Source organism: Martinezella multihospitum (assembly GCF_900094585.1).
Classification (GTDB): domain Bacteria; phylum Pseudomonadota; class Alphaproteobacteria; order Rhizobiales; family Rhizobiaceae; genus Rhizobium; species Rhizobium multihospitium.
In genome coordinates, this window is record NZ_FMAG01000002.1 from 1 (window position 1) to 113,112 (window position 113,112).

103 protein-coding genes, 2 tRNA genes, 1 pseudogene and 1 riboswitch (1 of these 107 only partly in view) are annotated in these 113,112 nt (G+C 61.0%); of the genes and pseudogenes, 61 read left to right on the forward strand and 45 right to left on the reverse strand.

From position 1 onward, the window contains the following. Positions 1-23: 23 nt before the first annotated feature. From GA0061103_RS06830 to GA0061103_RS06840, 3 genes are all read right to left on the reverse strand, one after another. Positions 24-953, reverse strand: coding sequence for an IS110 family RNA-guided transposase (locus tag GA0061103_RS06830; protein ID WP_092708808.1), 930 nt, complete (start codon positions 951-953; stop codon positions 24-26). A gap of 316 nt (positions 954-1,269) precedes the next feature. Continuing rightward, positions 1,270-1,704, reverse strand: coding sequence for an RbsD/FucU family protein (locus GA0061103_RS06835; protein WP_015338683.1), 435 nt, complete (start codon positions 1,702-1,704; stop codon positions 1,270-1,272). Further along, entirely contained in the window at positions 1,688-2,935 is a 1,248-nt protein-coding gene (locus GA0061103_RS06840) for an ROK family transcriptional regulator (protein WP_092708811.1), read from the reverse strand. The genes GA0061103_RS06835 and GA0061103_RS06840 overlap by 17 nt, the downstream gene beginning before the upstream one ends. Positions 2,936-3,181: 246 nt before the next feature. Between GA0061103_RS06840 and GA0061103_RS06845 the strand changes: the two genes are divergently transcribed. From GA0061103_RS06845 to GA0061103_RS06870, 6 genes are all read left to right on the forward strand, one after another. Then, a complete protein-coding gene (locus GA0061103_RS06845; RefSeq protein ID WP_092708813.1) occupies positions 3,182-4,207 on the forward strand; it encodes a sugar ABC transporter substrate-binding protein in 1,026 nt (341 codons plus the stop codon). A 172-nt stretch (positions 4,208-4,379) separates the two neighbouring features. Continuing rightward, on the forward strand, positions 4,380-5,444 hold the full coding sequence (locus GA0061103_RS06850) for an ABC transporter permease (RefSeq protein WP_092708816.1): 1,065 nt from the start codon (positions 4,380-4,382) through the stop codon (positions 5,442-5,444). Then, a complete protein-coding gene (locus tag GA0061103_RS06855; RefSeq protein WP_208603499.1) occupies positions 5,420-6,229 on the forward strand; it encodes an ATP-binding cassette domain-containing protein in 810 nt (269 codons plus the stop codon). Before GA0061103_RS06850 ends, GA0061103_RS06855 begins: the two co-directional genes overlap by 25 nt. Continuing rightward, complete coding sequence (locus GA0061103_RS06860) at positions 6,226-6,858, forward strand: nucleoside triphosphate hydrolase (RefSeq protein ID WP_092708819.1); 633 nt, start codon at positions 6,226-6,228, stop codon at positions 6,856-6,858. The genes GA0061103_RS06855 and GA0061103_RS06860 overlap by 4 nt, the downstream gene beginning before the upstream one ends. Positions 6,859-7,000: 142 nt before the next feature. Further along, a complete protein-coding gene (gene pyrC, locus GA0061103_RS06865; protein WP_092708822.1) occupies positions 7,001-8,041 on the forward strand; it encodes a dihydroorotase in 1,041 nt (346 codons plus the stop codon). A gap of 199 nt (positions 8,042-8,240) precedes the next feature. Next, positions 8,241-9,392 carry a GGDEF domain-containing protein gene (locus tag GA0061103_RS06870; RefSeq protein ID WP_092711118.1) on the forward strand — a complete coding sequence of 384 codons (1,152 nt, stop codon included), beginning with the start codon at positions 8,241-8,243 and terminating at the stop codon, positions 9,390-9,392. A gap of 39 nt (positions 9,393-9,431) precedes the next feature. Here GA0061103_RS06870 and GA0061103_RS06875 read toward each other — a convergent pair whose 3' ends face one another. Then, a complete protein-coding gene (locus GA0061103_RS06875) occupies positions 9,432-9,911 on the reverse strand; it encodes an anthrone oxygenase family protein (protein WP_092708825.1) in 480 nt (159 codons plus the stop codon). After that, complete coding sequence (locus GA0061103_RS06880; protein WP_092708828.1) at positions 9,908-10,738, reverse strand: SDR family oxidoreductase; 831 nt, start codon at positions 10,736-10,738, stop codon at positions 9,908-9,910. The genes GA0061103_RS06875 and GA0061103_RS06880 overlap by 4 nt, the downstream gene beginning before the upstream one ends. Positions 10,739-10,837: 99 nt before the next feature. Here GA0061103_RS06880 and GA0061103_RS06885 point away from each other — a divergent pair, with 99 nt between their 5' ends. The 3 genes from GA0061103_RS06885 (at position 10,838) to GA0061103_RS06895 (ending at position 13,318) form a co-directional block, all read left to right on the forward strand. Further along, complete coding sequence (locus GA0061103_RS06885) at positions 10,838-11,488, forward strand: TetR/AcrR family transcriptional regulator (RefSeq protein ID WP_092708831.1); 651 nt, start codon at positions 10,838-10,840, stop codon at positions 11,486-11,488. A gap of 127 nt (positions 11,489-11,615) precedes the next feature. Further along, a complete protein-coding gene (locus GA0061103_RS06890) occupies positions 11,616-12,314 on the forward strand; it encodes an orotate phosphoribosyltransferase (protein WP_092708834.1) in 699 nt (232 codons plus the stop codon). 77 nt (positions 12,315-12,391) lie between these two features. Then, positions 12,392-13,318, forward strand: coding sequence for a carbohydrate kinase family protein (locus GA0061103_RS06895; protein ID WP_092708837.1), 927 nt, complete (start codon positions 12,392-12,394; stop codon positions 13,316-13,318). A 399-nt stretch (positions 13,319-13,717) separates the two neighbouring features. Here GA0061103_RS06895 and pgi read toward each other — a convergent pair whose 3' ends face one another. Then, positions 13,718-15,343: a glucose-6-phosphate isomerase gene (gene pgi / locus GA0061103_RS06900; protein WP_092711120.1), complete on the reverse strand. Its 1,626-nt coding sequence runs from the start codon at positions 15,341-15,343 to the stop codon at positions 13,718-13,720. A gap of 173 nt (positions 15,344-15,516) precedes the next feature. Beyond that, positions 15,517-17,214 carry a long-chain fatty acid--CoA ligase gene (locus tag GA0061103_RS06905; protein ID WP_092708840.1) on the reverse strand — a complete coding sequence of 566 codons (1,698 nt, stop codon included), beginning with the start codon at positions 17,212-17,214 and terminating at the stop codon, positions 15,517-15,519. A 348-nt stretch (positions 17,215-17,562) separates the two neighbouring features. Between GA0061103_RS06905 and GA0061103_RS06910 the strand changes: the two genes are divergently transcribed. Further along, positions 17,563-17,955 (forward strand): PRC-barrel domain-containing protein, encoded by a 393-nt coding sequence (locus GA0061103_RS06910; RefSeq protein WP_092708843.1) that lies wholly within the window; start codon positions 17,563-17,565, stop codon positions 17,953-17,955. 60 nt (positions 17,956-18,015) lie between these two features. Here GA0061103_RS06910 and GA0061103_RS06915 read toward each other — a convergent pair whose 3' ends face one another. Further along, positions 18,016-18,411, reverse strand: coding sequence for a VOC family protein (locus tag GA0061103_RS06915; RefSeq protein ID WP_092711122.1), 396 nt, complete (start codon positions 18,409-18,411; stop codon positions 18,016-18,018). A gap of 178 nt (positions 18,412-18,589) precedes the next feature. Between GA0061103_RS06915 and GA0061103_RS06920 the strand changes: the two genes are divergently transcribed. After that, positions 18,590-18,973 (forward strand): YciI family protein, encoded by a 384-nt coding sequence (locus GA0061103_RS06920; RefSeq protein ID WP_092711124.1) that lies wholly within the window; start codon positions 18,590-18,592, stop codon positions 18,971-18,973. Between the two features lie 24 nt (positions 18,974-18,997). On the opposite strand, the gene GA0061103_RS06925 is transcribed toward GA0061103_RS06920, so the two are convergent. The 4 genes from GA0061103_RS06925 to osmF form a co-directional block, all read right to left on the reverse strand. Beyond that, positions 18,998-19,747: an ABC transporter permease gene (locus tag GA0061103_RS06925; protein WP_092708846.1), complete on the reverse strand. Its 750-nt coding sequence runs from the start codon at positions 19,745-19,747 to the stop codon at positions 18,998-19,000. Next, positions 19,744-20,682: an ABC transporter ATP-binding protein gene (locus tag GA0061103_RS06930; protein ID WP_245304725.1), complete on the reverse strand. Its 939-nt coding sequence runs from the start codon at positions 20,680-20,682 to the stop codon at positions 19,744-19,746. The genes GA0061103_RS06925 and GA0061103_RS06930 overlap by 4 nt, the downstream gene beginning before the upstream one ends. Before the next feature lie 5 nt (positions 20,683-20,687). After that, positions 20,688-21,854 carry an ABC transporter permease gene (locus GA0061103_RS06935; RefSeq protein ID WP_092708852.1) on the reverse strand — a complete coding sequence of 389 codons (1,167 nt, stop codon included), beginning with the start codon at positions 21,852-21,854 and terminating at the stop codon, positions 20,688-20,690. A 233-nt stretch (positions 21,855-22,087) separates the two neighbouring features. Further along, complete coding sequence (osmF, locus tag GA0061103_RS06940; protein WP_092708855.1) at positions 22,088-22,996, reverse strand: glycine betaine ABC transporter substrate-binding protein OsmF; 909 nt, start codon at positions 22,994-22,996, stop codon at positions 22,088-22,090. Positions 22,997-23,443: 447 nt separating this feature from the next. Between osmF and GA0061103_RS06945 the strand changes: the two genes are divergently transcribed. From GA0061103_RS06945 to GA0061103_RS06950, 3 genes are all read left to right on the forward strand, one after another. Beyond that, positions 23,444-24,670: a LysR family transcriptional regulator gene (locus GA0061103_RS06945; protein ID WP_092708858.1), complete on the forward strand. Its 1,227-nt coding sequence runs from the start codon at positions 23,444-23,446 to the stop codon at positions 24,668-24,670. Positions 24,671-24,765: 95 nt separating this feature from the next. Continuing rightward, positions 24,766-24,978: a hypothetical protein gene (locus GA0061103_RS34700; protein ID WP_141694421.1), complete on the forward strand. Its 213-nt coding sequence runs from the start codon at positions 24,766-24,768 to the stop codon at positions 24,976-24,978. Between the two features lie 277 nt (positions 24,979-25,255). Next, positions 25,256-25,642, forward strand: coding sequence for a hypothetical protein (locus tag GA0061103_RS06950; protein ID WP_208603500.1), 387 nt, complete (start codon positions 25,256-25,258; stop codon positions 25,640-25,642). Between the two features lie 77 nt (positions 25,643-25,719). Here GA0061103_RS06950 and GA0061103_RS06955 read toward each other — a convergent pair whose 3' ends face one another. Next, complete coding sequence (locus tag GA0061103_RS06955; protein WP_092708861.1) at positions 25,720-26,019, reverse strand: putative quinol monooxygenase; 300 nt, start codon at positions 26,017-26,019, stop codon at positions 25,720-25,722. Between the two features lie 152 nt (positions 26,020-26,171). Continuing rightward, positions 26,172-27,050: a glycosyltransferase family 2 protein gene (locus tag GA0061103_RS06960; RefSeq protein ID WP_092708865.1), complete on the reverse strand. Its 879-nt coding sequence runs from the start codon at positions 27,048-27,050 to the stop codon at positions 26,172-26,174. Between the two features lie 283 nt (positions 27,051-27,333). Between GA0061103_RS06960 and GA0061103_RS06965 the strand changes: the two are divergent. Then, positions 27,334-27,513, forward strand: a pseudogene (locus tag GA0061103_RS06965) (class I SAM-dependent methyltransferase); the annotation flags it as partial. 96 nt (positions 27,514-27,609) lie between these two features. Here GA0061103_RS06965 and GA0061103_RS06970 read toward each other — a convergent pair. The 4 genes from GA0061103_RS06970 to GA0061103_RS06985 form a co-directional block, all read right to left on the reverse strand. Continuing rightward, positions 27,610-27,858 (reverse strand): DUF982 domain-containing protein, encoded by a 249-nt coding sequence (locus tag GA0061103_RS06970; protein ID WP_092708868.1) that lies wholly within the window; start codon positions 27,856-27,858, stop codon positions 27,610-27,612. 167 nt (positions 27,859-28,025) lie between these two features. Next, positions 28,026-28,829 (reverse strand): hypothetical protein, encoded by an 804-nt coding sequence (locus GA0061103_RS34705; protein WP_141694422.1) that lies wholly within the window; start codon positions 28,827-28,829, stop codon positions 28,026-28,028. A gap of 286 nt (positions 28,830-29,115) precedes the next feature. Beyond that, positions 29,116-29,191, reverse strand: a tRNA-Thr gene (locus GA0061103_RS06980). 137 nt (positions 29,192-29,328) lie between these two features. Beyond that, positions 29,329-30,288 (reverse strand): NAD(P)H-dependent flavin oxidoreductase, encoded by a 960-nt coding sequence (locus tag GA0061103_RS06985; RefSeq protein ID WP_092711126.1) that lies wholly within the window; start codon positions 30,286-30,288, stop codon positions 29,329-29,331. Between the two features lie 324 nt (positions 30,289-30,612). Here GA0061103_RS06985 and GA0061103_RS06990 point away from each other — a divergent pair, with 324 nt between their 5' ends. Then, positions 30,613-31,860 carry a hypothetical protein gene (locus GA0061103_RS06990; protein WP_092708874.1) on the forward strand — a complete coding sequence of 416 codons (1,248 nt, stop codon included), beginning with the start codon at positions 30,613-30,615 and terminating at the stop codon, positions 31,858-31,860. A gap of 24 nt (positions 31,861-31,884) precedes the next feature. On the opposite strand, the gene ppk2 is transcribed toward GA0061103_RS06990, so the two are convergent. Further along, positions 31,885-32,766 (reverse strand): polyphosphate kinase 2, encoded by an 882-nt coding sequence (gene ppk2 / locus GA0061103_RS06995; protein ID WP_092708877.1) that lies wholly within the window; start codon positions 32,764-32,766, stop codon positions 31,885-31,887. 276 nt (positions 32,767-33,042) lie between these two features. Here ppk2 and phoR point away from each other — a divergent pair, with 276 nt between their 5' ends. The 7 genes from phoR (at position 33,043) to phoB (ending at position 40,674) form a co-directional block, all read left to right on the forward strand. Then, positions 33,043-34,269 (forward strand): phosphate regulon sensor histidine kinase PhoR, encoded by a 1,227-nt coding sequence (gene phoR / locus GA0061103_RS07000; RefSeq protein ID WP_245304726.1) that lies wholly within the window; start codon positions 33,043-33,045, stop codon positions 34,267-34,269. A gap of 185 nt (positions 34,270-34,454) precedes the next feature. Continuing rightward, on the forward strand, positions 34,455-35,489 hold the full coding sequence (locus GA0061103_RS07005) for a substrate-binding domain-containing protein (protein ID WP_092708882.1): 1,035 nt from the start codon (positions 34,455-34,457) through the stop codon (positions 35,487-35,489). Positions 35,490-35,551: 62 nt separating this feature from the next. After that, positions 35,552-37,033 carry a phosphate ABC transporter permease subunit PstC gene (pstC, locus tag GA0061103_RS07010; RefSeq protein WP_092708885.1) on the forward strand — a complete coding sequence of 494 codons (1,482 nt, stop codon included), beginning with the start codon at positions 35,552-35,554 and terminating at the stop codon, positions 37,031-37,033. Then, the gene (pstA, locus tag GA0061103_RS07015; protein ID WP_425349471.1) at positions 37,030-38,364 is read left to right on the forward strand and encodes a phosphate ABC transporter permease PstA; all 1,335 of its coding nucleotides are present in this window, start codon (positions 37,030-37,032) and stop codon (positions 38,362-38,364) included. Before pstC ends, pstA begins: the two co-directional genes overlap by 4 nt. A 14-nt stretch (positions 38,365-38,378) precedes the next feature. Next, complete coding sequence (gene pstB / locus GA0061103_RS07020; RefSeq protein ID WP_092708888.1) at positions 38,379-39,194, forward strand: phosphate ABC transporter ATP-binding protein PstB; 816 nt, start codon at positions 38,379-38,381, stop codon at positions 39,192-39,194. 51 nt (positions 39,195-39,245) lie between these two features. Continuing rightward, on the forward strand, positions 39,246-39,959 hold the full coding sequence (gene phoU / locus GA0061103_RS07025; protein ID WP_075855303.1) for a phosphate signaling complex protein PhoU: 714 nt from the start codon (positions 39,246-39,248) through the stop codon (positions 39,957-39,959). A gap of 31 nt (positions 39,960-39,990) precedes the next feature. After that, positions 39,991-40,674, forward strand: a complete 684-nt coding sequence (gene phoB, locus GA0061103_RS07030; RefSeq protein WP_004128368.1) for a phosphate regulon transcriptional regulator PhoB — start codon at positions 39,991-39,993, stop codon at positions 40,672-40,674. A gap of 91 nt (positions 40,675-40,765) precedes the next feature. On the opposite strand, the gene GA0061103_RS07035 is transcribed toward phoB, so the two are convergent. Next, positions 40,766-41,293 (reverse strand): GcrA family cell cycle regulator, encoded by a 528-nt coding sequence (locus tag GA0061103_RS07035; RefSeq protein ID WP_092708891.1) that lies wholly within the window; start codon positions 41,291-41,293, stop codon positions 40,766-40,768. Between the two features lie 425 nt (positions 41,294-41,718). Between GA0061103_RS07035 and GA0061103_RS07040 the strand changes: the two genes are divergently transcribed. The 3 genes from GA0061103_RS07040 (at position 41,719) to GA0061103_RS07050 (ending at position 44,947) form a co-directional block, all read left to right on the forward strand. Then, positions 41,719-42,918: an aspartate aminotransferase family protein gene (locus GA0061103_RS07040; protein ID WP_092708894.1), complete on the forward strand. Its 1,200-nt coding sequence runs from the start codon at positions 41,719-41,721 to the stop codon at positions 42,916-42,918. 73 nt (positions 42,919-42,991) lie between these two features. Then, a complete protein-coding gene (gene argF, locus GA0061103_RS07045) occupies positions 42,992-43,909 on the forward strand; it encodes an ornithine carbamoyltransferase (RefSeq protein ID WP_092708897.1) in 918 nt (305 codons plus the stop codon). A 48-nt stretch (positions 43,910-43,957) separates the two neighbouring features. Then, positions 43,958-44,947 (forward strand): Hsp33 family molecular chaperone, encoded by a 990-nt coding sequence (locus GA0061103_RS07050; RefSeq protein WP_092708900.1) that lies wholly within the window; start codon positions 43,958-43,960, stop codon positions 44,945-44,947. A gap of 6 nt (positions 44,948-44,953) precedes the next feature. On the opposite strand, the gene apaG is transcribed toward GA0061103_RS07050, so the two are convergent. Next, complete coding sequence (gene apaG / locus GA0061103_RS07055; protein WP_092711130.1) at positions 44,954-45,346, reverse strand: Co2+/Mg2+ efflux protein ApaG; 393 nt, start codon at positions 45,344-45,346, stop codon at positions 44,954-44,956. Between the two features lie 613 nt (positions 45,347-45,959). On the opposite strand from apaG, the gene GA0061103_RS07060 reads away from it, so the two are divergent. Continuing rightward, entirely contained in the window at positions 45,960-46,673 is a 714-nt protein-coding gene (locus tag GA0061103_RS07060; RefSeq protein ID WP_092708903.1) for a DNA helicase, read from the forward strand. A gap of 71 nt (positions 46,674-46,744) precedes the next feature. On the opposite strand, the gene GA0061103_RS07065 is transcribed toward GA0061103_RS07060, so the two are convergent. Next, positions 46,745-47,932: an O-succinylhomoserine sulfhydrylase gene (locus GA0061103_RS07065; protein WP_092708905.1), complete on the reverse strand. Its 1,188-nt coding sequence runs from the start codon at positions 47,930-47,932 to the stop codon at positions 46,745-46,747. 43 nt (positions 47,933-47,975) lie between these two features. Next, a riboswitch (SAM riboswitch) is annotated at positions 47,976-48,054 on the reverse strand. A 72-nt stretch (positions 48,055-48,126) separates the two neighbouring features. On the opposite strand from GA0061103_RS07065, the gene GA0061103_RS07070 reads away from it, so the two are divergent. Then, a complete protein-coding gene (locus tag GA0061103_RS07070) occupies positions 48,127-49,221 on the forward strand; it encodes a 2'-deoxycytidine 5'-triphosphate deaminase (protein ID WP_162747623.1) in 1,095 nt (364 codons plus the stop codon). Positions 49,222-49,279: 58 nt separating this feature from the next. Continuing rightward, positions 49,280-49,353 (forward strand) — tRNA-Gly (locus GA0061103_RS07075). Between the two features lie 35 nt (positions 49,354-49,388). Here the strand turns inward: GA0061103_RS07075 and GA0061103_RS07080 are convergent. After that, positions 49,389-50,459, reverse strand: coding sequence for a hypothetical protein (locus GA0061103_RS07080; RefSeq protein WP_141694423.1), 1,071 nt, complete (start codon positions 50,457-50,459; stop codon positions 49,389-49,391). Between the two features lie 119 nt (positions 50,460-50,578). Between GA0061103_RS07080 and GA0061103_RS07085 the strand changes: the two genes are divergently transcribed. Further along, complete coding sequence (locus tag GA0061103_RS07085) at positions 50,579-50,956, forward strand: VOC family protein (RefSeq protein ID WP_092708910.1); 378 nt, start codon at positions 50,579-50,581, stop codon at positions 50,954-50,956. Between the two features lie 9 nt (positions 50,957-50,965). Here the strand turns inward: GA0061103_RS07085 and GA0061103_RS07090 are convergent, their stop codons facing one another. Beyond that, positions 50,966-51,874 carry a LysR family transcriptional regulator gene (locus tag GA0061103_RS07090; protein ID WP_092708913.1) on the reverse strand — a complete coding sequence of 303 codons (909 nt, stop codon included), beginning with the start codon at positions 51,872-51,874 and terminating at the stop codon, positions 50,966-50,968. Between the two features lie 101 nt (positions 51,875-51,975). Between GA0061103_RS07090 and GA0061103_RS07095 the strand changes: the two genes are divergently transcribed. Together GA0061103_RS07095 and GA0061103_RS07100 are read left to right on the forward strand one after the other, a co-directional pair. Next, positions 51,976-53,202 (forward strand): MFS transporter, encoded by a 1,227-nt coding sequence (locus GA0061103_RS07095; RefSeq protein WP_092708916.1) that lies wholly within the window; start codon positions 51,976-51,978, stop codon positions 53,200-53,202. 112 nt (positions 53,203-53,314) lie between these two features. After that, positions 53,315-53,890 (forward strand): acyltransferase, encoded by a 576-nt coding sequence (locus GA0061103_RS07100; protein ID WP_092708919.1) that lies wholly within the window; start codon positions 53,315-53,317, stop codon positions 53,888-53,890. Positions 53,891-53,920: 30 nt separating this feature from the next. Here the strand turns inward: GA0061103_RS07100 and GA0061103_RS07105 are convergent, their stop codons facing one another. Next, positions 53,921-55,933: a methyl-accepting chemotaxis protein gene (locus GA0061103_RS07105; RefSeq protein ID WP_092708922.1), complete on the reverse strand. Its 2,013-nt coding sequence runs from the start codon at positions 55,931-55,933 to the stop codon at positions 53,921-53,923. Between the two features lie 427 nt (positions 55,934-56,360). Here GA0061103_RS07105 and GA0061103_RS07110 point away from each other — a divergent pair, with 427 nt between their 5' ends. Next, on the forward strand, positions 56,361-57,236 hold the full coding sequence (locus tag GA0061103_RS07110) for a transporter substrate-binding domain-containing protein (RefSeq protein WP_092708925.1): 876 nt from the start codon (positions 56,361-56,363) through the stop codon (positions 57,234-57,236). A 24-nt stretch (positions 57,237-57,260) separates the two neighbouring features. On the opposite strand, the gene GA0061103_RS07115 is transcribed toward GA0061103_RS07110, so the two are convergent. The 4 genes from GA0061103_RS07115 to GA0061103_RS07130 form a co-directional block, all read right to left on the reverse strand. Next, on the reverse strand, positions 57,261-57,674 hold the full coding sequence (locus GA0061103_RS07115; protein WP_075855283.1) for a tellurite resistance TerB family protein: 414 nt from the start codon (positions 57,672-57,674) through the stop codon (positions 57,261-57,263). Between the two features lie 177 nt (positions 57,675-57,851). Continuing rightward, positions 57,852-59,141 (reverse strand): thermonuclease family protein, encoded by a 1,290-nt coding sequence (locus GA0061103_RS07120; RefSeq protein ID WP_092708928.1) that lies wholly within the window; start codon positions 59,139-59,141, stop codon positions 57,852-57,854. A 15-nt stretch (positions 59,142-59,156) separates the two neighbouring features. Then, positions 59,157-59,825 carry a S24 family peptidase gene (locus GA0061103_RS07125; RefSeq protein ID WP_092708931.1) on the reverse strand — a complete coding sequence of 223 codons (669 nt, stop codon included), beginning with the start codon at positions 59,823-59,825 and terminating at the stop codon, positions 59,157-59,159. 139 nt (positions 59,826-59,964) lie between these two features. After that, positions 59,965-60,393: a hypothetical protein gene (locus GA0061103_RS07130; RefSeq protein ID WP_092708934.1), complete on the reverse strand. Its 429-nt coding sequence runs from the start codon at positions 60,391-60,393 to the stop codon at positions 59,965-59,967. Between the two features lie 105 nt (positions 60,394-60,498). Here GA0061103_RS07130 and GA0061103_RS07135 point away from each other — a divergent pair, with 105 nt between their 5' ends. Next, positions 60,499-60,855 (forward strand): DUF952 domain-containing protein, encoded by a 357-nt coding sequence (locus GA0061103_RS07135; protein ID WP_092708937.1) that lies wholly within the window; start codon positions 60,499-60,501, stop codon positions 60,853-60,855. Beyond that, positions 60,852-61,940: a quinone-dependent dihydroorotate dehydrogenase gene (locus GA0061103_RS07140; RefSeq protein ID WP_092708940.1), complete on the forward strand. Its 1,089-nt coding sequence runs from the start codon at positions 60,852-60,854 to the stop codon at positions 61,938-61,940. Before GA0061103_RS07135 ends, GA0061103_RS07140 begins: the two co-directional genes overlap by 4 nt. Here GA0061103_RS07140 and GA0061103_RS07145 read toward each other — a convergent pair. The 3 genes from GA0061103_RS07145 to GA0061103_RS07155 are packed head-to-tail and all read right to left on the reverse strand — an operon-like array spanning position 61,916 to position 64,053. Further along, positions 61,916-63,265, reverse strand: a complete 1,350-nt coding sequence (locus GA0061103_RS07145; RefSeq protein WP_092708943.1) for an MATE family efflux transporter — start codon at positions 63,263-63,265, stop codon at positions 61,916-61,918. The two genes, GA0061103_RS07140 and GA0061103_RS07145, sit on opposite strands and share 25 nt — an antisense overlap. 16 nt (positions 63,266-63,281) lie before the next feature. Next, positions 63,282-63,785, reverse strand: a complete 504-nt coding sequence (locus GA0061103_RS07150; RefSeq protein WP_092708946.1) for a CAP domain-containing protein — start codon at positions 63,783-63,785, stop codon at positions 63,282-63,284. A 1-nt stretch (position 63,786) separates the two neighbouring features. Continuing rightward, the gene (locus GA0061103_RS07155; protein WP_092708949.1) at positions 63,787-64,053 is read right to left on the reverse strand and encodes a DUF6460 domain-containing protein; all 267 of its coding nucleotides are present in this window, start codon (positions 64,051-64,053) and stop codon (positions 63,787-63,789) included. Between the two features lie 165 nt (positions 64,054-64,218). Here GA0061103_RS07155 and GA0061103_RS07160 point away from each other — a divergent pair, with 165 nt between their 5' ends. Both GA0061103_RS07160 and GA0061103_RS07165 read left to right on the forward strand, forming a co-directional pair. Beyond that, complete coding sequence (locus GA0061103_RS07160) at positions 64,219-65,163, forward strand: class I SAM-dependent methyltransferase (protein WP_092708952.1); 945 nt, start codon at positions 64,219-64,221, stop codon at positions 65,161-65,163. A gap of 107 nt (positions 65,164-65,270) precedes the next feature. Continuing rightward, positions 65,271-65,906: a YitT family protein gene (locus GA0061103_RS07165; protein ID WP_092708955.1), complete on the forward strand. Its 636-nt coding sequence runs from the start codon at positions 65,271-65,273 to the stop codon at positions 65,904-65,906. A gap of 9 nt (positions 65,907-65,915) precedes the next feature. Here GA0061103_RS07165 and GA0061103_RS07170 read toward each other — a convergent pair whose 3' ends face one another. Further along, a complete protein-coding gene (locus GA0061103_RS07170) occupies positions 65,916-66,107 on the reverse strand; it encodes a DUF2735 domain-containing protein (protein WP_092708958.1) in 192 nt (63 codons plus the stop codon). Positions 66,108-66,550: 443 nt separating this feature from the next. On the opposite strand from GA0061103_RS07170, the gene GA0061103_RS07175 reads away from it, so the two are divergent. Continuing rightward, positions 66,551-67,591 carry a glutamine synthetase beta-grasp domain-containing protein gene (locus GA0061103_RS07175; protein WP_092708961.1) on the forward strand — a complete coding sequence of 347 codons (1,041 nt, stop codon included), beginning with the start codon at positions 66,551-66,553 and terminating at the stop codon, positions 67,589-67,591. Between the two features lie 358 nt (positions 67,592-67,949). On the opposite strand, the gene GA0061103_RS07180 is transcribed toward GA0061103_RS07175, so the two are convergent. After that, positions 67,950-68,411, reverse strand: a complete 462-nt coding sequence (locus GA0061103_RS07180) for a carboxymuconolactone decarboxylase family protein (RefSeq protein WP_092708964.1) — start codon at positions 68,409-68,411, stop codon at positions 67,950-67,952. A 30-nt stretch (positions 68,412-68,441) separates the two neighbouring features. After that, positions 68,442-68,945, reverse strand: coding sequence for an RrF2 family transcriptional regulator (locus tag GA0061103_RS07185; protein ID WP_092708966.1), 504 nt, complete (start codon positions 68,943-68,945; stop codon positions 68,442-68,444). Between the two features lie 327 nt (positions 68,946-69,272). Here GA0061103_RS07185 and GA0061103_RS07190 point away from each other — a divergent pair, with 327 nt between their 5' ends. Next, positions 69,273-71,837, forward strand: a complete 2,565-nt coding sequence (locus GA0061103_RS07190) for a ligase-associated DNA damage response DEXH box helicase (RefSeq protein ID WP_425349473.1) — start codon at positions 69,273-69,275, stop codon at positions 71,835-71,837. 41 nt (positions 71,838-71,878) lie between these two features. Further along, positions 71,879-72,616 (forward strand): ligase-associated DNA damage response endonuclease PdeM, encoded by a 738-nt coding sequence (gene pdeM, locus GA0061103_RS07195; RefSeq protein ID WP_092708969.1) that lies wholly within the window; start codon positions 71,879-71,881, stop codon positions 72,614-72,616. Here pdeM and GA0061103_RS07200 read toward each other — a convergent pair. Next, positions 72,613-73,173 carry a dihydrofolate reductase family protein gene (locus GA0061103_RS07200; protein WP_092708972.1) on the reverse strand — a complete coding sequence of 187 codons (561 nt, stop codon included), beginning with the start codon at positions 73,171-73,173 and terminating at the stop codon, positions 72,613-72,615. The two genes, pdeM and GA0061103_RS07200, sit on opposite strands and share 4 nt — an antisense overlap. A gap of 109 nt (positions 73,174-73,282) precedes the next feature. Between GA0061103_RS07200 and GA0061103_RS07205 the strand changes: the two genes are divergently transcribed. Continuing rightward, a complete protein-coding gene (locus tag GA0061103_RS07205; protein ID WP_092708974.1) occupies positions 73,283-73,786 on the forward strand; it encodes a winged helix-turn-helix transcriptional regulator in 504 nt (167 codons plus the stop codon). Positions 73,787-73,889: 103 nt separating this feature from the next. On the opposite strand, the gene GA0061103_RS07210 is transcribed toward GA0061103_RS07205, so the two are convergent. The 3 genes from GA0061103_RS07210 to GA0061103_RS07220 form a co-directional block, all read right to left on the reverse strand. Next, complete coding sequence (locus GA0061103_RS07210) at positions 73,890-74,699, reverse strand: TIGR02186 family protein (RefSeq protein ID WP_092708977.1); 810 nt, start codon at positions 74,697-74,699, stop codon at positions 73,890-73,892. Continuing rightward, positions 74,696-75,619 carry a sulfite exporter TauE/SafE family protein gene (locus GA0061103_RS07215; protein WP_092708980.1) on the reverse strand — a complete coding sequence of 308 codons (924 nt, stop codon included), beginning with the start codon at positions 75,617-75,619 and terminating at the stop codon, positions 74,696-74,698. Before GA0061103_RS07215 ends, GA0061103_RS07210 begins: the two co-directional genes overlap by 4 nt. Positions 75,620-75,906: 287 nt before the next feature. Next, positions 75,907-79,593, reverse strand: coding sequence for a peptidoglycan-binding protein (locus GA0061103_RS07220; RefSeq protein WP_092708982.1), 3,687 nt, complete (start codon positions 79,591-79,593; stop codon positions 75,907-75,909). 485 nt (positions 79,594-80,078) lie between these two features. Here GA0061103_RS07220 and GA0061103_RS07230 point away from each other — a divergent pair, with 485 nt between their 5' ends. From GA0061103_RS07230 to GA0061103_RS07240, 3 genes are read left to right on the forward strand one after another with little or no spacing between them, the layout of a single operon-like run. Beyond that, positions 80,079-81,875, forward strand: coding sequence for an acyl-CoA dehydrogenase C-terminal domain-containing protein (locus GA0061103_RS07230; RefSeq protein ID WP_092708988.1), 1,797 nt, complete (start codon positions 80,079-80,081; stop codon positions 81,873-81,875). Positions 81,876-81,910: 35 nt separating this feature from the next. Continuing rightward, positions 81,911-83,119 carry an acetyl-CoA C-acetyltransferase gene (locus tag GA0061103_RS07235; RefSeq protein WP_092708991.1) on the forward strand — a complete coding sequence of 403 codons (1,209 nt, stop codon included), beginning with the start codon at positions 81,911-81,913 and terminating at the stop codon, positions 83,117-83,119. Positions 83,120-83,132: 13 nt separating this feature from the next. Continuing rightward, the gene (locus tag GA0061103_RS07240) at positions 83,133-85,343 is read left to right on the forward strand and encodes a 3-hydroxyacyl-CoA dehydrogenase NAD-binding domain-containing protein (RefSeq protein WP_092708994.1); all 2,211 of its coding nucleotides are present in this window, start codon (positions 83,133-83,135) and stop codon (positions 85,341-85,343) included. A 131-nt stretch (positions 85,344-85,474) separates the two neighbouring features. Here the strand turns inward: GA0061103_RS07240 and GA0061103_RS07245 are convergent, their stop codons facing one another. Further along, complete coding sequence (locus GA0061103_RS07245; protein ID WP_092708996.1) at positions 85,475-86,686, reverse strand: MFS transporter; 1,212 nt, start codon at positions 86,684-86,686, stop codon at positions 85,475-85,477. 140 nt (positions 86,687-86,826) lie between these two features. On the opposite strand from GA0061103_RS07245, the gene GA0061103_RS07250 reads away from it, so the two are divergent. The 4 genes from GA0061103_RS07250 (at position 86,827) to galE (ending at position 90,845) form a co-directional block, all read left to right on the forward strand. Beyond that, a complete protein-coding gene (locus GA0061103_RS07250; RefSeq protein WP_092708999.1) occupies positions 86,827-87,393 on the forward strand; it encodes a TetR/AcrR family transcriptional regulator in 567 nt (188 codons plus the stop codon). Between the two features lie 250 nt (positions 87,394-87,643). Next, a complete protein-coding gene (mscL, locus tag GA0061103_RS07255) occupies positions 87,644-88,069 on the forward strand; it encodes a large conductance mechanosensitive channel protein MscL (RefSeq protein ID WP_092709002.1) in 426 nt (141 codons plus the stop codon). 144 nt (positions 88,070-88,213) lie between these two features. Continuing rightward, positions 88,214-89,380: a pyridoxal phosphate-dependent aminotransferase gene (locus tag GA0061103_RS07260; protein ID WP_092709005.1), complete on the forward strand. Its 1,167-nt coding sequence runs from the start codon at positions 88,214-88,216 to the stop codon at positions 89,378-89,380. A 427-nt stretch (positions 89,381-89,807) separates the two neighbouring features. Then, complete coding sequence (galE, locus tag GA0061103_RS07270; RefSeq protein ID WP_092709008.1) at positions 89,808-90,845, forward strand: UDP-glucose 4-epimerase GalE; 1,038 nt, start codon at positions 89,808-89,810, stop codon at positions 90,843-90,845. Positions 90,846-90,857: 12 nt separating this feature from the next. On the opposite strand, the gene GA0061103_RS07275 is transcribed toward galE, so the two are convergent. Further along, positions 90,858-91,784 (reverse strand): LysR family transcriptional regulator, encoded by a 927-nt coding sequence (locus tag GA0061103_RS07275; RefSeq protein ID WP_092709011.1) that lies wholly within the window; start codon positions 91,782-91,784, stop codon positions 90,858-90,860. Positions 91,785-91,956: 172 nt separating this feature from the next. Here GA0061103_RS07275 and GA0061103_RS07280 point away from each other — a divergent pair, with 172 nt between their 5' ends. From GA0061103_RS07280 to mmsB, 8 genes are all read left to right on the forward strand, one after another. After that, positions 91,957-93,165, forward strand: coding sequence for an ABC transporter substrate-binding protein (locus GA0061103_RS07280; protein ID WP_092709014.1), 1,209 nt, complete (start codon positions 91,957-91,959; stop codon positions 93,163-93,165). A gap of 15 nt (positions 93,166-93,180) precedes the next feature. Next, positions 93,181-93,963, forward strand: a complete 783-nt coding sequence (locus tag GA0061103_RS07285) for an ABC transporter ATP-binding protein (RefSeq protein WP_092709016.1) — start codon at positions 93,181-93,183, stop codon at positions 93,961-93,963. A gap of 2 nt (positions 93,964-93,965) precedes the next feature. After that, a complete protein-coding gene (locus GA0061103_RS07290; protein ID WP_092709019.1) occupies positions 93,966-94,667 on the forward strand; it encodes an ABC transporter ATP-binding protein in 702 nt (233 codons plus the stop codon). A gap of 3 nt (positions 94,668-94,670) precedes the next feature. Beyond that, the gene (locus GA0061103_RS07295; protein ID WP_092709022.1) at positions 94,671-95,558 is read left to right on the forward strand and encodes a branched-chain amino acid ABC transporter permease; all 888 of its coding nucleotides are present in this window, start codon (positions 94,671-94,673) and stop codon (positions 95,556-95,558) included. A 1-nt stretch (position 95,559) separates the two neighbouring features. After that, on the forward strand, positions 95,560-96,543 hold the full coding sequence (locus tag GA0061103_RS07300) for a branched-chain amino acid ABC transporter permease (RefSeq protein ID WP_092709025.1): 984 nt from the start codon (positions 95,560-95,562) through the stop codon (positions 96,541-96,543). 162 nt (positions 96,544-96,705) lie between these two features. Next, positions 96,706-98,301, forward strand: coding sequence for a GMC family oxidoreductase (locus tag GA0061103_RS07305; protein ID WP_092709028.1), 1,596 nt, complete (start codon positions 96,706-96,708; stop codon positions 98,299-98,301). A gap of 39 nt (positions 98,302-98,340) precedes the next feature. After that, on the forward strand, positions 98,341-99,399 hold the full coding sequence (locus GA0061103_RS07310) for an enoyl-CoA hydratase/isomerase family protein (RefSeq protein ID WP_092709031.1): 1,059 nt from the start codon (positions 98,341-98,343) through the stop codon (positions 99,397-99,399). Continuing rightward, positions 99,347-100,303 carry a 3-hydroxyisobutyrate dehydrogenase gene (gene mmsB, locus GA0061103_RS07315; protein WP_342587960.1) on the forward strand — a complete coding sequence of 319 codons (957 nt, stop codon included), beginning with the start codon at positions 99,347-99,349 and terminating at the stop codon, positions 100,301-100,303. Before GA0061103_RS07310 ends, mmsB begins: the two co-directional genes overlap by 53 nt. Positions 100,304-100,542: 239 nt before the next feature. Here the strand turns inward: mmsB and GA0061103_RS07320 are convergent, their stop codons facing one another. Beyond that, positions 100,543-102,609 (reverse strand): ATP-dependent helicase, encoded by a 2,067-nt coding sequence (locus GA0061103_RS07320; RefSeq protein ID WP_092709037.1) that lies wholly within the window; start codon positions 102,607-102,609, stop codon positions 100,543-100,545. Positions 102,610-102,885: 276 nt separating this feature from the next. On the opposite strand from GA0061103_RS07320, the gene GA0061103_RS07325 reads away from it, so the two are divergent. Beyond that, positions 102,886-103,761, forward strand: a complete 876-nt coding sequence (locus GA0061103_RS07325; RefSeq protein ID WP_092709040.1) for an SMP-30/gluconolactonase/LRE family protein — start codon at positions 102,886-102,888, stop codon at positions 103,759-103,761. A 210-nt stretch (positions 103,762-103,971) separates the two neighbouring features. On the opposite strand, the gene secD is transcribed toward GA0061103_RS07325, so the two are convergent. From secD to GA0061103_RS07340, 3 genes are all read right to left on the reverse strand, one after another. Then, positions 103,972-106,530: a protein translocase subunit SecD gene (gene secD, locus GA0061103_RS07330; protein ID WP_092709043.1), complete on the reverse strand. Its 2,559-nt coding sequence runs from the start codon at positions 106,528-106,530 to the stop codon at positions 103,972-103,974. A gap of 93 nt (positions 106,531-106,623) precedes the next feature. After that, positions 106,624-107,043 (reverse strand): hypothetical protein, encoded by a 420-nt coding sequence (locus GA0061103_RS07335; RefSeq protein ID WP_092709046.1) that lies wholly within the window; start codon positions 107,041-107,043, stop codon positions 106,624-106,626. Between the two features lie 197 nt (positions 107,044-107,240). Further along, positions 107,241-108,767 carry a glycosyltransferase family 39 protein gene (locus tag GA0061103_RS07340; RefSeq protein ID WP_092709049.1) on the reverse strand — a complete coding sequence of 509 codons (1,527 nt, stop codon included), beginning with the start codon at positions 108,765-108,767 and terminating at the stop codon, positions 107,241-107,243. Positions 108,768-109,486: 719 nt separating this feature from the next. On the opposite strand from GA0061103_RS07340, the gene GA0061103_RS07345 reads away from it, so the two are divergent. The 4 genes from GA0061103_RS07345 to GA0061103_RS07360 form a co-directional block, all read left to right on the forward strand. Next, positions 109,487-111,124, forward strand: a complete 1,638-nt coding sequence (locus GA0061103_RS07345) for a globin-coupled sensor protein (protein ID WP_092711136.1) — start codon at positions 109,487-109,489, stop codon at positions 111,122-111,124. A gap of 62 nt (positions 111,125-111,186) precedes the next feature. Then, positions 111,187-111,483: an STAS domain-containing protein gene (locus tag GA0061103_RS07350; protein ID WP_092709051.1), complete on the forward strand. Its 297-nt coding sequence runs from the start codon at positions 111,187-111,189 to the stop codon at positions 111,481-111,483. Beyond that, the gene (gene cheY1 / locus GA0061103_RS07355) at positions 111,480-111,845 is read left to right on the forward strand and encodes a chemotaxis response regulator CheY1 (RefSeq protein WP_004128526.1); all 366 of its coding nucleotides are present in this window, start codon (positions 111,480-111,482) and stop codon (positions 111,843-111,845) included. Before GA0061103_RS07350 ends, cheY1 begins: the two co-directional genes overlap by 4 nt. Before the next feature lie 16 nt (positions 111,846-111,861). Next, on the forward strand, positions 111,862-113,112 hold the 5' portion of the coding sequence (locus GA0061103_RS07360; RefSeq protein WP_092709054.1) for a chemotaxis protein CheA. It continues 1,038 nt past the right edge of the window; 1,251 of the gene's 2,289 nt are visible here — the first part of the coding sequence; the start codon lies at positions 111,862-111,864; the stop codon falls past the right edge of the window.

Genomic DNA, 113,112 nt, shown 5'->3' on the forward strand with positions numbered 1-113,112 from the left:
GGGGAGAGCGACTGTCTTATCAGTCAAGCGTTTTGCCATGGCTTATTGTCTCGAATGATGGCGTTGAGGATGGTGATCAGTTTTCGCATGGTTGCGACGATGGCGACGATTTTGGGCTTGCCTTGGGCGACGAGACGGTCGCGGAAGGCCTTGAGGCTTGGGTTATGGCGGCTGGCGACGAGGGCGGCCATGAAGAGGACGGCGCGCACCTTGCCCCTGCCGCCACTGATGAAGCTCTTGCCCTTCCATTTTCCCGATTGCCGCGTCCAGGGGGCAAGGCCTGCCAGTGATGCTATCTGGCGTCGGTCGAGACTGCCGAGTTCGGGCAGTTCGGCCAACAGCGTGCGGGCCGTCGTCGGCCCGACGCCCGGCACCGAGGTCAGCAGTTCCTCCCGCACCCGCCAGACCGGCGACTTGCGGATATGGTCGTCGAGATCGGCATTGAGACTTTCCAGCTCGCGACGCAAGGCCGTCAGCAATCGCTTGATGCTTTTCTGCGCCTGCTTTGCCAGCGCCATGCGCAACCGGTTCTCCTCGGCCACGATCATCTGCACAATCTGCCGCCTACGGGCCACGAGTTCGCAAAGAGCTTGCGTCTCGGCGTCGCGCAACGGCCGGATCTCAGGCTTCGTCGCCAGGACGAAGGCGGCGATGACGGCGGCATCGATCGGATCGGTCTTGGCCCTGCGGCCAATGGCATTGGCATAGGCACGCACTTGCGCCGGATTGACGACGAGGACCGTCAACCCCGCTGATGACAGCTCGGCCACCGCCAGGGTCTCGAAGCCGCCCGTCGCCTCAAGTGCGATCGCATCAGCGCCGATGGTCTTCAGCCGACCAATCAATTCATCGATGCCGGCATGATCATTGCCGATAGCGAAGGCTTCACCCTGCGGTACGACCGCCACGTCGAGCCGGTTCTTCGAAACATCGATACCAACGATCGTCTCCATCTGATCCCATCCTTGCCTAAGCGGGCTTTGCCTTCGCAAGCGGCCCCGGCGACTGTTCGGGTTCAATGGAATGGCGGACGGAGACCCAAGCTCTCCCACGGGCTTGCTGTCCCAAAGGAGCGGCGGTCTTCCATCCCCAACCGCAACCGGCACTACAGCGCCAATAGCGGATAAACGGAAGTTACAAGGGGACTACCTCTCGCTCTCGTCCGGATAATTGGTTGGTAGGGAGGCTGCAGGTGCGCCCATCCCCTTCTCCCCGCTGGCGGGGAGAAGGTGGCCGAAGGCCGGATGAGGGGCTTTTAAGAGCGGCTCGCTACCCCTTCGGATAAATCACACCCTTGCGCAGGATGATGTTTCCATAGAGCCGGGGCTCGCTGGTCTGGATGAGCGCATGCGCACGCTGCACCCGCTCATAAAATTCCGCCGGCAGTAGCGGCACGACCTTGATCTCGGGCACATGCCGGGCGCAGCACTCGATCATCTCCGCATGAACGGGGTCAACTGCATCGCGGTCCTGCTTGACGGTCGCCCGGAAAATCGCCTGGGGCACGAAATCGTCGATCGGCAGCACGCTCAGCACGGCATCGAGCACGGGAATGACGCCGTGACCATCGAGGCGGATGAGACGGCGTCCATGTTCGAGACCGGGATAATTGCCGTCGACGAGGGCGATCTCGTCGCCGTGGCCCATAGCGCGTAGCGTCGCCAGAAGTTCCGGGCTCAACAGCGGGTCAATGCCCTTCAGCATGCTCAATCTCCTTGAAAAGAACGTTTTGGTCGATGAGGTAGCGCGCGAAGATCGGCAGGCTGGCGCCGCCGATGGCGCGGGCCTGCGGCCCCACGGCGCCCTCGATGATATCGGGCATGACGACGCCCTGAAGATCGAGTTCCGCAGCTGCCTTGATGGTTGCGCGCACCACGCGTTCCCGCACCCAGTCGGGGAAGCCGCCATCGATGACGGCGGCACTGAAATCGAGTACCGAGGCGGAGGCGACGATCGCCTGTGCCAATGCCTTGGCCGTATCCTGTATCCAGACCTCCAGCGGCTCGCCGAAATCGATCCAATTATCCGCCGAATACCAGAGGGGGCGTGGATCGAAACCATGATCCCGCAATAGGTTTTCCAGCACGAAGATCGAGGCGATCTCCAGCAGCTGCCGGTTCTCGCCGTTGCGGCCGCGCACGGGCAGGGGGCCGAGCGCGCCGGCCGTCCCGGTCCGGCCAACAAAGACGGATGAATTCAGGACGATGCCGCCGCCGATGAAGGAGCCGATGAAGAAATAGACGAAATCCGGATAATGCGGGCCGACACCGAAGACCAGCTCGGCACCGCAGGCGCTGGTGGCGTCATTCTGCAGGAAGACAGGATAAGCGACGCGCGAGGCGATTTCGGTTCTCAGATCGAAGCCGCGCCAGGCATCCATCGCGCCGGGTGGGGCACCCACCTGCTCGGCCCAGTTCCAGAGCTCGAAAGGTGCTGCGACGCCCATTCCGGCAATCTTGCGGCGCTGGTCCTCATTGAGACGTCCTTCCAATTCCTTGATGCCGGCCGTGACGAAGGCGATGATGTCTTGGGGCAGGGGATAGGGGTATGTCTGATGGAGTTGCATCCTGATGCCGCCGACAAAGTCCATCAGCACGAGGTCGGCGCTGCGCCGGCCGATCTTGACGCCGAAGGAGAGCACCGCATCCGGATTGAGCCGCATGGGAATGGATGGCTGGCCGACACGGCCACGCACCGGCGCATCGCGCGATAGCAGCCCATCCTTCTCCAGCGCCCGCATGATGACGGAGACTGTCTGCGCCGAAAGCCCGCTGCGTCGAGCGATATCGGCCTTCGACAAGGCGTCGTGGCGGCGCACGAGCGATAGCACGAGCCGTTCGTTATGGGCGCGCACGCCAAGCTGGTTCGCGCCCCCTGAGGGGTCGAGAATCGCTGGCGTTGTGGGTGTGTCCTCCGGGTCGTGCACGAGAGACATGGGCCTGCTCCTTCCATCATGGCCATGCCTGATTTTTTTCCAGAATGCCACATCGAATTAATAATTCAATCCGATTTATTTATTGACAGCTGGAAATCTTTAGGCTCAGATATGGGGGTAGGAGATGCGCATATGGCCGTGGAGGAGGTCCGCTGGAAATAATCCGACAGGCATGGCGCGTCTTCAAGCCGGGTTCAGGCCCGGGGCTGCCGGAAGGTCCGGCTTTTCAAACATCGGGAGGATTGAATGAAGAAATCTGTTATTTCCGCAGCAGTCGCCGCTCTGGCGATCGGCGTTGCATTTGCAGCACCTGCCAAGGCTGCCGGCGTTTCCGCCTGCCTCATCACCAAGACCGATACGAATCCCTTCTTCGTCAAGATGAAGGAAGGCGCGACCGCCAAGGCCAAGGAACTCGGCGTGACGCTGAAGTCCTATGCCGGCAAGATCGATGGCGACAGTGAAAGTCAGGTTGCCGCGATCGAGAGCTGCATCGCCGATGGTGCGAAGGGCATCCTGATCACCGCATCCGACACCAAGGGCATCGTTCCCTCGGTCAAGAAGGCACGCGATGCCGGCCTGCTGGTGATTGCGCTGGACACGCCGCTTGAGCCGGCCGATGCCGCCGACGCCACCTTTGCCACGGACAATCTGCTTGCCGGCAAGCTCGTTGGCCAGTGGGCCAAGGAAACGCTGGGCGACAAGGCCAAGGATGCCAAGATCGGCTTCCTCGATCTGACGCCGTCGCAGCCGTCGGTCGATGTTCTGCGCGACCAGGGCTTCATGATCGGCTTCGGCATCGACCCGAAGGACCCGAACAAGATCGGCGACGAAACCGATCCGCGCATCGTCGGCCATGATGTCACCAACGGTAATGAAGAAGGCGGCCGCAAGGCCATGGAAAACCTTCTGCAGAAGGATTCCAGCATCAACGTCATCCACACGATCAACGAGCCGGCTGCAACCGGCGCCTATCAGGCCCTGAAGGCCGTCGGCCTCGAAAAGCAGGTGTTGATCGTTTCCATCGACGGCGGCTGCCCGGGCGTCAAGTCGGTCAAGGATGGCGTGATCGGCGCAACTGCCCAGCAGTATCCGCTGATGATGGCGGCCCTCGGCGTTGAGGCGATCAAGAAGTTCGCCGATAGCGGCGAGAAGCCGAAGCCGACCGAAGGCAAGACCTTCTTCGACACCGGCGTTTCCCTGGTGACGGACAAGCCGGTTTCCGGCCTGAAGTCCATCGATACCAAGGAAGGCCTCAACAAGTGCTGGGGCTAAGCTCCTCACGAATGTGATATAGTCCCTTCGGGAGCCGCGTCATGCGCCTGCTGGCGCGGCTCTTTGACAGGGAGCAGACAATCGCAACAGTCACGTCGGTCGGGCTCAGATCCTGGCTGGCCCCTAACAGCCGGCGGTTTCCGCGCATGTGCGCGGTGGCGGAGGAATAATTATGTCCGGAGCACAGGAATTCGAACGTGTTCTCGACGGTAGCGACAAGAACGTCGCTTCGTTCGAGCGCAACGATGTCTCTCTTTTGAAGCGGGTGCAGCATTTTCTGCATTCGACGCCGGCGGCGGTGCCGCTGATCGTTCTGGTGCTGGCGATCGTGATCTTCGGCATCACCATCGGTGGAAAGTTCTTTTCTGCCTATACGCTGACGCTCATCCTGCAGCAGATCGCCATCGTCGGTATTCTCGGCGCGGCCCAAACACTGGTCATCCTGACTGCCGGTATCGATCTCTCGATCGGCGTCATCATGGTTATCTCCTCGGTCGTCATGGGCAATGTCGCCGTGACATATGGCCTGCCGACGCCCATCGCGGTCGTCGCCGGCATGATCGTGGGCGGCCTCTGCGGGCTGCTCAACGGCTTCCTCGTCGCCAATATGAAGCTGCCGCCGTTCATCGTGACGCTCGGCACGTGGAATATCGTCATGGCGACGAACTTCATCTATTCGGCCAATGAAACCATCCGCGACACCGATGTCGATGAAAAGGCGCCGCTGCTGCATCTGTTCGCCGCGAGCTTCCGTGTCGGCGGTGCCGTGCTGACCCTCGGCGTCATCGCCATGGTGCTCCTCGTCATCGGCCTCTGGTATGTCCTCAATCACACCGCCTGGGGCAGGCATGTCTATGCCGTTGGCGACGATCCGGAGGCGGCGAAACTCGCCGGTATCCAGACCAAGAAGGTTCTTCTCGCAGTCTATGGCGTGTCGGGACTGATCGCAGCGCTTGCCGCCTGGGTCTCCATCGGCCGCAACGGCTCGGTCTCGCCGTCTTCCGCAGTGACCGATTTCAATCTTCAGGCAATCACCGCAACCGTGATCGGCGGCATCTCGCTCTTCGGCGGCCGCGGCTCGATCCTCGGCACGCTCTTTGGCGCCATGATCGTCGGTGTCGTTTCCATGGGCCTCAACATGCTCGGCGCCGACCCGCAATGGAAGGTGCTTCTGACCGGCGTTCTCATCATCGGCGCCGTCGCGATCGATCAATGGATCAGAAAGGTATCGGCATGACCACGACCGGCGAACCCATCCTTACTGCCCGCGGTCTCGTCAAGCGTTATGGCCGCGTGACCGCCCTCGACAATGCCGATTTCGATCTCTATCCCGGCGAGATTCTTGCCGTGATCGGTGACAACGGCGCCGGCAAGTCCTCGCTGATCAAGGCGATCTCCGGCGCGGTCACCCCCGACGAGGGCGAGATCAAGCTGGAAGGCAAGACCGTTCACTTCCGCTCGCCCATGGAGGCGCGGGAGGCCGGCATCGAAACGGTCTACCAGAACCTGGCCCTGTCGCCGGCGCTCTCGATCGCCGACAACATGTTCCTCGGCCGCGAAGTGCGCAGGCCGGGCATTCTCGGCTCCGTGTTCCGGATGCTCGACCGCCCGGCCATGGAAAAGCGCGCTCGCGACAAGCTCTCGGAACTCGGCTTGATGACGATCCAGAACATCAATCAGGCGGTGGAAACTCTCTCTGGCGGCCAGCGCCAGGGTGTCGCCGTCGCCCGCGCTGCCGCCTTCGGCTCCAAGGTCGTCATCATGGACGAACCGACGGCAGCCCTTGGCGTCAAGGAAAGCCGCAAGGTCCTTGAACTCATCCTCGATGTGCGTGCGCGCGGCTTGCCGATCGTCTTGATCTCGCACAATATGCCGCACGTCTTCGAGGTTGCGGATCGCATTCACATCCATCGCCTTGGACGACGCCTGACCGTCATCAATCCCAAGGATTATTCCATGTCCGATGCTGTTGCCTTCATGACCGGTGCCAAGGCTCCGCCGGTCGAGAATGTTGCTGCATGAGCGTCTCTCTTGATGATGTTGCCGGCGAGATCATCGCACGCGCCGGCAATATGAAACGTTTCCTGGTCGCGATTGCCGGCCCTCCCGGCGCCGGCAAGTCGACACTAGCCGACAATGTTGCCAAGGCGTTGAAGGTGAGGGGCGAAAGCGCCGAAGTCCTGCCGATGGACGGCTTCCATATGGACAATGCCGTGCTGATCGAGAAGGGACTTTTGAAGCGGAAGGGCGTGCCGGACAGTTTCGACGTGCGCGCCTTCCTCGATATCGTCAAGGCCGTGCGCGCTGCCGATCAGGAGGTTCTCGTGCCGGTCTTCGACCGTTCGCGAGAGATTGCGATCGCCTCTGCCCGCATCGTCTCGGCCGATCATCGCTTCATCGTCATCGAGGGCAATTATCTGCTGTTCAGCCAGGGAAAGTGGGCGGAGCTGGAAGGCATGTTCGATTATTCGATTATGCTCGCCCCGCCGATGGACGTGCTGGAAGAGCGGCTGTGGGCGCGCTGGCGGGGCTACGATCTTGATGAAGAGGCGGCCGGCGCCAAGGTTTATGGCAACGATCTGCCGAACGGCCGTCTGATTCTGGAGAACCGCCGCCAAGCTGATGTCACCATCGACATCGTGCAGGATTGACCTTGCCTCTCATTTAACCGCCGTCGCGGATTGTTTTGCGGGGGCGTATGGTGCTATCGAAGCGCGATATCAAAGAGTGCGATCCCGAAGAGGCCGACGGTTTCCAGACAGGATCGTGCTCGCATTGCCAGAGGTCGCGCCCATGCAAAAGCTCACCATCCGCCGTCCTGACGACTGGCATCTGCATTTGCGTGACGGAGCCATGCTGGAGGGCGTGATTGCCGATACCTCCAGGCATTTTGCCCGCGCCATCATCATGCCCAATCTCGTGCCGCCGGTCGTGACCACAGCGGATGCGACCGCCTATCGCGAGCGCATCTTGAAAGCGCTGCCGGCGGGCGATCGGTTCGAACCGCTGATGACGCTCTATCTTACCGAACACACCAGCCCCGACGATGTGGAAGAGGGCAAGAAGAGCGGCCTCATATCAGCCGTCAAGCTTTATCCGGCCGGTGCGACGACCAATTCGCACGGCGGCGTGCGTGATCTGAACAAGGCAATGCCGGTGCTGGAGCGCATGGCGAAGATCGGCCTGCCACTCTGCGTCCATGGCGAGGTGACGACGCCGGAGGTGGATATTTTCGATCGCGAGGCCGTGTTCATCGAGACGGTGCTCGATCCGTTGCGCCAGCGCCTGCCGGAACTGAAGGTCACCATGGAGCACGTGACCACGTCGGATGGCGTCAACTACATCAAATCGGCAAGGGCAAATCTCGCCGGCTCCATCACGACGCATCACCTGATCATCAATCGCAATGCCATCCTCGTCGGCGGCATCCGCCCGCATTATTACTGCCTGCCGGTCGCCAAACGTGAAAGCCATCGTCTGGCGCTGCGTGCGGCGGCAACGAGCGGAGACGCCAGGTTCTTCCTCGGCACGGATTCGGCGCCGCATGTCGATCCGCTGAAGGAATGCGCCTGCGGCTGCGCCGGCATTTACACGTCGATCAACACCATGAGCTGCCTTGCGCATGTCTTCGAGCAGGAAGGCGCGCTGGACAGGCTCGAAGCCTTTGCTTCGCTGAACGGTCCGGCCTGGTATGGCCTGCCTGTCAACGAGGATAGCATCACGCTCGTACGACGGCCCGAGGTTCTTACCTTCCCGGCCAGGATCGAAACTGGCGCCGGTCCGGTCACCGTCTTCGACCCGATGTTCCCTTTGCACTGGGACGTCGAGATTTAATTTAAGATAAATCTACATAAGCAAATATAAATACATTAGGGATGTATTGCGACACTCCATTGGTGTATGCCGCAATTTGGAACGTATATTTTGTTGAAATACATTTTCTTTATTATTTGCCGTAACTAATTTGATACCCCTAGCGGCCTAGCGTGGCAGCAATCCCCTGCGGTAGAAACCAAACCGTTGAAAGAGCATGATGCTGGTCGATTACAACTCGCTTCTTTTGGCCCTCGGCGTTTCCGCGTCATGCCTTGCGGTCACCTTGGTCGGAAGCTGGTTTTCGCGCCGGCCCGATACTTTTCTCCTGACCTGTTCGGCCGGTCTGGTGCCGCTCGTCGGCGGTATCTTCATCTACGGTTCCTATGTCGATACGCCGCGCCCGTTTTTCGCGATTCTGACCTTCGTGCTGTTCTTTATCGGCTTCGCGGCGATCTGGGCGGCGGGCTATCAGTTCCGCAAGCGCCGTTTTTCCAAAATCCGCTTCGTCCTCGGTTGCCTGATGGGTGTGACCGCATCGGTCGGGCCGATGCTGGCCGGTTATGACGGGTTGGCCTTCATCGGTGACAATCTTGTCATCTGCATTCTTCTGCTTCTGACGGCGCGCGAATATTGGCTGAGCCGGCGCGAGGCGCCGACGCCGCTCTATGGCATTACCGCGCTTTACACTCTGACGGCGATTTCCTTCGCGCTGTGCGCGGCCGTGTTGATCGCCGATGGCAAGCTGGTGCTCGGTCACGCGCCCAACAATTGGGCGGAGGATTTGAGCCTTGCGATCTGCATTGCCGGAATGACCGGGATCGGTGCGCTGTCGCTGGCCCTGCATCAGTGGCGTCAGGCCGCCTTTCACCGTCAAGAGGCGATCACCGACTCCTTGACCGGGTTGCTCAATCGCCGCGCGCTGTTCGATCTCTACGGCCGCCGGTCCTTCGGTCCCTCGATGGCCGTCATCATCTTCGACATAGATCGCTTCAAGACGATCAACGATCAGCATGGCCACGCCGCCGGCGATCTCGTACTCAAGCTTTTCGGCGAGGAACTTTCCTTCGGCTTGCGTTCTTCCGACACGGTGGCGCGTCTTGGCGGCGAGGAATTTGCGCTCGTTCTCGACAATGCCCTGCCGGGTCGTGCGGAGCAGGTGGCCGAGCGGGTGCGCGATGCCTTTGCGGCACGAGTGGTCAATATCGAAGATAAATCTTTCGCCTGCACCGTCAGCGCGGGCGTCGCGACCGGCACAGCCAAAGGGCTCGGCTTTGACGATGTGCTTCGCGCCGCCGACAAGGCACTTTATGAGGCAAAGCGAAACGGCCGCAACCGTGTGGAGGTTGCGGCCTATCTGCGGGCGGTCTAGCCGGTCGTTTTCGGCTGGTTGCCCATCATCTCCAGGCTTTCAGAACAGAGCCTTCACGAAAGCGCATGCGGCGAGCAGCGAGGCGACCGTGCGCACATGATTCCACCGCGTCCAGTCGACGAGATAGGTCGACCAAAGCTGTGCCGACTCGGCCGAATGACCGTCGACCTTATCGAGCGCATCGTTCAGGGGCACATTGAACACCATCGTCGAAAGCAGGCTGGCGACGATATAGAGTGCAGCGCCTACCAGCATCATCATGCTGGTGCCTCCCCGCCAGTAAAGAATGGCCATCACGGCGATGAAGACCGACAGCGCTGCCGTCAGCAGGAACAGCATGATGAAGGGCGAGCGCACGATCGTCGTGTTGATCGATTGCATGGCGGCGATCCCCTGATCGACGGGGAGGCGGGCGAAGGCCTGCATGATGAAAGTCGAGAAAGCGAAATAGACGCCGGCGAGAAGCCCGCCGCTGAGCGCCGCGACGACGAGAGCGATATTCGTGATCGGGAAGGTCATGATTGGACACTCCAGATGCCGGTTGCGGCGGTTTCACGGGCATAGTCGGAAAAGTCTTTCGGTTGCCTGCCGAGGATCTGGCTGATGCCATCCATGACAGGCGAGTTGCGGCCGTCGAGAACCTGCGTGAAAAGCTCATGCAGAAGATCGGTCGTCTCTCGCGGCAGGCCGTAAGCCGTCATCTCGGCGATGAAGGCGCCGATCGGAACCGTTTCGTATTTGATGGTCCTGTTCGAAGCCGTCGCGATTTCGGAAACCGCCTGGCGGAAGGTCAACGCGCGGGGTCCCGTCAGTTCGTAGGTTTGGTTGCGATGACGCGGATCGATAAGGCATTCGACGGCCGCATTCGCGATGTCGTCTGCGTCGATGAAAGGCTCAGGGACATCGCCGGCTGGCAGAGCGAGCTTGCCCTGCAAAAGGCCGTCCACGAAGGCGCCCTCGCTGAAATTCTGGTTGAACCAGCTGGCGCGCAGCACCGTGTAGCCGATGCCGGTAGCCTTGAGTTTCTCCTCGCTGCGAACGGCTCCGTCTTCACCACGTCCGGAAAGCAGCACGATGTGCTCCACGCCCGCCTCGATAGCGGCTTTCGCCAGGGCACCGATGGCCTCCGCCGCCCAATCGACCGAAAGGTCCGGCTGGAACGTGACATAAGCGGCGGAAGTGCCTTCCAGCGCTTGATGCCAGGTGCTGCGCTCCTGCCAATCGAAGCGCGGTGTCGTTGAGCGGGAGGCTGCGCGAGCCGCGATGCCGCGCTCCTTCAGCCGCTCGGCGACCCGGCCGCCGGTCTTTCCCAATCCACCGATGATGGCAACAGGTGAGATCTGCATTTCAAACTCCTCCGGTGCAAAATGTGATAAATTCTCTCATTTGCGAAATGTGATAAACTCTCTTATATTGCTTGTCAACAGTCACGGGCACGGAATGACATGACGCAGGAACAGATCGCGAGACGCAGGCGCAGCAAGGACGAGGCGGGCACACCGCGACGAATACCCAGCCAGCAGCGTGGCCGCGAACGCGTCGATCTGATCCTGTCGGTGGCATCCGAGCTGATTGCCAAAAACGGCAGCGACGCGCTGCGCATGGGCGAGATCGTCGAAAAGGCCGGCGTCTCCTTCGGCTCGCTCTATCAATATTTCCCCGACAAGACGGCGATCATCCGCGTGCTGGCGGAACGCTTCAACGAGCAGGGCCGGCAATGCGTCGAGGATGAGCTGGTGGCAATTAGAGGCCACGACCAGCTTCAGGCAGGGCTTGGCCGCATCGTCGACGGCTACTACGCCATGTTTCTCGATGAGCCCGTCATGCGCGACATCTGGCACGCCACCCATGCCGACAAGCTGCTGCAGCAGGTCGACGCCGAGGACATGGAATGGCATTCCCAAGCATTTCTGACGGTTCTCGAGCGCCTGTGGCCGGAACGCGACCAGGCTGAGCTGGCTAGAACGGCCCGATTGACCATGCAGCTCGTCGCCGCCGCCGTCCGCTACGCGATTTCGATCGAAAGGGAGGAGGGGGACAAGGTGATCGCGCTGTTCAAAACCATGCTCCCGGCGGATCTCGGGCTCGCTCGCTAGATCGTTCGAAGCCGCCTTTGTTCGCGGCAGCTGCGGCGATACCTGCAAAAGCTCTCATACGTCTGGAAACTGAGCCCGCTTGCTGCTATTGCCGCTGGAACATTAGCGCTGCGAAGGAGGCCCCCGCATGACCCAGATGATATTCACCGATCGCACTGTCATGGCTGAGCTGATGGCGAGGATGCTTTGGGAGATCAAGGCGGTCCACTTCAATGCCGACAAGCCCTATAAATTCGCTTCTGGCATGGCGAGCCCGGTCTATATCGATTGCCGCAAGCTGATCTCCTATCCGCGCATCCGCTCGACGATCATGGATTTCGCCGCCAGCATCATCGTCCGCAATGTCGGTTTCGAGCAGTTCGATTGCGTTGCCGGCGGCGAGACGGCGGGCATTCCCTTTGCGGCCTTCCTGGCCGAGCGCCTGAACCTGCCGATGATCTATGTGCGCAAGCAGCCGAAGGGACACGGCCGCAACGCGCAGATCGAAGGCGATATGAAGGACGGCGCCCGCGTGCTCGTCATCGAGGATCTGACGACGGCCGGCGGCAGCATGTTCACCTTCATCGACGCGATCCGCGCGGCCGGCGGCATCGTCGATCATGGCATGGCGCTGTTCTACTACGGCATCTTCCCCGAGGCGGTCGAACGCTTCGCCAACCGCAAGGTCAGCCTGCAATACATCACGACCTGGCGCGAAGTGCTCGCCGTCGCCAAGGAGCAGAAGCTGTTCGACGACAAGACGCTTGAGGAAGTCGAGGCCTTTCTCAATGCACCGCTCGCCTGGTCCGGCTGGAATGGCGGTATTTCGGAGCTGCCCACAAACTGACGCTTTGCTTTTGCATTGAATCTATCTAATCGATTTATGTAACTGGATAAGACAGACGCGCTCTTTGGGAGGCCGGAATGATATTGTGCTGTGGCGAAGCTTTGATCGACATGCTGCCGCGGGATACGACGCTGGGCGAAAAGGGCTTTGCCCCCTATGCCGGCGGCGCGATCTTCAACACCGCGATCGCGCTTGGTCGTCTCGGCGTTCCCGCCGGCTTCTTCACCGGCATCGCCGATGACATGATGGGCGAGATCCTGCGCGAAACTCTGGCTGCCTCCAAGGTCGATTACAGCTATTGCGCCATCACGCCGCGCCCAAGCACGATTGCTTTCGTCAAGCTCGTCAACGGCCAGGCGACCTATGCCTTCTATGATGAAGGTACGGCTGGCCGCATGATCACCGAGGCCGATCTCCCGACGCTCGGCGACGATTGCGAAGCGCTCCATTTCGGCGCGATCAGCCTGATCCCCGATCCCTGCGGAGCGACCTATGAGGCGCTGATGAAGCGCGAGCACCAGAGCCGCGTCATCTCGCTCGATCCGAACATCCGTCCAGGCTTCATCAAGGACAAGGCGTCTCACATGGCGCGCCTCAACCGCATGGTCGCCATGTCCGACATTCTGAAATTCTCCGATGAGGATCTGGAATGGTTCGGCATATCAGGCAATCACGATGAACTGGCCGCCCATTGGCTCGGCCAGGGCGCAAAGCTCGTCGTCATCACCAAGGGTGCGGAAGGGGCAACCGGCTATACCAAGTCGCTGAAGGTCTCCGTGCCGAGCGAACGCGTCACCGTCGTCGATACGGTCGGTGCCGGCGATACCTTCGATGCCGGCATCCTCGCGTCGCTGAAGATGAACAATCTGCTGACCAAGGCGCAGGTTGCCTCGCTCAATGAGAAGGCGCTGCAGGATGCGCTCGCTCTTGGCGCCAAGGCTGCCGCCGTCACGGTCTCCCGCGCCGGCGCCAATCCGCCTTGGGCGCATGAGATAGGGCTTTAGTCGTTCGTTGATCTTACAGGGTGAGGAGAGGCTGCACCCCCCTCTGTCACTGTCGTGACATCTCCCCCACAAGGGGGGAGATTGGTCGCGCGCAGGCACGCTTTACCTCAAGGAAGCATCGAATCCGCTGAAATTGCCGTTTATTGTTTTACGAGGGACGAGCGGCAAGCTCCCAGTGATCTCCCCCCTTGTGGGGGAGATGTCACGACAGTGACAGAGGGGGGTATTCTCACCACATATTCGGACAGTGCGGTCGTTCCGCAAACCCTCCCCTTGAGGGGGAGGGTCGGCACGCAGTGCCGGGGTGATCCTTCAGTCGTTCCGATGCGGAGAGCCTAGTCACCCCCACCCGCCGCTTTGCGGCGACCTCCCCCCTCAAGGGGGAGGTGAATAGACGCTTTACTCTGCCCGACTTGCCAGCGCAGCCACGAGCCCTTGCGTCGAGGAATCGTGGCCGGCAGCGCTTTCCTTGCCTTCGATGACCGGAAGCAGACCGGTTGCCAGCTCCTTGCCGAGCTCGACGCCCCACTGGTCGAAGGAGTTGATGCGGAAGAGCACGCCTTCGACGAAGACGCGGTGTTCGTAGAGCGCGATCAGGCGCCCCAGAGCAAAGGGCGTCAGCTTGTCGTAGACGAAGGTGATCGACGGGCGGTTGCCGGTGAAGACGCGGTGCGGCGCAATGAAATCGGCCTTCTTGTCGTCCATGCCCTTGGAGGTCAGCTGAGCCTTGGCTTCCTCGAAGGTGCGGCCCTTCATCAGCGCTTCCGACTGCGCCAGGCAATTGGCCATCAGCAGGTCGTGCTGATGGCGCAGCTCCGGCTCAAAACCGTTGGCGGCGATCATGAATTCGGCCGGGATGATGCTCGTGCCCTGGTGGATGAGCTGGTAGAAGGCGTGCTGGCCGTTGGTGCCGGGCTCGCCCCAGACGACCGGGCCGGAATTGCCTTCGACCGGCGTGCCGTCGATCGTCACGCCCTTGCCGTTCGATTCCATGTCGAGCTGCTGCAGATAGGCCGGGAAGCGCGACAGGCGCTGGTCGTAGGGCAGGATAGCGCGGGTCGGGTAGCCGAGCACGTTGCGGTGATAGAAGCCGATGAGCCCAAGCAGCATCGGCAGGTTTTCCTTGAACGGCGCCTGGCGGAAATGGTTGTCCATCGCATGCGCGCCGTCGAGGAACTTGCCGAAATTTTCCGGGCCGATCGCGATCATCAGCGGCAGGCCGATCGCCGACCAGATCGAGTAGCGGCCGCCGACCCAATCCCAGAAGCCGAAGACGCGTTCGCTGTCGATGCCGAAGGCGGCCACCTTGTCGAGCGCCGTCGAAACGGCGGCGAAGTGATGCTGCACGGCGGCTTCGCCGAGCGCATCGGCGATGAACTTGCGCGCCGTCTGGGCGTTGGTCATCGTTTCGATGGTCGTAAAGGTCTTCGACGCGACGATGAAGAGCGTCGTCTCCGGCTTCACGAGCTTCAAAATGTCGGCGATATGGGCGCCGTCGATGTTGGAGATGAAGTGCGAGCGCGGGCCGTCATGGAAGGGGGCGAGCGCCAGCGTCGCCATGACCGGGCCGAGATCGGAGCCGCCGATGCCGATGTTGATGACGTCGGTGATCGCCTTGCCGGTGGAGCCCTTCAGCGCGCCGGAGCGGATGCCGTCGGCAAACTTGCCCATGGCGGCAAGAACCGCATTGACGTCAGGCATGACATCCTTGCCGTCGACGAGCACCGGCTTGTTCGAGCGGTTGCGGAGCGCGGTGTGCAGGACGGCGCGGTTTTCAGTGAAGTTGATGGCAACGCCGGAGAACATTTCCTCGCGCTTGGCGGCAACGCCGCCTTCGGCTGCGAGCTTCTCAAGGAGGGCGAGGATGTCGTCGTTCACTGCCGTCTTGGAGTAATCCATCAGCAGGTCGTCGAACGAGGCGCTGAAGCGGGAAAAGCGCTTGGGATCGGCGGCGAAGGCGGCACGAATATCGGTGGCCTTCGTTGCAGAGGCGGTGCTCTTCAGTTGATCGACGAGGGCGTTCATGGGAGGCTCCTTGCGGTTCGCGCTTTCGGCCTTCAAACCGGGCCAAGCGCTTTGAGTTTGGTCGCGAAAACTATTCCCTATGTAGGGCGTAAATCAAGTTCACGTATCGTCCAAAACGAAAAAAGCCGCTCGTGAAAAAGCACGAGCGGCTTCCTGAATGACATGGAATTATGTCAGCCGCGCAACTCCTTGCGCAGGATCTTGCCGACATTCGATTTCGGCAGTTCGGTGCGGAATTCGATGAAGCGCGGGCGCTTATAGTTGGTGAGATTAGCCGCGCAATGAGCCTTGACGTCGGCCTCGGTCAGAGCCGGGTCCTTTTTGACGATGAAGAGCTTCACCGCCTCGCCGGAATGCGGGTCGGGCACGCCGATTGCCGCTGCCTCCAGCACGCCCGGATGCATGACGGCGACTTCCTCGATCTCGTTCGGATAGACGTTGAAGCCCGAGACCAGGATCATATCCTTCTTGCGGTCGACGATCTTGGTATAGCCGCGCTCGTCCATGAAGCCCATGTCGCCGCTGCGGAAGAAGCCGTCTGCAGTCATGACGCGAGCGGTTTCGGCCGGCTGCTTCCAGTAGCCTGCCATCACCTGCGGCCCGCGGATGCAGATTTCGCCCACTTCGCCGAGCGGCAGCGAATTGCCATTCTCGTCGCGAATGTCGAAATCTGTGCCCGTGATCGGCAGGCCGATCGTGCCGGTGAATTCCGGGCTGTCGAAACGATTGGCGCTTGCGACCGGAGACGTCTCCGAGAGGCCGTAGCCTTCGGTGATCCAGGCGCCCGTCATCTTTTGCCAGCGCTCGGCGACCGGCCGCTGCACCGCCATGCCGCCCGCAAGCGTTCCGGTGTTGGAGAGATCGAGCTTGGTGAATTCGGGATTGTTCATCAGCGCATTGAACAGCGTGTTCAGGCCGGGGAACATGTCGAACTTGTACTTGCCCAGCTCCTTGATGAAGGCCGGAATGTCGCGCGGGTTGGCGATCAGCACGTTATGACCACCGAGCGACATGCCCATCAGCGAATTCACCGTCAGCGCAAAGATGTGATAGAGCGGCAGCGCGCAGACGAAGGTCAGCTGCTCGGGACGCGGCTTGTTGATATAGGCGGATTGCAGCCAGAGCAGCAATTGCAGCTGGTTGGCGAGAAGATTGGCATGGGTGAGGATCGCACCCTTGGCAACGCCGGTCGTGCCTCCGGTATATTGCAGGAAGGCAATGTCGCTGCCGGTCAGTTCCGACAGCTTCAAGGGCAGACGCGAGCCCTCGGCGATCACGCTCTTGAAGCTGCGATGGCCGGGAATGGACCATGCCGGAACGAGCTTCTTCACCTTGCGGACGATAAAGTTGACAATGTGGCCCTTGACGCCGAGCATATCACCAAGTGCCGTGACGACGACATGGCGCACATCCGTATGCGCCAGCACCTGCTCGACGGTATGGGCGAAGTTTTCGAGAACGAAGATCGCCTTGGCGCCGCAATCGCGCAGCTGATGCTCGAGTTCGCGCGGTGTGTAGAGCGGGTTGACGTTGACGACGACCAAGCCGGCGCGAAGGATGCCGTAAACCGCGATCGGGTTCTGCAGCACGTTCGGCATCATCACGGCAACGCGATCGCCCTTCTGAAGACCGAGGCTCTGCAACCAGGCGGCAATCTTGCGCGTCTGCAGGCCGAGGTCGCGATAAGTGATGGATTTGCCCATGCTGGTGAAGGCGGGTCTGTCGGCATAGCGCGCGCAGCTTTCCTCCAGCAGTTCGGCGAGCGATGCATGCTCCAGCGGCGGCAGCTCCGCCGGCACGATATCCGGATAGGAGGCAAGCCATATCTTCTTGACTTGCGGTCTATCCGAGGGAGCGGAGACTGAATTCATGCGCACGTCCTCCTTTACGCATCATCACCACGCCCCGCCGTCTTGAGCGGCGGCCATGTAGAGTGTCATTGCGCGATCAAAAAGTCTCCCGCTTTTCACATCGCCGCAGTCTTTGCTCTCAACTAAATCATTGGAGCGCAACCGAAGCTACAATAACCTTGACGTAAACGTCAATAATCGTCTTGCGCTCACGTTTTTTTACAATCTTGAAAAAAGTACTGGAACTTTTATGACAACGGAGCGTTAATAGCGCCATGGGCTTAAACCCATCGGAGCATCGTGCTGCCTCAAAGAGCAGATCGGACGCTCCATAGTTTATGTGACGCGTATCCAAAAGGAGGTGCGCATATGCATAAAGAGAGTGCCGATTTTTCGGGTCGTGACCTTTACATCAAGGACATGTCGATGCTGGTCGCCTGCGACCGCGTCGAGGGGTCCAGGGTATTCGGTTCGGACGGCAAGCAGATTGGTCATATCGAGCGGTTGATGCTTGAAAAAAGTGATGGACGCATCGCTTTCGTCATTCTGAGCTTCGGCGGCTTTTTCGGCATCGGTCAGGATCACTACCGGCTGCCATGGGAAAAGCTGCGCTACGATGCTCGCATCGCCGGCTATCGCGTCAGCATGACCAAGAACGACATCGAAAAAGCGCGTCGCTTCGCCAGCAAGGACGATCACGACCACAAGGACCATGGCCACAGGAGCCATGACTATTTTGGCGTGCCTCCCTACTGGATGTGAGCGGGTTGACGGAGCCGCTACGGTAAGCCCCGCCGCCGCGGGGCTGTGCCTTGTTTGGCCCTATTGAAACCGCCCATGTCTTTGCACGACCTCGATCTTATAGCCATCGGGGTCGGTGACGAAGAAGAGCAACGCAAAAAGCTTCCCATCACGATTGAGTTCGATGATCTTGCCGGGGTTGAGCCCGAGTTTGGTCATGCGCGCATGCTCGTCCTTCAGTTCTGAAACCGAAGCCGCGAGGTGACCATAGGCGTCTCCTTGCGCATAGGGTTCGATGCGGCCTTGATTGACGGTCAATTCCAGCTCGAACCCGGTCTCGGCATTGCTGAGATAGATCAGGGTGAAGGTCTCGAAGGCAATACGGTCGGCAATCTTCAGGCCGAAAGCCTTGTCGTAGAATTCGATCGAGCGCGCCTCGTCGAGCACGCGGATCATCGAGTGAATCATCTTGGCCATCGGCGCCTCCATCGGTCTTTGGAATGTACAGCCAAAGCCAATGCCACCGCGGGCTGATCAAGGCAAGCATATCGAAAATCGCTCCACCTTTGTTCGCGTGCAGATTCGGGGTTTCTGGATTTCGATCCGTCTGCTTAACTCCCCGGCGCTCAAGTATGCGGCTCAAGGGGGAGAAACCATGTACTACGCTATTCTGGCCTATCACGAAGAAGATATCGTCGAATCCTGGAGCCAGGAGGAGGATGCTGCGCTCATGACGGATCTCTTGGAAATCAATGACCGCTTGGTCGCGCAAAAATCGCTGGGACCGGCTGCGCGTCTCGGATCGACCCAAAATGCCGTCACCTTGCGGGGGAAGGGTGCAGGCATGGTCATCGACGGCCCGTTTGCTGAAACCAAGGAACAGTTGCTCGGCTTCTACGTCGTCGATTTTCCGACGATTGAGGAGGCGGTCGAGGCAGCGCGTGAACTGCGTCGCGTCAATCCCACCGCCGTTTACGAAGTCAGGCCGATTTCGCTCTACGTGCCCGGCGCATCCCTGCCGTCGGGCGAAGGCAATTGACAGAAGGCGCGATCGCCCTCGATCTCAATGGGATTGGAGGCCGATCTTGCGCGTGACGGACCGCTCGATCATCTCCATGCCGTCATAGATCAGCACCGCCATTAGGCCGACGATCAGGCCGCCCTGCAGGATGAAGGCGGTGTTGTCGTTGATCAGCCCGGCGATGATGACTTCGCCGAGCCCCTTGGCGGCGACGGTGGAGCCGATCGTCGCCGTCCCGATATTGATGACGGTTGCGATCTTCAGCCCCTCGATGATGAGCGGCAGGGCGAGCGGCAGCTCGACGCGGAAGAGTCGCTGCCAGCCATTCATGCCCATGCCGTCGGCGGCATCGAGCACCGAGGCAGGCACCTGCTGCAGTCCGGCGACCGTGTTTTCGAAGATCGGCAGCAAAGCGTAGAGGAAAAGCGCGATGAATGTCGGCACCGCGCCGAAGCCTGTCGTCGAAATGGCAAGCGCCAGAACGGCAACCGGCGGAAAAGTCTGGCCGGCATTGGCGATCGCCCGCGACAGCGGCAGGAAATCGGCGCCGATAGGCCGCGTGACGAAGATGCCGCCGAGAACGGCGAGGATGCCGCTTGCCGCGATCGAGACGAGGATCAGCTCGAGATGGCTGAGTGCCAGGCTCGGCAGACTGTTTTGCGTATAGATCGGCGATGCCCCGAATTTGGTCAGCGGCGCCAGAACCGGCGTCAGCCATTCCGGACGGAAGAGCATCACCAGCAGCAGTGTCAGCGCCAGCAGGCGAAAGAGATTGGCGGCGAGAAATCTCATGCTTTGCGGCCCAGCTCGATCAGGTGCTGGATCGAGATCGAGCCGACGGGCATCTTGCGCTCGTCTTCGACCGTTGCCTCGTCCGCGCCCTGCCAGATCAGTTCAGCCAAGGCATCGCGCAGATTGAGGGTCTGCGGCAGGCTGTGATCGAGGCCGGGCCGCGGCGGCTGCATGCTTTCCTTCAGCGGCAGCAGCGACATCAGCTTCAGGGCGCGGTCGGACGTGCCGGTCAGCTGCTGCACGAAGGGATCGGCCGGTTCGGTCAGGATCTTCTCCGGTTCCGAACATTGCAGCAGCTTGCCTTCGCTCATGACGGCGATCTGGTCGCCGAGATGGAAGGCCTCGTCCATGTCGTGGGTGACGAGGATGACCGTCGTGCCGAACTGCTTCTGGATGGCGAGCAGATCGTCCTGCGCCTTGCCGCGGATGACAGGATCGAGCGCGCCGAACGGCTCGTCCATCAAAAGCACTTCCGGTTCGGCGGCAAGGGCGCGTGCGACGCCGACGCGCTGCTGCTGGCCGCCGGAAAGCTGGCTCGGATATTTGCCGGCAAAGGTGCCGGGATCGAGATGAAAGAGATTGAGCAATTCTTCGACACGGCTGTCGATGCGCGCCTTCTCCCAGCCGAGCAGTTCAGGGACGGTGGCGATATTCTGCGCGACGGTGCGATGCGGAAACAGCCCATGCCCTTGGATGGCATAGCCGATGCGGCGGCGAAGCTCGGTCGCCGGCACGTTCATGACATCCTCGCCGCCGACCGAGATATGCCCTTCCGTGATTGGCACCAGCCGGTTGATCATCCGCATCAGCGTCGACTTGCCGGAACCGGAGGTGCCGACGATGACCGTGATGGTGCCCTTCTCCATGCTCATGCTGACATCGTCGACGACAGTGGCGTTGCCATAACGCTTGGTGACGCCCTTGAGTTCGATCATGTTGGTCATGCGCGTTGTCCCCGGATGCTGTCGATAACCGCATCGAGGATGACGGCCGATGAGAAGGCGAGAAAGACCGTCGGCACGGCGCCGAGCAGCACGAGGTCATTGGCCGTCTGGCCGATGCCCTGGAAGATGAAGAGGCCGAAGCCGCCGCCGCCGATCAGCGCTGCCACGGTGACGAGGCCGATCGCCTGCACCAGCACGATGCGAATGCCGGTGAGGATGACCGGAAAAGCGAGCGGCAGGTCGATACCGGTCAGGATCTGCCGGCGTGTCAGGCCCATGCCGGCGGCGGAATCGCGCACCGAGGGATCGACTCCGGCAAGGCCGACGACGGTATTGGCGACGATCGGCAGCAGCGAATAGATGACGAGCGCCACCAGCGCGGGCGCCACGCCAATGCCCTTGATACCGATCTCGGCAGCGAAAGGCACGTTGGCGGCGATATAGCCGAGCGGCAGCATGAGAATGCCGAAGAGGGCAAGGCTGGGGATGGTCTGCACCAGGCTCAGCGCCCGCAGCACCACTGCGCGGATGCCCGGCTGCCAGTAGCAGAAGATGCCGAGCGGCAGCGCCAGCACGATGGCGATGGCCACGGAACCGAGCGAGAGGAACATATGGTTGAGCGCCTCATGCCAGAACTTGTCGGCATTGTTGGCATATTCCTTCATGATCGAGAGATTGTTGAGCAGGCCGGAGCGCAGGACGACGGCAAGGAGAGCGGCATAAACAGCCAGCGCCGCGACCCGCAGCCAGGGTGTCAGCCGCAACTTCACCAGCGCATCCGAAATCATCAATCCGACGACGGCAAGCAGCACCCAGAAGCAGCCGCCGGGCGTAATGCGCGCCACCGTGCTGCCGGCCGGCGTCGCGGCGGTTGAGACGAGACCGAGCGTAACGATCAGCATGGCGATCGCGAGCGTCGCGATGCCGAGGCGGATGACCTGGTTGTGCAGGAAGAGCGCGGCGAGCGCGGCTGCGGCCAGAAGGACGAGAAGGCACAATGCGGACGGCTGGGCAGCAAGCTGCGTCAGCAGTTGCGGTTTGCCGGCGGCAATGCGGTTTGCCTTGACGATGATGAACGGCATCCAGGCTATTGCCAGCGCGCCGCCCGCCACCAACACCACTCCGAGGCGGTCCACTTTGCGGACCGCTAGCGCATCTTCCATCAGGCAAGCTCCGTCAGCGCATGAGCCCAGAATTCAAGGCGGGTTCGGACAAGATCATGCCCATTCGAATGTCCGCGGCTCCACCTTATCAAAATGGAGCCGCCGGAACGGATGATTTTAGGTCTGCAAGACCTAAAATCTGAATCCGCTCCGGAACCAAAGGAGTAGAGCATGATGTTGTCCGAAAACCGTCGACACTTTTCGGCATCATGCTCGAGAGCAGCGTCAATGCCTTACTTCAGGAAACCATTGTCCTTGAGGTAGGATTCGGCAACAGCCTTAGCCGGCTCGCCATCGACCTGGATGCGGCCGTTCAGCTTGCGCAACACATCGGCGGTCAGGCCCTTGAAGATCGGAGCCAGAACCTCTTCGATCTTCGGATTGGCCTTCAGCACGGCCTCGCGGATGATCGGCGTCGGAGCATAGACCGGCTGCACGCTCTTGTCGTCGTCGAGAACGGTCAGTTCGGCCGCTTCGATGGCGCCGTCGGTGCCGTAGACCATGGCGGTGTTGACGCCGTTGGTCTGGTCGGCCGCAGCCTTGATCGTTGCCGCGGTATCGCCGCCCGAAAGCACGACTTCCTGATCCGGCTTCAACTTGAAGCTATAGGTGGTCTCGAAGGCCGGCAGCGCTGCCGGGGAGTTGACGAATTCGGAAGAGGCCGCAATCTTCACCGAGCCGCCGCCTGCGACCCACTTGCCGAAGTCGGACATGGACTTGAGCTTGGCCGGGCCGGCGACATCGTTGCGCACGGCGATCGCCCAGGTGTTGTTGGCGGGCGAGGGCGTCAGCCAGACGATCTTGTTGGCGTCGTAATCCAGCTTCTTGGCCAGATCATAGCCTTGCTGCAGGTTCTTCCAGGCAGCATCGTCGGCCTTGTTGAAGAAGAAGCCGGCATTGCCAGTATATTCGGCATAGATGTCGATTTCTCCTGCGGTGATCGCCTTACGCACGACCGGCGTCGTGCCGAGCGCGATGCGGTCCTGCGCCTTGATGCCGTTGGCGTTGAGCGCGGCGAGGATGATGTTGCCGAGCAGGGTGCCTTCGGTGTCGATCTTGGAGGAGACGACGACGTCGGCGGCGTTGGCGCCACTGGCAAGGAGAGCCGTCAGCGTGGCGGCAAGTGCAAGCTTCTTGAGCATGATGTTTCCCTTTGTACCCCGTTAAACCTTTGTTCCGCCTGCCCGCGCCGCCTCGTAAGGCTGCAGTCCGGACACGCAGGCTTCGAGTGGGCCGGTGGCCCACAGGCGAATTCGTGGCTGCTTCGGGCTCGCAGCGCTCATCGCGGAAAAGTCGATGCGCTTCGGATTCCCGTTGCAGTCGCGCGATTATGACGAGCGTACTCGACATTCGCGCGAAATTGGATTTCTTTTTTCGGGGGCAAGTGCGTTTGTTTTTGTTCCCCTTACCCGTTTGGCGCTGTTCCGATCTCATTTTTGCGGTTGGATCAGTTAGGCGACAAAGTGACGATAGCTGTCGCTTTTCGGCTTAGGGATATCTTTTTTCGAGAACACGTCATATCGTCGGGATATCGTTGATATTGCTGCGGTCCGCACATGGTCTGCGCAGCAGATGAGGGGAAGCGGGATTTGTATCTCGGCGCATTGTTCATAGCTGACACGGTATTCTCCGTCGGCTCGGTGAGGGAGACCGCGCGGCGGCTCTCCTTTTCCGCGTCAACCGTCTCGAGCGCGCTGCGCCGGCTCGAGACCGAGCTGGCCATGAAGCTTGTCGAGCGTGCCTCCGGCGAGCTTGCGACCCTGCTTGCAAGCTCGAAGGTTCAAAGGGGCCTGCAGCCCATTCTCCTCGGTATCCGTGAGCTTTCCGCCCTGATGAAGGAACCGCCGGCACCTGAGGACTATGATCAATGGGCGGCGCGCCTGCCGCTGAAGATCGCTACCATCGAGCGCTTTCTGGAGGTTGCCGATCAGGGCAGCATCAATCGCGCTGCCCGGCGCCTTAGGCTCGGCCAGCCGCAGCTCTCCTTGCAGATTGCCAATCTGGAGGAACTATTCGGCTGTCGGCTGTTCGCCCGGCAGGCGCAGGGCTCGGTGCTGACGGAAGCCGGGCAGGAGGTTCACGCCATTCTTGCCGCGATCGCGCAGGCCTGGGATGAGATGAAAGCGGCGGCGGACGAGCGCTTTCAGCGCACTGCCCGCTCGGTTCGCATCGGTTCGATCATCCCGACCGGCTCGGAAAGCTGGGTGGCGCGCTCGCTGGCAAGCCTGGTGTCGCGCTGGAACATCGGCGGCAACCGCAACATGCTGTCGCTGCTGCTGATGACGGCCGACGATCTGCGCGAGGCGCTCCGCTCCGGTCGCATCGACGTCGCCATCGTCGATTCCGTCTTTGGCCTCGACGCTTTCGAACATGTGGAACTGGTTGCCACGGACATGGTGGCGATCGCCCCGCCCGACAGCACGGAGCAGACATTTGCCGCGCTCGTCGAAAACCATCCGCTTTGCGTGCCGAGCCCCCGGACCGGTATCGGCAATGCCGCGACGGCCTTCGGCTATGACAGCCGCGATCGCCGTCGGTTTCGTGGCCGCGATATCACCTCGGCCGATTCTCTGCCCGTCATCGTCGATCTCGTCGCCAACCACGGCTACGTGTCGTTTCTCGGACGGGTCAGCGCGCTTCCGATTTCAGACAAGGTCCGCATCGTCGATCCGGATGAGATTTTGCCGCTGTCCTACCATCTCGCCCACAACGGCCGCAAAGCCTCGGTCGAAGCCTGTCGGCTGATCCAGCAGGCGGTTCGTGAACTGGTTGGAGAGATGGGAATGACACGGAAGCGCCTGTCGTCCCGCGGGTAGCGGAACAAAAGCGCCATATTCGCGTTTAAGTGGGTTAGGTTAGTCCGGGCGTACGCAGCCGGGGGGCTCGTTCGGTACCCAAGGAGAGACCATACATGAAAATTCTTGCAACGGTGCTCGTCGCATTAGGCATTATTGTTTTACCTGCTACCTATGCCGAGGCGCGTGATCATCACCATCACCGCTGGCATCAACACCACCATCGCGATTATCGCCCCCATCATCACGGCTGGCATCGCCATGAAGGATGGCGGCATGGGCATGGCCATCATCGCTGGCATAGCAAGCCACATTTCTCGCATGCCTGATGGCAGCTGACTGGCATGAAAACGGCGCCTCGGGGCGCCGTTTTTTCCGATTGCCCCATCCGTTGCGTTCTCCCCCTTTCGTCTTGACGATACCGGTTGAAACCTATCGGCCGACAAGCGCGCGATCGTGCTTAGACGGACCTGTGGCGATGTTGCGAAAACGCCTGATCTCCAAGGGATAGCGGAACTTTCGAGGGCGCTATTGCGTTTATTATATCGTCCGGAGGACGCGAGTAATACGAGTAGCGTTTACGTCCGGCATTCAAGGAGGCTGGAAATGAAAATTCTGGCAACAGCGCTGATTGCGCTAGGTATGGTCGTGTTGCCGGCAACCTATGCCGAGGCGCGTCCCCATCACCATGGGCACCACCATAGGGTGATCGTCCATCGGTATTATCATCACCACTACTATCGCCATCACTATTATCGCCCATATTACGGCTACTACGCGCCCAACTATGGCTATTACCAACCCTATTACGGCTATTACCAGCCCTACTATCCCTTGGGTGTATTTGGCGTTTTCGGCGGCTATGGCGGCTATCGCCATTACCACCACGGCTGGTATGGCGGGCGCGGATATTATCGCGGCGGCTATCATGGCTGGCACGATGGCGGCGGCCACTGGCGCTATTACAGCCAGCCGCACTTCTCGCATAACTGACGGCCTGGCCGCGGCAAAACGGCGCCTTCAGGGCGCCGTCTCATAATGACGTTATAAGCTGTCCGGCAGCGATAGGCTCATGCCGGGTTCAGCACGTGAACGGCGCGATCGGCCATCAGATGTTTCACCTTCTCGCCGTAGGCGGCCATATGCGCGGAAGCGGCATGCGCCTTCAGCGCCGCCAGACTTTCCCACTTCTCGACCACGACGAAGGTATCAGGCCCAAAGGCCGGGTCTGCCCCTTCGACATCCACGACGGCGGTATATTCGATGCAGCCGTCTTCGGCGTGGACGGCCGGAACATTCGCCTGGAAAGCTTCGAGCACTTCGGCGCGCTTGCCGGGATGGGCGGTGAGGATGGCGAGTACGTGAATCATGGAGATGTCCTTGGAGCGATATTCAATACGGATGGAGAATAGCGGACGCCACCGGATGTGCGGCCGGTTTCAACCATTACCACGGAACCGGTTCGTCCGAACGCCGAACTTCAATTTTTATCGCGCATGGGATTCTTGCGGGATCGCGGCGTTCACATCCGATTGATGTATTTCGGATCGAGTGATCCGCTCAGCAGATGGCCGACTGCAAGGAGATTGCCCTGCAGGCGGCCGCGCCGGTCGATATAGGGCGGTGGGTTGACGGAGCCGACGACATTCGAGGCGATATTGCCGCCCATCAGCTTCAGCGCCCATTTCAGCGATACCGAGCGCTTCTTGACGAGATAGAGCGGATTGGCGACCTGGGAATAGCCGAGGCGCAGACCCGATGTGCGGCCGGCCTTGACGCCGAGATGGACGCCACGCAGGCGATTGAATTTGACGATCTTGCCGAAAGGACGTAGCCGCCGGCACAGATCCACATCCTCCTGCCAGGCGTAGAGCGGCAGATCTTCGTCGAAATAGATACCGTTTGCGAGCATCGCCTTCCGACGGAAGATCATGTTGCAGCCATAGGCGTTGTGGGTGGTCTCAATGACGGGAGCGGGGGAGGGTGTGGCATCGGCTGCCAGCGCGGCATCAGCCTCCTCCATCGTCAGGCCCGGACCAAGAATACCGTCGCGGACGACTTCACCGGTTGCCACCACGATATCGTCATCCGCCGTAAACAGCGCTTCCGTTTCGGCGAGATAGTTTGTTGCCGGGAAGAAATCGTCATCGAAGAAGACGACCACATCTATGCCGACGGCCGCATCGATGATGGCATTGCGCTGCGGGCAGCTTCCCTGCGGCGAGGAGACGATCGTCACGGGGAACGGCGCCGAACCTAGACGCGCCATGTCGATATCGCCGTCCTTGGCCGGGCAGAGAAACAGATGATCCGGCTTGCGCGCCTGCTTTGCCAGTCTATCGATCATTGCGGCCAGAATCGTCTTGCGGCCACTTGTCGCCACGCCAACGGCGATCTTCATGATGCATCCCCCGAAATGTTGTCCTGAGATGCACAGAACCACCGAAATCTGAATCTTTGGTTGTATTAATCGCGTGTATTCAACGGATCATGCGTAAAGGCATTTCGTGGTCGGCGGCGGCCCATTTGCAGCCGTCGATGGAGCGTTTCGAAAGAGGACGTCCGTCCCGCGGGCCGGCATTTGTGATCGGCTCGAATGCCTGACGCAACCCATGAATGCCAAGACTTCCAGCATCCACGGTCCAGAAACAGGTCGTCTATGCGATCTGCCCTTCAGCCACTTCAAGATCAAGCAGGACGGCCGCATCGCCGGCCACGACTTCTGCGCCGGCAATGTCGTCGATGCCATTCCCTATGGCGTGGTCGAAGCCTGCACGAAGTTCTGCAAGGATTTCCATTGGCAGTTCGAATACATGACCCTGGAATCCCATGGGCATTTTTCGTTCTCGCTGAAGCGGCTCTAGGCTTCACGCTTATAGCCTGTAGGCATGCCATCGCTGAAGCGCGTTGAAATCTGTTTTGCTCCGCCGCAGAGAGGCACGACGGTCGAATCCGCATCGTCACGACAGTAATGGAACTCCCGCTTCAACTGCTGCCGCAATAAAGGCAACACGCGCTTCTTCGGGTGCCCGCTCACCGCGTTGGACGTCGATGCAGATGAGCAATGCAGACAGAAAGCAGTCGCCTTCCTCCGACGGCCAGTCATCGAGGAGCGTCTTCCAGACTTCATCGGCCGTGCCTACGGATTTCGTTTCACCGGAATGGCTGCGAATGACGTGAATTGGAGAGAAGCGCGGCACGATGTTCATGGTCGAAGACTCCGCCAAAGCATAGGCAGTTGTGAGCCCTTTGCCATTCGGGATGCATTTAACTTTTTTAATTCGGCGGCACGCTTTCGGGTATATGCGATCAAAACTTGCCGGCAACCTGAAACATTCGATTTGGCGGCGAGATGACGCCATCCCGGATGTTGAGGCTACTTCATTTTGGTCGGTGTCACGACATGCTGGTTAGGGCAATCATGTCCGGTATCGCCAGCGCGGCATGGTTTGGGTCTGGGAGGTGGTGGCTTGGTAAAATCGTGAGGTTCAAACTTCACGGTTATTGTGTTGCCGCTTGTAGCTTTAAAATCGCCACCTGCCGTAAGTCCGACATTTGTCAGGCCTATGTTCACTTCGCCGTTCGCATCTTTTACGACGGTGATAGCCATTTTGAAGGTATTTCCATCGCCGTCAGCGTTTTTCTTCAGGTGAAGGCAAACATCGCTTTGATCATCGCCCGATTGAAGCGCGGCGCCCCATAAGTTGATCATCGAAACTGCGAGCGGTGCTGAGCGCAGTTGATTCTGGTCGAATGGTTGCGGATAGGGACTACGTACGACCGTTTCTGCAATCTCAAATGTTTGAGTGTTGCTGGTATCGATCGAAGCGCCAGCCTTTCCTCCTATCGTCGTAGAACTTGCTGCAGGTATAGGCGATAATGAAAATCCCAGGCTAGCACTACCTTCAGAGGTAGAGACAAGCTCCATTTGGACGGAGACAATGTCAAATCCAATCAGACCGTTTCCGCAGACCTTTGATCTGGAAGTCTGTAGAATCCTTGCATATCCATATTTCGAAGATTGATAGGACGTATAAACGCTTATCTGACGTTTTACCTCCGCTATTACTTTATAGATATCGGATTGCGGTATCGCATTCAGTTTTGCGAAGGAGCTACTCGCGCACCCCGTCAATAAACACGCCACTATGAGCGATAATGCTAGCAAAATTCCCCTCATCGCCAGCCTCTTATGATTTGATTTTAAGTTGTATTACTTTTCCATAATAAATTATGGCGCAGGAAGCGCAATAGACTTGAGTTTTCTGGAACAGACACTTTGAACCTGGCTGAGATGTCATGCCGCAGACCGCCCTAACGCTTCTTTATCTCAAGCAAATCGTGAGCAGCGCCGATGTCTTTTCGCTGACGCATCGAAATATTTTCCGACACGTGTTGCGCAGAAAGGTGGGCGCAAATCGGATTAAGGTAGCTTGAGTCGACTATAGTCGTTTGCGGGAAGTTTATGGTGCCGCTTACGTGACTCGAACACGTGACCCCATCATTACGAATGATGTGCTCTACCGACTGAGCTAAAGCGGCATTCTGCGAAGCATTCGGTTCGGCCCCGCGATTTGCATGGCGCTGATACAGTCTATGCGGTCAGATTTCAAGCGCTCAAATCGCCAATTGGCAAAAAAGCGGGATGCTTGTGAAAAAAGCCCCACTTTCACGACCAATCAAAGCGCCAGCCGGGCGCGTGCCTGCCGGTATTCTTCTTCCAGCCGGTTGACGAGGGCGGATACGGGCTGGATGGATTTGACAGCGCCGATGCCCTGGCCGGAACCCCAGATATCCTTCCAGGCCTTCACGCCGGTCGTGGCGGCCTCGAAATCCATTTTCGAGGGATCGGCCTCCGGAAGCTTGTCGGGATCGAGGCCAGCGGCGCGGATAGAGGGTTTCAGATAATTGCCGTGCACGCCGGTGAAATAGTTGGAATAGACGATATCGGCGGCGGTGCCCTCGACGATCGCCTGCTTGTAGGCGTCGGCCGCACGTGCCTCTTCCGTCGCGATGAAGGGGGAGCCAACATAGGCAAGATCGGCTCCGGCCGCCTGCGCCGCCAGGATGGCGCCGCCGGTGGCGATTGCGCCGGCGAGCAGTAGCGGCCCGTCGAACCACTCGCGGATTTCCTGCACCAGCGCGAAGGGGGAAAGCTGGCCGGCATGGCCGCCGGCGCCGGCAGCGACGGCAATCAGCCCGTCCGCCCCCTTGCGGATCGCCGAGTTGGCGTGCCGGTTGTTGATGATGTCATGCAGCACGATGCCGCCATAGGAATGCACGGCGGCATTCACCTCGGGCACGGCGCCGAGCGAGGAAATGACGATCGGTACCTTGTATTTCACGCAGAGCATCAGATCGTGCTCGAGGCGTTTGTTCGACGTATGGACGATCTGGTTGACCGCAAATGGAGCTGCCGGGCGGTCTGGATTTGCGGCATTGTGTGCGGCAAGATCCTCGGTGATCATGGCAAGCCATTCGTCGAGCTGGCTTTCCGGGCGAGCATTCAGCGCTGGAAAAGAGCCGACGACGCCGGCCTTGCATTGGGCCAGCGTCAAGGCGGGATGAGAGATGATAAAGAGAGGCGAAGCCACGACCGGCAGGCGCAGGCGCTCGGTCAATATGGAGGGGAGGGCCATGAACATCATCCCTTTTGACGTTTTCGTAAACGTCAAAAGGGATAGCAGATGTCCGTCGAGAGGGGAAGATGGTGGAAGACGCAAGCAACGGGCCATAAGCAATAGTGCTTGATGGTCTCGGCCCGATGCCTTCGCTACCACTGACTGCCACCCCATTTGCGTCGTCTTTGCCGTTTATCCCCGCCCGAGTGCCCTTAACCCATGCCGGAGGCTTGCGTATTGCAAAACTGGGCGTTACCGAATCCGGTTAACGGATGATGAAAATATGGCTGCCTTATCGGTAGAGTATGCGCGTATGTTGCGAGTGAGCGTAAAGGATCGGATGTGAGCGGATTAGAAACGGCTATCAGAAGCGCCTTGGATCGGTCTGATCGCGCCAATCCGGAAATCCGGGCTCGCATCTATCAATCGGCGCGGCAGGCTCTGGAAGCCGGCCTTCGCAAGCAGGACATTACCGATGTCAACGTCGTCGCCGCCCAGCGTCAGCGGCTGGAGGCGACGATCCGCCAGATCGAGGCCGAAGAGCGCGCCCACCCACCGCAGGCGATGCCGGTTTCGCCGGAGCTGGATGCTCCGCATGTTTCTCCTTCTATACCCAGGCCCGATGCAAGGCAGGCAGCGGCACGGCCGCAGGAGCCCGTCATGAGCGTGCGCGGAGAAACACGCGATCCGCCAATGTCGGCCGGCCCTGCCGTTCCGGCGGAGCCGACGTCGGCCGAGCTGGCGGCACGTGAAGATGATTTCGGCGATATGCGCGCCGGCCCCGCTGATCATCTCGGTGCGGACAGTGATGTGCGTCCGACAGCCGATGCGCCGCCGGCGCGGTCGATGAACTTCAAGCCGGAGCGCGCCGCCGTGCGCCGCAAGCCGCGCAAGTTTTTCTCGCGCCTGCTGGTCTTCTGTATTCTGCTCGCCTTCCTCGGCGTCGGTGCCTGGTGGATCAAGACCTCGGGCCTGCTCATGTCTGCCTCCCAGAGGGATACGAGCGTGCCCAACCCGCCGGCACATGTCGATTCGCAGGATTTCAGCGGCAACAGCAACGACGACGATACGGCGGATCAGGACGACAATAGCGGTCCGGTCAATCCGGGCCTTGCGACCATCGATCCGCAGAACAGCTTCTCGGCGGAATGGCTCGAGATCTTGAAACCCACCGACGCGCCGAAGGTGACGACCGGCCCGCAGTCGAAGGCTGAAAACGTATCGGAGAACGAGGGACCGGCCGTGCGGCTGACCTCGCTCAGCAGCGGTTCGGACGGCAGCGGTTCGATCGAAGTGCCGGTCAACGTGCTGCAGCAGATGGCGGGAAAAGCCTCGACGATCGCATTGACGCTGCAGTCCACCTCGGATGCACCGACGCAGATCACGGTGGAGTGCGATTTCGGCTCGCTCGGGCGCTGCGGGCGTCACCGCTTCACGGTCAGCCGGCAGAAGACGGATGCGCTGTTCCAGGTCCAGTTCGATCGCTCGATGGCGCCGACCGGTTCGGGCCGCTTGATCATCAACAGCGATGTCGATGGCAAGACCCGCGGCGTCAATATTTACGCCATTCGCGTATTGCCCGGGCAATAAGCCCGGGCCGCGTGCCCTTGGTCGTTATGCGAGAATGTCCGAGCCCATGCCGAGGATTTTCTCGTCGACCTTGCCGATGGCCTTTTTGTCCTTGCCGTCATAATCGAGCGTCAGCAGAATGTGACGAATAAGGTTCAGGCGGGCGCGGCGCTTGTCATTGGCGCGGAGGACGGTCCAGGGTGCATGGTCCGTATGCGTGTCCTTCAGCATGCGATCGCGCTTCTCGCTGTAGTCTTTCCATTTCGGCAGCGCGGCGATATCCATCGAGGAAAGCTTCCAGACGGCGCGCGGGTCGTGACGCCGGTCGTGGAAACGCTTCAGCTGCATCTCCCGGCCGATGTCGAGGTAGAACTTGAAGAAATAGATGCCGTCCTGAACGATGAGTTTTTCCATCTGCGGCGCCTGCTTCAAAAACTGCTCGTATTGCTTCGGGGTGCAGAAGCCCATGACCGGCTCGACGCCGGCGCGGTTATACCAGGAGCGGTCGAAGAGTACGAATTCGCCCGCCGTCGGAAACTGGGCGACGTAGCGTTGGAAGTACCACTGGCCGGTTTCGCGGTCGGTCGGCTTCGTCAGGGCTACCACGCGCGCAAGGCGTGGGTTCATATGGGCTGAGGTCGCGGCGATCGAGCCTCCCTTACCGGCGGCATCGCGCCCCTCGAAGAGCGCCATCACCCGCTTGCCGGTCGCCTGCAGCCAGAACTGCACCTTGATGAGTTCGATCTGCAGCGCTTTCAGCTCATCGAGATACTCGTCTTCCTTCAGCTTCTTCTTGTAGGGATAGCCGCCCGAGGTCAGCGCCTCGTCGTCGATCCAGCTCGGCAGGACGGGATCGTCGACATCGAATATGTGCTTGATGCCATGGATATCCAGCTCCACCGCTCGGCTTTCTGCTTTCTCTCCCATATATCGGCTCCTCGGCTGTTTACGCTGCATTAACCCTGCCGCCTGAGGGCGGCAAAAAAGCTCTTCGAGGAAACTGGAGCTTTTGTTCAATAGTTTCAAGCCCTTTGCCATCACCCTCTTTTGCCGGCTACATTTATTCTTGTCAGTTACGGCCTTCTGTGGATAGAGCCGAATACTTCTGTCATGAATCGCAGATAAGACGCGGAATCCAGCATTCCATGATGGTAGGCGAAGGGACGGGCGCAGTTGGAAGACGAATGGTCATTTGTCAGGAAGTTGGCGGTGCGGCTGCGGCAGGAGAGTGCCATCCTGGTTCTGGCGACGCTGATTGCCGCGCTCGCCCTCGTCGAAGGCATCAACACCGGTGCCGTATTCTGGATCTGGGCCATCGTCATGATCGTCACGCTGCTTCGTCCGCCGCTGGTCGAGCGGGTCGAGGTGCCGTCGCAGGCCGAGCCGCCGCCCGCCGATGCACAAGTCCTGCTGCGTACAGCCTTTGCGGGACTGGCGGCACTCGACATGCCAGTGCTGATCATCGACCGAGAGGCGTCGGTGCTGGTACAGAACATGGCCGTCGAAAAAGCCTTCGGTGCCTTTCCGATCGGAGCGCATATCTCCTCCAAGCTTCGCTCGCCGGGCCTGCTCGACATGGTGCGCGAGACCATCACCACCAATACGCCGAACCAGATCGAGCATTCCGAGCGTCTGCCCTCGGAGCGGGTCTATGTCGTGCGCATCGCACCGATAGACTTGCCTGAGATCGCCAGGCAAGAGGATGCCCTCTTCCTGCTCTCCTTCCGCGACATATCCGAGCTGCGCCATATCGACCGCATGCGCTCCGATTTCGTCGCGAATGCCAGCCATGAATTGCGCACGCCCTTGGCATCGCTGCGCGGCTTCATCGAGACGATCCAGGGGCCGGCCAAATCCGATGCCAAGGCGCAGCAGCGTTTCCTCGGCATCATGCTCGACCAGACGACCCGCATGAGCAGGCTGGTCGACGACCTCCTGTCGCTGTCGCGCTTGGAGCTGAAGTCGCATATCGCGCCGGATCAGAAGGTGGATCTCGTACCCCTGCTCGGCCATGTGCGCGACTCCCTGCTGCCGCTTGCCGGTGATCTCGATGTGAGCATCAATCTGCATTTGCCGGCGGGCAAGGTGGAGGTATTGGGCGATCGCGACGAGCTGGTGCAGGTCTTCGAGAACCTGATCGAGAATGCCTGCAAATATGGCCAGGAAGGCAAGTCGGTCGAGGTTTCGCTGCTGAACGGTGCCGGCCAGGCCGTCGAGGTCGTCGTCTCGGACAAGGGGCCGGGGATACCCGCAGAACATGTGCCGCGCCTGACCGAGCGCTTCTATCGCGTTAACGTTGAAGACAGCCGGTCCAAGAAGGGAACCGGCCTCGGGCTTGCCATCGTCAAGCACATCCTGACCCGACACCGCGCCAGACTGATCGTCAAGTCGGAAGTTGGAAAGGGAACCGACTTTACGGTCCGCTTCTGAGAACCTCCATGAAACGCTCTTTTGACCACTGATTTATCCAAATAATATCAGATAGATGGTCTGTCATAATTGTTTCACTCGCCTGACATAAAAGGGCGGTGTTTTCGCCGGTAAGAATGGACCGCTGAAAAAGTGGATGTGGCGTCCACCTCAGCGCTCTTCAAAGCTCATTAGGGGGATTCGTTATGAATGCTTTGAAAATATCCATTCTTGCGCTGGTTGCATCGGCTGCCCTTGCAGGAACTGCAACCGCCCGCGACCAAATTCAGATTGCCGGCTCATCGACCGTATTTCCATATGCCAAGATCGTTGCCGAAACCTTCGGCGAGACCTTCACTAACTTCAAGACCCCTGTGGTCGAGTCCGGCGGCTCCGGAGCCGGCCTCAAGGAATTCTGCAAGGGCGTTGGAACGGATTCGATCGACATCGCCAATTCGTCGCGTCCGATCAAGGATAGCGAAGTCGAAGCCTGCAAGGCCGCCGGTGTCGCTGATATCCAGCAGATCAAGATCGGCTATGACGGCATCGTCTTTGCCTTCGACAAGAGCAATCCCGACATCAAGTTCGAGCCGGTCGATCTCTACAAGGCGCTTGCTGCCGAGGTCGTCGTCGATGGCAAGCTCGTCGCCAATCCTTACAAGAAGTGGTCACAGATCAATCCGTCGCTGCCTGATTTCGAGATCGCTGCTTACATTCCGGGCGAGAAGCACGGCACGCGCGAAGTCTTCGAAGAGAAGGTGCTTGCTGCCGGCTGCAAGGCTTCCGGCGCGACTGACGTCATCAAGGCCGCGGTTTCCGATGCCGGCCAGCAGGCCAAGAAATGCATAGCCGTGCGCAAGGATGGCGTTGCCGTCGATATCGACGGCGACTATCCCGAGACGCTGGCCCGCATCAATGCCAACAAGCATGGCATCGGCGTTTTCGGCCTGTATTTCTTCCAGAACAACGCCGACAAGCTGAAGGTCGCCACCGTCAGCGGCATCGTGCCCTCGGGCCAGACGATCGCCGACGGCACCTATCCGGTATCGCGTCCGTTGTTCTTCTACGTCAAGAAGGCCCATCTGGGTGTCATCCCGGGGCTCAAGGAATATGTCGATTTCTTCACGAGCGATCAGATGATCGGACCGGACAGCCCGCTGGCGGAATATGGCCTCGTGCCGGCGCCGGATGCAGAACGCGACCAGATCCGCAAGGATTTCGCGGGCGGGAAGATCATGTGAGTGCGTAAGGATCGAGCACCGGCGTGGCTTTTCGCTGCGCCGGCGTTCGCCGGGGAATGGGAATGAGTGTATCGCTACTGCTGCTGTGCTTGTCGGTCTTCGGCGCCTCCGCTTTCGTGCTGGGGCGGGTGAGGGCGGCTGCGCTGTCGGGCGGCAGGTCTTCGTCCATGCATTCCCGGCTCGGCTATCACGGTGCCTATGCCGCTATCTGGGCGGTGCTTCCGGCTCTGGCGCTCGTCTGCGTCTGGCTGATTGTCAGTCCCATCGTGGTCGACCGCCTCGTGACCAAGTCCTTCCCGGAAGAGGTTCAGTCTCTGCCGCCGGCTGAACTCAATCTCAGCTACGGCATGGTGCGCAGCATCGCCCATGGCATGCGCATGCTCGATAGCCAGGAGCTTGCCGATGTCGATGGCGGCAAGGCCGATCTGCAATTGCTGCTGGCGCAGAAGGGCGTCCCCCTCGCCGTTCGCCCCACCGGCTACATGATCGATGCCGCCAGCAAGTATAACGGCATGCGCGAAGTGAGCCGATTGGTGATGTCGGCGGCGGCGATCGTCTTGTCGCTGCTCTGCGCGGTCTACGGTCTGCGCGCCATCGCGCCGCGTTTTCGCGCCCGCAATCGTGTGGAACAGGTCATTCTCGGCGCACTGATCGTCGCTTCCTCCATCGCAGTGCTGACGACGGTCGGCATCGTCGTTTCCATGCTTTCGGAAGCGGCACGCTTCTTCGGCATGGTACCCGCCAGCGAATTCTTCTTCGGCACCGTCTGGGATCCGCGCTTCGCTGGCGCCGGCGCGCAGACCTCGGGCACTTTCGGCCTGATCCCGCTGCTGGCGGGGACGATCTATATCGGCTTTGTCGCCATGCTCTTTGCCGTGCCCATCGGCCTGTTCGCGGCGATCTACATGGCCGAATATGCCTCGGCACGCGTGCGCTCCATCGCCAAGCCGATGCTCGAGGTCTTGGCCGGCATTCCCACGATCGTCTACGGCTTCTTCGCGCTCATCACCGTCGGCCCCTTCCTGCGCGACATTTCCGCCGAGATCGATGGCTTGATGACCGGGAGCTATAGAAGCTTCATCGAGGCGCAGAGCGTTTTGACGGCTGGCTTCGTCATGGGCGTGATGCTTATCCCTTACGTCTCGTCGCTATCGGACGATATCATCATGGCCGTGCCGCGCTCGCTTCGCGACGGCTCGCTCGGCCTCGGCGCCACGCGGTCGGAAACGGTCAAGCGCGTTCTGCTGCCGGCAGCTCTTCCTGGCATCGTCGGTGCGCTGCTGATGACCGCGTCGCGGGCAATCGGCGAGACGATGATCGTGGTGCTGGCCGCCGGCGTGGCCGCGCGCATGCAGCTCGATCCCTTCGAGCCGATGACGACGGTCACGGTGAAGATCGTCAATCAGCTGACCGGCGATCTGGAGTTCACTTCGCCGCAGACGCTCGTCGCCTTCGCGCTCGGCATCACGCTGTTCTGCCTGACGCTGTGCCTCAACGTCTATGCGCTCTACATCGTCCGTCGATACAGGGAGCAATACGAATGAGCGACGTCGTATCCTCCTCTCAGCTCAACATGCCGCGCGGCCTGACGCCGGGTGCGTCTGTGCGCCGCGATATCGGCATCAAGCGGCGCTATGCTGCCGAGCGCCGTTTTCGCGCCTATGGGATCACGGCCGTTATTTTCGGCCTTATCTTCCTCGTTATCCTGGTCTCGACTGTGGTCCGCACGGGCTATACCGCCTTCGTTCAGACCTCGATCACCCTGCCGATCGAGTTCTCCGAAAAGGTGATCGACCCCGCAGCCAAGCGCGCCAGCGATCCGAAGGTGCTGATCGCTGCCAACTATCCGGTGCTGGTGCGGGACGCGCTGGTGAAGGCGCTTGGCATCGATCCGGGCAACCGCGCGCTCGTTCGCGAGGCGATGGCCATGGTGTCGGACGGCGCGAGGATCGCGCTTCGCGACAAGGTGGTCGCCAATCCCTCGGTCATCGGCACGACGCAGAATGTCACCTTCCTTGCCAGCGCCAATATCGATTCCGCCAACAAGGGCCAGATCGATCTGACCGTCGATGAAAAGGACCGCAAGGTATCCGACCGTCAGGTCGCCTGGATGAAGCAACTCAGCGACAGCGGCGCGCTCTACAAGGCCTTCAACAGCGGCCTCTTCGTGTCGGGCAATTCGAGCCGGCCGGAAGCCGCCGGCCTCGGCGTCGCATTGATCGGCTCGCTCTACCTTATGCTGACCGTGCTTGCGCTCGCTCTGCCGGTCGGCGTCGCAGCGTCGATCTATCTGGAGGAGTTCGCGCCGAAGAACCGGCTGACGGATCTGATCGAGGTCAATATCAACAATCTCGCGGCCGTACCCTCGATCGTCTACGGCCTGCTGGGCCTCTCGGTCTTCATCAACATGATGGGCCTGCCGCGCTCGGCCTCCCTGGTCGGCGGCCTGGTGCTGAGCCTGATGACGCTGCCGATGATCATCATTGCCACGCGCTCGGCCTTGCGCGCCGTGCCGCCGTCGATCCGCAGTGCGGCACTCGGGCTCGGTGCGTCGCGTATGCAGATGGTCTTCCATCACGTGCTGCCACTCGCCATGCCCGGCATCCTGACGGGCACGATCCTCGGGCTTGCCCATGCGCTCGGGGAGACGGCGCCGCTGCTCTTGATCGGCATGGTCGCCTTCGTCGCCAACTATCCGGCATCGCCTCTCGATCCTTCGACGGCGCTCCCGGTGCAAATCTATATGTGGGCGAGCGAAGCCGAGCGGGCCTTCGTCGAAAGAACCTCCGGGGCCATCATCGTCCTGCTCTTCTTCCTCGTCGCAATGAACATCGGCGCCATCTTGCTGCGCCGCCGCTTTGAGCGGCGCTGGTAGGGGAGGGCCGTGGGATGAACATGATGACGGAAGCCGCAAGCGAAAAAGCATTGACCAAGAAGATGATGACGATCCCCTTCAAGATGATCGGCCAGGACGTTTCGGTCTATTACGGCGACAAGCGCGCGCTCTTCGACGTCAATCTGAAGATCCGCGCCAATACGGTCACGGCTCTGATCGGCCCTTCCGGCTGCGGCAAGTCCACCTTCCTGCGCTGCCTCAACCGCATGAACGATACGATCGAGACCTGCCGCGTCACCGGCAAGATCACGCTCGACGATCAGGACGTCTACGACAACAGCATCGATGTCGTGGAACTGCGCGCCCGCGTCGGCATGGTCTTCCAGAAGCCCAACCCGTTTCCGAAGTCGATCTATGAGAATGTCGCCTACGGTCCGCGCATCCACGGCCTGCATCGTTCGAAAGCCGATCTCGAACATATCGTCGAAACCAGTCTGCAGAAGGCCGGTCTCTGGGGCGAGGTCAAGGATCGGCTCCACGATGCCGGTACGAGCCTTTCGGGCGGCCAGCAGCAGCGCCTGTGCATTGCCCGCGCTGTCGCGGTCAGCCCCGAGGTCATTCTGATGGACGAGCCGTGCTCGGCGCTCGATCCGATCGCGACCGCAAAGGTCGAGGATCTCATCCACGAGCTGCGGGAAAACTTCACCATCGTCATCGTGACGCATTCCATGCAGCAGGCAGCCCGCGTCTCGCAACGTACCGCAATGTTCCATCTCGGCCATCTGGTCGAGGAGAACGACACCGATAAGATGTTCACCAATCCCGACGATTTCCGCACGCAGGATTACATCATGGGCCGTTTTGGTTGATGATGTCAGGCGCTCGGCTTCTTTCACACAGTTCACCTTGAGGATAGAAAAATGGTCTCCACCCACATTCTCTCAGCCTACGACGAAGACCTGAAGTTCCTGACCCGCCGCATTGCGGAAATGGGCGGCCTGGCCGAGCAGATGGTTAGCGACAGCGTACGTGCGCTGGTCAACAGCGATGCCGGTCTCGCGCAGAAGGTCATCTCCGACGACGTCGTTCTCGACCATGCCGAGCGCGAAGTCGGCGATAAGGCGATCGTCACCATCGCCCGTCGTCAGCCGATGGCGGCCGACCTTCGGGAAATCATGGGCTCGATCCGCATCGCCTCCGATCTGGAGCGCGTCGGCGATCTCGGCAAGAATACCGCCAAGCGCGTCATCGCCGTTCAGGGCACCGGTGTCCCCCGCCGTCTCGCCCGCGGCATCGAGCACCTCTCCGAATTGGCGTTGAGCCAGCTCAAGGAAGTTCTGGATGTCTACGCGACCCGCTCGCCGGACAAGGCCGTGTCGATCCGCGAACGCGACGAGGAAATCGACGCCATGTACACCTCGCTCTTCCGCGAGATGCTGACCTACATGATGGAAGATCCGCGCAACATCACCACCTGCACGCATCTTCTCTTCTGCGCCAAGAACATCGAGCGCATCGGCGACCATGCCACCAATATCGCCGAGACGATCTATTACATGGCGACCGGCGCCCAGCCCGAAGGCGAGCGCCCGAAGGACGATACCGCCAATACCGTCGGCGCGGTGACGGAATAAATTGGAAGCGAAGAAAGGAGACCATAGGCGCATGGTTCCGAGAGTTGCTGTTGTAGAAGACGAGGAAGCGCTCAGCGTTTTGCTGCGCTACAATCTCGAAGCGGAAGGCTTCGAGGTCGACACTATCCTCAGAGGCGATGAGGCCGAGCTGCGTCTCCAGGAGCGCATCCCCGACCTCCTGATCCTCGACTGGATGCTCCCCGGCGTGTCCGGTATCGAGCTCTGCCGCCGGCTGCGTATGCGGCCGGAGACGGAACGCCTGCCGATCATCATGCTGACGGCCCGCGGCGAGGAAAGCGAGCGCGTGCGCGGGCTTTCGACCGGCGCGGACGACTATGTCGTCAAGCCGTTCTCGACGCCGGAGCTGATGGCTCGCGTCAAGGCGATGCTGCGGCGTGCCCGCCCGGAGGTTCTCTCCACGGTGCTGCGTTGCGGCGATATCGAGCTGGACCGCGAAACCCATCGCGTCCACCGCAAGAGCCGCGAAGTGCGGTTGGGGCCGACGGAATTCCGCCTGCTGGAGTTCCTGATGTCCTCGCCGGGTCGCGTCTTCTCGCGTTCGCAGCTGCTCGACGGCGTATGGGGGCACGATATCTATGTCGACGAACGCACTGTCGACGTCCATGTCGGACGCCTGCGCAAGGCGCTGAATTTCTCCAATATGCAGGATGTCATCCGCACCGTTCGCGGCGCGGGCTATTCCATGGAAGCCTGAGCGGATTGCCGCTCAGGCGTCACAACGTAGCGGCGGAAACAGAAAAACGGGCCTCGAGGGGCCCGTTTTTCTTTGGTTTTGCTTTTGGCTTTCAGCCGTTGTTGCGCCGGCGATCATGCACCGGCTGGTAGGCCATGCGCTGATGATAGGTGCAGTAGGGCGACGAATCCGGGCTGTCATTGCCGCAGAAGTGGAAGTCGTCCTTCAGCGGGTCGCCAACGGGCCACTTGCAGGTGCGCTCCGTCAGCTCCGTCAGGCCGAGGCGGCGCGAGATCGGAACGACCACGTTTGCGGACGGGCGATACTGGATCTCGTTGACGGAATCGACATCGATCTCTTCCTTCAGCATGGTTGCGCCCTGCTGGCGGGTGACCACCGTGCGGGTTGCAACGCGAGAGCCGAAGCTGGCCGGACGCGGTGCCGCGGCGCTACGCTTCGGCGTGCGCGCTGCGGTTGCCGTGCCGCCCGCCTTCGCTCGGCCGGGAAGGTTCAGGCGGTGCACCTTGCCGATGACGGCATTACGGCTCACGCCACCGAGCTGCGCAGCGATCTGGCTGGCGCTCAACCCTTCGGACCATAGCTTTTTCAGCTTCTCGACGCGTTCGTCTGTCCAATTCATGCCCTGTCTCCGCTGTCGCGTTTCCGATGGCAGAATCCCTCACCATTGCCTCGCATGGGAACAAGGCGCGAAACGCTCTAAAATTGTGGTGACTAGTTCCGCCGCATGCAGTCTAGCAATTGGTTTTTAACCTAGTGTGAGGCTGACTCCGTGACAAGAGTCGCGGGAATCTTGAGGAATCGATTTCGAGGTTTTCCCCAACTTGCTGTCCAGGCGTGGCATTTCTGCAATAGGCGCCGCCGAACCTATCTCTTTTGCCCGCAAGCGCTATCTCGCACCTGCTAAAACGCCAGTTTTGTTGACATCGCGGTGCAAAACATCAATAGTGCCCAAGCCGCCGCAAGGCGGCATTTTTGATTTTTTCGGACCCGTTTCATCAAACGGAAGCGATCGGTCCCTAAAGTTGTGATCGAGGAGATATGGCCATGGCTGAGACCACGCCGCTTTATGACACCTACATGCGCGCTCCGCTACGGTTCGAGCGAGGCGAGGGCGTCTGGCTGGTCACCGAAAATGGCGAGCGCTACCTCGATTTCGCAGCTGGCGTCGCGGTCAACTCGCTCGGTCATGCTCATCCCCATCTCGTCGCCGAATTGAAGGCCCAGGCCGACAAGGTCTGGCACCTGTCCAACCTCTATGAGGTACCTGGTCAGGAGAAGCTGTCGAAGCGGCTGACGGAAGCGACCTTTGCCGACAAGGTGTTCTTCACCAATTCGGGCGCCGAGGCGCTGGAATGCGCCATCAAGACGGCGCGGCGCTATCAGTTCGCCAAGGGGCATCCTGAAAAGTTCCATATCATTACCTTCGAAGGCGCCTTCCACGGCCGCACCATCGCGACGATTGCCGCCGGCGGCCAGGAGAAATACATCGAAGGCTTCGGCCCGAAGGCACCGGGCTTCGATCAGGTGCAGTTCGGCGATCTCGATGCCGTGCGTGCCGCCATCACGGATGCGACCGCCGCGATCCTGATCGAGCCGGTGCAGGGCGAGGGCGGCATCCGCCCGGCCACCAACGAATTCCTGCGCGGGCTGCGTGAGATCTGCGACGAGCATGGCCTGCTGCTGATCCTCGACGAAGTACAGTGCGGCGTCGGCCGCACAGGCAAGCTCTTTGCCTACGAATGGGCCGGCATCAAGCCAGATATCATGGCGGTCGCCAAGGGCATCGGCGGTGGCTTCCCGCTCGGTGCCTGCCTTGCGACGGCGGAAGCCGCCTCGGGCATGAAAGCCGGCACACACGGCTCGACCTATGGCGGCAATCCGCTTGCCATGGCGGTCGGCAATGCGGTTCTCGACATCGTGCTTGCCGAAGGATTCCTGCAGCATGTGCGCGATGTCGCGCTGGTGTTCCGCCAGGGGCTTGCCTCGCTCAAGGATCGCTTCCCTGATATCATCGAGGACGTTCGCGGCGAAGGCCTGATGCTTGGCGTCAAGGCGGCCATCCCGCAGGCAGAACTGTTGCAGGCTATCCGCGCCGAGCATCTGCTTGGCGTGCCGGCCGGCGACAATGTCATCCGTCTTCTGCCGCCGCTGGTCGTCACTGCCGAAGAAGCACGCGAAGGTCTTGCCCGCCTGGAGCGCGCCGCCGAACGCGCACGCGCTGCCCGCACCAAAAAATCGGCTTGAGTTTACCGCCCGCAAATGGGGCGTTCGTGCCCCACGCGGGCGTTATTGTTTTTTCTGGAGTACAGGTAAGGACATGGCTTCTCCGAAACACTTTCTCGATCTCTCTGCCGTTCCGGCTGCCGATCTGCGCAACATCATCGATGATGCCATTGTGCGAAAGAACGCACAGAAGGCTGGTACGGCCGACAAGCCGCTCGCCGGCAAGATGCTGGCGATGATCTTCGAGAAGCCATCCACCCGAACCCGCGTCTCCTTCGATGTCGGCATGCGCCAGCTGGGCGGCGAGACGCTGTTCCTTTCCGGCACGGAAATGCAGCTTGGCCGCGCCGAGACGATCGGCGATACGGCCAAGGTGCTGTCGCGTTATGTCGACGCGATCATGATCCGCACGACCGATCATTCCCGCCTCCTGGAGTTGGCGGAACACGCGACCGTGCCGGTCATTAACGCACTGACCGACGACACGCATCCCTGCCAGATCATGGCCGATATCATGACCTTCGAAGAGCATCGCGGCCCGATCAAGGGCAAGACGCTCGCCTGGACGGGCGACGGCAACAACGTGCTGCATTCGCTGATCGAAGGAGCCGCGCGCTTCGGCTATCGCATGAATATGGCGGTACCCCTTGGTTCCGAGCCGAAGGATCACTATCTGAACTGGGCCCGCAACGAGGGCGCCGAAATCATGCTCTCGCATGATGCAGACCGTGCGGTCGCCGGCGTCGATTGCGTGGTAACCGATACCTGGGTTTCCATGAATCAGGAACACCGGGCTCGCGGTCACAACGTCTTCCAGCCCTATCAGGTCAACAAGGCTTTGATGGCACAGGCCGGCAAAGACGCGTTGTTCATGCATTGCCTGCCCGCCCATCGCGGCGAGGAGGTGACGGACGAAGTGATCGATGGTCCGCAATCCGTTGTCTTCGATGAGGCGGAAAACCGCCTTCATGCGCAAAAGTCGATTCTTGCTTGGTGCCTGGGCGCGATCTGAAGATATCAAACCGCGTCTTAAGGGCGCGGGCGCAGTAGGAGTAAAGCAATGGCCGAAAATGCAGCCTCGCTGGGTCAGTTCGATTTCGCCGGTGACGATCACGTTGTTCCCTTCCAGGTGGAAGGGTTGGACGTGCGCGGCCGTGCCGTGCAGCTCGGTCCGCTGCTGGACGCGATCCTCGCCCGGCACGACTATCCGACTCCGGTTGCTCGCCTTCTGGCCGAGGCCATCGTCCTCACCGTCCTGCTCGGCACATCGCTGAAGTTCGAAGGCAAGTTCACGGTGCAGACCAAGGGCGACGGTCCCGTCGACCTGCTGGTCGCCGATTTCACGACGCCGGAAAATGTTCGTGCCTATGCCCGTTTCGACGAAGAGGCGCTGGCAAAGGCAGTCGCCGAGGGCAGAACCGAGCCGGAGCAGCTGCTCGGCAAGGGCGTGCTCGCCTTCACCATCGATCAGGGACGTTTCAGCCAGCCCTATCAGGGTATCGTCGCGCTCGACGGCGCCTCGCTCGAGGAGATCGCCGGTACTTATTTCCGCCAGTCGGAACAGATACCGACGCGCGTGCGCCTCGGCGCTGCAGAACTCTTCGATCGTGACGAGAATGGCAAGCCGCGTCACCGCTGGCGGGCCGGCGGCCTGATCGCGCAGTTCCTCCCCGAGGCGCCTGAGCGTATGCGCCAGCCGGATATCCACGGCGGCGACGGCGATACCGGCTTGCGCGATCATGTCGAAGACGATGCCTGGGCCGAGGCGCGCAGCCTGGTTGAGACCATCGATGCCGACGAGTTGACGGACCCGCAGGTCGGCACCGAACGGCTTCTCTATCGCCTCTTCCACGAGCGCGGCGTGCGTGTCTACGAACCGAAGGCGGTCTACGATCGCTGTTCGTGCTCGCGTGACAAGCTGAAGGGCGTGTTGAAGGGCTTTACGGCCGAAGAGATCGAAGCCAGCCAGGAGAATGGCGAGATCGCCGTGACCTGTGAGTTCTGCTCGACCACCTATCGCTTCGAAGTGTCGGAGATAGAAGCGGCGTAATGCCGCTCAGTTCAGCGTGCGCAGCAGGTTCGGCGTATCCAGCGAAAAGGCGGGGATCTTGACATGGAAGAGCTCCCCGTCGTCCGTTTCCATCTGGTAATGGCCGAACATCATGCCTGAGGGCGTGTCCAGCGGGCAGCCGGAGGAATATTCATAGGTATCGCCGGGCTTCAGATGCGGCTGTTCGCCGACGACGCCGGGACCCGTTACTTCGTCCACCATGCCGTTCATGTCGGTGATGTGCCAGTAGCGCGTCACCAGTTTCACGGCCCGCTCAGAGTGGTTGGAAATGACGATGCGATACCCCCACACATAACGATCATCGTCCGGATCGGATTGCTCCTCCAGGTAAAACGGCTCTACAACCACTTCGATGTCGCGTGTTAGAGCGCGATACATGCCTGATACCTTGCCACTGCTCTGAAGCGCCGGAGGCTCCTCGAAGCCCATTGTCGTTTCAGCATTTTCAAGTCTGCGGCATATTATCCGCTTTCCACTGCTCCCGCAAAGCGCCGGATATCTAGCGGTATCCTATAACCAATCCATTCCGTCAAGGAACGGCGTGATGAAATCTCGCGCGGGGAGACGGATCGTTCTGAAATTCAGCTATTACAGCCAATGAAGAAGGTTAGTCCTTTCTTCTCAAAGTATCTCGTTTCGCTCGTCATTTAGTCTTGTCTATCATAATGTCGCCGCTGGAGCTTATGGAGGTGCGGATACGCTTGCCGCAATTGCTGGTGCACTTCAGGGATCGGGCGTCATAGCTGATCGCCAATTATTAAAACCTCCCGGCCATATGACCCTCTGTCCCTTCTTTATGTTCCTCTGAGGGAACTTGCGCCGGATTCCCTCTCGGGAGGATTTCGGCTATCATCTGATTCTGGCATGGCCCGTGCCTCCCCCCTCCCTTCGGGAAAGTATATCTCATGCGGGGCCGTCGATATCCAAACCGACTGTTTGAGCGCCTGGCATAAGGAGGGGTTGCGGTCATCGCTCGCAATAGGAGGTTTAGATGAGGCTTTCTGCCCCTGTTTATCATTTGAAGCGTAGGGCGAAACTCCTGTCTCGCCAGCAGAATATCCCTTTGCACGCAGCGCTGGATCGCGTCGCGGCTGGCGAGGGCTTTGCAGGCTGGAGCTTGCTTGCAAGCAAAACGAGCTCAGCCGTGCCCGTCGGCGAGCTGTATTCGCGTCTGAGCCCGGGTGATCTGGTGCTGGTCGGCGCGCGGCCCGGCCACGGCAAGACCTTGATGAGCTTGCGGCTTGCCGTCGAAGCCATGAAGGCTGGCAATCGCGGCGTCTTCTTCACGCTGGAAGACACGGAAAAGGTCGTTCTGGACCGTTTCCCGGTGATCGGTGCCGATCATGCGGAATTTGCTGACCTATTCGAATTCGACAATTCGGATGCCATCAGCGCCGACTATATCGTTGAAAGGCTGGCTGCAGCGCCTCGCGGCACGCTGGCGGTGGTCGATTTTCTGCAGTTGCTGGATCAGAAGCGGGAAAAGCCTGACGTGATGATCCAGGTTCAGGCGTTGAAGGCGTTTGCGCGCGACAGAGGCGTGATCGTCGTCTTCGTCTCGCAGATCGACCGTTCCTATGATCCGGTGCTGAAACCAGTGCCCGATCTCTCGGATGTCCGCCTGCCGAATCCACTGGATCTGACGCTGTTCGACAAGATGGTCTTCCTGAACAACGGCAGGGTCGAGTTCAAGGCCGCCAGCTGACGGCCCGGTTGGATAGCCTGCAAAATGAAAGGTCGAGCCGACCGGAACATCTCCGGGCGGCTCGATCAATATCAGGCGGAAACCTGCTCGAGAGCGCGGGCGAAATCTTCGACCAGATCGGCGCTGTCTTCGATGCCGGCGGAGAAACGCACAGTGCCGGGCGAAATGCCGAGCTCGGCGCGGGCCTCGTCGGTGAGGTTCTTGTGCGTCGTGGTGGCCGGATGGGTGATCAGGCTCTTCGAGTCGCCGAGATTGTTGGAAATCTTTACGATCTCAAGCGCGTTTTGCAGCTTGAAGGCGGCTTCCTTGCCGCCCTTCAGCTCGAAGGCGACGAGGGTAGAGCCGCCGCTCATCTGCTTGGCGATGATATCGGCCTGCGGATGGTCCTTGCGGCCGGGATAGATCACGCGGGCGACCTTGTTTCCCTGCTCGGCGAGGAAATCGGCAACCTTGGAAGCGTTCGCCGTCTGCTGCGCGACGCGCAGCGGCAGGGTTTCGATGCCCTTCAGCAGCGTCCAGGCGGTAAACGGCGACATGGCCGGGCCGGTGTGGCGGAAATAGTCCTGCAGGTTCTCGTCGATCCACTGCTTGTCGGAGAGGATGACGCCGCCCAGCGAACGGCCCTGGCCGTCGATATGCTTGGTGGCGGAATAGACGACGATATGGGCGCCGAGTTCGAGCGGCTTCTGGAAGAGCGGGGTTGCGAAGACGTTGTCGACCACCACCTTCGCGCCGATCTGGTTGGCGAGCTTGGCGACGGCGGCAATATCGACCACTTCCAGCGTCGGGTTGGTCGGGCTTTCGAGGAAGAAGACCTTGGTATTCGGGCGGATGGCCTTTTCCCAGTTCTCGGTGAAGCGTCCGTCGACGAGCGTGCATTCGATGCCGTATTTCGGCGCGAGCGTCTCGACCACCCAGCGGCAGGAACCGAAGAGGGCGCGGGCCGCAACGATATGATCGCCGGCCTTCAGCTGGCAGAGAATGGCGGCAGAGACGGCGGCCATGCCGGACGCGGTGGCGCGAGCATCTTCAGCGCCTTCCAGCGCACACATGCGCTTTTCGAACATGTCGTTGGTCGGGCTGCCGTAGCGGGCGTAGATGAAACCATCCGTCTCGCCCTTGAAGCGGGCTTCCGCCGCTTCCGAGGTGTCGTAGACGAAGCCCTGGGTCAGATAGATTGCTTCCGAGGTCTCGCCGAATTGCGAGCGGAGCGTTCCGTTGTGTACGAGCTGGGTTGCGGGGCGCCAAGTCTTGCTCATGCCATCACCACTTTCAAAACAAAAAAACCGGTCGCGAAAGCAGACCGGTTCAACCCCGGTCTTTTTAGCCATTTGTTTAACGTGGCTGCAAGCCGACCGGCCAAATCACCACGGGATAAGTTGCAATACTGCCGTTGACGGCTTGCGTCAATTCCCCGAGTTTGGTTTTGTCTGCGGCAAATTATGAGAGAAGCATGATGGCTCGCAATACTGGAATTCTGGCCGACCGCGCCATTGCGGCGCTCTTCGAGACGGGGAGGCTGACGAGCGAGAGAGAACTGGACGTCGATCAGATCCAGCCGGCAAGTCTTGACCTGCGGCTCAGCTCGCATGCCTTCCGCGTCCGCGCCAGCTTCATGCCCGGCCCATCGCATCTCGTTGCCGACAAGCTCGACCGGCTGAAACTGCATGTTGTCGATCTCTCCGAAGGCGCGGTGCTGGAAACCGGCTGTGTCTACATCGTGCCGCTGATGGAGCGCCTCGACCTGCCCGAGGACATGTCGGCCTCGGCCAATCCGAAGAGCTCCACCGGCCGTCTCGACATCTTCACCCGCGTCATCACCGACCGGGCGCAGGAGTTCGACAAGATCCCGGCCGGCTATTCCGGCCCGCTCTATCTCGAAATCAGCCCGCGCACCTTCCCGATCGTCGTTCGCCGCGGCTCGCGCCTGTCGCAGATCCGTTTCCGTGTCGGCCAGGCCCTGCTCACCGAGCCGGAATTGCTGGCGCTGCATGAGAGCGAGACGCTAGTTGCGAGCAAGAAGCCGAATATCACCGGCGGCGGCATTGCATTGTCGATCGATCTTGCCGGCGACAAGGAAGGGCTGATCGGCTATCGCGGCAAGCACCACACCGCCGTTGTCGATGTCGACAAGAAGGCCCAGCACGATATCTTCGATTTCTGGGAGCCGCTCTACAGCCGTGGCCGCACCGAGCTGATCCTCGATCCCGATGAATTCTATATCCTCGTGTCGCGCGAAGCGGTGCATGTGCCTCCGCACTATGCCGCCGAAATGACGCCGTTCGATCCGCTGGTCGGCGAATTCCGCGTCCACTATGCCGGCTTCTTCGATCCCGGCTTCGGCCATGCTCCGGCCGGCGGCCGCGGCAGCCGTGCCGTGCTCGAGGTGCGCAGCCACGAAGTGCCCTTCATTCTGGAAGACGGCCAGATCGTCGGCCGGCTGATCTACGAACACATGCTGGAACAGCCCAGCAGCCTCTACGGCTCCGGCCTCGGCTCGAATTATCAGGCACAGGGCCTGAAGCTCTCGAAGCACTTCCGGCTCTGAGCGATTGCAGACCGGCCTTGACAGAGGCCGGCAACTGTTGGACATCTCAAGGCGTCAGGCGGGTGTAGCTCAATGGTAGAGCAGCAGCTTCCCAAGCTGAATACGAGGGTTCGATTCCCTTCACCCGCTCCACTTCCTTCCGGTCAGCTCCGTACCTCTGTTCCCGTTCAGCGAGATTGTTTCGCTGCATAGGCAGCGAGCACCTTGGCTTGAGGCAGTAGTTTCCCGGACGCATCCGACAGCCAGCTGTCGTAGCGATAGAACATCATCGGCCCGATCGGAATCCGGGCACGAAGCCCATCGAGCGTGTCGAGAAACGCTTGGAGGCACTGGCTCAAGGTTTCGCTCTTCTTGTTCGGAAACGCCTTGAGATCGAGAAATCCCCATTCGGTGAGCCACAGAGGCTTATCCGGACCGAGTGCGGCAGCATCTCCACGCAGCGTGCGTGTCACCGATCCGGCAATGTCGTTCGGCGACGCATAGATATGCGTGCCATAGCCGTCCACGCGATAGGATGAATTGCTGAGATAATTGAAGCCGTCGACGTTTTTCAGCATGGCGACGACCCGCGCCGGATTCGAGAGATGCTTGGGCGGACCTGCGCATTGGTCGCAGCCATGGGCGATGCCGAAAGTGATGACTTTCGCATCTGGATAGTAGCGAGGTTCGTGCAGAATGGTCGCTCCCGCTTTCAGGAACTCGCCGTATCCATGCAGCCATGTGTGCAATTCCTCCGCCGTGGCGAGATGGTCGTACGGCACGTCCGCGTCGTAATAATAACTGTCATCCTCATTGCCGAACTCGACGGCATCGATCGTGAGGCCGTCCGTTTTCAGCGCGCCGAGCAGGGTCTGGAAGCGCTGCGTGAATTTCGCAAGATCGATCTGGCTCAGCTTCTTCGCTTTCCAGCCGTGATCGTGGGTTTGCAGCGGGACATCATAGTCCTCGTCCATCTGAACGATATTCATCAGAAACTTCAGGTGCTGCTGTTTTGCGAGCCGGACCTCGTTCACGAAATTCGCCACACCCTGCGCCGAGCCGGAGGTCGGCCCGTCGCGAAACCAGATGGCGCCCAGGCTTTGAATATCCCCGAGCGTTTTTTGCTGAACTGCTGCGCTCTGCGAAGACAGTGCTGAGCGGTCGATCCCGAGTTCCGATGCTTGCGCAGGCGCTGCCCACATTGTCATGGTCAAGGCGACAATGCAGGCGAAACCGGATAGCCGTCCATTGAACATCATATTCCGTCCCCGCGTCCTGTCGCGATTGAGGATGATGGCGCAGGAGCAATAGCCGTTGTGCGAAACTCCACCCCTGTTTAGCTTGCCTTTATGTCGTTAATTGCAGGGATACGCTCAAGATGATCGATCACATAACCATCGAGGTCAGCGATCTCGAAAGGAGCAAGGCCTTCTACGAGCATGCCTTCTCACCCTTGGGCTATCGCCTGTCCTTCGGAAAGGAAGGCGTGTTCTGGGCTTTCGATGTCGGCGACGGCAGCCTCTTCGAGATCCAGCACACCGGCAGCAAGCCGCCTCTCACGCATCTGCACGTCGCCTTCCGCGTCCGGACAAGGGCCGAGGTTGATGCCTTCCATCGTGCCTCGCTCGAAGCGGGTGCAGGGGATAATGGCGCCCCCGGTCCGAGGGTGGACTACGGCATGGATTACTATGCCTGCTTCATCCTCGATCTCGACGGCTACAATATCGAGGCGATGGTCAACAGGCCCGGCGTTTGATTGCCGGGCTCAGGTCAAGAAGGGCCTCTTCGCCTTCAGCGTTTCCGCTAGCGTTTCGCCGAAGATCGCAATCGGACGTGCGAGGCGCCCTGCCGGCGGGCGATGCACCAGCCAGTTGACAACTTTGGGGGTGAAATCCGGGGCCTCGATTATCTCGATGGCATCGCGCCAGCGGCTGTCCGCTAATGCGGCCGGCGTCAAGACGCCGATGCCGAGCCCGCGCGCAACCAGCGACATGCGCAGATCGGCGCTCATGGCCTCGACCCCGACATCGAAAGGCAGGCGCTCGGCTTCGAAGCGATGCTGAATGAAGGCCCGAAAGCCGCAGCCGCTCTGGTTCATGATCCAGGGGAAGCGGGAGAGATCCTCCAGTCTCGGTTCCTTGGGGACACCGAGCGACGGCGCCGCGACCAGAATGACGGCATGGACTCCGAGCATCTCGCCAACGACATCGTCCGGCGGCTGCAACCCCTCCGCCAGGCAGACGGTTGCCGCATCGAGCTGACTGTGAGCGACCTGCTCGATCAGCTGTGGCGACCAGCCGGTGACGATCCGCAGCGTCAATTGCGGAAACTGGCTGCGCAATTCGTCGAGCGGAGCGGATAGGGCCGCCTCGGAGAGATAGGGCATGATCCCGAGACGGAATTCGCCACCGATCGTGCCGCCGGGCGAAACGCCGGCCTTGAGATCGTCGAGCGAGCGCAGCACGCGGCGCCCATGCTCATAGGCCTCGCGTCCTGCCGCCGTCGGCCTGAGGGGTTTCGACTGCCGGTCGAGGAGGGCGATGCCGAGACTGTCTTCCAGGTTCTGTATGCGCCGGGTGATGCCTGGCTGGGTCAGATTGATGCGCGCCGAGGCGGCGACGATCGAGCCCGTTTCCACCACTGCGACGAAAGCTTCCAGATCATGAATGTTCATGCTGAACTCGCATAATCATTATTAGTTCATTTCAATTGCCGCATTATGCAACAAAGCGATAAGCATGGCTATCTTTATTATCAGAAATTATTGGAGAGATCATGTCGCAAGTCCCTGAATGCATGACGAGCGAGCCAGAGGAAGATGTTTCGACGGCCGCGGTCGCTCCCTCGACTTTGTTGTTCGCCATCGCCACCGGTGTCATCATCATCAATCTCTTCGCACCCCAGACGCTGGTTGGCATCATCGGCCCGTCGCTCGGCTTTTCCGAAAGCGGTGCCGGCCTCGTGGCCATGGCCTCGCTGCTCGGCTACGCCGCCGGCCTGTTCTTTCTGGTGCCGCTGGCGGATCTCATGGAAAACCGGCAGCTGGTGCTGCGCATGCTTCTCTCGGCTCTGGTCATGGCTGTTGCCGCCGCCTTCGCGCCGACGGGCTGGAGCCTGCTGATCTTCCTCTTCCTGCTGGGAGCGGCCTGTTCCGCCATCCAGATCCTCGTGCCGATCGCGGCAGCGATGGCGCCGCCTGAACATCGCGGCCGGGTGATCGGCAATGTCATGAGCGGCGTCATGGTCGGCATTCTTGTCTCGCGACCGCTGGCGAGCCTGATTGCCGATGTCTGGGGCTGGAGAAGTTTCTATGCCATGAGTGCCGCGACGCTTGCGCTGCTCGCCGCTGTGCTCGCCCTGCGCCTGCCGGAGCGGCGCCCTTTGGTCAATGCGAGTTATGGGGCCTTGATCGGCTCGCTCTTCGAGCTCCTGCGGGAGGAGCCGGTGCTGCGGCTGCGTGCCTTCACTGCAGCCTTGATGATGGCGAGCTTCAGCCTGTTCTGGACTTCCGTCGCCCTGCGTCTGGCGCAGCCGCCATTCTCGCTTGGCCAGTCCGGCATCGCGCTGTTTGCCCTCGTGGGCGCCGGTGGAGCTGCGGCGACCTCTGCCTTTGGCCGCATGGGCGACAGGGGCTGGACGCGGACGGCGACCTTGGCCTCGCATCTGATCGTGCTTGCCGCCATGGCGCTGGCCGCCTGGGTCGGCGGAATACGGTCGGGCGACTCGGTGGCCCTGTTGATCCTTCTGGGCGTCAGCGCCGTCTTGCTCGATGTCGGCGTCACCGGCGATCAGACCTTGGGTCGCCGTGCCGTCAATCTCCTGAAGCCGGAGGCGCGCGGGCGCATCAATGGTCTGTTCGTCGGCATCTTCTTTCTCGGTGGAGCTCTCGGATCGGCGCTTGCCGGCACGGCATGGGATTTCGGCGGCTGGGTTGCCGTCTGCGCAGGGGCAGCAGGCTTTGGCGTGATTGCATTGATCACGGGCCTCGCTGCGCGCACCTGAGCAATGCAAGGACAACACTTGCGGCTGCGCTGTCGCATCGCCATCTGTAGCGCATTCAGGTGGGCGCCAGACAAGCATGCAAAAACAGGCGCCCCTTGTCAGGAGCGTCGGAATGCGTGGAATAGCATGGCTTTACAGGTTGAGAGCGCTCTTTCGGAGCGGGGTGCTGAAGATCGGGCACAGTACGAAAGTACCTCTCGGCACCAGGATCATCTGGCGGCGCGGCGATGTCCGTATCGGCGAACGGGTGCACTTCCGCAAGGGAGTCGTCATCGATGCCCAGGAAGGCAGTATCGAGGTCGGCAATCACGTCTCCTTCAATGACTACAGCATTCTGCTGGGCCGCGGCGGGATTGTCATAGGCAATGATGTGCGCATCGCCGCGCATGCGATGATCGTTTCCTTCGATCACAATTTCGATGATGTTTCCCGCCCGATTCGTCTTCAGGGCGTGACGAAGAAACCCATCGTCATCGAAGACGATGTCTGGATCGGAGCAGGCGCCAAGATTCTCGGTGGCGCTCATATTTCCAAAGGATGCGTTATCGGCGCCAATGCCGTCGTCAAGGGCCGGACCAAGCCCTACGGCATCTATGTCGGCGCTCCGGCAAGGCTGTTGAAACGGCGCGGAGAAGCTGAAGGCAACAGGTCCGGCAATGTCGGGCTGTTCGCCCGCCCGAGAAAATAGGGGGATCGCGGCAATCGCGCCGGCCCGGCCTTAGAATTCCGTCCAGTCCGCATCCTTGTTCGTTGTCGTCGCCGCTGTCTGCGTGGCGCCGAAGGCGCTCAGCAGCTTCTGGCCGAGGGCGCGCGCCGGCGAAGCGGCCGGTCGCACCTTGGCATCATCGACGGCCCGGATGCGCGGAGTTGCTGCCGGCGGAGCCGTCGGTCGAGGCGCCGGCCTCGGCGCTGAGCTGGCGACGGGTTTCGTAGAGATGTGCGTGGCATCGCTGCCGTCCGTGCGAAACTGAGCAAGCAGGTTGGACAGGGAGGCCGCTTCTGTCGCCAGGCTATGGCTTGCAGCCGTACTCTGCTCGACCATGGCGGCATTCTGCTGGATGCCGTGATCCATGGTGTTGACGGCCGTATTGATTTCCTGCAGGCCAGCCGACTGCTCGCGGGAAGCCTCGGCGATCGCCTGCACATGCCGGTTGATGTCCTGCACGCCCGAGACGATGGCGTCGAGTGCTGTGCCGGTTTCGCTGACCAGGCCGACGCCGGTGCGGACATGCCTTTCGGAAGTGGCGATGAGGTCCTTGATCTCCTTGGCGGCGTTGGCGGAGCGCTGCGCAAGCTCGCGCACCTCCTGGGCAACGACGGCAAAGCCCTTGCCTGCCTCGCCGGCGCGGGCGGCCTCGACGCCGGCATTCAGCGCCAAAAGGTTGGTCTGGAAGGCGATGTCGTCGATGACGCCGATGATATTGCCGATCTCACCTGATGATTTCTCGATCTGCTGCATGGCGCCGATCGCATTGCGGACGATCTCGCCGGAGCGTTCCGCGTCGCTGCGTGTATGGGCGGCAAGCTGGCTTGCCTCCTGCGTACGCCTGGCGGCGTCCTTGACGGTGGTGGTGATCTGCTCCAGCGCGGCGGCGGTTTCCTCGACGGAAGCGGCCTGCTGCTCGGTACGCTTGGAAAGCTCGTCGGCGGCTGAACGGATTTCGTCAGCACCCGCGCTTATGGCGCGGGCATTGGAGCCGACGGCGTTCATCGTCCCGTTGAGCTTGTCGAGGGAGTTGTTGAAGTCTTGCCGCAACTGGCCGAGATGCGCGGCGAATTGTGTGTCGATCCGCGTAACGAGATCGCCTTCCGCAAGACGCTTCAGGCCGTCGCCAACAGCCTGGACGGCCTGCTGAAGCTGCGTCGCCTCGGCCGCCTGCCTGGTTTCGCGCTGTGCCCGCTCGCTGTCGCTGAGGGTGCGATCTGCCTCCGCCTGTGCTTCGAGGCGAGACCGCTCGACGGCGTTGTCACGAAACACGGCGACGGCGGATGCCATCTGTCCGATCTCGTCACGACGTTCGCGGCCCTCGATCTCGCTTGCCGTATCGCCATGCGCAAGTGTCGTCATGCGCTGATGCAGCTGCATCAGCGGCGCGGCGATGCCCTTCTGCGCGACATACATGCCGAGGAGGATGGCGAGCACGATGAGGCCGCCAAGAGCGATGAGCATAGTGTTGACGGAACGGTTGAGGTGGACCGACAAGGCGTCAGCGCCGTCATTCATCCGGTTTGTCAGGGCATCGTCGTTGGTCTGTATGCTGGCAATGAGGCTGGGCAGTTTTTGGTTGACCAGGATCAAGGTCGCTTCGGCGCCCTTCAGGTCGCCATTCTTGCGCTGGTCGATGGTCTTCTCGGTGAGCCCTTGCACTTCGTCGAGACGGACAAGAATTTCATCGATCGATTGCTTTGCCGTGGGAACGAGATTTTCCGCATGGGCCAGTCTTTGCTTGGCTTCGCCGAAATAGCTGCTGCCCGCCGCAATCGCCTTGAAGGCGTCGCTGCCGGGATCGAAATTCAGCATCAGGCTTGCTTGCAGCACGGAAGCGAGAGAGGCAGCACTCGCGCGCGCAGCTTCGCTCGCCGCGGCGGCCTCATGATCGAGGAAGGCGCTGTAGGCCCGATCCGCCTTGTGGAATTCGCTGGCGATCAGCAGCAGACCGACAAAGGAAATGATGCCGAGAAACAGGATCACGGCAAGTATCTTGGTTTTGATTTTCAAGTTCCTGAACATGGCGGTCCGCTTGAGAATGCCGTGCCCTATTCGGAATGAGGCCAAGAACCCGCTCGCTCGTCTTGGGTGGGGAGGGGCCTGCCTGATGTGCACGGGTGAAGCCGAGTCTACGTGATACCTTGCCAAGAAGGCCCAGACGACCTGCATCATGCGATCGGCCTTGGAGCCGATGTCGTCGATGGCGACGAGTACAATCAACAGAGCTTAATCGACTGCTAACGGCGGAGACTGCCGGGTGGAATTCCCCCATTAATTTTGCACATGTTCAAAACCGCGCAACTCGCCGATGCGGTCGACCTCCGCCACGTATCCTGCAGCCGCGACCGCCGCCATTGCATGGCGCGATATTCCCCCTGCGGCATGACTCTGCTACATCGGATTCGTGAACCAGAAATGTGCATCCACGACCGGAGGCCGGATCAAGACCATGCGTGTTTGCCTTTCGTCGACGATGTCAGTCGCCCGGCTCCTGGCGCGTGCGGTATTGATCGTCACCTCCTGCGCCTTGCCGCTGGCCGCCCAGGAGACGAAGCCGCAGAACCTGCCGATCCTGTTCGATGCGCGCGAACGTCTGCCGAAACCGGACCTATCCTCGCTGGTCAGGCTGCGCTTCCTGACGTCGATCGATTTTCCGCCCTTCAACTTTCTCGATCAGAATGGCAAGCTCACGGGCTTCCATGTCGAGCTTGCGCGCAAGATCTGCGACGAGCTCGCAATAGCGGACAAATGCCAGATCCAGGCCCTGCCCTTCGGCGAATTGCAGGGCGCGCTTGCCGCTTCGCAAGGCGATGCCGTCATCGCCGGCGTTGCTGTTACACCCGAGCTGCGCAAGACCTTCAGCTTTTCGCGGCCCTTCCTGATGTTGCCGGCCCGCTTCGTACGCAATCTCAAGGCATCGATCAGCGGTACGACAGCCGCTTCGCTCTCGGGACATCCGGTCGGCGTCGTCAAGGGCACGGTGCATGAGGCAATGCTGACGGCCTTCTTCCCGGCCATCAAGCCGGTGCCGTTCGACGACAAGGATGGACTTCTTGCCGCCGTCAAGGACGGCAAGGTCGATGCGGCATTTGCCGATGGCCTGCAGCTTTCCTTCTGGGTCTCGTCGCCGGCGGCGGAAAAATGCTGTGCTCTGTTTGACGGCCCCTACCTGTCGCAGCAATTTCTCGGCGAAGGCATGACCATCATGCTGCGTCAGCAGGATGCCGATCTGACGGCCGCGATCAACCATGCGCTTGCCACCCTTTCGCGCGATGGCAGGCTGCAGGAAATCTATCTGCGCTATTTCCCTTACGGGCTTTACTGATTAGCGCAATTTCGGGAAAAGCCTCTAGGCCTTGCGGTAGCGGGCGATCGCGCTGCGCTCGATGGCCGCGCAGGTCAGCTTGTCGAGGCCAAGACGGTCGCGAAGGAGGCTGAGCAGGCGCAATTCCTCGGCCTTGACCGACAGGTCGGCCGAAGCGACTTCGACGGCCAGCGCATAGGCCGTGTCGTAGAGACGGGCAGGAAGCGTATCGCGCACGGTTTCGAGCACGATGTCGAGCCCTTCATTGCTGGCCAGAAGCTTGGCGCAATCACGGGAGACGGAAATCAGCTTCTCGTCGTCGAACCCCTTGAAGACCGGCAGGGCGTGAATGAGTTCTCCGATGCGGCTGAGTTCCCGGTCGTTCATCGTGCGGTCGACGGCCGAGGCCAGTACCATGACGTAGATCAGGGCCTCGTGAGCAGAAAGCGGCTTGTTCATGACAGGCGAAGTCCTTTGAATTTGGCAAGCTGAAAAGTCGCGCGTCTCATGGCAAAAGTTACTGCATAATTCCTTAAATCGGAATCGATTTAAGGAATTATGCAGCGGATTAAAAGCGCTACAGCGACCTTTGCGCGCATATATGACGCGCGGCGCTGTCGTGGCGGAAGCAAGGCGTCAGATCGGATTGAGCGGGTCTTCCTTGCGCAAAGCCGGTCCGAGCGTCGATTTTCCATTCTTGCGCGGGTCGTCGCCATACATGCCGCGCTTCTTCTGCTTGGCCTCGTCGACGAGTGACGCAAGCGGCGAACCTGGCTCCGGATCGGCCCAGCCGAAGCGCACCAGCCAGGCGCTCAGATCGACGCGGACATAGCGGCAGGCGCCTTTGACTGTGCCTTTCCAGTTGGCATCGGGCACATCGCAATCGATCGATCGGCCGCGCAGATACATGCGGAATGCCGTGCGCGCAGCCTGGCCGCAGGGCCAGTCCTTCCCGCTCGGGCCGGTGCACATTCGGTCGACGTCGGTCGGAACAATCCCGCTGAGCTGTACGCTCCTGCCTGATATGGTCAATATGCCAGCCTGATCCGAGAAGGGGCGGACGAGTTCGATCGTTGTCGTCTGCTCCTGTGGCTGGGATGCGGGATCAAGCGCTGCCTGTCCGGACTGAGGCGCCGGCTGAGCCTGCTGCTGTGGCGACTCCGGCGGCAGGGTTCGATGTTCGGTCGCCGCCGTCTCCCTGTCGATCTGGTCGGCCGGTATCCGGTTGTCCGAGACGGGATCGGTCTTGGCCTGGTCGTCAGACGCTGCCTCCGATGGAGCGGCAGCCGCCTTGTCCGGCGTGGTTTCGCTTGGCTGCGGGACCTGGGCCAGGGACGTGGCAGCGTCCTTGCCGCTCGCCGTATCTGTCGCAAGCGGCGACGCTTGCGTTTCCTCTGGCTTCGTCGATGCGTCGTTCGAACGTGCGGGGTCGGTCGGAACCTTGTTGTCCTGCTGCGTCACCGGCTCCGCTGCCGCCGTTTTGTTTTCCTCGGCCTTAGTCTCGTCGCCGTCGCTTGCCGCCGCAGCCGCCGCCATGGCAGCGGCGGATAGCTCGGGACTGCTGTCGGAGCTGCTTGTCGATGGGGACGCTGTTGCGAGGATCGTTGCCTTATCCTTCGTTGCTTGCGTGGCCGAGCCGGCGGCCTGCGCTACCGGTTGGCCTTCCGATTGCGCCTGACCAGAATTCGTGTCGCTCTGCTTCGTGGTTTTGGCAGGCTTGGGTGCCTCGATAGCCTTTGATGGCGTGGTGTCGGCCTTGGCGGTCTCGCTCGGCGCAGTCGCAGCCGGCTTGCTTTCGGCTGTCGTGTCGCTGTGGCCGCGGTGAGGCAGGTTGAAACCACGCTCGCTGACCTGAATCGCGACGAGGGTCAACCAAGAACCGACGATCGTGCCTGCCACACCTGCGAGCCAAATATTACGACGCATAACGAGAAAACTTTCCTATTGGCTGGCCCAAATGATCCGGGCAATCCATTCCACATCCGCAAGATCGAAGCTGCGGTTGGGGTGCTCGGGATTGAGCGACAAAAGCTCAATCGACTTGGCGCTCTGCCTCAGCAGGACCTTGGCCATGACTTCGCCTTCGCGGGTCTTCACGACGACACGATCGTTTTTCCTGATCTGAGCACCTGGCTCGACAATCAGAATATCCCCGTCGCGATAGAGCGGCAACATGCTTTCGCCCTGCACCTCGAGTGCATAGGCGCCGGTCCCGTGCCCGGCAGCGACGGGAAATTCCACCATGTCCCAGCCCTGACCGGCGGGAAAGCCGCCATCGTCGAAGAAGCCGCCTGCACCCGCTTGGGCAAAGCCGAGCAGCGGTATGGCGTTGCCAGCTGGCAAAATCCCGTTGGGTGGAGTCGTAGCGCCCGGCGGCTCGGCGGGCCGGATGAAGCTCAGGAACTGCTCCAGGCTGGCACCCGTCGCATCGAGGATCTTGGCGATCGATTCCGTCGAGGGCCAGCGCAGACGTCCGTCCTGGCTCAGCCGCTTCGATTTGTTGAAGGAGGTGGCGTCGAGCCCGGCGCGACGGGCGAGACCGGAAGGGGTCAGGGCATGTCGCTCGGCAAGCCGGTCGATCGCCCCCCATATCTGCTCGTGTGACAGCATCGCCGCTCGGTATCCGCGCGCCGGCTTGCCCGGCGCTCTGCTCTTTAGAAAACGTTAACCGAGGCATTTTGCCGAGTAAAGTCCGGCATAGGAATAGGGTCCTTTATCCCCGTGCTTTCGCCCGCGGTTTTCGGCGGGCTCAGGTCTTCTGCGGCTGCGGCTTGACGTCCGGCTGTTCGTTCTGGAATTCTTTCGCCATGCCCATGAAGCCGCGCATGAATTTCTGCATGATGCCAAGCGTGCGGTCGATCTCGGCGTCATCCGGGAGGCTTGAGCCCTTGTTTGCGGCAACGGTCTTTTCGAGCTTCGTCACGCGGTCGGAAAGCCGATCCAGCTCGTCGTTATAGGCGCTGCGCTCGTCGGCGGCCATGCGGCAGACGAGATTGCCGCTTTGGTCCTGGCAGATGGACATGGCGCCGGTCTGCTTGTCGAGACGGATGAAATGATCGCCGCTGCGCTCCAGCTGGAAGCGTTCCGCATCCGGTTCGGCCGATAGAGCCGGCGTGGAGAGAAGAAAAGTAACAGGCAGAAGCATGGCCGCAAGGACGATTTTCAGTTCCTTCGTCATGTCATCCTCCGGATTTTCTGCGTTAAACCTTAAATCCATTACGGAAACCGTGGACATCGGCTGATGTTTTCGTGCAAAGCCCTATCAGGACAGCTTTACAGAGGGATGATGATCGCCATGCCAGTGGTTTACAAGATCGTGCCGGATGCGCTCTGGCAGCAAGCCAGGCAAACCGGCGTTTTTCATGGCGCGGCAATCGATCTGACCGACGGCTACATTCATCTCTCCACCGCGAAACAGGCAAAGAAAACAGCCGAGCTTTATTTTGCGGGGCAGACCGGCCTGTTGCTGGTGGCGGTCAACGGCGATGCACTTGGAGATAAGCTGGTCTTCGAACCCTCGCGCGGCGGCGATCTCTTCCCGCATCTCTATGCGCCGCTGCCGCTTTCGGCCGTGCTCTGGGAAAAGCCGCTGCTGATCGGCGAAGATGGTTGTCACACCTTTCCGGAGATGGCGGAATGATCGGCACCTTTCGCGATCTCGGCCGGCGCGGCCTGTTCCTGTTCGATCCGGAAACCGCGCACGGCATGTCGATAGCTGCGCTGAAATCGGGGCTGGTTCCGGCTTGCCGCATCAGCGCCGATCCTCGCCTGCGCCAGACCGTGGCCGGCCTCGATTTTGCCAATCCCATCGGCATGGCCGCCGGCTATGACAAGAATGCCGAAGTGCCGGAGGCGCTGCTGAGGCTCGGCTTCGGCTTTACCGAGATCGGCACGGTGACGCCGAAGGCGCAGTCGGGCAACCCACGCCCGCGCATCTTCCGCCTGGTCGAGGACGAAGGCGTCATCAACCGCCTCGGCTTCAACAATGAGGGCCATGAGGCAGCATTTCAGCGGCTCAAAACCATTCGCGGCAACGGCATCATCGGCGTCAACATCGGCGCCAACAAGGATAGCGCCGACCGCATCGCCGATTATGTTGCCGGCATCCGCCGTTTCTATTCCGTCGCGCGCTATTTCACCGCCAATATTTCCTCGCCGAACACGCCGGGCCTGCGCGATCTGCAGGCCCGCGAAAGCCTGTCGTCCCTGCTATGGGCCGTGCTTGCCGCCCGCGACGAGGAAGCGGCGAAGGCCGGCAAGCGCATTCCCGTCTTCCTCAAGATCGCGCCCGATCTGACCGAGGAGGGCATGGACGATATCGCCGCCGAAGTTCTGTCGCATGCGCTCGACGGCCTGATCGTCTCCAACACCACGCTGTCGCGCGATGGATTGAAGGATCAGCGTCAGGCGAAAGAGGCTGGCGGCCTATCCGGCAAGCCGGTCTTCGAGAAATCGACCATCGTATTGGCCAAGATGCGGCGCCGCGTCGGTGCGGCCTTGCCGATCATCGGCGTTGGCGGTGTCTCGTCATCAGAGACTGCGCTGGAAAAGATCAAGGCCGGTGCCGATCTCGTGCAGCTCTATTCCTGCATGGTCTATGAGGGGCCGGGATTGCCGGGACAGGTCGTCACCGGTCTGTCGAAGCTGCTCGATCGCGAACGCGTCGGCTCGATCCGCGATTTGCGCGACACAAAGCTGGATTACTGGGCGAACCGGAACGTCTGATCCGCCCGCTTCTTCAGGCCCATGGCCAGGAAGATGCCGCGAAACAGCAGGAAGGCATTCATGGCCAGCCACAGGCCGTGATTGCCGAGCGTCGGAACGAAGACGGCAAGTGCTATCAAATAGCCGCCGAAGGACAGCAGCATCTTGTTACGCATCTCGCGCGACCATGTGGCGCCGATGAAGACGCCGTCCATCAAAAAGGCGAGCGCGCCGGTCAGGCCCGTGATCGCAGCCCAGGGGAGATAGGTTCCGGCAGCAATGCGAACCTCCTCCGAGGTTGTCAGCAGGCGGATCAGCGCCGGTCCGACCGTGAAGAAGAAGATGGCGGCGGCAAGTGCCAGCCCGAAGGACCAGAGCGCCGTCAGTTTCAAGCCTCGCTCGAAGGCCGGCCGATAGTTGGCACCGATCGAGCGGCCGGTGATCTGCTCGGCGGCATTCGCGAGCCCGTCGAGATAATAGCCGGATAACAAAAAGAAGTTCATCAGCACGGCATTGGCGGCGAGCATGACCGCGCCAAAGCTGTTGCCGATACGCGTCATCAGCGTGAAGGCGCCGATCAGAACGAAGGTGCGGATCAGAATATCGCGGTTGAGTGCGAAGAGCTGGGTGAGCTTGGTGCGCGAGAACAGCTCCGCGCGCGGCGGGCGCTCCTCGCCGGCAAAGCTGCGCAGCACGATGAAAAGCCCGAGCAGCATACCGCTCGCCTCGCCGATCAGCGTGCCCCAGGCAACGCCCGCCACACCCCAGCCAAGATAGAGCCCGAGCAGGATGGCGAGCACGATGTTGACGCCGTTGATGACGGTCTGCAGCAAGAGCCCGATGCGACCCTGGCCGCGGCCGAGCACGAAGCCGAGTAGCGCGTAATTGGCAAGCGCTGCCGGGCCTGAAAGCATACGGATGGAGAAATAGGTGCGTGTCGCATCCGCGATGCCGCCTTCCGGCCCCATGAGCTTGAGGCCGAGCCAAAGGAGAAGAGGCGACAAAAGCACGATCAGGACACCTGATGTGAGCGCCGATATCAGCGCTCGCCGGAAGACGGCCTGCTGTTCGTGCCGATCGTGACGGCCATAGGCCTGCGCGGTCAGCCCTGTCGTTGAGGCGCGCAGAAAGTTGAAGCTTGAGAAAAGGAGATCGAACAGCACGGCGCCGATCGCAAGGCCGGCGAGCGCATCGGGCTGGCCCATATGGCCTACCACGGCCGTATCGACAAGGCCGAGCAGCGGTGTCGTCATGAAGCCGAGCGTCATGGGAAGTGCGATCGACAGCACGAGCCGATGCGTCACGTCGAAGGGCAGAACCCTCCGGCTCCCTTGCTGGACATCCATTTGACGTTACGCCTCCTCAGTTCGAGGAAAGCACCATGGACCAATAAGGCCTGTCGCCGGAAGAGGGTGCATAGGCGAGAGCAACGCCAAGCCCATCATATTTGCCGAGCATGTTGTGCAAATGCTTCGGCGAATTGATCCAGGCCGTCACCGCCGCATTCACGTCGCGCTGGCCCTCGGCAATGTTCTCGGCTGCCGGCAGCTTGACGCCGCTTGCCTTGACCCGCTTGCCGAAATCGTCGCCGAGGCCGATCAGGTGCTCCATCTTGCCGGCGTCCGCCATGCGCCGTGCCTGATAGACGGCGGCGGTGCTGGCCGCGGTATCGATCTTCAAGGGCGGCAAGCCGTTCTTGGCGCGCAACGCATTGACGAGCGGCAGCGCCGAAGCGGTCTGGTCGCTGGCCGGAATATTGGAAACCTTGGCGGGCGGCGTGGCGCAGCTTGCGACGGTTGCAGTGAGCGCAAGTGCGGTTAGGCGCAACGCATCGCGGCGCGTGAAAATCAGTGTCTGGGAGGTCATGTCAGCTGCGGTAATTGAACAAACGAAGTATGATGAAGATGGGAATGACGATGGATGCGCCGAGCAGCACATAATCGCCAAACTCGCCGAGTGCCGCGAAACCGCTGTGCCAGAGGTCGACGAAGAAACGGCGAAGGCCATAGAGGAAATCGAGCGGCCGCCAGCCGAAGAACTTCATGACGAAGCCGACGACGAGCGACACGATGATGAGCTTCACCACAGTACGGCCGGGCGAGTCGCCAAGGAATCTGTTCACCTGATCGGACATGCTGACGTCTCCATGATGGCAGTCGGTGGTGCTGAGATAGGGCCGGGGTCTGCGACTCGCAAGCTTTATTGCCCAGCCTACATCTCAAACTAGCGTCTGCCTGAAATAGGACTTGAGTTTTTTTATGGCCGCGTTCAAAGGCGAGCGTCAAACAGGATGAAACCCATGCTACCGAGCCAGCTTTCCTCCGGCGACGTCATTGCCGACCGCCGCGCCGATTATGCCAAGATGCTTGCCGAAAGCGGCGAGCCGGCGAGTGCTGCCGAGCTGATGGAACAGGCGCTGGAGCTGGTGCCGCGCTGGGCGGCGGGCTGGTTCACGCTTGCCGCCTATCGCGAGAAGGCCGGTGACGTGCCGGGCGCGATCGCAGCCCTCAACGAAGTGCTGGCGCTTGATTCAGGCGATGTCTTCGGCGCCCGGCTGAAGCTTGCGGTTCTTGGCGGGGCCGATGTGCCGGAGCGGCCGCCGAGCCCCTATGTCGAGCGGCTGTTCGATGACTATGCCGATCGCTTCGAAACCTCGCTTGTCGAGAAGCTCGGTTATAGCGTGCCCGGTAAACTGGCGGCGCTGATCGCTGGGGCGGCCGGTATCCCGAAACATTTCCGCCTCGCCATCGATCTCGGCTGTGGTACCGGCCTGCTTGGGCCGGAAATCCGCGCCAGTGTCGACCGGCTCGAGGGCTATGACCTGTCGAAGGGCATGCTGGCCAAGGCGGCCGAGAAGCATGTTTACGATCATCTCGGCCAGGCCGATCTATCGCTGGAGCCGGAGCAGTCGGGCGTGTTCGACCCCGATATGGCGCCGCGCCGCGCCGATCTGATCACTGCTGCTGACGTACTGATGTATCTCGGCAATCTGCATGCCGTGATGGCGATCGTGCAGATGCTTTCGTCCGATGGTGCCGTCTTCGCCTTTTCGGTCGAGGATGCCCAGCAGGCCGATGGTTATGTGCTGCGCGACTCCCTGCGATTTGCGCATTCGGAAGTCTATGTGAGGGAAATACTGGCCGAGCATGGCTTTGCCGTGCAGGATTTGGCTCGCAGTATCATTCGCATGGATGGCGGAAAACCCATTCACGGCATTCTGTTCATTGCCCGCAAATCGGCCTGAATATTTCGAATATTGCGAATTTGAAATAGGTCAGTATTGCTTACGTATTTTCGCTTGATTGTTGCTGGCGCTTTCAGCAAAAAGCCTGGAAACCCAGGGGAAAGCACATGGCGAACGCAAAGAGCGCATTTGGTATCTGGAATACGTCCGCGACCCGGCATTCGTGGATCGAGGATGTTCAAGGCATAGTCTCAGGCAGCCTGATTTCCTCGCTCGGGCTGTTCTGCCTCTCGAGCGCCGGCCTCCTGACCGGCAGCACTGCTGGCATCGCTTTCCTGCTGCATTACGCGATCGGCGTGAATTTCGGCCTCGCCTTTTTCGTGGTCAATCTGCCGTTCTTCTATCTGTCGCTGAAGCAGCTCGGTCCGGTCTTCACCGTCAAGACCTTCATCGCCATCGCGCTGACCTCGTTGCTCACCAACCTGCAGCCGCTGCTCTTCGATGTCGCCCATATCAATGCGCTATGGTCGGCGCTTCTTGGCGGCATTTTGCTCGGCTTCGGGCTTCTTGCGCTCTATCGTCATCGCGCCAGCCTCGGCGGCGTCGGCATTCTGGGGATTTATCTGCAGGAGCGTTTTGGGGTCAGGGCAGGGCTGGTGCAGCTGGCAATCGACCTATGCGTACTCGCGGTCGCTTTTGCGGTGACCACGCCTCCTGTGGTCATCTGCTCGGTGATCGGCGCAATCGCGCTCAATCTCTTCGTCGCGATCAATCATCGCTCGGATCGCTACATAGCGCTGTAAAGCTGAGGCTTACTGCTTACGGGTGTCGTCGGATTCGACGATCGCAGCTTCGTGATACCAGCTGTCGAATGCGGCCGTCGCAATGGTCGGCCCGATATCCGGGGTGAGGTTCACCTTCGGACGCTGGCTGACCGCCGTGGGGCGGGCCGTGACGGGAAACTGATAGATCTTTGCGGTTTCGTGCCGGGTACCGATTGCCATTCGTTGTCTCTCCCTTTTTGGTGTTCAAGCGGGCGCGCTTCAAGAGACAGCTCATATATAGCAAAGACGAAGGCGAATATCACCATTCCGCTTAAAAAAAATGCTAAATGATGAAATTATAGGCAATTCGTCAGTGCTGCGGTCGATGCCGTTTCTTTGATCTGCCGGTTTTCCGATCCATTCCCGGGGCGCCGAGCCTGCGACATCTTGGCAGCTCGGTTGGAACGACGGAGGCGATTTGAAAACGAATCCGATAGTTGGCGCCCGGAAATCTTGCCTGAATACGGCTGAATCATAAAAATCTCGCCTGACGAGCCGGGTATCGATGCGATCTGGCACGGCACATGCATCTCTCCTGGCAGCCGTTCGTAGTGAGGAATTTTCCGGCGGGCGCGCCGGCCAAGTTTTCCTACTTCGCCTGATTAACTGTTATGAGGTGCGTAATGACGAAATATAAGCTCGAGTACATCTGGCTCGACGGGTACACCCCGGTGCCGAACCTGCGCGGCAAAACGCAGATCAAGGAATTCGACGCATTTCCGACGCTCGAGCAGCTTCCGCTGTGGGGCTTCGATGGTTCGTCGACGATGCAGGCCGAAGGCCGCAGCTCCGATTGCGTGCTGAAGCCCGTCGCCATCTATCCGGACCCGGCCCGCACCAACGGCGCGCTCGTCATGTGCGAAGTCATGATGCCTGATGGCGTCACCCCGCACGAATCCAACAGCCGCGCGACCATCCTCGACGACGAGGACGCATGGTTCGGCTTCGAGCAGGAATACTTCTTCTACAAGGACGGCCGTCCGCTCGGCTTCCCGGAATCCGGCTACCCGGCTCCGCAGGGCCCGTACTACACCGGCGTTGGTTACAAGAACGTTGGTGATGTCGCCCGCGAAATCGTTGAAGAGCACCTCGATCTTTGCCTCGAAGCAGGCATCAACCACGAAGGCATCAATGCCGAAGTGGCCAAGGGTCAGTGGGAATTCCAGATTTTCGGCAAGGGCTCCAAGCGCGCCGCCGACCAGATCTGGATGGCACGCTATCTGTTGCTGCGTCTGTGCGAAAAGTACGGCATCGACATCGAGTTCCATTGCAAGCCGCTCGGCGACACCGACTGGAACGGCTCGGGCATGCACTGCAACTTCTCGACCAAGTTCATGCGCGAAGTCGGCGGCAAGGCCTATTTCGAAGCGCTCATGGCTCAGTTCGACAAGAACCTGCACGACCACATTGCGGTCTACGGCCCGGACAACCACATGCGCCTGACCGGCAAGCATGAAACGGCTCCGTGGAACAAGTTCAGCTACGGCGTTGCCGACCGCGGTGCTTCGATCCGCGTCCCGCACTCGTTCATCAAGAACGATTACAAGGGCTATCTCGAAGATCGTCGTCCGAACTCCCAGGGCTGCCCCTACCAGATCGCTTCGCAGGTTCTGAAGACCATCTCGGAAGTTCCGACGGCTGGCTTCGGTTCGGTTGCTGCCTGATAACTTTCTTGCTTGGTTTGCCAAGCATGGGACAACCAATAATGACGCGGGGCTTCGGCTCCGCGTTTTTCGTTTTGGGATTATCAAATGGCAGTCACCGCCCAGCGTCTCTTAGGCCCCACTGTCAACCCCCATACACCGTCATCCTCGGGCTTGACCCGAGGATCCAAGCACAAGCTGCTGACTACATGAGAGGGGTTTGGTGTGCATCGCATCGGGGGATGCGGTCCCGCCGACGCTCGCTCGCGGCGTTTTCGCCGCGCTGACCTGCCTGTGCCTGGATCCTCGGGTCAAGCCCGAGGATGACGGACCTCAAGAGAGGGCCCAGGCACGCAACACGTTCAGAGAAAAGGAACGCTCAAGCAGCCTTATTCGCTGCATCCACCGGATGCTGCGAGCGGAAGCCGACGGCGAGGCGGTTCCAGATGTTGATCGTGCCGATCGCCACCGTGATCTTGACGATGTCTTCTTCGCTGAAATGCTGCTTCAGCGGCTCATAGTCGGAATCCGGAATACCGGTTTGGGCGATCTTGGTGACGGAATCGACCCAGCGCAGCAGGGCGCGTTCGCGATCGTCATAGACGGGCGATTCCCACCAGACGCACATCAGGTTGATCCACTGTTCGCTGAGGCCGTCGTGCCGGGCTTCCTTCACATGCATGTCGACGCAATAGGCGCAGCCATTGATCTGCGAGGCGCGGAGTTTGATCAGGTGGATGAAGCGGCGCTCCAGGCCGCTGCTCTGGACGAAGTTTTCGAGCGCGACGACAGCCTTGTAGGAGTCGGGCGAAGCTTTGGCGAAATTGAAACGGGGATGCATGGTCTTCTCCTTGGGTTCGGGTCTTTCGGTTCAGTTTTTGGTCTTGCGTTCATGAAGCTCGAGAAAGGCACAGCCTCTCGCGGCTATGCCACCGTCCGTGTCCGTCTGTCTGAGATCGGTCAGCACGTCGGCGATGCTTGTTTTGGCCAGTTCCGCCCGGTAGACGCGCTCGGCTGCCAGCATGGCGGCATTGATGCCGCATGGCTTGGCGAAATAGCGCCCTTCGAGCGGGTTCGGGCCGCGTTGGCGGATTTCCGCACAGCGGAAAGCGGGTGTGGGACCTTCGGCCGCCAGTACGATGTCAAGCAGTGTGATCTCCTCCGGCTTGCGCGCCAGCCGGTATCCGCCCTTCGGCCCCGGCACGGTATCGAGAATGCCGGCACCCGAAAGCGCCTGCAGATGCTTCAGCAGATAGCTGACCGAAACGCCGTGAAATTCCGCAAGCGCCGCCGCCGAAAGCACGCCGCCATCGGACAGGCCAGCCAGCATACCAACGCAATGAATGGATTGTTCGACGCCGTCTCCGAGCTTCATCTTCGTGCCTCTCTAATCATGGATATTTTTTATCTATGATTATGATGGGAGTCAATAGCCTTTGAAGCAGGGCTGCAGGGAGGTGTGATCGGGAGATACCGCGCGTGCGATACCCCCCTCTGTCGCTCTCGCGACATCTCCCCCACAAGGGGGGAGATCGTTTGGAGCAGGCCGCTGTGCTTCGGCTGATATCGGGCTTCGGTTTCTACAGATGCAGAGTGTGTTTGAGGCAAGCAGGTGCCAAGAATTGCTGATCTCCCCCCTTGTGGGGGAGATGTCCCGAAAGGGACAGAGGGGGGTGCGCACTCTCACAGAATACTAAAGCCAATGGACACGAAGCTCCCCGCTTCTCATCCGGCGCATATCCATTACATTTACCCCGTGGACCAGATCGAGCCGAAACCTCTTATTGCCCTGCCCGCCCCCTTCACCCGCTGGTTTGCGGAAAAGGGCTGGCAGCCGCGCGCCCATCAGCTGGAGTTGCTTGCCCGCGCCGAAGCCGGCGAAAGCACGCTGCTGATTGCGCCCACCGGCGCCGGTAAGACGCTTGCCGGCTTTCTGCCGTCGCTCACCGATCTCACTCGCCGCGGCAAGATCCCGCCCGGCTCTGCCTTCACCGGCATCCACACGCTCTACATCTCGCCGCTGAAGGCGCTCGCCGTCGATATCGAGCGCAACCTGATGAAGCCCGTCTCGGAGATGGGGCTGGCGGTGTCAGTCGAGAACCGCACCGGTGATACGCCAAGCGGCAAGCGCCAGCGGCAGAAGCTCAATCCGCCCGATATCCTGCTGACGACGCCGGAGCAGGTGGCGCTGCTACTCGCCAATCGCGAGGCCGAGCGCTTCTTCAAGGACCTGAAATACATCGTCTTCGACGAGCTGCATTCCCTTGTCACCTCCAAGCGCGGCCACATGCTGTCTCTCGGCCTTGCCCGCATCCGCAAGCTGGCGCCGCGTGTGCAGACCATCGGTCTTTCGGCGACCGTTGCTGATCCCATGGATCTGCAGAAGTGGCTGGTGGCGCAAGAGCCGGGGGAGGAACATCATGCGGGCCTCGTCATCGTCGAGGGCGGCGCCAAACCGGATATCTCTATCCTATCGACGGAAGAGCGCATCCCCTGGTCCGGCCATTCCGCCAAATACGCGATCCCCGATATCTATCGCGAGCTGAAGGCGCATCGCACGACGCTGCTCTTCGTCAACACGCGGTCGCAGGCCGAAATGTTGTTTCAGGAGCTGTGGTCGGCCAATGACGACAATCTGCCGATCGCGCTTCATCACGGCTCGCTCGATGTCGGCCAGCGTCGCAAGGTGGAGGCGGCCATGGCCGATAACCGTTTGCGCGCCGTCGTCGCCACCTCGACGCTCGATCTGGGCATAGACTGGGGTGATGTCGATCTCGTCATCCATGTCGGCGCGCCAAAGGGCGCAAGCCGCCTTGCCCAGCGCATCGGCCGCGCCAATCACCGCATGGACGAGCCGTCGAAGGCGATCCTGGTGCCGGCCAATCGCTTCGAGGTCATGGAGTGTCAGGCGGCGCTGGATGCCAATTATATCGGCGCGCAGGATACCCCGCCGATCGGCGCCGGAGCGCTCGATGTGCTCGCCCAGCACGTGCTCGGCATGGCCTGCGCCGAGCCCTTCGACATGCTGGAGCTCTATGATGAAGTGCAGAGCGCCGCTCCCTATGCGGCGCTTTCCTGGGAGACCTTCGAGCACATTGTCGATTTCGTCGCCACCGGCGGCTATGCGCTGCGAACCTATGAGCGCTATGCCCGCATCCGCAGGACGCCAGAAGGGCGCTGGCGCGTCTCCAATCCGCTGGTCGCCCAGCAATATCGTCTGAACCTCGGCACCATTGTCGAAGAGGCGATGCTGAATATCCGCATGGTGAAGCGCAATGCGCTGGGTTCGCTTGGGCGAGGGGGAGCGCCGCTCGGCAAAGTCGAGGAATATTTCGTCGAGCAGCTGGCGCCCGGCGATACCTTCCTCTTCTCCGGTAAGGTGCTACGCTTCGAGGGTATCCGCGAGAGCGAATGCCTGGCGTCGCAGGCCTTCTCGCTGGACCCGAAAATCCCCTCCTATGCCGGCGGCAAGTTTCCGCTCTCCACCTATCTCGCTGATCAGGTCCGGGCGATGATCGCCGATCCCGACCGACGGCATCGCCTGCCGGACCAGGTGCGCGACTGGCTGGAAATCCAGAAGGAAAAATCGCTGCTGCCGAAGCGCGACGAGTTTCTGATCGAGACCTTTCCGCGCGGAAGTCGTGCTTACCTGGTCGCCTATCCCTTCGAGGGGCGCCTGGCGCACCAGACGCTCGGCATGCTTTTGACGCGAAGGCTGGAGCGCGCCGGCGCCAAGCCGATGGGCTTCGTCGCGACCGATTATTCCCTCGGTATCTGGGGGCTGGAGGATATGGGGCTGATGATCGCCAATGGACGCCTCAGCCTCTCCGATCTCTTCGATGAAGATATGCTCGGTGATGATCTCGAAGCCTGGCTCGACGAATCCTTCCTGCTGAAACGCACCTTCCGCAATTGTGCGGTGATTGCCGGCTTGATCGAGCGCCGGCATCCGGGCAAAGAAAAGACCGGCCGTCAGGTGACGGTTTCGGCCGATCTGATCTACGACGTGCTGCGCAGTCACGAGCCGGATCACATCCTGCTGCAGGCGACGCGGCAGGATGCGGCGACCGGGCTTTTGGATATTGGCCGTCTTGCGGATATGCTGAAGCGAATCAAGGGCCATATCACCCATCGCGCGCTGGACCATATTTCTCCGCTCGCCGTGCCGGTGATGCTGGAAATCGGCAAGGTGCCGGTGCCGGGCGAGGCTCACGATTCCCTGCTTGCGGAGGCGGCTGACGACCTGATCCGCGAGGCGATGGAATAGGGATGCTGCGAAGCAGACGACGAAGGTAGATTGTTACGGTGATGAATCGCCTGGCGCTAGCGCGAGATATGAACGGTCAGGGCAACGGCGCGACGAGTGCGTCGGGCGTTGAGGCCGTTGTTCATGGTGTCGCCGCTGTCTGCGATCCGCTGGGTGCGCTCTATCTGCCGGATGCCGGTATTCTCGTCGTCTCCGATCTGCATCTGGAAAAGGGGGCAGCCTTCGCCCGTCGTGGCATGCTGTTGCCGCCCTACGATACGCTGACGACGCTGACCGTCCTTTCCGCCGTTATTGCCCGCTATGACCCGAAACTCGTGGTTTCGCTGGGCGACAATTTCCATGATCGGGTCGGTTCGCAGCATCTGCCGGATGAGTTTCGCAGCCTGATCGTCAATATGGCCCGCGGCCGTGAATGGATCTGGATCAACGGCAATCACGATCCGGACGGCACGGTCGACCTGCCCGGCCACTCGGTCGATGAGATGCATTGCGGCGGGCTCACCTTCCGGCACGAGCCGAAGGCGGGCCGACAGGCCGGCGAAATCGCTGGCCATCTGCATCCCTCCGCCACGGTCCGGCGTCGTGAGAAATCGGTGCGCCGCCCATGTTTCGCCACGGATGGCGCCCGTCTGCTTATGCCGGCCTTCGGCGTGATGACCGGCGGCCTCGATCTTCGCCACAAGGCGATGGCAGGCCTCTTCGAGCGGGAGAGCCTGATTGCGCACCTGCTCGGCCGCGACCGCATCTACTCGGTGCGGTTCGGCAATCTGTCCGCTTAACCGGCCTTTCCCGGCTCATAACGCAGGATCACCGCCCCGGTCTTCAGCGGGCGTGAATCGATAAGCTTCATCGGTTGTTGTTCTGTCGCCGGTTTGAAAAGCGGATTGCCGCTGCCCAGCACGACGGGAACGAGGCAGATGCGGATCTCGTCCACCAGCCTCGCCTTGAGTAGCGCATCTGTCACCTCGGCGCTGCCAAAGACGAAGATGGTCTTACCGGGTTCTTCCTTCAGTTTCTTCAGTTCAGAGACAATGTCGCCGACGATGCGGGTGTTGTTCCAGTCCGCCTTGTCGAGCGTCCGAGAGGCGGCAATCTTGGCGATGCCGTTCATGTAGGCGGTAATATCAGGCGTTTCCGTCGCGGTCGACCAATAGGCCGCCATGCCCTCATAGGTCTTGCGGCCGAAGATCAGCAGATCGCCTTCCTTGCCGAGATCTGTCGCGTAGCGTTCCAGTTCGTCTCCCCAGGCGAGCATGTGAAAGCCGAGGTCCCAGGGAGTGGTTCCCTCGAAATAGCCGTCGAGCGTCATGAGATTCCAGATAACGAGCTTCCTCATCACTTCCTCCATTGTAATAACCGTACCATAATAAAACCAGTTGCTAAAAGAAAGCGGTTGCAAACTAATTATACTGATAGCAAAATGCAAGCGGTTTTTGGAGGCCCTTATGGACGCATTGCATCGTTCCGGCTGCCCGATCAATCTGACACTGGAAATCCTCGGCGATCGCTGGAGCCTGATCGTCATCAGGGACATCATGTTCGGCAATCGCCGCCATTTTCGCGAACTGCTGCAGAATTCCGGAGAGAGGATCGCTTCCAATATCCTCGCCGACCGGCTGAAGCGGCTGGTGGAGCATGGTCTGCTGACCCGAAAGAGCGATCCCACTCACAAGCAGAAGGCCGTCTACAGCCTGACGGAAATGTCGATCGACCTCGTGCCCCTTTTTGCCCATATGGGTGCCTGGGGTCGCAAGCATCTGCCGGTTTCCGAGGAGCTGTCGATCCGGGCGGAGCTCCTGGAGGATGGTGGCCAAAAGCTCTGGGAGGATTTCATGGCGGAGCTGCGCGCCAAGCATCTCGGCAAGGTATTGCCGCCGGGCACGCCTTCCGTGCTTGGCCGATTGACCGAGGCCTATCTCGAAGTCGTCAATCGTCGGAAAGACGGCTGACTAGAGCATTTTCAGGAAAAGTGCGCAGCGGTTTTCCGTCCGAAATACGTAAGAAAACAAGAGGATAGAGCGTTTCCGCGATTCAAGGAAAAGTGGAAACGCTCTAGTTCTTTCGGAAGATGAAGCTTGCACCCCAGCCGGTGACGAGGGCGAGCAGCACGGAGAAAATGCCATAGGTGATCGGCCGCTGATGCGCGGCATCGGTGATCATCTGCTCGATCCCGGTCTTGATGACGCGCAGCGGCAGCGATTTCTCGCTCAGGAACTTGCCGCTCTTGAAGAGATAGGCGCGCACCGTATGCACCCCGTTCGGCACATCGGCTGGAACCCTGAGTGTCGCCTTGAAGAGCGACGAGCTGACGAAGCGAACGCCCGCAGGATCGCTTTCATAGAGGCCGCCTGTTTTCTGCAGCCGCCGGAAGGCGTTGCGGAATTCCGGCACATCGCCGACATTGCCGACGAAGCCGACCGGCGCCAGCGGAATATGGTCGACGCCGATACCGCGATCGCTGAGTTCGAGCGGCGTGGTGATATTGTCGACGGCGCGCGTGCTAGACAGCGAATAGGCTTCCGGCACATGCTCGAACGTCATCGAGCGGGTATTGACCCAGATACCGAAGACCCGCTCCTTTCGGCGTACCGTCGCATTCTCGCGCGGACCTTCCAGCACGACGACGATATCGTATTGGCCGATCGCCAGCAGCAGCTGGTCGGTGTTGGAGAGCGCGCCGAAAATCGTCAGATCGGCGCCAGTGAAGTCGGAGGTGATGGCGATTTCGCTCGTCGACGTGCCGATCTCCATCGTCTCGCGCGCCGTGGTCGAAGTCGTCGGCTGGTCGAGCAGCACTTGGGCTTGTGCGGTGAACGGAGTGAGCAGCAATGCGGCAGCGAGAAGCAGTCCGGACATTCTCATCGGCTCACCCCTTCCATAATGACCGAGTAGACGTCGGCGGGGGTGACCACGAGAGTGATGACGAGGCGAAGGCCGACGGCCAGGACGAGGAGGCCGAGGAGCGCACGCAATTGCTCGCCGCGCAACTTCTGGCCGACGCGAACGCCGTATTGCGCGCCGATAACGCCCGCCACCATCAAGAGGAAGGCCAGGATGATATCGACGGAATAGTTGGTGGCTGCCTGGACGATTGTCGTGAAGGCCGTCACGAAAATGACCTGGAACAGCGATGTGCCGACGACGACGTTTGTGGGCACGCGCAGCAGATAGATCATGGCGGGCACGAGGATGAAGCCGCCGCCGATGCCCATCGGCGTCAGCATGCCGACGAAGAAGCCGAGGCCGATGACCGGAATGGCACTGAGATACAGCTTGGATTTCTTGAACCGCAGTTTCAACGGCAGCCGTTGTACCCAGTTGTGATGACGCGGCTTGCCGGTTGCCGGCGGCAGTTTGCCGGCCGCGCGGCGCATGGCCCGCACGCTTTCCCACAGCATCAGCGATCCCACGGTGCCGAGCAGGAGCACGTAGATCAGGGAGATGATCAGGTCGATCTGGCCGAGCCTGCGCAACAGTACGAATAGCCAGAGGCCGAACGTTGCCCCCGCCAAGCCGCCGGCAAGCAGGATCGAGCCCAGTTTCAGATCGAGCGAGCCGCGGCGGAAATGGCTGAGCGCTCCCGAAACCGAGGAGGCGACGACCTGATTGGAGCCGGTCGCGACGGCAACGACGGGTGGGATATTGTAGAAAATCAGAAGAGGCGTGATGAGAAAACCGCCGCCGACGCCGAACATGCCGGAGAGAAACCCTACGGCTGCCCCCATGCCGAGAATAATGAAAATATTCACCGACAATTCTGCGATCGGCAGATAGATCGTCACGCCTTGTTCCCATTTGCAGGCTTTTCGGCGCGGTGACCGAAGCCCATTTCCCCTTAAACTGCGGATTCTAATCTGAAATCATTGCCAGAGCCTTAGGAAAGGCCGCGCTGCCACAGTTTTCGAATTGCCGCTTTCACCCTAACCCGGCTTTTTCCACTTTTCTGTGACGCTGTATAGCGGAATGGCCGGCGCCGGCAGGGGATGCGGCAGCCTTGAGCTTCCCAAACAAAATGCCGGCGTCTTCACGCCGGCATGTCGGTTGATCGCTTTCGCATGAAAGCCCGGACCTACTTGTTGCGGGCGAGCAGCTCCTTGACCACCTGATCGGTGACTCGTCCATCCGCCGACAGGCCGACGGATTTCTGGAAGCTCTTCAGGGCAGCTACCGTCTTGTCGCCCATGGCGCCATCGGGTGCGCCGGCATCGAAGCCATTCTTGTTGAGGATGGCCTGAATGTTGCGGATCGCCTTCTTCATGTCGATGGAGGCCGTGTTCACGCCCTTGCCGGTGGTCCATTCGTCGGGGATGTCGGTGCCGTTGGCCTTGGGGTCGACCTGTTGCACTTTCCAGAGGTCGACCTTGGCGCGCGCGCTTTCGAGATCGGCCGGCTTCATGGCGTTGGCGACTTCGTCTCGTTTCTGAGCAGCGTCCTTGTCGCCGCTCTTGGCGGCGATCGCGAACCATTTGTAGGATTCCTGCAGGTCCTGTTTCACGCCGTTGCCGCGTGCATAGAGGATCGCGAGGTTGAACTGGCTGTCGGAGACGCCGAGATCGGCGGCGCGGATAAACCAGTTCGCCGCGCTATCATAATCCTGCGGTCCTACCGTGCCCGAGGCGTAGAGAACCGCGAGATTATGCATGGCGCTGGCATTGCCCTGATTGGCGGCCTGTTCGTAATACTGCTTGGCCTTGACGAGGTCGCGATCGACGCCGTTGCCCTTCTCATACATGCTGGCGAGGCGATACTGCGCCGGGGCATAACCCTTGTCGGCCGAAAGCTGATACCAGGTCGCTGCCTGCTTCATATCGGCAGCAACGCCGCGACCATCCGTATAGCGTGCGCCGATTTCGAAGAGAGCGACCGGATCGGCCGATTTCGCGGCAGCGACGAGCGATGGCGGCTGGATGCCGTCAGGCACCGCAATCTCCGGCGCTGCCGGCGCGACGGCGGGAGCGACGGTGGCGTTGGTATTGTCCGTCTGGACGAAGGCGGCGGCCTGCTGCACGGGAGCGCTGCCGGCAGGGGCGAGGGTTTCGCTTGCCGTTTGGTTGCCGTCGAGCGGGGTCGCTGCCGTCAGGTGATCATTTGCTGGCGCGACGGCGGGATCGGTGGTCGTGGGTGCAGGCTGGACTTCCGCCGTCTCCGCCGCGGAAACCGAGGGTGCGATGACCTGGTTAGCAGCAGGCTGCTGATTGCTGGTGGCCGGGTTCGCATTGGCGGCGACGGTATTGGTCGCGGCGCCGTCCGCAGGCGCGACCATCGTCGACACTTGGGCCGGGGGTGGCGCTTTCTGACCGCGCGTCAACGTGTTTGCCAGCGGATAGGCCATGATGGCGAGCATGACGGCGCCCAATGCAAGCAGGATCGGCCGGCGGAAGCGCGAGAACGCGCCGCTCTTCTTGGCGTCTTTTTTGGAAGCAGGAGCCGTACGTTGCGTCTGGTCGACTTCCATGGCAGCGGCCTGCGCCGCACGTCGAGCGGCCGCGATGTAATCGGCCCGTTCGTTTTCGGTCGGCTGGCGCGCGTTTCCGCTGCGCGACGTGTTCTGGCTGGCGCGCACGCGCTCGAGGATCTTCTTGATGTCGGGCGCGCCGGAACCCGGCTCCAGCAGTTCGTTGGCCTCTTCGCCGGGCATCACGTCGGCGGGATCGATCGACGGCGCCTGCTCGATGACCGGACGGTCCGGCGGAAAGATCGGCTCGGCCTTTTCCGGCATGAAGAAGCGCTTGCCGAGGCTGGCAAACAGGCTGGTCTTGCCGCTCTTCTTGGCTGCCGCCTTGATCTCAGCCTTCGTATTGGCGTCGATCGCCTGTGCGACCGCGACTTCGGCGGAAACCGAGGCTTCGGCCGGCGCAACCGTGCGGATGATCGGCCCGGCCTTCTGCTGCGCGGCCATCGGCGGCTTCAACGCCGGAGCATCCTCTTCGGCGAAGACGTCGCTTTCGAAGGCTGCAACGGGCATAGCGGGCGCTGGCCGGCGCTGTTCCATGTGGTCGAGCCGATCGGCGATCTGTAGCAGCGTGTCGTGCAGCGCCTCGAAGGTGCGGTGCGTGCGTTCGTCGCTGGCGCGGCTGATGTCTTCCAGATGGCGGAGATCTTCGGCAAGTGCCGTCAATGCCGCCATGTCGGCTGCCTGTGCACCATGACCCATGCCGCCTTCGCGCGAATAGGCCTCGACGACGGTTTCCGCCGCATGGCGGGCTGCCTCGATGATGTATTCGTCGTTGGTCGCCATATAGTCTTCGATCGCGCTCATGCGGCGGTCGAAATCCGGAGGCAGATGATCGCCGCCGGCGCGAGGCTCGGCGGTCAGCAATGTCGAGAGATGGGCGATCTGCTCTTCGAGATTGCGCAGCGCCTGCGTATCCGTGGCCGGGGCCGCCGTGCTGGCTTCAAGCCGGGCCGCGATGTCGGAGAGGCGACCTTCGAGCCGGCGCGCCATGCCGTCGTCCAGGCTTGCGGCCGACGCTGCCGGATGGAAATCCATTTCGTCGATGCGGCGGGCGAGATAATCCAGCCGATCCGCCATAGCGTTGCCGACCGAGCCATGTTCCAGCGCATCGATCTTGTGGGAGATATCGGCGAGATAGGTGACGAGTTCCGGCTGCGGTGCGGCTTTCTGCGAGCGCTCCATCAGATGCGAAAGCTGGTCCAGGCGCTCCTCGAGGCGGGCGACGGCCTTGGCGCTGCCGAGTTCGTCGATGCGCATGGCGAGCGCTTCGAGGCGGCCGGAAAGATCGTCGGCAGGCTGACGCCGGCCCGCATCGCGGCTCATCAGGTCGATCTGGTCGGCAAGGCCGCTCAAGCGCCCTTCCAGCCGTTGCATGGCCTGATCCTGCGGCTGTATCATCGAGCCGAGGCTCTCCATCGCCGTTGCGATCGTCAGCAGCTTGGTTTCCAGCGCATGCACGGCCGGGCTGTCGTTCATGCCGCCGAGATGCTGCTTGATGTCATCGAGGCGATAGGCCAGCGAGACGAGTTCGTCCTGCAGGCCCGACGTATCGATCGCCTTCACCTGGCGCTCGACGTGGTGGAGGGACTCCTCGCGGGCAAGGCCGTCCATCAGCGAGCGTAGCTCGTCGAATTCGGCTTTCAGGCCGGCGGTTTCCGGCTGACTGGCGAGCTGGTTGATGCTGTCGGCAAGTCGTGCCATGTCCTGGCGGACATCGGCGACGAAATGCTTGTCCTCGGCATTCTCGCGGATATCGCGGATTTCGGCGCGCAGCGCGGTCACTTCGCGGGTCACGCTCTCGGCGATGTCGCGCTTCAGATCCTGGCGGAGGTTGACGAGCGCCTGGGCGATGTCGACCGGCGCTTCGGCGGCGGCAGTCCGCATCGGCTGGCGCTGCGGGTAGTTGTCGATCGGCCGCCGGGTCGGCTGCGGCTCTGCATGCGTGATTTCCTCGCGGCGCGCGTGCAATCTCTCGCGGTTTGCTTCCAGCGAGCGCTGGCGCTGACGGATCTCGGCAAGCGGATCGGAGCGAAGATCGCTCTCATGGCGTTCGTTGCGCAGCGGGCGTTCGTAAGGGCGGCTGGGATGCTGTTCGCGTTCGGGGCGGGGCGGCATCCGCTCCGGTGCGGCTCGCTCGGGGGCAGGCGCATAGCCGGCAGCGACGCGCTGGCGCGTATCGCGCGCGGCGGCAGTACCCATCAGTCCTTCGATGCGCGCCTCCAGCCCCTCGATCGTGCGGCTCAGAGCATCCAGCGACGTCCAGTCGCCGGTACCGGTAGGATTTGATCGCGATCCGCTCATATCTTTTGCTCGCCTCGAACTTATGGACCACCCCGGGCCGCCATGTTGACGGAAGAAAGACGTTGCGACATTGCCGCGCTGCCCGGATCCCGTCGTTCGGAAAGGGATAAATGTATTGGCTTTCCTCAAACAGAGCGGCAAAGACAGCGCGATTTCCAAGCATAAGTTGAAGAAACGCGAAGCACTGCTGCTCAACTCGTACAATTTACGAAACGTGGTAAACAACTCGTTAAGTTTGTCGGAAGTCTTAACCTTTTATTTTGGTTCTGCTGTCCGGCGGCCCGATATTCTTGCGCGCAGGCAGTACCAGGTTGCTTAGGTGAAGGGGGCGTATCGGCGATATGCGGAATGCTCTCCCTCATCGCCTTCACCAAAATTTCAACGTGAGATACGAATTTGACGTTTACGCAAACGTCAATATTTTGTAAGAGTATGACAGCGGCCGGAATCTCAAGGTCCGGCGGCGAATTGGAGGAATTCGAGAAATGCCAGTCTACAAGGCCCCGGTGAACGATACGCTCTTCGTCCTGAACGATGTGCTTGGGCTGGAGCGCTACAACAATCTTCCGGGCTATGCCGACGCGACGCCTGACATGATCGAGGCGATCGTCGGCGAGGCGGCCAAGATCTCGGAAGAGGTGCTCTTTCCGCTCAACTATTCCGGCGATCAGGAAGGTTGCGTGCGTCACGACGACGGCACGGTCTCGACGCCGAAGGGCTTCAAGGAAGCCTATCGTGCCTATCGCGAAGGCGGCTGGCTCGGTTTGGCCGTGCCAGAGGAATTCGGCGGGCAGGGGCTTCCCTATGTGCTGCACTGCGCCGTTGGCGAATATACCTCCGCCGCCAACATGTCGCTGATGATGTATCCGGGCCTGACGCAGGGCGCGATCGCTGCGATCCTTGTCCATGGTTCGGATGCGCAGAAGCAGACCTATCTGCCGAAGATGGTCGAGGGCAGCTGGTCGGGCACCATGAACCTCACCGAGCCGCATTGCGGCACCGATCTCGGCCTCTTGCGCACCAAGGCGGTGCCGCAAGCCGACGGCAGCTACAAGATATCAGGCCAGAAGATCTTCATCTCCGCCGGCGAGCACGACATGACGGATAATATCGTCCATCTCGTCCTTGCCCGCATCGAAGGTGCGCCTGAGGGTACCAAGGGCATCTCGCTGTTTATCGTGCCGAAGTTCCTCGTCAAGGAAGATGGTTCGCTCGGTGCGCGCAACCCGGTCTCCTGCGGCGCGATCGAGCACAAGATGGGCATCCACGGCAACGCCACCTGCGTCATGAATTACGACGAGGCCACTGGCTTCCTCATCGGTGCCGAGAACAAGGGCCTCAACGCCATGTTCGTTATGATGAACGAGGCGCGCCTCGGCGTTGGCCTGCAGGGTCTTTCCATCGCCGAGATCGCCTATCAGAATGCCGCCAACTATGCGCGCGAGCGCATCCAGGGCCGCTCGCTCTCCGGCCCGAAGGCGCCGGACAAGAAGGCCGATCCGATCATCGTCCATCCCGATATCCGCCGCTCGCTGATGACCATCCGCGCTTTCAACGAGGCCGGCCGCGCCTTCCTGCTCTGGACGGCGCTGAAATCCGATATCGCCCATCGTTCCCCGGACGAGAGGGACCGTCAGGCAGCCGACGATATCCTTGGCCTCGCGACGCCGATCCTCAAGGGCGTCATGACCGACAAGGGCTTCGAGCACGCCGTCATGGCGCAGCAGGTCTTCGGCGGCCACGGCTATATCGAAGAGCATGGCATGAGCCAGTATGTCCGCGATGCCCGCATTGCCATGATCTACGAAGGCGCCAACGGTATCCAGGCGCTCGATCTCGTCGGCCGCAAGCTGGCGCTGAATGGTGGTCGCGCCGTCATGGCTCTCTTCAAGGAAATCGGCGATTTCTGCGAGGAGAACCGCAACGACGAGCAGATGGCTTTCTTCACCAAGCACCTGAAGAAGGGCTTGAACGACGTACAGGCCGCGACCATGTGGTTCATGCAGAACGCCATGGCCAAGCCCGATAATGCCGGCGCCGGCTCGACCGACTACATGCACCTCTTCGGCCTCGTCGTCCTCGGCTATATGTGGGCGAAGATGGCAAAGGCGGCGCAGACGGGTCTTGCGGCTGGCGACAGCGCGCGCGAGGATTATCTGAAGAACAAGCTTGTCACGGCGCGGTTCTACATGGAGCGCATCATGCCGGAAACGGCACTGCGCAAGGCCCGCATCGAAACCGGCGCCGACACGATGATGGAACTGGCTGCGGAAGCCTTTTGATCAAGGCGGCCTATGCCGCCGCAGGGAGATGAGACATGACCGAGGTTTTCATTTACGACCATGTGCGCACGCCGCGCGGGCGAGGCAAGAAGGATGGGTCGCTGCACGAGGTGCCGTCCGTTCGCCTCGCCGCCAAGACGCTGGAAGCGCTCCGCGACCGCAACGGTCTCGACACCGAAACGGTTGACGACATCATCATGGGCTGCGTCGATCCTGTCATGGAAGCCGGCGCCGTCATCCCGAGGGGTGCCGCCTTCGAAGCAGGCTATTCCACCAAGGCGCCTGGCATGCAGATTTCCCGCTTCTGCGCTTCGGGCCTCGATGCTGTCAATTTCGGCGCGGCCAAGATCGCGCAGGGGGCCGATGATATCGTCATCGCCGGTGGTGTCGAAAGCATGTCGCGCGTCGGTCTCGGCATGTCCGGCGGTGCCTGGTTCATGGACCCTTCCGTCAACTTTCCGGCCTATTTCATGCCGCAGGGCGTATCGGCCGATCTCATCGCCACCAAATACGGCTTCTCGCGCGATGATGTCGACGCCTATGCCGTCGAAAGCCAGAAGCGCGCCGCCAATGCCTGGGAAAAGGGCTACTTCAAGAATTCCGTCATTCCGGTGAAGGATATCAACGGCCTGACCATTCTCGATCGCGACGAACATATGCGTCCCGGCACCGATATGCAGGCGCTCGCCTCGCTCAATCCGTCCTTCCAGCTGCCGGGCGAAATGGGCGGCTTCGAAGCCGTCGGCATTCAGGCGCATCCGGAAGTGGAGCGCATCAACTACGTGCATCACGCCGGCAATTCCTCCGGCATCGTCGATGGCGCTGCCGCCGTGTTGCTCGGTTCCAAGGCGGGCGGCGACAGCATGGGGCTGAAGCCACGCGGCCGCATTCGGGCTTTCGCCAATATCGGCTCCGACCCGGCGCTGATGCTGACCGGCCCGGTGGACGTCACCGAAAAGCTCCTGAAGCGCAGCGGCCTGACGCTTGCCGACATCGATCTGTTCGAACTGAACGAAGCCTTCGCCGCCGTCGTGCTGCGCTACATGCAGGCGTTCGAAATTCCGCATGACAAGATCAACGTCAATGGCGGCGCTATCGCCATGGGCCATCCGCTCGGCGCCACCGGCGCGATGATCCTCGGCACCGCGCTCGACGAGCTGGAACGCCGCGACCTCAACACCGCGCTGGTCACGCTCTGCATCGGCGCCGGCATGGGCACGGCCACGATCATCGAACGCGTCTGAGGAGGGGAAACCAATGGCTTACACGAATTTCACCATCGAGACCGACGCAGACGGCATTGCGCTCGTCACCTGGGACATGCCCGGCAAGTCCATGAACGTCTTCACCGCCGAGGTGATGGACGAGTTGAACGCCATTATCGACGCGACCGTTGCCGATGCAGCCGTCAAGGGCGTGGTCTTCACCTCGGGCAAGTCCTCCTTCTCCGGCGGCGCCGATCTGTCGATGATCAAGTCGATGTTCTCCCTCTATCAGGATGAGAAGGCGAAAGACCCGGCTGCTGCCGCGCAGAAGCTCTTCAATCTCGTCGGCCGCATGACGGGCCTCTTCCGCAAGCTCGAAACCTGCGGCAAGCCGTGGGTCTCGGCCATCAACGGCACCTGCATGGGCGGCGCTTTCGAGCTATCGCTCGCCTGCCACGGCCGCGTCGCGTCCAGCGCCAAGAGCGTCAAGATCGCGCTGCCCGAAGTCAAGGTCGGCCTCTTCCCGGGTGCCGGTGGCACGCAGCGTGTGTCGCGCCTGACGGACGCTCAGTCGGCCTTGCAGATGATGACGACGGGCCAGTCGCTGACGGCAGCACGCGCCAAGGCGATGAACCTCGTGCATCAGGTGGTCGAGCCGGATCAGCTGGTCCCGGCCGCCAAGCAGATGATCAAGGACGGCCTGAAGCCGGTGGCTCCCTGGGACGAAAAGGGCTTCAAGGCGCCGGGCGGCGGCATCTGGACGCCGGCCGCAGCCCAGCTCTGGCCGGCAGCCCCGGCCATCCTGCGCCGTGAGACATCGGGCAATTATCCGGCAGCACTCGCCATCCTCAAATGCGTCTATGAAGGCCTGCAGGTTCCCTTCGATACCGGCCTGAAAATCGAGCAGCGCTATTTCACCCATGTGCTGCAGACCACCGAAGCCTATTCGATGATCCGCTCGCTGTTCATCTCCATGCAGGAACTCGGCAAGGGCGCCCGCCGACCGGCCGGACAGCCGAAGACGGAGCTTAAGAAGGTCGGCGTCGTCGGCGCCGGTTTCATGGGCGCGTCCATTGCCTATGTCACGGCCGCTGCCGGCATTCCGGTTACGCTGATCGACCGCGATATCGAAGCGGCAACCAAGGGCAAGGGCGTCGGCGAAGGTCTGGTCAAGGATTCAATCGGTAAGGGAAGGCTAACGCAGGATGAGGGCACGGCTTTGCTCTCGCGCATCACGCCATCGGCCGATTATTCCGATCTGAAGGATGCCGATCTCGTCATCGAAGCCGTGTTCGAGGATCGCGAGGTCAAGAAGGCCGTCATCGAGGCCGTCGAAGCCGTCCTGCCGCCGACTGCCATCTTCGCTTCCAACACCTCGACGCTGCCGATCACCGGCCTTGCGAAGAATTCCAAGCGTCCGGCGGATTTCATCGGCGTCCATTTCTTCTCGCCGGTCGAGAAGATGATGCTGACGGAAGTCATCCTCGGCAAGGAAACCGGCGATCATGCGCTGGCCGTTGCGCTCGATTACGTCGCCGCCATCAAGAAGACGCCGATCGTCGTCAACGACACCCGCGGCTTCTTCGTCAATCGCTGCGTCTTCCGTTACATCCACGAAGCCTATGACATGCTGATCGAAGGCGTGCCTGCGGCGATGATCGAGAATGCCGCCAAGATGGCCGGCATGCCTGTCGGCCCGCTGGCGCTCAATGACGAAGTCGCCATCGACCTCTCCTACAAGATCCTGAAGGCTACCGTTGCCGATCTCGGCGAGAAGGCCGTCGACCCGCGTCACATGCAGCTGGTCACCGGGCTTGTGGAAGGCGAGGGACGCCTGGGCCGGAAGAACGCCAAGGGCTTCTACGACTATCCGCCGAAGCCGGCCAAGAAATCGCTCTGGCCGGGCCTTAGGGAACTCTACCCGCAGAAGAAGGCCGATGATGTCGATGTCAACGTGCTGAAGCAGCGCTTCCTCGTTACCATCGCGCTCGAGGCGGCCCGCACCATCGAGGAAGGCATCGTCACCGATCCGCGCGAAGCCGATGTCGGCTCCATCCTCGGCTTCGGCTTCGCCCCCTATACTGGCGGGGCGCTATCCTACATCGACGGTATGGGCGTGAAGATTTTCGTCGACCTCTGCGAAACGCTGGCAGCCGCCTACGGCCCGCATTTCCAGCCGACGGCGCTTTTGAAGGATATGGCTGCGAAGGGCGAGACCTTCTACGGGCGCTTCGATCCTTACGGCGCGCAGAAGGCGGCTTGAGCCGACAAACCATTGCTGATGACAAATAAAGGGCCGCTCCTGTCGGGAGCGGCCTTTTTCATTGATCCCGTACTTGGCGTCTGTCGCGACGCGTGGCAGTGGTCTCCGGGAGTAAAAATGTAAGATTTTACTTACGCAATGCTCAAGGGCTTTTCCCGATTGGATCGCAAGGCAACCACGCCCCAGCCGATGAGCAGAAGGATTGCCGCCGCATAGATATCGGCGGCCTCGGCAAAGCCGAGCGCCTTCGACAGGAAGCCGGCGAGGATGGCCGGCACACTGAAGGCGAGGTAGCTCTGGATGTAGAAGGCCGAAAGCAGTCCGGCGCGCTCGTCGGGCTTTGCCAGCGGCATGATACTTCTGACCGTGCCGAGGAAAGCCGCCCCGAAACCCGAGCCGACAATCAGCGTTCCCAGAGCGAGGATCGACACTTCAGCCGCATGCATGCCGGCGATGATGGTCAGTATGCCGAGCGTCATGCTCGGAATGCCGAACCTCATGATCGTGGTGGCGGATCTCCGGCGCAGCAGGAAGACGGCGGCGGCACCGCTGATCGTCAAGGCCGAGACCACGGAGCCTCCAACCAGCGGCGCCGTACTGCCGGTCGTCGCGCTGACCAGCGAGGGCACCAGCGACAGATAGAAGCCGGCAAGCGCCCAGACGGCAATATTGATCGGCGTCAGCGCCAGCAGCGTCCGGCGCGCCTGCTGGGGAACAGCGACTTCCGGCTTCAACGATGCGAGTACGCCGGCCCGTCGGTTCGTTGTCTCCGGCACCAGCCATAGCAGCGCGGCTTGCAGCGCCAGCAGGGCAAGCGTGACGATATAGACGAGTGCGGTCGGTGCTGGAGCAAACTGGATCAGCAGGCTCGTGCCGAGCGCGCCGATTGCCATGCCGGCAAGCGGTGCAAGGCTGTTGGTGATCGATCCCCTGACGGGATCGAGATCGACAAGGGCCGCACCGACGGAACTGACGGCAGTGCCCGTCGCAAAGCCCTGCACGATGCGGGCGGCAATCAGCCAATCCGGACCTCTGGCCATTAAAAACAGTGCTGTCGCCACCATATTGAGGAGGATCGAAGCGAAGATCACCGGGCGGCGGCCGAGATGGTCGGAAATCGAGCCGACGATGAGTAGCGCGGCGAGAAGAGAGAAGGCGTAGACGGCGAAGATCACGGTGAGCAGCACCGGCGAGAAGGCGAAGGCCTGCTGATAAAGACGATAGAGAGGCGTCGGTGCGGACGAGGCGGCCAAAAACAGCGCGCTGGTCGCGGCATAATAGGATGGCGCCAGGCGTCTGGCTCGTGAAATCGGCGTGCTGGTGGTGGAATCGGGTGAGGACATCGACTATATCCTGCCTAAAGCTAAAAGATTGCGTTAGGTGGATATAGGTCGCCTGATGCATAAAAGCAAATAATTTGCGTTAGTAAATGGCCCATGGTCATTCACGATCGGCAAAAGGGAAAGATTGGCAAAGAAGACATATGGGCTACAGAGAAAATCCCCGCCCCGGCGGGCGCAGTGCGAGAGTGCAGGCCGCCGTGCATCAATCGGTCCGCGACATGCTGGCAACGATGGATCGCGCCGACGTCACGATCCCTTTGATCGCGCAGCGCGCCAATGTCACGCCGTCGACGATCTACCGCCGTTGGGGCGATCTTCAGGAGCTTCTGGCCGATGTTGCCGCCGCGCGCCTGCGGCCGGAAGGCGAGCCCGCCAGGATCGGTAGCGCCCGCGAGGATCTGGAGGCCTGGGTCGAGCAATATGCCGACGAGATGGCCTCCGGCGTCGGCCGGCAAATGCTGCGCGACATTCTGGCGGCAGCCGACAGCGCGAATGCGGAGAAATGCGGCACCTATACACGCTATCAATTGAGCGTCTTCATCGCGCGGGCAGAGGCGTGCGGCGAACCCTTTCCGACTTTGGTAGAGCTGATGGATCACGTCATCTCGCCGATCATCTATCGCATCCTCTTCGACCAGGTGCCCGATCCTGACTACGTTCGCAAGCTCGTCGCGAAGGTGATGAGGGAGAGTCCGGTCAGCGCCTGAAGCGCGGCCGACAATGCCGAACGACTCACCCGAGATCCCTGATGTACATCCAGCGGCTTCGGCTTGGTTGCTCGCAACTGACGAACAAGTTGCCGAATACATGCACCCAAAAGTTGTCAGCGGGGCGAAATTATCATGGGATATGCATGCTTGGACGAGGCTCCCGGTCAATTTGCTGTTGAAAAATAAGGAAAAAGATGGTGCTAATTACCACCAGTGAATTCAACGGCAACGCGAAGGGGACTGCTCAATGCTTAATGAATTCAAGGCATTTATCGCCCGCGGCAATGTCATGGATCTCGCGGTCGGCGTGATCATCGGCGGCGCTTTCGGCGGCATCGTTAAATCGCTGGTTGACGATATCATCATGCCGATCGTCGGCGCGATTTTCGGCGGCTTCGATTTTTCGAACTACTTCATTGGCCTTGCGTCGGGTGTCAACGCACCGACGCTTGCCGCGGCACGCGCCCAGGGCGCGGTTCTTGCCTACGGTAGCTTCATCACCGTCCTTATCAATTTCCTCATCCTCGCCTGGATCATCTTCCTCATGGTCAAGGGCGTGAACGCGCTGCAGGCCCAGGTCGCGCGCAAGGAAGAGAAGGTTGCCGAGGCAGCGCCTCCGCCGGCCGACGTTCAGTTGCTCACCGAAATCCGTGATCTTCTCGCCAAGCGCTGATAGGCTTGCTTCAACCTCTTTCAAAGCCCCGGTCTCTGAAAAGACCGGGGCTTTATTCATCACCAAAATCGATCGGTCACTAAGGCAAAGTCATGGGATTTGTCCGCCGCTCTGCTTTATGAAGGCAGAAACCGGAGACTTTGCATGTCGATACTAGATAGCCTCAGCCCGCGCGCGCTCGCAGCACCCGAAAGCGGGATCGTCGAAGTGGTCAATTATGCCCGCGGCCGCGAAGGCCTGCTGCCGCTCTGGGTCGGCGAGGGCGATCTGCCGACGCCGGATTTCATCAATCGTGCCGCCATGGCCTCGCTCAATGCCGGAGAAACCTTCTACACTTGGCAGCGCGGCATTCCGGAGCTGCGCCAGGCGCTCGCCGATTACTATGGCAGGCACTTCGGCACCTCCCTGCCGATGGAGAATTTCTACGTCGTCGGCTCCGGCATGCAGGCGATCCAGCTGTCCGTGCAGGCGATCACCTCTCCTGGCGACGAGATGGTCTATCTCTCCCCGGCCTGGCCGAATATCGCCGCCGCGCTCGAGATTGCGGGCGCCCGCTCCGTCGCCGTACCCTTACAATTCGAGCACGGCAAATGGTCGCTTGATCTCGGCCGGCTGGAAGCAGCGATCACACCGAAAACCAAGGGCCTGTTCATCAACACGCCGTCCAATCCGACGGGCTGGACGGCGACCCATCAGGATCTTCGCGATATCCTCGCCTTGGCACGCAAGCACGATCTCTGGATCATGGCCGATGAAATCTATGCGCTCTATTACTATGCGGGCGGTCGCGCGCCGAGTTTCCTCGATGTCAAGGAAGCCGACGACAAGATCCTCTTCGTCAATTCCTTCTCGAAGAACTGGTCGATGACCGGCTGGCGCGTCGGTTGGATCGTCGCACCCGCGGAACTCGGGCAGGTGATCGAGAACCTCGTGCAATATTCGACCTCCGGTGTGGCGCAATTCATGCAGAAGGGCGCGGTTGCGGCCTTGAACGAGGGTGACGATTTCGTTCGCTCCAACATCGCCAAGGCGACGCGCTCACGCGATATCCTCTGCGACGCGCTGATCGCCACCAATCGCGTCCAGACACTGAAGCCCGACGGTGCCCTCTATTCCTTCCTCAGGATCGACGGCGTCACCGACAGCCGCAAGGCCGCCATCGACATCGTCGACAAGACCGGCGTCGGTCTGGCACCTGGAACGGCCTTCGGAAAGGGCGGAGAGCTGTTCATGCGCGCCTGCTTCCTGCGCGATCCAGTGCAGGTGGCGGATGCGGCGGAGAGGTTGAGTAGGTATATTTTGAGTTTGTAAGTCTCCAGCATCAATGTGGGTGGGCGGACGTCGGTCGAAGGACATTTCTTGTTTGCCGCACCTCTGTCACCCCCCTCTGTCGCTATCGCGACATCTCCCCCACAAGGGGGGAGATCGTTGGGAGTTCGCAGCTGCCCTTAACAATTTGATGCACTTCAGTTTCTGCGGATGCGATGTTGGTTTGAGGTAGGCAGGTGCTACGTGTTACCAATCTCCCCCCTTGTGGGGGAGATGTCACGATAGTGACAGAGGGGGGTGAACACTCTCCGCAGTGCACAATGCCGCCAATCCATAAAATCCAATCAAACCACGAAATCTCCCTCTAACCATCCCCGCAATCTTTCCCGCTCCGCCTCCCGCTTTTAATCAATTTCGCAGGAGAAGCGGCCTCATATATCGCCGACAAGACTTGGCGGGGACGCGAAGAATGACGGTGTTGGTGACGGGCGGAGCCGGATATATCGGCAGCCACATGGTCTGGAGATTGCTTGATGCGGGCGAGGACGTTGTCGTCCTCGATTGCCTTTCCACGGGCTTTCGCTGGGCGGTGCCGCCGGCTGCCCGCTTCTATCTCGGCGATGTCGCCGACGAGGCGCTGCTCAAGACGATTTTCGCCGAGAACGACATCGAGGCCATCATCCATTTCGCCGGTTCGGCCGTCGTACCGATGTCGATCGAGGATCCTCTCGCCTACTACGAAAACAACACCGGCAAGACCCGCATCCTGATGAGCGCTGCCGTCAGGGCCGGCATCCGTCATTTCGTCTTCTCGTCCACCGCTGCCGTCTATGGTCAGCAGCCTGCGGATCGGCCGGTCAGCGAAAACGCGCTGCTGCGGCCCGAATCCCCCTATGGTCAATCCAAGCTGATGTCCGAGCTGATGCTGCGCGATGCCGCCGCGGCCTATGATTTCCGCTATGTGGCGCTGCGTTACTTCAATGTCGCCGGTGCTGACCCCGAGGGAAGGGCTGGCCAGTCGACTAATGGCGCCACCCATCTCATCAAGGTCGCCTGCGAGGCAGCCCTCGGCCGCCGCCGCCAGGTGGATATCTACGGCACGGACTATCCGACGCATGACGGCACCGGAGTTCGTGATTACATCCACGTCAGCGATCTCGTCGAGGCGCATCTCGTGGCCTTGCGCCATCTGCGCGATGGCGGCCGCTCGCTGGTTGCTAATTGCGGCTATGGCCACGGTTACTCCGTGCTTGACGTGCTCAACATGGTCATGCGCATCCAAGGTCGTTCCTTCCGCATCCATATCGCTCCGCGCCGGCCCGGCGATATGGCGAGCATTGTCGCGGACGCGACGCTCGCTCGTCGCGAACTGGGCTGGGTTCCAAAACACGACAGCCTTGAAACGATCGTGCGTTCGTCGCTGGATTGGGAACTTCGCCTCGCCGAGCGGGCGAGCTTCGATGCCGCCGGGCTCGGCAAGATCTATGCTGCCCCGAGCACGCTATAGCCTGAAGCGATCTCAGTTCTCGGTTTTTCTCCAGGGACCCAGAAAGGCTGGCGCATTCTTGCGCACGGCTTCCGCCAGAAAATCGATGACGGTGCGCACGCGCGGCGACTGGCGCAGGTCGCGGTGGCAGGTGATCCAGTAATGGCGCCTGAGATCCACCTCATGCGGCAGAACGACCTGCAGATCGGGGTGCTTGCCGGCGATGAAGAACGGCAGCACGCACAGCCCCTGACCGTTCTTCGTCGCGGTCAATTGTGCAAAGATGCTTGAGCTCTGGAATTGCGGCCTGATGCGCGGGTGCACGTCGTCGAGATAGTCCAGGCCCGGCGCGAAGATCATATCCTCGATATAGCCGATGAAGGTGAAGTCAGGCAGGTCATCGCGGCTTTCGATCGGTGGATGGCGGGTGAGGTAATCACGCGATCCGTAGACCTGCAGATGGTAGTCCGTCAGCTTCTCAGTGAAGTAGGGGCCGGCCTTCGGCGGGTCGAGCACTACGACGATATCGGCTTCCTTGCGTGAGAGCGACATGATCTGCTGGATGGTGATCAGCTCCAGCGAAATGTTCGGGTGTTTCGCGGTGAATTCCGGCAGGACGCCGGTGAAGAAGAAATTGGAAAACCCCTCCGGCGCGCTGATGCGCACCACACCGCCTTGGGCCGCCGATCCCGTCGAAAGGTCGGTCCGCAGACGCTCGGTTTCCTGTTCCATTCTTTCGGCCGTGTCGACGAAGCGCTGCCCCATTCCGGTCAGCATGTAGCCGCGCGGGTTGCGCTCGAAGAGCTTGACCTTCAAGGCGAATTCCAGCCGGTCGATACGGCGCGAGACCGTTGCATGGCTGGTACGCAGCTGTCGCGCCGCGGTCGAAAGCTGGCCGGTTCGCGCGACGGCGAGGAAGAACTGCAGATCGTCCCAGGTGAAATGCGGCGTGCGCTTCATGCATCCTCCTCTGTTCAAAAATGAACAGACCTTGTTTGGAATTAGTTGCAATCGCGACTTGCGTCAACGCGCGAATTCCGTGATCTTGCCTATCGGGAAAAGTCGTTTTGAGGAAAGCGGCTGGCCAATTTTGAACAGATTCATTTTTGCCAAATCTCTGGGAGGAGAGGATATGCGAAAGAGTCTTATTGCGTCCCTGGCATTTCTGCTTGCAACCAGCACCGCGGCTTTCGCCGCCGGCGCGTCTGATGGTGTCGTCAAGATCGGCATCCTCAACGACCAGTCCGGCGTCTATGCGGACTTCGGCGGCAAGTCATCGGTCGAGGCCGCCAAGATGGCTGCCGAGGATTTCGGCGGCAAGGTTCTCGGCGTGCCGATCGAGATCATTGATGCCGACCACCAGAATAAGCCCGATATCGCTTCCAATATCGCCCGCCAATGGTACGACCAGGACAAGGTCGATGCCATCATGGAGCTGACGACCTCGTCGGTCGCGCTCGCCGTGCAGGCGGTCGCCAAGGAAAAGAAGAAGATCGATATCGTCACGGGTGCCGCGACCACCGATCTCACCGGCAAGCAATGCTCGCCCTATGGTTTCCATTGGGCCTACGACACGCATGCCCTGGCCGTCGGCACCGGCGGCGCGCTCGTCAAGCAGGGCGGTGACACCTGGTTCTTCCTGACTGCCGACTATGCCTTCGGCTATTCGCTCGAGCAGCAGACCAGTGATTTCGTCAAGGCAAGCGGCGGTAAGGTGCTTGGTTCCGTCCGCCATCCGCTGTCGACCAATGATTTCTCGTCCTTCCTGCTGCAGGCGCAATCGTCGGGCGCCAAGGTTATCGGTCTCGCCAATGCCGGCCTCGACACGTCGAACGCCATCAAGCAGGCCTCCGAATTCGGCATCACCCAGGGTGGCCAGCATCTGGCCGCACTGCTCTTCACGCTCGCCGAAGTGCACGGCCTCGGCCTGCAGGCAGCGCAAGGCCTGACGTTGACGGAAGGCTATTACTGGAACCTCGACGACAAGAGCCGCGAGTTCGGCAAGCGCTTCTTTGCCCGCACCGGCAAAATGCCGAATATGATCCATGCCGGCACCTATTCCGCCGTGATGCAGTATCTGAAGGCCGTGCAGAAGGCCGGCACGGACGATACCGAGGCCGTCGCCAAACAGCTGCACGAAATGCCTGTCGACGATTTCTTCGGTCGCGGCGGCACGGTCGGCGCCAACGGCCGCATGATCCACGACATGTATCTGCTTCAGGTCAAGAAGCCCGAAGAGAGCAAGGAGCCGTGGGACTATTACAACGTGCTGGCGACGATCCCTGGCAAGGAAGCCTATATTGACCCAGCCAAGAGCGGCTGCGACCTCGTCAAGCAATAGGGCTCGGACCGGCCCATGGCGATGTCCGCGATACATCCGCATGAAGAGCCCCGGGTGGTTTTGTCCGCCCGGGGACTGCGCCGCGATTTCGGCGGCTTTACCGCCGTCAAGAATGTTGATCTCGACGTCCATCACGCCCAGGTCCACGCGCTGATCGGCCCGAACGGCGCTGGCAAGACGACGGTGTTCAACTTGCTCACCAAGTTCCTGCAGCCGACGCACGGCACGATCACGCTACTCGGCACCGATATCACCAAGACGAGGCCCGACAAGGTCGCGCGCATGGGCCTCGTGCGCTCCTTCCAGATTTCCGCTGTTTTTCCCCATCTGACGGTGCTGGACAATGTTCGCGTCGCCTTGCAGCGGCCGAACAATCTCGCTCACCAGTTCTGGCGGCCGCTATCCGCTCTCGACAGCCTCAATGCCCGCGCCGAACAGCTCATCGCCTCAGTCGGTCTCTCGAAGGAGCGCGATGCCATCGCTGCCGATCTTTCCTACGGCCGCAAGCGCGTGCTGGAGATCGCAACGACGCTCGCGCTCGATCCGAAGGTGCTGCTGCTCGACGAACCGATGGCCGGCATGGGGCTGGAGGACGTGAATACCGTTTCCGCCATCATCCGCGATGTTGCGCGCGACAGGGCTGTGCTCATGGTGGAGCACAATCTCTCGGTCGTTGCCGATATCTGCCATCATGTCACGGTGCTGCAGCGCGGCGAGATCCTGGCCCAAGGCGATTATGCCACCGTGAGCCGCGATCCCCGCGTCCGCGAAGCCTATATGGGCACGGAGGAGGCTTGACGATGGCGCCGCTTCTGGACGTTCAGGGCCTCAATGCCTGGTATGGCGAAAGCCATATCCTGCACGGCGTCGACATGCAGGTGGGCGAAGGGGAAACCATCACCATCCTCGGCCGCAACGGCGTCGGCAAGACGACGACATTGCGCACCATCGTCGGCATCGTCCGCGCCCGCAAGGGCAAGATCAGCTTCGCCGGCAAGGACATGATGCAGGTGCCGCTGCACAAGACGGCGCATCAGGGCATCGGTTTCGTGCCGGAGGAGCGCGGCATCTTTTCCACGCTCAGCGTCTATGAAAACCTGATGCTGCCGCCGGTCGTGGCAGCGGGTGGCATGACGCTCGACGAAATCTTCGAGCTGTTTCCCAACCTGCATGAGCGGCGCAACAGCGTCGGCACCAGGCTCTCGGGCGGCGAACAGCAGATGCTCGCCATGGCCCGCATCCTGCGCACCGGCGTCCGCATGCTGCTGCTAGACGAGCCTACGGAGGGCCTTGCCCCTGTCATCGTCCAGCGCATTGGCGAAGTCCTGCAGAAGCTGAAAGGACGCGGCATGACCATCTTGCTCGTTGAGCAGAATTTCCGTTTCGCCAGCCGCATCGCCGATCGTTTCTACCTGATGGATCACGGCCAGATGGTCTCGGAATTCCCGGTTGGCGAACTCTCCGAGCGCATGGATATGCTTCACAAGGTCCTGGGGGTCTGAGCCATGACGACGATCTTCGGCATCCCCGCCCAGGCGCTTCTCGGTCAATTGCTGATCGGCCTCATCAACGGCTCCTTCTATGCGCTTTTGAGCCTCGGCCTCGCGATCATCTTCGGCATGTTACGGGTGATCAATTTTGCCCATGGCGCGCTTTATATGCTCGGCGCCTTCACCGCCTATCTGCTGCTGGCCTATGCCGGCATCGGCTATTGGCCGGCGCTCGTCTTGGCCCCGCTGATCGTCGGCCTGTTCGGGGCACTGGTGGAAAGGCTCTGCCTGCGCCGGCTCTACAAGATCGATCCGCTCTACGGATTGCTCTTCACCTTCGGCATGGCCCTGACCATCGAAGGAACCTTCCGCTATCTCTATGGTTCCTCCGGTCAGCCCTATGCCGTGCCGACGGAATTGGCGGGCGCGAAAAATATCGGCTTCATGTTCCTGCCCGTCTATCGCGGCTGGGTGGTCATCGCCTCGCTGGTCGTCTGCATCGGCACCTGGCTGCTGATCGAAAAGACCAAGCTCGGCGCCTATTTGCGCGCCGCGACCGAGAATTCCACGCTTGTGCAGGTTTTCGGCGTCAACGTGCCGGTGCTTCTGACGCTGACCTACGGTTTCGGCGTCGCGCTTGCCGCCTTTGCCGGGGTGCTGGCCGCGCCGATCTACCAGGTCTCGCCGCTGATGGGCTCGAACATGATCATCATCGTCTTCGCCGTTGTTGTCGTGGGCGGCATGGGCTCGATCATGGGGGCAATCGTGACGGGCTATATGCTCGGGATCGCCGAGGGCCTCACCAAGGTCTTCTATCCGGAAGCCTCGAATATCGTCATCTTCGTCATCATGGCGATCGTGCTGCTTCTGAGGCCCGCAGGTCTCTTCGGTCGGGAGGCGTGATATGGCTGGATTGACCACGTTGAAACCGAAGATGCAGCCGAGCCTCTCGATCCAGAAGCTCTTGTTGGTTCTCGGCCTCGTCGGCCTGATCTGGGCGCCGTTCTTCATCTACCCGATTTTCGTCATGAAGGTGCTGTGCTTCGCGCTGTTTGCCTGCGCCTTCAATCTGCTGCTTGGCTATGCCGGCCTGCTCTCCTTCGGCCATGCGACCTTCTTCGGCGGGGCCGCCTATTTCACGGCCCATGCGGTGAAGGAATGGGGCCTTCCGCCAGAGCTCGGCATCCTGATCGGCGTGGCCGGCGCGTCGCTGCTCGGCCTCGTTATGGGCTTCGTCGCCATCCGCAGGCAGGGCATCTATTTCGCCATGATCACGCTGGCGCTCTCCTACATGTTCTATTTCTTCTGCCTGCAGGCGGCATTCACGCATGGCGAGGATGGCATTCAATCGGTGCCGCGAGGTTACCTATTCGGCGTCCTCGACCTCAACAACTCCTTCAACATGTACTATTTCGTCCTCGCCATCTTCCTGATCGGCGTGCTGATCATCTGGCGTTTCATCAATTCGCCCTTCGGCATGATCCTGAAATCGATCCGCGAGAACGAGCAGCGGGCGATCTCGCTCGGCTATTCCGTGGCGCGCTACAAGCTCGGCGCCTTTGTCATGTCGGCGGCTTTGGCAGGGCTTGCAGGAGCGGTAAAAGCCCTGGTCTTCCAGTTCGCGACACTCACCGATGTCGCCTGGCAGATGTCCGGCGAGGTCATCCTCATGACGCTGCTCGGCGGCATCGGCACGCTGATCGGCCCGATTTTCGGTGCGGGGTTCGTGGCGACGCTGGAAAACTATCTGGCGACTTCGGAATTCCCGGTCACCATCATCACCGGCATCGTCTTCATGGTCTGCGTTTTGCTCTTCCGCCGCGGTGTCGTCGGCGAATTCTATGCCTCACGGCTGGGACGGAAACTCGGGTTTGAATATCGGCGGTGACTGCTCGATTTTCCTTCTCCCCGTAAGCGGGGAGAAGGTGCCCGGAGGGCGGATGAGGGGCTATTTCGAGGTTGATCGGGAATTGGGATTTTGCCGAACCTTCATGCCCCTCACCCTAGCCCTCTCCCCGCAGGCGGGGAGAGGGAACTACTGAGTTTGGACATGGATCGCTTCGACTACATCATCATCGGTGCCGGCAGTGCCGGGTGCGTGCTCGCCAACCGGCTTTCGGCCGATCGCAGCAACAGGGTGCTGCTGCTGGAAGCCGGCGGCAACGACAATTACCACTGGATTCACATCCCGGTCGGCTACCTCTATTGCATCAACAATCCCCGCACGGACTGGTGCTTCACCACGTCCCCGGAAGCGGGCCTGAATGGCCGGTCGCTGAATTATCCGCGCGGCAAGGTGCTCGGCGGCTGCTCCTCCATCAACGGCATGATCTACATGCGGGGCCAGGCGCGAGACTACGATCTCTGGCGTCAGCTCGGCTGCACCGGCTGGGGCTGGGACGAGGTGCTGCCCTATTTCGTCAAGTCCGAGGATCATTATCGCGGCAAGGACGAGATGCACGGGGCCGGCGGCGAATGGCGGGTCGAGAAGGCGAGGGTGCGCTGGGCCGTGCTCGATGCCTTCCAGGCGGCCGCCAAGGAGGCCGGTATCCCTGAGACAGCGGATTTCAATCGCGGCAACAATGAAGGCTCCGGCTATTTCGACGTCAACCAGCGCTCCGGCATCCGCTGGAACACAACGAAGGCCTTCCTGCGCCCGGCCATGAAACGCGGCAATCTCACCGTCTATACCAAGGCGCAGGTCCGCCGCCTGATCGTCGAGGGCGATGCCGTGACCGGCGTCGAATTCCAGCATGATGGCGTGGCGAAACGCGCCTATGCGACCAAGGAAACGGTACTGTCAGCCGGCTCCATCGGCTCGCCGCACATTCTCGAACTCTCGGGCATCGGCCATGGCGATGTGCTCACCCAAGCCGGTATCGAGGTCGTGCGCGAGGTCCGATCCGTCGGCGAAAACCTGCAGGATCACCTGCAATTGCGCATGGCTTATAAGGTCACGGGCGTTCCTACCCTGAACGAAAAGGCGACCAGCCTCATCGGCAAGGCCTCGATCGGCCTCGAATATCTGGTTCGCCGTTCAGGGCCGATGGCGATGGCGCCGAGTCAGCTCGGCATTTTCACCCGCTCCGGGCCGGACAAGGAAACGCCCGATCTGCAATATCACGTACAGCCTGTGTCGCTCGACAAGTTCGGCGATCCGGTCCACCCCTTTCCGGCGATCACGGCAAGCGTCTGCAATCTCAGGCCCGAAAGCCGTGGCTCCGTGCATGTGCGCAGTCCCGATTCCGCCCTACAGCCGGCCATTAGCCCGAACTATCTCTCGGCTCAGCGCGATCGGGAAATTGCCGTTCGCTCCATTCGCCTGACGCGGCGGATCGTGGCGCAGCCTTCCTTCGCTCGCTTCCGGCCGGAGGAATTCAAGCCGGGGCCGGCCTATGACACGGATGCGGATCTGGAGCGTGCCGCCGGCGATATCGGTACGACGATTTTTCACCCGGTCGGCACGTGCCGCATGGGTGGCGACGCGCAGAGCGTCGTCGATCCCCGCCTGCGGCTGCGAGCATTGGCAAGGCTGCGCATCGCCGACGCCTCCGTCATGCCGTCGATCACATCGGGCAATACCAATTCACCAACCATCATGATCGCCGAAAAGGCAGCCGAGATGATCCTTGCCGACAACAGATGAACCCTTGAGGATCGATGGCAGCAGGGACAGGAGATTTGCATGAACAGCACGGACGAGGTCATCATCGAGCGGCGCGGATCGGCCGGCATTGTCAGGCTCAACCGTCCGAAGGCCCTTAACAGCCTGACATTGCCTATGGTGCGGGTCATCGCTCCGGCACTGGAGGATTTCGCCGCCGATCCGGCGATCGCCAGCGTCATTGTTTTGGGCGAGGGGGAGCGCGGTTTCTGCGCCGGCGGCGATATCCGCCTGCTGCACCAGAGCGGCAGGGATGGCACCGATGAAGCGGAGACCTTCTGGCGCGAGGAGTTCCTGCTCAACCATGCCATTTCGCGCTACCCAAAGCCCTATGTGGTGCTGATGGATGGCATCACCATGGGCGGCGGTGTCGGCCTTTCGGCGCACGGCAGCCATCGCGTCGTCACCGAGCGCACCCGCCTTGCCATGCCCGAAACCGGCATCGGCTACTTCCCGGATGTCGGCGCCACCTGGCTGCTGCCGCGCGCGCCGGGCGAGGCCGGCACCTGGATGGGCCTGACCGGACTGACCATCGGCGCTGCCGACGTCATCCATGCCGGCTTTGCCGATCACTGCCTCGCATCCTCGGAGCTGCCTGCTCTGGTCGATGCGGTTGCGGCATTGTCTACCTCGGCCACTGCGGCAGACGTGCATGCGCTAATCCGGACGATGGCAGCAGACGCCGGCGAAAGCCGGCTTGCGGCAAATCGGGGTACTATCGACCGGGCGTTTTCCGCAGATACTGTCGAAGGCATCCTGCAGGCTCTGGCCGGTCAGGCCGGAGAGTTTGCCACGGAGGCCGCCGGTGTGATCGCCAGCCGCTCGCCGACCAGCCTGAAGCTGACCTTGCGGCTGCTGCGGGCTGGGCGAACGAGCGCCAATCTTGCCGAATGCCTCAATCGTGAACTCGGTGCCTGCAAGGGCATACTGTATAATCACGATTTCTACGAAGGCGTGCGCGCTGCCGTCATAGACAAGGACCGCAATCCGAAATGGTCACCGGCGAGCCTCTCCGAAGTGACGGCGGATGCCATCGACCGCTTCTTCGTACCGGCGCAGCCGCCGCTTTTCGCAAAATAACCGATCATGGGAGGAAAACATCATGACACGGATCGCATTCATCGGCCTCGGCAATATGGGAGGCCCGATGGCCGCTAACCTCGTCAAGGCCGGCCACGCTGTCACCGGGTTTGACCTCTCGCATGATGTGCTGAAAGCAGCCGAAGCATCGGGCGTGAAAGCTGCCAGCGTCTTGACCGAGGCTTTGGCCGATGCCGAAGTGGTCGTGACCATGCTGCCGAAGGGCCAGCACGTCCTCACCGTCTGGACCGATGTGCTGCGGTCCGTGCCGAAGGGAACGCTGCTGATCGACAGCTCCACCATCGATGTCGACAGCGCCCGCAAGGCGCATGCGATGGCGGGCGATGCCGGTTGCCTTTCTCTCGATGCACCCGTTTCCGGCGGCACGGGCGGCGCGGCGGCCGGCACGCTGACCTTCATGGCCGGCGGCTCGACGGAAAGCTTTGTTGCCGCCAAGCCGCTGCTTGAGGTGATGGGCAAGAAGATCGTCCATTGCGGCGATGCCGGCGCCGGCCAGGCCGCGAAGATCTGCAACAACATGATCCTGGGCATTTCCATGATCGGCGTCTGCGAGGCTTTCGTGCTCGGTGAGAAGCTCGGCCTCTCGCATCAGGCGCTGTTCGATGTGGCCTCGACCTCCTCTGGTCAGTGCTGGTCGATCAATACCTATTGCCCCGTGCCCGGCCCTGTGCCGACCTCGCCGGCGAATAACGACTACAAGCCCGGCTTTGCCGCTGCATTGATGCTGAAGGACCTGCGGCTGTCGCAGGAGGCGGCGCTGTCGAGCGGTGCATCGACACCCTTAGGCGCGGAGGCGGCGCAGCTTTATGCGCTCTTCGAAAAGCTCGGCAACGGCGGCCGCGACTTTTCGGCCATTATCGAGATGTTTCGGGAGGCGAAATGAGGATGAATCGCGACATTCGAGCGAGTTGAAAGTTCGGATTGCCCCCTCACCCGGCCCTCTCCCCGCAAGCGGAGAGAGGGGGAGTTATGCCCCAAGGGGCTTCGTCTTGAGGGGAGGCTTATGGCTTGATGAGGTCGTCCCCTCTCCCCGTTCACGGGGAGAGGGCTAGGGTGAGGGGCCAAGCACGAAGATGCAGCGCCAAAGAACACGCCTGACCTGCCGCCCTCAATCGCCCCACCTCACCGCCACATGCCCCGCATCCGCGCCCCCACATCGACGCGCACCTCTCTCGCCCGAACGGCTGCGGCGCTTTCGGCACGTGCCTGCGGCCAGCCGCAGACCTCGAAAAACTGCAGCAAGGTTGCCGGAATGAAGCGGGTACGCGACGCAAAGACATGCTTGTCTCCTTGCGCATGCTGCCCATGCACGAAAAACCGCTGCGGGATGACGAGATCGAGATTGTCCTTCGCCCGGGTCATCGCGACATAAAGCAGCCGTCGCTCCTCCTCGATTTCAGCTGATGATCCGACGGCGAGATCGGCGGGGATGCAGCCGTCGACGGCGTTGAGGATGAAGACCTTCGTCCATTCCTGCCCCTTGGCCGAATGGATAGTCGAGAGGATCAGGTAATCCTCGTCGAGCAGCGGCACGCCGGCCTGATCGCTGGTGGCGTCGGGCGGATCGAGTGTCAACTCGGTGAGGAAGCGCTCGCGCGAGCCGTAACCGGCCGCAATCTGCTCGAGCTGGACGAGATCCGCCAGCCGTGTCGACGCATCTTCGTGTGTTCGCTCCAGATGCGGTTCGTACCATTGCCGCACCAAGGCGATTTCCGCCGGCCAGCCGGCCTTGCCGCTTTTGACCTCCCGCATCGTCTCGACGAAGGCGGTCCAGTCGTCCCCCGTGCGCGGCGGGGGCGGCAGCTCCGTCAGCGCCGTGATCGGGCTTGCCTCTTCTCCGATCTGGTCGAGCACGCGCTGCGCCGTCGAGGGGCCTACACCGGGCAAGAGCTGCATCAGGCGGAAGCCCGCCACGCGGTCGCGCGGGTTCTGGGCGAAGCGCAGGGCTGCCAACATGTCCTTGACATGGGCGCTGTCGAGGAACTTCAGCCCGCCGAACTTGACGAACGGAATGTTGCGCCGGGTGAGTTCCACCTCAAGCGGGCCGCTATGGCTCGACGTGCGGAAGAGCACAGCCTGGTGCTTCAGCCTTGCGCCGCCCTCGCGATTTTCCAGCACCTGATCGGCAATGTAGCGCGCCTGGTCGGCCTCGTCGCGCACGGTCACCAGCCGTGGACGCTCGGTGCTCTGGCGTTCGGTACGCAGGTTCTTGGTGAACCGCTCCGAGGCGAGATCGATCACGGCATTGGCGGCGGCAAGGATCGGCTGCGTCGAGCGATAGTTGCGGTCGAGCGTGACGATATCGGCCGATGGCGTGAAGGCCTTGGGGAAATCGAGAATGTTGCGCACGGTGGCCGCGCGGAAGGAGTAGATCGACTGCGCATCGTCACCGACGACGGTCAACCCCCGGCCATCGGGCTTGAGAGCCAGCAGGATGGAGGATTGCAGCCGGTTGGTATCCTGATATTCGTCGACGAGCACATGATCGAAGCGGCTGCCGATATCCTCGGCGATCAGCGGCTCCTGCAGCATATGCGCCCAGTAGAGCAGCAGGTCGTCGTAATCGAGCACGTTCTGCACCTGCTTCGCCTCGACATAGGCAGCGAAGAGATCGCGCAGCTGCTGTTCCCACATGGCGCACCAGGGGAAATAGTCGCGCAACACGCCGTCGAGCGGCGCTTCCGCGTTGACGGAGCGGGAGTAGATGGAAAGGCATGTCGCCTTGGTCGGGAAGCGGTTCTCCGTCTTCGAAAAGCCGAGGTCGTGGCGCGCAAGGTTCATCAGGTCGGCGCTGTCTTCACGGTCGTGGATCGTGAAGGCCGGATCGATGCCGATCTGCTCGGCATAGTCCCTGAGCAGCCGTGCGCCGATGCCGTGGAACGTGCCGCTCCAGGCAAGTGCATCGGCGGTAATGCCGGCGTTCGCGCCCAGCACCTCGCGGCAGATCCGCTCGACACGGCGGCCCATCTCGGCTGCAGCGCGACGTGAGAAGGTCATCAGCAGGATGCGGCGTGGATCGGCACCGCTAACGATCAGATGAGCGACACGATGGGCAAGCGTATTCGTCTTGCCGGAGCCTGCCCCGGCGATGACGAGCAGCGGGCCGGCAATATGGCCGCCGCCGCTCGTGCCATGCTCCACTGCCAGCCGCTGCTCCGGGTTCAGCTTTTCCAGATAGGCGGCGGTCATCAACTCTCCTGGATGCTTCTGGCAGGGCGCGCAGCTGCGTGATGCGCGGCGAATCGCAGTCGCGAAACCATGTGCGCGTTCTATGGATGTTCCGAATCGGCAAAGCCTGTCAAGATTGGCGCGATCCGCACGCAGATGTGACCCTCGATGCAAGAATCTTATTCGGATTTGGCTGGATGCGGCTCGAAAACGACTTTCTTCGTGCTTATGTATCGTTTTGGCGCGGCAATTTGAGTTTTTGCGGTTTCGCAGTGCGTAGAGTGAAGGTTTCAGAACATGAACGAAACGATTGCCACCGGCCTGCGTCTGCCCAGCGGACTGGTGGCTCTGCCGGATGGGCGCCTTGCGCTTGTCGAAATGGATGCCAGTCGCCGCTATCTGAAGCTCTATGATGCAGGCGGCGCGTCCCGGGAGGTTTGCCGGCTTGGTGGCACTCCGAGCGGAATTGTCGTCGATGGTGATGGATGTTTCTGGATAGCCGGCGGACCGGAAGATTCCCTCGTGAGGCTTTCGCCGCAAGGGCGGGTCCTGCAAGTGATAGAGGGCAGTGCGGACGGCCCTTTTCTCCATCCGAACGCTCTCGCCTTCGGGCCTGACGGCCTGCTCTATATGACCGATTCCGGCTTCCGCCTGGCGGATTTGCTGGAAGGCGGCGATATCCATCCCGATTTCTTCAAGGCCGCCTATAACGGCTGCGTCTATCAGATCGATCCGGCAGAGGGCCGGGTCATTCGTGTTCTGGCTGCCGGCCTGCTCCTTGCCGGCGGCATCGCTTTCGATGCCGATGGATTGCTTTATTACAGTGAGACGCTGACCGGAAAAATTTATCGGCAGATCGTCGGCGGACGGCAGGAAATGTTTGCGCGATCGATGACGTCGCCAGCCATAAACGCGCTGCGCGGACCATCCGGCCTAGCCTTTGATCGCAGCGGCATGCTCTATTGCGCCATGTATGGCCTCGGTGAAATCTGTCTGATCGACACCGAAGGCAAGATGGCCGGCCATATCCGCACCGATGGCGCACGGCCAGGAAACATCGCCTTTACCGCCGATGGCAAACACTTGCTCGTTGCCGAGCAGGAAAAGGGTGTTGTGGAAAAGATAACGGCGCCGCGTCCAGGCCTGCCGTTGCATATGCCGACTATATCCTAGAGCAATTCCAGGAAAAGTGCGTGACGGTTTTCCGTCCGAAATTGTGTAAAAACAACAGGATAAGCATCTTCACGTTTCGAAGAAAAGCGGGAAGGCTCTAAGTCGCTTCGAGACCCTTCAGATCCGCTTCCCGGCGAAAACGCTATACGCTTTGCCCGGCTGGCGGACATGCCCGGAAGCCGGGCATGTCCTTTTTCATATGTTTGCCGCTTATTCTGCTGCAGGGATCTGCTTGTTGTCCTTACCGGACTTGCCATCTGCCGGTGCCGCGTCATTGGCAACCGACTTGGCATGGCGGCGACGCCAGTCGCCGAGGAACAGCAGGATCGGTGCGGCGATGAAGATCGACGAGGCGCCGGCAACGAGAATGCCGAACACCATCGGGATCGCGAAGCTGGAAACGGCGCTGCCGCCCCAGATCGCCATCGGCACCAGCGCCAGGAAGGCGGTGGCATTGGTGTAGAGGCTTCGCGCCAGAGTCTCGTTGATCGACCTGTCGATGATATCTCGCAGCGGCATCGACTTATAGAGCCGCATGTTTTCACGCATGCGGTCATAGACCACGACCTTGTCGTTCACCGAGTATCCCACAAGCGTCAGGATCGCGGCGATGGCCGTCAGGTTGAAATCGAGGCCAGTGATCGCGAAGAAGCCGATCGCCTTGGTGACGTCGAGCACCAGCGTGACGATGGCGCCGACCGCGAACGGCCATTCGAACCGTACCCAGATGTAGACGAGCATCGCCAGGCTGGCGATCACGACCGACAGGATGCCGGCCCAGGCAAGCTCGCCCGAGACCTTCGGACCGATGACATCGGTGCCTTCGATGGTCGCGCTTGGGTCGATCTTGATGATTTCCGCCTTGAGCTTGGTCACCGCGGCTGTCTGCGCCTCTTCACCGCCGTCCTGGCGTTGGGCGCGGACAAGAAGGCTGTTGTTGTCGCCGAAGGACTGCAGTGCGATTTCGCCGAGGCCGAGCGTGTTCAGGCCCTCACGGAAGGTCGCCAGATCGGCCGCGTCCTTGGTCTTGACCGACATCTGGATGCCGCCGCGGAAGTCGACGCCGTAGTTGAGGCCCGGATGGATGAACAGGACCACCGAGGCGATCGACAGGATCGCCGAGACGGTGATGCCAAAGAAACGGGCCTTCATGAACTGGATGTGCTTGTCATAGGGGCTGAAGGGAATCAGCGGCCTGATGTTGAGCACCTTCAGCTTGCGGCGACGGGTGATGGCGATCATCACGACGCGCACGAAGGCGACGGAGGTGAACATCGAGATGATGAGGCCGAGACCCATGGTGACGGCAAAGCCGCGAACCGGGCCGGAGCCGAAGTAGAACAGGATGGCGGCGGCGATCAGGGCCGTCATGTTGCCGTCGATAATCGTCGAATAAGCCTTCTTGAAGCCGTTATCGATGGCCGCGAAAGCGCCGCGGCCCTTGCGGGTTTCTTCGCGGATGCGCTCGTTGATGAGAACGTTGGCATCAACCGCAAGGCCGATACCAAGGACGACGCCGGCGATGCCGGGCAGCGTCAGCGTGGCGCCGACCAGCGTCAGGGCCGAGAAGGTCAGGACCGTATGGATGAGCAGGGCAACGTTCGCGAGAACGCCCCAGGCGCCATAGAGCACGAAGATGAAGGCGGCAACCAGGACGAAGCCGATCAGGCCGCTATAGATGCCCTTCTGGATCGCGTCGCTGCCGAGGTCGGCGCCGACGGTACGCTCTTCGATGACGGTGAGCTTGGCGGGCAGGGCACCGGCGCGCAGCAGGGCTGCAAGCGTGGTGGCGCTGTCGGCGGTGAAGTTGCCGGAGATCTGACCCGAACCGCCGGTGATCGGCTCACGGATGTTCGGCGCGCTCAGAACCTTGTTGTCGAGGACGATGGCAAAGGGCTTGCCGACATTTTCGCGGGTGATTTCCGCAAAGCGGTTGGCACCGGCGCTGTCGAAGCGGAAGGTGACGAGTGGCTCGTGCGTGTTCGGATCGAAGCTGACGCGGGCGTCCGTCAGGCGGTCGCCGGACAGTTCGATGCGGTCGAGAACCGGATAGCTGTTGCCCTGCTCGTCCTTCATGATGGTGACGCCGGGGCCGGGATTGTTCGGATCGACGTTATCGGCGAGCAGGTGGAAGGACATCTTCGCGGTCGAGCCGAGAAGCTCGCGCAGGTGCGACGGATCCTGTGCGCCCGGAAGCTGGACGAGAACGCGGTTCGGGCCGACGCGCTGGATGGTCGGCTCAGCAACGCCCACCTGGTCGACGCGCTTGCGGATGACTTCAAGGCTCTGCTGAACGGCGGAATCGACGTTGGCCGAAATGCCGGCCGGCGAGAAGGACATCGCGATGGTCGCGCCATTCGGCTTGATGTTGAGATCGGACTGGCCGGCCGAGAGGCCTGACGTGATCGTATTGGCCAGCGTCTGCAGCTGCGTCACCGCATCACCGCTCTGTGAGGCATCGTTGAGCGTCACGACGATCTGGTCACCGTTGCGGACGACCGAGCGGGTCTGGATGTTCTTGTCGCGCAGCACGCGGCGTGCGTCCTGCTGCAACGATTGCAGCCGGCCATTCGTCAGATCCTTCTCGTCGACTTCGAGAACGAGATAGGAGCCGCCGCGAAGGTCGAGGCCGAGCGAAACCTGGCTGTGCGGCAGCCAGGACGGGATTTTGCTGAGAACTGACTGCGGCAGCGCGTTTGGCAGCGCGATCAGAAAGCCAATGACGATGATCACTGTATAGAGTGCCACGAGCCATGGTGAGGTACGCATGGGTATTATCCTTGAAAATAGGCTTATGCCGACGGTCTGGCCGCAGGCGGACTTGAGGTCGTGTCGGAAATGCAGCGCGTCTGCGCCAAACGCTTAGGCGAGCTCGCCTGGAGGCCCGCGGGCGAGATAGGCGCGAAAAGCGAGGGATTCGAGCCGGGTGGCATTGCCTGGATGGATCGACAGCCAGGAGGTTGCCGGATATCCGAGAGAGGGGAGGGCAGCAAGCGTTGCAGGCCCTATGTCATGCCATGTCGCCTTCGGCGTCGCCAGCCGATCGGCAACGACGATGCCGCGTACCGGATCGCGCAGGGATAGATAAAGAGGCTGGGTGTCCTTGCCCGAGGAGAGCGCGTCCGCATCGGCGCGCGCGGCCAGATTGATGCCGCCGCCGAGCGCCAGTCCGATATAGGCGAAGAACGCGACGAACAGTGAGGCGATCACGCGCGCTCCGGCGCGGTGCGTCCTGTCGTCTCTATCTTCGCTGTCGGCGGCGCCGAATTCGAACGGGTTCAACGGTCGAAAATGCCTTTATTCCTCTGTCGGCGCGAACGCCGGCGGTTCGGTCATGATATCAGGACGCTTTGTGTCTTCCCACTGCATAATTCCTTAGATCGGGATCGACCTAAGGAATTATGCAGCAGTTTTAAAGTGCTACAGCGGCCTGTCATGATGCAGTTGCACGAGCCGGTCAACAGTCCCGGCTCGATTTCTTAATTTTCCGTTGCTCCGGTTCCCGCGGCTGAGGGCTTGGGCGCCAGGCAGGATGCCGGAACGCGATAGGCATAGAGCGTCTTGCCCTTCATCTCGCCATAGGGGGGTGACCAGCTCTTGATGAGCTCGGCCTGACCTTCCGGGCAATCGATCGGATCGTTGTCGACGAACAGGACCGGGCCGGTCACACTGGCCGGCAGGGAGAAATCCTGCTCGTAATAATTCGCGGGGAAGCCGCCGAAATGGCGGGCATAGATGTGGAAGGGCTTGCCCTTCAGCGTATAGTAGAGATCGGCAAGAATATCGCGGTCCTGGGCGACGATTTCAGTCAGTTTCGCCTCCGTGGCGATATTGCCGATTTCCTCACTGATGACGCTGCGGCCGACATAGCGCTTCATGATGAGATCGCCGTTCGGCAGCTTGATGTCATAGGCAAAGACCGTCAGCACCGGGATCACGAGGGCGACGACGGCTCCTATGATCAGCGAGGTGCTCAGCCCCTTTTTTGACAGGCGATAGAGCAGCCAGACGGCAAGAATGGTGCCGGCGGCATAGGCCGAGACAGCCCAGTTGGCATAGGCCTTGGCGAGAAGGGCTTGCAGCGTGATCAGCGCTACGACAGGTACCGACAGCCAGAACAGCAGCTTTTCCCGGTCGTCGCTTTGTCCACGGATCAGTCGCCACGCCGCCCACAAAAGCGCATAGAAGACCACCGGCCCGACCACGCCGAACTGGGCGCCGAAGAAGCTCAGTCCGTTGAGTAGGTGCTTCAGCAGAGTGTTGCCGCCGCCACTTTTGCTCCATTGGGCGATGTTTTCGGTGTGTTTTATGGTCGTTGCATCATGGGTGAGATTCCACCAGAGATTGGGGGAAACGACGATGGCACCGACAATGGCGGCAATGGCCACATCCCGCCAGGCGATCCGCGCCGAGCGCATCGTCAGCATGGCAATGCCGACACCCGGCAGAAGGAAGAGCACCGAATATTTCGTCAGGAAGGCGATGCCGAGGCTGGCACCGAGGATGACCGCTTCCAGCACCGAGGAACGCCTGGTCAGGCCGATAAAAGCCCAGATGGCGATGGTCACGAACAGGATCTGGATCGTGTCGGTCGATACCAGCACGGCGGAAAGCGAGGCAGCCGGTAGCGTGATGAAGATAACGCCGACCCAGGGCGCGATCTCTCGTCCGGTCTCGTCGTCGATCAGCCGCCGCGTCGTGCACATCAGCATCAGCGCGGTGGCGAGATGGAAGAGCGGCGCCGATATGCGGATCCAGAAGGTCGAGTCCGAGCCGGAGATCGCATTGAAGAAGCGGATGACCCAGGCAATCATCGGCGGCTTGGAATAATAACCGAAATCCAGATTCTGGCCCCAGAACCAATATTGCGCCTCGTCGACGAAGAGGTCCGTCCTGTTGAGGAGCAACATGAGCACGCGCCAGAGCGTTACTCCGAAGATGATCGCAAGGGCGAGGCCCAGCGAAAGTTTCTGGGCGTTTGTTCGGGAATGGGTCGTGTCGAGCATTAAAGATGGGTCTCGGTGCCTGATCGTGAGGCTTAATACGGAACTATTGAGGCCAAAGCTAGCTCCCTGCCATCCGTAAGAACAGCAGCGCTCGCATCGTGGCCACGAAGTGCCATATGTCCGATTTCGGATCTGAGACGTCCGTTAAAGCTTTGCCTAGAGGATGCGAGGGGTAGCTTTGCCGCGCGCCTCTTCGATGCGGGACAGAAGCATGAAGGCCGCAAGCGTCAGGCTGGCCATCAGCGAGGCGGTCAAACCAAGAACAATCATTGCTCTCTCCGTAGCGACATCGAAACTGTCTATCCCTTGGGTAGTAAGGGATGAAGCTTGCTCGTGACTTGCGATCGATGTTCTTTCACGGCGACAAACTATATCGGAAAGTAATCGCTAATTTAGTATAGACCAGTAGGAGGCACGCCTTCTTCTGTCATTAACCTTCGGGCAAGGAATTAACCATAAATATTGAGCCTGAACGTCGGAATGGGAAAATTGTGACTCGTTCTCAGCAGGCATGAAGCCGCCCCGTCGTACCGGGTCCGATCCGGTATCCATGTCATCAAACAGGTCCGCAATAGACTTTGATGAACGAGCGAGCTTCGGTGCCTCGATCAAATGATCGACGGCTACGGCTGCCTTTCCTCGCCTCCTCATTGCGCCTGGCGCGGATCATCAGCGGTTTCGCCGGCGCTTGAATGCGCGGCAGTTCGGCAGGGACGATTTTGGCGCAGGATTCGCCGTCAGATCAGGCAGGCAGGGCGCAGGCTGGCAGCCTTCGCGACCGCTTGCGTTTTGCTGGTCTCGAAGCCGGACAATGCGAAACCTTGCGCCGAAACCGGCCGATGCTCGAAACGCATCTCAAAGCCGGTCTGCGCGATCTTTTCCACCGTTTCCAGACGTTTCCGGACGCCGCGCGCAATTTCACCAGCGAAAGCCAGCTCGAGCGGCTCCAGGATTTGCAGTCTTCGCACTGGGATGTACTGACGGATGCGCGTTTCGACAGCCTTTACGCCGAGCGCGTCAAGGTTCTGTCCGACAGCGAAAGCAAGATGGGTCTCGATCCGCGCTGGCATGTCACAGGTCATGGCGTGATGCTGGAGCATCTTCTTTCCGGCCTTCTCGATGAAATGGGCGGCCGCGCCATTCTTCCGGGAGCCAAGCGACGCGCCCGCGAACTCAGCGAACTCGTCACGGCGGTCGTGCGGCTCGTCATGGTCGATGTCGAGATTGCCGTATCGCTGCGGTTCAACGAATTGCGGGTCGGCCACCAGCGCGCGCTGGCCGAACAGCGGACGGCTGATCGCGCCGAGGCGGCATCCTTCATCGCCGAGATCGCCAACGGCCTGGCTGATCGCGATCTCACGACCCGGATGACGACCGATTGTCCAGAGGCCTATGTCGAGGTTGCTGAAGCCTTGAACGCGGCGCTGGCGGATATCCAGCAGCAGTTTTCGGCATTGTCCGGCAGCGTACAGGCGGCCGAATCGACGGCCGATGCCATCGCTCGCGCCTCGAAATCCCTTGCGGAAACGTCGTCGGAACAGTCGCAAGGGCTTGCCTCCTCCGCAAAGCAGCTTGCGGAGCTTGCCGAGCAGGTGCGCGGCAATGCGGCCAATACCCGTTCTGCCGAGCGCGTCACGGCATCGACCCGCGCGGCGGCGGAAGACAGCGGCCGGATCGTCGGTCAGGCAATCTCGGCCATGGCCGATATCGAGACCTCGGCCGAAAAGATCGGCCAGATCATCGGCGTCATCGATGAGATTGCCTTCCAGACCAATCTTCTCGCCTTGAATGCCGGCATCGAGGCAGCCCGCGCCGGTGACAGCGGCCGCGGCTTTGCCGTCGTCGCGCAGGAAGTTCGCGCGCTTGCGCAGCGTTCCGCCGATGCGGCGCGCGAGATCAAGGTGCTGGTGACGGGCACCAAGGCGCAGGTGGATGCGGGCGTCCAGATGGTCGGCCGCACCCAGGATGCGATCGGCAGCATCGTCCGGCAGGTGACCGATATCAATGACGCCATATCAGGCATTGCTGCGGCAAGCGACGAACAGGTCGCCGGCCTCAAGGCGTTGACATCAGATATTGGCGGCTACAGCGAGCGTGCGGCAGCCGCCGGGAGCGAAGCAAGCTGCTCTGAGGAAGGCGCCGATCACCTGCATACGGTCGTGGTCGAACTTGGCCGGACCATCCGCGAGTTTCGTATCGAGCGCGAGCGGCGTCATGCGGCTTCGGTCAAGGCAGCGCCGCAACGGCAGCTTTCGGCTCGTGAAGAGTTCGGCACCGTGCGGGATGAAGAAGACATGGCCGATTTCGGCTTCCCGCTTCGCAGGACCGCATCGGGAGGCGAGCGCAATGCCTATTGATCTTTCAGTTTCATGCACATGCGGGCCGATCGGCCCGGTTTCAGACAACAAGGAATGACGCGATGCGGAGCAGGAAAGGCGAAAAGACAATCAGTCTGGCCGCGGTGCTGGACCTCAACGAGGCTTCGGCCCTTCGCGGCACGCTGATGGGGTTGCGCGGCAGCAATGTCGCGATCGATGCGTCCAGCGTCGAAAGGATCGGGACCTTGTGCGTGCAGGTCATCATGGCCGCCGCCAAGACCTGGGATGAGGACAAGCTCTCCTTCACCTTCTCCAAGGTGTCGGATGCATTTCAAAAAACGATGCAGGTGATCGGGGTGGATATCTCCCATCTGCTTGCCAAGGAGATCCGGCAATGAAGAAAAAAGTGCTGACCGTGGATGATTCACGGACCATTCGAAACATGCTTCTCGTCACCCTCAACAATGCGGGTTTCGAGACCATTCAGGCCGAAGACGGTGTCGAGGGCCTGGAAATCCTGGAGGAAGCCAATCCCGACGTCATCGTCACGGATATCAACATGCCGCGTCTTGACGGCTTCGGCTTCATCGAGGGCGTTCGCCGCAACGACAGATACCGCGCCGTTCCGATCCTCGTTCTGACGACCGAAAGCGATGCGGAAAAGAAGAACCGTGCCCGCCAGGCCGGTGCGACCGGCTGGATCGTCAAGCCGTTCGATCCCGCCAAGCTGATCGATGCCATCGAGCGCGTAACCGCCTAAACAGGATCCGCCCCTTATGGATATGAACGAAATCAAAGAGATTTTCTTCCAGGAGTGCGAAGAGCAGCTCGCCGAACTGGAATCCGGTCTCCTGAAAATGAATGACGGCGACCGCGACCCGGAAACCGTCAATGCCGTGTTCCGCGCCGTTCATTCCATCAAGGGTGGGGCAGGTGCCTTTGGTCTGGACGACCTGGTCGCATTCGCCCACGTCTTCGAGACTACGCTCGATTGCGTTCGATCCAACAAGCTGGAGCCGACCCAGGATGTCCTGAAGGTCATGCTCAAGGCTGCCGACGTTCTGGCGGATCTCACCAATGCCGCCCGAGATGGCGGCAGCGTCGATCAGGCTCGCAGCCGCGGCCTGGTCAAGGAACTGGAAGCGTTGGCAAATGGCGATGTGCCGGCACCATCCGTCGCAGTGGTTGCCGAGGCTGCTCCAAAGCCCGTCGTGGCCGCGCCTGCGCCGACGGATGAAAGCGGTTTCCAGCCGATCCCCTTCAGCTTCGATGACGATTTCGGCAGCGATGAGCCGGCGGTCGATGCCACGCCGGAATATGAAGTCAACTTCAAGCCGCGCTCCGATCTCTACGCCAAGGGCAACGATGCGACGCTGCTGCTGCGCGACCTCTCGCGGCTGGGCGAGATGAACATCTTCTGCGACATGGACGCATTGCCGGGTCTCATCGACCTCGATCCCGAAGGCGCCTATTTCAAATGGGCGATCTCGATCAAGACGGACAAGGGCGAAGACGCCATTCGCACCGTCTTCGAATTTGCTGAATGGGACTGCGATCTCGATGTCCAGCTGGCCGGAAGCGGCGGGTCTTCGAGCGGCGAAGAATTGCCGATGATACCAGTGCCCTTCGATCTCTCGATCCTCGACGACGGCGCCACCGCACCGGCTGCCGAAACCGCAGAGGAGACACCGGCGCCGAGAAACGATGTCGCTGCCGCCGTGGCTGCGGCGGAAACCGCAAGCAACGTCACGCAGCTGGCCTCGGCTGCCGCGCGTGTCGAGAAAAAGGAAGCCGCTCTTGCGGCCGCTGCCGCTTCGAATGCCGCCGCCGCGCAGAACAATGCCGCAGCTGCGGCCGCCGGCCAGACCATCCGTGTCGATCTCGATCGTGTCGACCGCCTGATCAACCTCGTCGGCGAGCTCGTCATCAACCAGGCGATGCTCTCGCAGAGCGTCATCGAGAACGACAATAACGGTGCGTCCTCGATCAACATGGGTCTCGAAGAGCTGCAGCAGCTCACCCGCGAG

Excerpts from the sequence above, each read along its gene's own strand:
- GA0061103_RS06830 (WP_092708808.1), bottom strand. The coding sequence starts at position 953 with ATGGAGACGATCGTTGGTATCGATGTTTCGAAGAACCGGCTCGACGTG.
- GA0061103_RS06835 (WP_015338683.1), bottom strand. The coding sequence starts at position 1,704 with ATGCTGAAGGGCATTGACCCGCTGTTGAGCCCGGAACTTCTGGCGACG.
- GA0061103_RS06840 (WP_092708811.1), bottom strand. The coding sequence starts at position 2,935 with ATGTCTCTCGTGCACGACCCGGAGGACACACCCACAACGCCAGCGATT.
- GA0061103_RS06845 (WP_092708813.1), top strand. The coding sequence starts at position 3,182 with ATGAAGAAATCTGTTATTTCCGCAGCAGTCGCCGCTCTGGCGATCGGC.
- GA0061103_RS06850 (WP_092708816.1), top strand. The coding sequence starts at position 4,380 with ATGTCCGGAGCACAGGAATTCGAACGTGTTCTCGACGGTAGCGACAAG.
- GA0061103_RS06855 (WP_208603499.1), top strand. The coding sequence starts at position 5,420 with ATGGATCAGAAAGGTATCGGCATGACCACGACCGGCGAACCCATCCTT.
- GA0061103_RS06860 (WP_092708819.1), top strand. The coding sequence starts at position 6,226 with ATGAGCGTCTCTCTTGATGATGTTGCCGGCGAGATCATCGCACGCGCC.
- pyrC (WP_092708822.1), top strand. The coding sequence starts at position 7,001 with ATGCAAAAGCTCACCATCCGCCGTCCTGACGACTGGCATCTGCATTTG.
- GA0061103_RS06870 (WP_092711118.1), top strand. The coding sequence starts at position 8,241 with ATGCTGGTCGATTACAACTCGCTTCTTTTGGCCCTCGGCGTTTCCGCG.
- GA0061103_RS06875 (WP_092708825.1), bottom strand. The coding sequence starts at position 9,911 with ATGACCTTCCCGATCACGAATATCGCTCTCGTCGTCGCGGCGCTCAGC.
- GA0061103_RS06880 (WP_092708828.1), bottom strand. The coding sequence starts at position 10,738 with ATGCAGATCTCACCTGTTGCCATCATCGGTGGATTGGGAAAGACCGGC.
- GA0061103_RS06885 (WP_092708831.1), top strand. The coding sequence starts at position 10,838 with ATGACGCAGGAACAGATCGCGAGACGCAGGCGCAGCAAGGACGAGGCG.
- GA0061103_RS06890 (WP_092708834.1), top strand. The coding sequence starts at position 11,616 with ATGACCCAGATGATATTCACCGATCGCACTGTCATGGCTGAGCTGATG.
- GA0061103_RS06895 (WP_092708837.1), top strand. The coding sequence starts at position 12,392 with ATGATATTGTGCTGTGGCGAAGCTTTGATCGACATGCTGCCGCGGGAT.
- pgi (WP_092711120.1), bottom strand. The coding sequence starts at position 15,343 with ATGAACGCCCTCGTCGATCAACTGAAGAGCACCGCCTCTGCAACGAAG.
- GA0061103_RS06905 (WP_092708840.1), bottom strand. The coding sequence starts at position 17,214 with ATGAATTCAGTCTCCGCTCCCTCGGATAGACCGCAAGTCAAGAAGATA.
- GA0061103_RS06910 (WP_092708843.1), top strand. The coding sequence starts at position 17,563 with ATGCATAAAGAGAGTGCCGATTTTTCGGGTCGTGACCTTTACATCAAG.
- GA0061103_RS06915 (WP_092711122.1), bottom strand. The coding sequence starts at position 18,411 with ATGGCCAAGATGATTCACTCGATGATCCGCGTGCTCGACGAGGCGCGC.
- GA0061103_RS06920 (WP_092711124.1), top strand. The coding sequence starts at position 18,590 with ATGTACTACGCTATTCTGGCCTATCACGAAGAAGATATCGTCGAATCC.
- GA0061103_RS06925 (WP_092708846.1), bottom strand. The coding sequence starts at position 19,747 with ATGAGATTTCTCGCCGCCAATCTCTTTCGCCTGCTGGCGCTGACACTG.
- GA0061103_RS06930 (WP_245304725.1), bottom strand. The coding sequence starts at position 20,682 with ATGATCGAACTCAAGGGCGTCACCAAGCGTTATGGCAACGCCACTGTC.
- GA0061103_RS06935 (WP_092708852.1), bottom strand. The coding sequence starts at position 21,854 with ATGGAAGATGCGCTAGCGGTCCGCAAAGTGGACCGCCTCGGAGTGGTG.
- osmF (WP_092708855.1), bottom strand. The coding sequence starts at position 22,996 with ATGCTCAAGAAGCTTGCACTTGCCGCCACGCTGACGGCTCTCCTTGCC.
- GA0061103_RS34700 (WP_141694421.1), top strand. The coding sequence starts at position 24,766 with ATGAAAATTCTTGCAACGGTGCTCGTCGCATTAGGCATTATTGTTTTA.
- GA0061103_RS06950 (WP_208603500.1), top strand. The coding sequence starts at position 25,256 with ATGAAAATTCTGGCAACAGCGCTGATTGCGCTAGGTATGGTCGTGTTG.
- GA0061103_RS06955 (WP_092708861.1), bottom strand. The coding sequence starts at position 26,019 with ATGATTCACGTACTCGCCATCCTCACCGCCCATCCCGGCAAGCGCGCC.
- GA0061103_RS06960 (WP_092708865.1), bottom strand. The coding sequence starts at position 27,050 with ATGAAGATCGCCGTTGGCGTGGCGACAAGTGGCCGCAAGACGATTCTG.
- GA0061103_RS06970 (WP_092708868.1), bottom strand. The coding sequence starts at position 27,858 with ATGAACATCGTGCCGCGCTTCTCTCCAATTCACGTCATTCGCAGCCAT.
- GA0061103_RS34705 (WP_141694422.1), bottom strand. The coding sequence starts at position 28,829 with ATGAGGGGAATTTTGCTAGCATTATCGCTCATAGTGGCGTGTTTATTG.
- GA0061103_RS06985 (WP_092711126.1), bottom strand. The coding sequence starts at position 30,288 with ATGGCCCTCCCCTCCATATTGACCGAGCGCCTGCGCCTGCCGGTCGTG.
- ppk2 (WP_092708877.1), bottom strand. The coding sequence starts at position 32,766 with ATGGGAGAGAAAGCAGAAAGCCGAGCGGTGGAGCTGGATATCCATGGC.
- GA0061103_RS07005 (WP_092708882.1), top strand. The coding sequence starts at position 34,455 with ATGAATGCTTTGAAAATATCCATTCTTGCGCTGGTTGCATCGGCTGCC.
- pstC (WP_092708885.1), top strand. The coding sequence starts at position 35,552 with ATGAGTGTATCGCTACTGCTGCTGTGCTTGTCGGTCTTCGGCGCCTCC.
- pstA (WP_425349471.1), top strand. The coding sequence starts at position 37,030 with ATGAGCGACGTCGTATCCTCCTCTCAGCTCAACATGCCGCGCGGCCTG.
- pstB (WP_092708888.1), top strand. The coding sequence starts at position 38,379 with ATGAACATGATGACGGAAGCCGCAAGCGAAAAAGCATTGACCAAGAAG.
- phoU (WP_075855303.1), top strand. The coding sequence starts at position 39,246 with ATGGTCTCCACCCACATTCTCTCAGCCTACGACGAAGACCTGAAGTTC.
- phoB (WP_004128368.1), top strand. The coding sequence starts at position 39,991 with ATGGTTCCGAGAGTTGCTGTTGTAGAAGACGAGGAAGCGCTCAGCGTT.
- GA0061103_RS07035 (WP_092708891.1), bottom strand. The coding sequence starts at position 41,293 with ATGAATTGGACAGACGAACGCGTCGAGAAGCTGAAAAAGCTATGGTCC.
- GA0061103_RS07040 (WP_092708894.1), top strand. The coding sequence starts at position 41,719 with ATGGCTGAGACCACGCCGCTTTATGACACCTACATGCGCGCTCCGCTA.
- argF (WP_092708897.1), top strand. The coding sequence starts at position 42,992 with ATGGCTTCTCCGAAACACTTTCTCGATCTCTCTGCCGTTCCGGCTGCC.
- GA0061103_RS07050 (WP_092708900.1), top strand. The coding sequence starts at position 43,958 with ATGGCCGAAAATGCAGCCTCGCTGGGTCAGTTCGATTTCGCCGGTGAC.
- apaG (WP_092711130.1), bottom strand. The coding sequence starts at position 45,346 with ATGTATCGCGCTCTAACACGCGACATCGAAGTGGTTGTAGAGCCGTTT.
- GA0061103_RS07060 (WP_092708903.1), top strand. The coding sequence starts at position 45,960 with ATGAGGCTTTCTGCCCCTGTTTATCATTTGAAGCGTAGGGCGAAACTC.
- GA0061103_RS07065 (WP_092708905.1), bottom strand. The coding sequence starts at position 47,932 with ATGAGCAAGACTTGGCGCCCCGCAACCCAGCTCGTACACAACGGAACG.
- GA0061103_RS07070 (WP_162747623.1), top strand. The coding sequence starts at position 48,127 with ATGATGGCTCGCAATACTGGAATTCTGGCCGACCGCGCCATTGCGGCG.
- GA0061103_RS07080 (WP_141694423.1), bottom strand. The coding sequence starts at position 50,459 with ATGATGTTCAATGGACGGCTATCCGGTTTCGCCTGCATTGTCGCCTTG.
- GA0061103_RS07085 (WP_092708910.1), top strand. The coding sequence starts at position 50,579 with ATGATCGATCACATAACCATCGAGGTCAGCGATCTCGAAAGGAGCAAG.
- GA0061103_RS07090 (WP_092708913.1), bottom strand. The coding sequence starts at position 51,874 with ATGAACATTCATGATCTGGAAGCTTTCGTCGCAGTGGTGGAAACGGGC.
- GA0061103_RS07095 (WP_092708916.1), top strand. The coding sequence starts at position 51,976 with ATGTCGCAAGTCCCTGAATGCATGACGAGCGAGCCAGAGGAAGATGTT.
- GA0061103_RS07100 (WP_092708919.1), top strand. The coding sequence starts at position 53,315 with ATGCGTGGAATAGCATGGCTTTACAGGTTGAGAGCGCTCTTTCGGAGC.
- GA0061103_RS07105 (WP_092708922.1), bottom strand. The coding sequence starts at position 55,933 with ATGTTCAGGAACTTGAAAATCAAAACCAAGATACTTGCCGTGATCCTG.
- GA0061103_RS07110 (WP_092708925.1), top strand. The coding sequence starts at position 56,361 with ATGCGTGTTTGCCTTTCGTCGACGATGTCAGTCGCCCGGCTCCTGGCG.
- GA0061103_RS07115 (WP_075855283.1), bottom strand. The coding sequence starts at position 57,674 with ATGAACAAGCCGCTTTCTGCTCACGAGGCCCTGATCTACGTCATGGTA.
- GA0061103_RS07120 (WP_092708928.1), bottom strand. The coding sequence starts at position 59,141 with ATGCGTCGTAATATTTGGCTCGCAGGTGTGGCAGGCACGATCGTCGGT.
- GA0061103_RS07125 (WP_092708931.1), bottom strand. The coding sequence starts at position 59,825 with ATGCTGTCACACGAGCAGATATGGGGGGCGATCGACCGGCTTGCCGAG.
- GA0061103_RS07130 (WP_092708934.1), bottom strand. The coding sequence starts at position 60,393 with ATGACGAAGGAACTGAAAATCGTCCTTGCGGCCATGCTTCTGCCTGTT.
- GA0061103_RS07135 (WP_092708937.1), top strand. The coding sequence starts at position 60,499 with ATGATGATCGCCATGCCAGTGGTTTACAAGATCGTGCCGGATGCGCTC.
- GA0061103_RS07140 (WP_092708940.1), top strand. The coding sequence starts at position 60,852 with ATGATCGGCACCTTTCGCGATCTCGGCCGGCGCGGCCTGTTCCTGTTC.
- GA0061103_RS07145 (WP_092708943.1), bottom strand. The coding sequence starts at position 63,265 with ATGGATGTCCAGCAAGGGAGCCGGAGGGTTCTGCCCTTCGACGTGACG.
- GA0061103_RS07150 (WP_092708946.1), bottom strand. The coding sequence starts at position 63,785 with ATGACCTCCCAGACACTGATTTTCACGCGCCGCGATGCGTTGCGCCTA.
- GA0061103_RS07155 (WP_092708949.1), bottom strand. The coding sequence starts at position 64,053 with ATGTCCGATCAGGTGAACAGATTCCTTGGCGACTCGCCCGGCCGTACT.
- GA0061103_RS07160 (WP_092708952.1), top strand. The coding sequence starts at position 64,219 with ATGCTACCGAGCCAGCTTTCCTCCGGCGACGTCATTGCCGACCGCCGC.
- GA0061103_RS07165 (WP_092708955.1), top strand. The coding sequence starts at position 65,271 with ATGGCGAACGCAAAGAGCGCATTTGGTATCTGGAATACGTCCGCGACC.
- GA0061103_RS07170 (WP_092708958.1), bottom strand. The coding sequence starts at position 66,107 with ATGGCAATCGGTACCCGGCACGAAACCGCAAAGATCTATCAGTTTCCC.
- GA0061103_RS07175 (WP_092708961.1), top strand. The coding sequence starts at position 66,551 with ATGACGAAATATAAGCTCGAGTACATCTGGCTCGACGGGTACACCCCG.
- GA0061103_RS07180 (WP_092708964.1), bottom strand. The coding sequence starts at position 68,411 with ATGCATCCCCGTTTCAATTTCGCCAAAGCTTCGCCCGACTCCTACAAG.
- GA0061103_RS07185 (WP_092708966.1), bottom strand. The coding sequence starts at position 68,945 with ATGAAGCTCGGAGACGGCGTCGAACAATCCATTCATTGCGTTGGTATG.
- GA0061103_RS07190 (WP_425349473.1), top strand. The coding sequence starts at position 69,273 with ATGGACACGAAGCTCCCCGCTTCTCATCCGGCGCATATCCATTACATT.
- pdeM (WP_092708969.1), top strand. The coding sequence starts at position 71,879 with ATGAATCGCCTGGCGCTAGCGCGAGATATGAACGGTCAGGGCAACGGC.
- GA0061103_RS07200 (WP_092708972.1), bottom strand. The coding sequence starts at position 73,173 with ATGAGGAAGCTCGTTATCTGGAATCTCATGACGCTCGACGGCTATTTC.
- GA0061103_RS07205 (WP_092708974.1), top strand. The coding sequence starts at position 73,283 with ATGGACGCATTGCATCGTTCCGGCTGCCCGATCAATCTGACACTGGAA.
- GA0061103_RS07210 (WP_092708977.1), bottom strand. The coding sequence starts at position 74,699 with ATGAGAATGTCCGGACTGCTTCTCGCTGCCGCATTGCTGCTCACTCCG.
- GA0061103_RS07220 (WP_092708982.1), bottom strand. The coding sequence starts at position 79,593 with ATGAGCGGATCGCGATCAAATCCTACCGGTACCGGCGACTGGACGTCG.
- GA0061103_RS07230 (WP_092708988.1), top strand. The coding sequence starts at position 80,079 with ATGCCAGTCTACAAGGCCCCGGTGAACGATACGCTCTTCGTCCTGAAC.
- GA0061103_RS07235 (WP_092708991.1), top strand. The coding sequence starts at position 81,911 with ATGACCGAGGTTTTCATTTACGACCATGTGCGCACGCCGCGCGGGCGA.
- GA0061103_RS07240 (WP_092708994.1), top strand. The coding sequence starts at position 83,133 with ATGGCTTACACGAATTTCACCATCGAGACCGACGCAGACGGCATTGCG.
- GA0061103_RS07245 (WP_092708996.1), bottom strand. The coding sequence starts at position 86,686 with ATGTCCTCACCCGATTCCACCACCAGCACGCCGATTTCACGAGCCAGA.
- GA0061103_RS07250 (WP_092708999.1), top strand. The coding sequence starts at position 86,827 with ATGGGCTACAGAGAAAATCCCCGCCCCGGCGGGCGCAGTGCGAGAGTG.
- mscL (WP_092709002.1), top strand. The coding sequence starts at position 87,644 with ATGCTTAATGAATTCAAGGCATTTATCGCCCGCGGCAATGTCATGGAT.
- GA0061103_RS07260 (WP_092709005.1), top strand. The coding sequence starts at position 88,214 with ATGTCGATACTAGATAGCCTCAGCCCGCGCGCGCTCGCAGCACCCGAA.
- galE (WP_092709008.1), top strand. The coding sequence starts at position 89,808 with ATGACGGTGTTGGTGACGGGCGGAGCCGGATATATCGGCAGCCACATG.
- GA0061103_RS07275 (WP_092709011.1), bottom strand. The coding sequence starts at position 91,784 with ATGAAGCGCACGCCGCATTTCACCTGGGACGATCTGCAGTTCTTCCTC.
- GA0061103_RS07280 (WP_092709014.1), top strand. The coding sequence starts at position 91,957 with ATGCGAAAGAGTCTTATTGCGTCCCTGGCATTTCTGCTTGCAACCAGC.
- GA0061103_RS07285 (WP_092709016.1), top strand. The coding sequence starts at position 93,181 with ATGGCGATGTCCGCGATACATCCGCATGAAGAGCCCCGGGTGGTTTTG.
- GA0061103_RS07290 (WP_092709019.1), top strand. The coding sequence starts at position 93,966 with ATGGCGCCGCTTCTGGACGTTCAGGGCCTCAATGCCTGGTATGGCGAA.
- GA0061103_RS07295 (WP_092709022.1), top strand. The coding sequence starts at position 94,671 with ATGACGACGATCTTCGGCATCCCCGCCCAGGCGCTTCTCGGTCAATTG.
- GA0061103_RS07300 (WP_092709025.1), top strand. The coding sequence starts at position 95,560 with ATGGCTGGATTGACCACGTTGAAACCGAAGATGCAGCCGAGCCTCTCG.
- GA0061103_RS07305 (WP_092709028.1), top strand. The coding sequence starts at position 96,706 with ATGGATCGCTTCGACTACATCATCATCGGTGCCGGCAGTGCCGGGTGC.
- GA0061103_RS07310 (WP_092709031.1), top strand. The coding sequence starts at position 98,341 with ATGAACAGCACGGACGAGGTCATCATCGAGCGGCGCGGATCGGCCGGC.
- mmsB (WP_342587960.1), top strand. The coding sequence starts at position 99,347 with ATGCCATCGACCGCTTCTTCGTACCGGCGCAGCCGCCGCTTTTCGCAA.
- GA0061103_RS07320 (WP_092709037.1), bottom strand. The coding sequence starts at position 102,609 with ATGACCGCCGCCTATCTGGAAAAGCTGAACCCGGAGCAGCGGCTGGCA.
- GA0061103_RS07325 (WP_092709040.1), top strand. The coding sequence starts at position 102,886 with ATGAACGAAACGATTGCCACCGGCCTGCGTCTGCCCAGCGGACTGGTG.
- secD (WP_092709043.1), bottom strand. The coding sequence starts at position 106,530 with ATGCGTACCTCACCATGGCTCGTGGCACTCTATACAGTGATCATCGTC.
- GA0061103_RS07340 (WP_092709049.1), bottom strand. The coding sequence starts at position 108,767 with ATGCTCGACACGACCCATTCCCGAACAAACGCCCAGAAACTTTCGCTG.
- GA0061103_RS07350 (WP_092709051.1), top strand. The coding sequence starts at position 111,187 with ATGCGGAGCAGGAAAGGCGAAAAGACAATCAGTCTGGCCGCGGTGCTG.
- cheY1 (WP_004128526.1), top strand. The coding sequence starts at position 111,480 with ATGAAGAAAAAAGTGCTGACCGTGGATGATTCACGGACCATTCGAAAC.